Genomic DNA, 114,699 nt, shown 5'->3' with positions numbered 1-114,699 from the left:
AGCGCCCCGCTTCCATCCGCGCCGATCGATTGCGTCGCCGGCACGCCCGGATCGATCTGCGGCCCGATGCGCAACGAACGCACGTCCAGCGCCTGCACCACCGCGCCCGACGTTTCGCCGCCCGCCACGACGAATTTGGCGCAGCCGTCATCGCGCAATGTCCGCGCTATCGACGCAAGCGCGTCTTCCACCAGATGCCCCGCCTTCTCGACGCCCAGTTCCTTCTGCACCGCCTTCACTTCTTCCGGCGATGACGTCGCGTAAATCAGCACCGGCTCGTCATGCTGGCGCGCGAATTCGACGGCGCTCTGCACGACCGGCTCGCCGCGCGACAACGCCATCGGATCGACGCGAAACGCCGGCTTCGATTCGCGCCAGTGCGCAACCTGCGCGTTCGTCGCCTTCGATGCACTCCCCGCCAGCACCACCGCTTTGCCCTCGATCGTCGGCAAATCGGCGGCGTGCTCCGCGTGCGCCAGCAGATTCGCCGCGCGGAAATTCTGCGGCAATCCAAGCGCGATGCCCGAGCCGCCCGTAATCAGCTTCAGATCGCGGCATGCGTCGCCGAGCACGTACAAGTCCGCGTCCGAAACGGCATCCGCGATCGCGAGGCGCACGCCGTCCTTCTTCAATTCATCGATGCGCGCGCGGATCGCGTCCGCCCCCTTCGCAATCGTGTCGTAACGAATGAGCCCGACCTTCGATTTCGTCTGACGCTGCAAGACGCGCACGAGGTTCGGGTCGGTCATCGGCGTGAGCGGATGATTCTCCATGCCCGATTCGTTCAGCAACACATCGCCGACGAACAGGTTGCCGCGAAAAATCGTGCGCCCATTCTCGGGAAACGCCGGGCACGCAATCGTGAAATTGTCCTTCAGCGCGTCGAGCAACGCGTCCGCGACCGGGCCGATGTTGCCCTTGTCGGTCGAATCGAACGTCGAGCAATACTTGAAGAAGAACTGGCGGCAGCCCTGCGCACGCAGCCATTCGAGCGCATCGAGCGACCGGCGCATGGCGTCGTCGGCGGGAATCGTGCGCGACTTCAGCGCGACGACGATCGCGTCCGCCTCGATCCGCGCGCTCGCTTCCGGCACGCCGATGGTCTGCACCGTGCGCATGCCGCCGCGCACGAGCATGTTGGCGAGATCGGTCGCGCCGGTGAAATCGTCGGCGATACAGCCGAGTAGTGCCTGCGCCGCTTGCGTCATTGCTTCGCTCCCTTCGGAATGTCGATGCCCGGAAAAATCTTGATGACCGCGGAATCGTCCTCGCCGCCGTGTCCGGCCGTGGACGCCATCATGAACATCTGATGCGCCGCCGCCGACAGCGGCAACGGAAATTTCGACGTGCGCGCCGTGTCGAGCACGAGGCCCAAGTCCTTAACGAAAATATCGACGGCGGAAAGCGGTGTGTAATCGCCCGAAAGAATGTGCGGCACGCGATTCTCGAACATCCACGAATTGCCCGCGCTGTGGGTGATGACGTCGTAAAGCGCATCCGGATCGACGCCTTCGCGCAGGCCGAGCGCCATCGCTTCGGCCGCCGCCGCGATATGCACGCCCGCCAGCAACTGATTGATGATCTTCACCTTCGAGCCCGCGCCGTGGGCGTCGCCGAGCCGATAGACCTTGCCCGCGATCGCGTCGAGTACGTCCTCGCAGGCGGCGTAGGCGTCGGCGGGGCCGGAGGTCATCATCGTCATTTCGCCGGAGCTGGCTTTCGCCGCGCCGCCGGACAAGGGCGCGTCGAGCATGTGCACGCCCTTCTCGCCGATGCGCTTGCCGAGATCGGCGGCGAATTGCGGCGATACCGTCGCGCACGCGAGCACGACGCCGCCGGGTTTCATCGCTTCGACCGCGCCGGTTTCGCCGAACAGCACGGCTTCGGTCTGCGCCGCATTGACGACGACCGTCAGCACGACCGCGCACTTGCCGCCCAACTCGGCCGGCGACGCGCACGCGATGCCGCCTTCGGCCGCGAACGCATCGAGCACCGGCTGGCGCACGTCGCACGCATGCACGGCGAAGCCCGCCCGCAGCAACGAGCGCGCGACGCCCATGCCCATTGCGCCCAAACCGATCACTCCGACGTTTCGTGTCATCGCAGATTCCTTAACAGATGCCCGCTTCCGCCAGTCGGCGCGCGGCGTTGATGAGATGCGTCTGCGCGGCGTGGCGCGCGGCGTCGGGCTCGCGCGCGCGGATCGCCTCGACGATCGCCGCGTGCTCCTCGCGCACCTGACGCATGAAGTCCTCGCGCAGCGCCTCGTTGCCGCGCGTAACGAGCGTGCCCGCTTCCAGGTACTGGTTCAGAAACGTGAGGGTTTTCAGGAAGTACGGATTGCCGGTCGCGTTGGCGATTTCCCGATGGAACGCGACGTCCTCGGCGACGCCGTCGCGGCCATCGCGCACGGCTTCATCGATGGATGCGAGCGCGTCATCGATGGCGGCGAGTTGTTCGTCGGTACGCCGCTGCGCGGCTTCGGATGCCACTTCGGCCTCGATCGCCCGGCGCAGCGCGAGAATCTGCACGACCGCGCCGGGCTCGACCGCCTGCGCATAATCGATGCGCAACGGCCGAATCCCCGCGCGCTCGACGATGAATACGCCGCTGCCCTGACGCGGCTCGACCATGCCTTCGTTCTTCAGCCGCGAGATGGCTTCGCGAATGACCGTGCGGCTCACGCCGAATTCCTGCGCGAGCACCGCTTCGGTCGGCAGCTTGCCGGTCGCGGCGAAACTGCCCTTCTCGATCAACTTTTGCAATTGTTGCGCGACGGTGTCGCTCAACGCGCGCGGCGGAATTTTCTCGAACATGCGACTCGATGCGCCTCGTCAGGTCATCGGGTCATCATACAAATTTTTACGATGGAAGTGGACCGAGGAATAACCCTCGGTCGTGGCTTACTGCGCGAGCGGCTCGTCGATGAGCGCGAGCGCGTCACGAATTTCGGAGACGTCGCCGGGGCGCACGAGGCGCGCGACTTCCTTGCCGCCGAGCATGAAGACGAGCGTCGGCCAGAGCTTTACGCGAAACGAACGTCCGAGCGGGCGGCCGCTGCCATCCTCGATCTTGATGTGCTGCACCGCGCGATGATCCTGAAATGCCTGCGCGATCAACGGTTGCGCGGCACGGCAGAAACCGCACCAGTCGGTGCCGAACTCGACGACCGTCGGGCCGGTGAGCGCGTCGATTTCCGTGCGATCCGGTGCGGTCTTCGCGTATTCGATGTTCATGCTCATGGCGTGCTTCCTTGTCTTTTGTTGTCGATGAAGCCAGCAGAAAACTTGCCCGATCTTACTGGCCGAAACCCGTCAGCCCGATGAGCGCGCCGCCCGCGAGCAGCCACAGCGGATGCAGCTTCGTCCGGTACGAGACGAGCGCGACGAGCGCCGTGATGGCCGCGAGCGTCCAGGTTCCATCGGATGCCTCGGCGATCAGCAGCGCGCTCGCCGCGACGAGCCCGGCCGTGATCGGCACGAGCCCGAGCTGGATGAAGCGCCGCCACGGGCGATCCTTGAAGCGCTCCCACGCGTGCATCGCGGCGATCGTCACGAGCGACGACGGCCCGAACTTCGCGATCGACGTCACCAGCACGCCGGGCCAGCCGGCGACATGCCAGCCGATCAGCGTGACGACCATCATGTTCGGGCCCGGCGCGGCCTGCGCGACCGCGAAGAGCGCGGAGAAATCGGCCTTCGACATCCATTCGTGAACCTGCACGACCTGACGCTGCATTTCCGGCAGGATCGAATTGCCGCCGCCGAACGCGAGCAGCGAGAGCTGACTGAAGATCGCCGCGAGCGAAAGCAGATCGTTTTTCATCGGCGGACTTTCCACGCGATCAGCACCGAAATCGGCGTGAAGACGAGCATCGTCGGCAGGAGCGGCGTGCGCAGGATCGCTATCGACGCGAACATCAGAAGCGCGACGATCGCCGCTTCCGGCTTCCGGCGCAACGGCCACATGATCTTCGCCGCCATCGCGATGAGCAGGCCCGCCGCAGCCGCCGCGAGTCCCGCGAACAGATGCGCGATGCGCGGGTCCTGATGCGTGCGCTGATAGATCACGCCGAGCCCGATCACGATGAGCGACGGTCCGACAAGCAGCCCCAGCAAGCCCGCGAGCGCGCCCGGCACGCCGCGAAAGCGCATGCCGATTGCCACCGACAGATTGATCACGTTGCCGCCCGGCAGGAACTGACAGAGGCCGAGGAGATCGGTGAACGCGTCGGCGTCGAGCCATTTGCGGCGCTCGACGATCTCGCGCCGCGCGAGCGGCAGCGCGCCGCCGAACGCCGTCAGCCCGAGCGTCAGAAAGCCGATGAAGATTTCGGCGACCGTCGGCCGTGGCGCGTGGCCGTCGCCGGACATGAGGTTCACGCGCGTGCCCGGCGCGCTTCGTAGGCTTTCAGATGCGCGTACGCGACCGCCAGCGCTGACAGCCCGGCGATTTGCGTGCGCCGCCGCGACAGCAGATCGCCGACGATGTGATCCGCCTCGATCGGCGCGCCGTTCTCGAGATCGCGCAGCATCGATGCGGTCATCGGCGAGCCGCGCTCCGAGAAAAACGCCCGCGCGCGCGTGACGACCGCCTCGCCCGGTGCGTGCGCGTTGTCGCCGGCGATGCCGCAGCATTCGTCGAAGAGCTGGAACAGCAGCGCCTCGCCGCCCGGCGCCGCGAGAATATCGCCGATGGGCGCGCGCATCAGGCAGGTGCCGGTCGCGAGCGTGGCGAGGAACACCCACTTGTCCCACATCGACTGAAGGATGTCTTCGCTCACGTTTAAATCGAAGCCCGCGCCGTCGAGTTGCGCGGCGATTGCGTCGATGCGCGCCGAGCGGCCGCCCGTGCGCTCGCCGATAGTCAGCGAATGCATGTTGTTCAGATGCACGATCTCGCCTTCGGCGTCGAGCGTCGCGGCGATCACGCATTGGCCGCCGAGCACGTTCGCGGGATCGAAGCGCGCGTCGAGCGCGTCGAGATGGCCCATGCCGTTCAGGAGCGGCAGGATCGCGGTATCGGGACCGACGGCGGGCGCGAAGGAATCGATCGCGCCTTGCAGGTCGTAGGCCTTGCAGCTCAGGAGCACGAGATCGTAAGGGCCGTCGATGTCTTTCGCGAGCACCATCGGCGGACAGGCGAACGCGAGATCGCCTTCCGGGCTCTTCACTTTCAGGCCGCACTGACGCAGCCGCTCGGCGCGGCGCTCGCGCACGAGAAAGGTCACGTCGCGGCCCGCTTCGAGCAGCCGTGCACCGAAATATCCGCCGATGGCCCCCGCGCCCACTACCAGAATCCGCATGTCTCGCTCCTTTTCGCTGTATGAATCGTTCACGCCTGCCAGACGCCATAGCCCGCTTCGCGCAAGCCGATCGCCAGTTCCACTTCCATGTCGCGCGCGCCGTCGTAGGGCATCGGGTTGTACATCTCATACAGTTGCGGCAGGAGCCGCAGTCCGTATTCGCGGACATAGCGATTCGACTGGATGCCGGCCTTGTGCTTGTCGAAGCGCACGTCGGGATCGATGCCCGTCATGCCCACGTAGACGAACGGCATGCCGATCACGTAATCCGGATTCGCGCGACGGAAACGCGCTTCGTTCCAGACCGTTCCGGACAGTTCGACGACGTAGACGGAGTAATGATGGCTGCGCGCGCGCCGGGCGGGCGGCATGTTTCGGATGGCCTTCGCGGCGTGCTCGTTGCGGGCGTCCATTCTATGACGGCGATGCTTTTGGCGCTCGATCGGACGGCGCGGCCCCTGCCGGATGCGTCTCAAAGTGGTAAATTCGGGCGGTCTGCGCTCGCGCAAAACGATCGGACATCGGCGCGGCCCATCGCGCCGCCGGTCGGAACCGGAGACGATCTCTCTCGCGCGGTCGCCGCCCCATCGACACGTTTTCATCCCGAAGCCGCGCGCCACGAGCCGCGCGACGCTTCGGTCATTCGGAGATCAAGCAATGAGCAAGCAAGCTATCGGCGTGGTAGGCCTCGCCGTCATGGGCCGCAACCTGGCCTTGAACATCGAGAGCCGCGGCCACGCCGTTTCGGTATTCAACCGCAGCCGCGCCAAAACCGACGAACTGATTGCCGAACATCCCGACAAGAAGCTCGTGCCGACCTACACGCTCGAAGAGTTCGTCGAGTCGCTCGAAAAGCCGCGCCGCATTCTGATGATGGTGAAGGCCGGCGCCGGCACCGACGAGACCATCGCTTCGCTGCGTCCGCTGCTGGAAAAGGGCGACATTCTCATCGACGGCGGCAACACGCATTTCACCGACACGATCCGCCGCAATCAGGATCTCGCGAAGTCGGGGCTGCATTTCATCGGCACGGGCGTGTCGGGCGGCGAGGAAGGCGCGCTCAAAGGCCCGTCGATCATGCCGGGCGGACAGAAGGAAGCGTACGAACTCGTCGCGCCGATCCTCACGGAAATCGCCGCGAAGGCGCCGGACGGCGAGCCGTGCGTCGCGTACATGGGCCCGGACGGCGCGGGCCATTTCGTGAAGATGGTGCACAACGGCATCGAATACGGCGACATGCAGTTGATCGCCGAGAGCTATGACGTGCTCAAGCGCGTCGCGGGTCTGTCGAACGAAGAGCTGGGCAAGGTGTATGTGGAGTGGAATCAGGGCGAACTGGACAGTTACCTGATCGAAATCACGTCGAAGATTTTCTCGAAGAAGGACGAGGAAACCGGCAAGGATCTCGTCGATGTGATTCTCGACCGCGCCGCGCAAAAGGGCACGGGCAAGTGGACGAGCCAGAACGCGCTGGACCTCGGCGCGCCGCTGCCCTTGATTACGGAAGCGGTGTTTGCGCGCGTGCTGTCGTCGCTGAAGACGCAGCGTGTGGCGGCGAGCAAGGTGCTGGCGGGCCCGACGCCGAAGTTCGACGGCGATCGCGCGGCGTTCGTCGAGTCGGTGCGGCGTGCGCTGTATCTGTCGAAGATCGTCTCGTATGCGCAAGGTTTTGCGCAGTTGCGCGCGGCGTCGGAAGAGTACAAGTGGGATCTGCATTACGGCGAGATCGCGAAGATTTTCCGGGCGGGCTGCATCATCCGCGCGCGCTTTTTGCAGAAGATCACCGATGCTTATGCTGCGAAGCCCGACCTCGCGAATCTGTTGCTCGATCCGTATTTCAGCGATATCGCGGCGAAGTATCAGGAAGCGCTGCGCGATGTCGTCGTGGCGGCCGTGAAGGCGGGGATTCCGGTGCCGGCGTTCTCGTCGGCGATTGCTTACTTCGATGCGTATAGGTCGGAGAGGTTGCCCGCGAACCTGGTGCAGGCGCAGCGCGATTTCTTCGGCGCGCATACGTTCGAACGCACGGATAAGGAAGGGAGTTTTCACGCGAATTGGGCGTGAGGATCTGACTGAACAGATCGAGAGCATGAGACGCGGCTTTCTTTGGAAGCCGCGTTTTTTCTTGCAGCCAAGCTGCGAAATCTTCGATTCGCAATCGAGCGTTTGGCGCGCATTTCGGCTGAAGGCGAAGAAAGTGGGTATTCGACTAATTCTTCAGCCCCACCCACTCCCCATTCCGCCCCCCACTCCTCAACACCGCCTCCACGAACCGCAACCCCGCGACCCCATCCTCGACGGTCGTCAGCCAGTCATCCCCCTGCGTCGTCCCGCTCGCGATACACGCCGCCGCATCCGTATAAACCTGCGCGAACGCTTCCAGATACCCTTCCGGATGTCCCGCCGGCACGCGCGTCGCGTGCAGCGCTTCAGGACTTTGCACGCGCCCGCGCGTGATGCGCTCGGACGCGCCGCCTATCGGCGTGAACCACAATTCGTTCGGCTTCTGTTGATCGAACGCAATGCCCGCCTTCGTCCCATACACGCGCAATCGCAACGCGTTCTCCTCGCCGGCCGCGACCTGACTCGCCCACAACATGCCACGCGCGCCGTTCTCGTAGCGCAACATCGCCTGCACATGATCGTCCACACGACGATTCGGCACGAACGTCGTCACATCGGCGGCAAGCTCGGATGGCCGCATCCCCGTCACGTATTCCGCAAGCTGATACGCGTGCGTGCCGATATCGCCGAGACATCCCGCCGGTCCAGCGAGCGCGGGATCGGTGCGCCATACGGCCTGCCGGTTCGCCTGCGTCTCGACAGGAAGAGACAGCCAGTCCTGCGCATACTCGACCTGCACCACGCGAATGTCGCCGAGCAAGCCGCGCTGCACCATTCCGCGCGCATGCCGCACGAGCGGATAACCCGTGTAGGTATAAGTCACCGCAAACACGCGATCCTTCTCGCGCGCGAGCTTCGCCAGCGCCTCGCCTTCATCGAGCGAAACGGCGAGCGGCTTGTCGCAAATCACGTGAATGCCCGCTTCGAGAAAAGCGGTCGCGATCGGCGCATGCAGATGATTCGGCGTGACGATCGCGACCGCCTCGATGCCGTCCGAGCGTCCAGCCTCGATGCGCGCCATCTCGCGAAAATCGTCGTAGCTGCGCGCGAGCCCGATCGCCGCGGCGCTCGATGCCGCGCGCCGCGCATCCGACGACAACGCGCCCGCGACGAGTTCGTAGCGATCGTCGAGCCGCGCCGCAATGCGATGCACCGCGCCGATGAACGCGCCCTCGCCGCCGCCGACCATCCCCAACCGCACGCGATTCATCGCTTGTCTCCGGAATCGATGCCGAGCACGCCGCGCATCTGCTCGCGGCTCGCGCCGCTGCCCGCGAAGTCATCGAAGGCGCGCTCGGCCACGCGGATGATGTGATCGCGGATGAACACCGCACCTTCGCGCGCGCCGTCTTCCGGATGCTTCAGCGCGCATTCCCATTCGAGCACGGCCCAGCCGCCGAAATCGTATTGCGCCATCTTCGAGAAGATCGCCTTGAAGTCGATCTGGCCATCGCCCAGCGAACGGAAGCGGCCGGCGCGATCGACCCATCCGGAATAGCCGCCGTACACGCCCTGTTTCCCGCTCGGCCGGAACTCGGCGTCCTTTACGTGAAACGCCTTGATGCGCGCGTGATAGATGTCGATGAACGCAAGGTAGTCGAGCTGCTGCAACATGAAGTGGCTCGGATCGAACAGGATGTTCGCGCGCGGATGATCGTCCACCGCCGCGAGAAAACGCTCGAACGTCACGCCGTCATGCAGGTCTTCGCCAGGATGAAGCTCGTAACACACGTCGATGCCCGCGCGATCGAACTCGTCGAGAATCGGACGCCAGCGGTTCGCAAGCTCTTCGAACGCGGCTTCGACGAGACCCGCCGGACGCTGCGGCCACGGATACACATACGGCCACGCGAGCGCGCCCGAAAACGTCACGTGCGCGTTCAAGCCGAGACGCTTCGACGCCGCCGCCGCGAGCTTCATTTGCGCGATCGCCCATTCGGTCCGCGCGGCCGGATCGCCCCGCACATGCGGCGCGGCGAAGCCATCGAACAGCGTGTCGTATGCGGGATGCACGGCGACCAGTTGCCCTTGCAGATGCGTCGACAACTCGGTGATCGCGACGCCCGCATCGTCGACGGTGCGGCGAATCTCATCGCAATACGCATCGCTCGATGCGGCCTTCTCCAGATCGATCAGACGCGGATCGGCAGGCACCTGTATGCCCTTGTAACCGAGCGACGCCGCCCACGACGCGAGATTCGCGAGCGTATCGAACGGCGCCTGATCGCCCATGAACTGTGCGAGAAATATCGCCGGGCCTTTGATGGTTTTCATCTTTCGCCTCCACAAAAAGAAGGCCGGATGAACGGCCTTCGCGCATCAGAACGGCGAGTTCGGGAAATAGAACTGCTTGGCGTTGTCCTTCGTGATGAGCACCGACGGGATGATCGTCGTCGGCGGCAGCTTGTCGCCCTTCAGGCGCGCTTCGGCGGTCAGCTTGATCGCGTCGTAGATGAACTTCGGCGAATACGAGACATCGGCCGGCACGCGCGCATCGCCGTCCATGATGCGCTTCACCGCTTCCTTCGATCCCGCGCCGCCGAACACGATCTTGATGTCCGTGCGCTTCGCCTGATCGATCGCCTTCAGCACGCCGACCATCATGTCGTCATCCGCGGCCCACACGGCGTCGATATGCTTGAAGCGCGTGAGATAGTCCTGCATTACCTTGAACGCATCGTCGCGATTCCAGTTGGCGTATTTCGCATCGAGAATCTTGATGTCGGGATATTGCTTCAGCACGCCTTCGAAGGCGTTCCAGCGCTCGTTGTCGAGTGTCGTCGGAATGCCGCGCAGCGCGACGATATCGCCCTTGCCGTTCAACTGTTTCGCGAGAAACTCGGCGGGAATCTTGCCGAAAGCGGTGTTGTCGCCGGCGACGTACGCGTCCTGCGCGCTCGTGTCGGTCAGGCCGCGATCGACCACCGTCACATACACGCCTTTCTTCTTGACCTGCGCGACCGGTTGCGTGAGCGACGCCGATTCCTGCGGGAAGATCACGAGCGCATTGATCTTGTTGACCGTGACCAAATCCTGCAACTGGTTCGCCTGCTCGGGCGCGGTGCTCGCCGTCTTCACGATCACCTTCAGGTCGGGATGCGCCTTTTCCAGTTCCTTCTTCGCTTCGTTGGCCCACCACACGATGCCGCCCGTGAAGCCGTGATCGGCGGTCGGAATGGCGACGCCCAGCACGACCTTGTCGGCGGCGAATGCGGACGACGATGCAGCGGCGAACGCGCTCGCCGTCAACGTGAGCGCGCCGAGCGCGCGAAGCATTTTCTTCATGACGATGTCTCCTGTTTTATGACTATCAACGACGACCGCGCTGCAGGAATGCTACGAGGATGATGACGGCGCCCTGCACCGCCGCATTCAGATACACGCTGATGATGCTCGTGAGATTCAAAATGTTGTTGATGACCGAAAGCAGAATCGCGCCGATGACCGTGCCGATCACGCGCCCTTCGCCGCCCTTCAGCGCCGTGCCGCCGACCACGACGGACGCGATCGCTTCGAGTTCCCACAGGAGGCCCGTCGTCGGCGTGGCGGAGCCTAAGCGCGGCACATACAGAATCGTCGCGACGGCCACGCATAAACCGAGCAGCACATACGTGACGATCTTCACACGATCCACGCGAATCGCCGCATAACGCGCGACCTGTTCGTTCGATCCGATCGCCTGCACATGACGCCCGTACACCGTGCGATTGAGCACGAGCGCACCGCCCGCCGCCACGATCGCGAACACCCAGATCGGCACCGGAACATGCAGCAGACTCGCGTAATAAACCGGCCCGTAAAGATCGACGAGCGAGTTGTCGAGCGTGAGCGCGCCGCCATCCGCGAGCCATGTGAGCAGCGCGCGAAATATGCCGAGCGTGCCGAGCGTGACGATGAACGGCTCGATGCGACCTTTCGTCACGAGCACGCCATGCGCGAAGCCGAACAGCGCGCCGAGCACGAGCGCGAGCACGATGCCGAGCGCGATGATCAGAAGCGGCGGCACCGCGTGGCCGTGAAAGCCCTGCATCAGCGCGTTCATCATGTAGATCATGCTGCCCGCGATGAGCGCGGCCATCGAACCGACCGACAGATCGATGCCGCCCGAGATGATGACGAAGGTCATCCCCACCGCGATGATGCCAATGAACGACGTGCGCGTGAGCACGTTCATCGCGTTGTCGACGGTGGCGAAATCGCCGTTGAGCAAGGTGCCGCCGATACACAGCGCGATCAGCCCGATGAGCGGCCCGACGCCGAACATGAAGCGCGCGACGGTGGAGAGACGGCTCTCGCTTTCGGTGTCTTCAGTGTGTGCCGGTCGCATGCGCGATCAACCTCTCTTCGGTCAAAAGATCCATGCCGAGTGTCGCGACGAGTTCGCCCGCGCGCATCACCGCGACGCGATGACACAAGCCGATCAGCTCGATCAGTTCGGACGAGATCACGATCACCGCGCGGCCTTCCGCGGCCAGCCGATGAATCAGGAAATAGATATCGCGTTTCGCGCCGACATCGACGCCGCGCGTGGGTTCGTCGAGCACGATCACGCGCGGATCGGGATTCAGGAACTTCGCGAGCGCGAGCTTCTGCTGATTGCCGCCCGACAGCATGCGCGCGCGTATCGACGCGTTGCCGGTGCGTATGCCGAAGTCCTTCACCGCCGCGTTCAGGGCTTCGCGTTCCGCGCGCGTATCGATGAGCGGATGCGCGTAGCGCTCCAGCGTCATCATCGTGAGATTGTCTTTCAGCGCCATGTCGACGTGAAGGCCGCGCCCCTTTCTGTCTTCGCTCAGATAAGTGAGGCCTTGCTGCATCGCTTCGCGCGGGCCTTTGAGCTTGACCGTTTTTCCGTCGATGACGACGCGCCCCGCACAGAGCGGACGCAGGCCGACGAGCGCTTCGAACAGCTCCGTGCGCCCCGCGCCGACGAGTCCCGCGAAGCCGAACACTTCGCCCTTGCGCACCGAAAAGCCGATGCCGTCGGCCCAGCCCGGCACCGAGGCGCCTTCGACTTCGAACGCGACCGGCGCGTCGTCGGGCAAGTGCGGCTTGTCGGAGAACATGTCGGAGACTTCGCGGCCGACCATCAGATTGGCCATCTGCTGACGCGTCAGCTCGTCGGTCGGCGCGCGCGCGACGAAGCGGCCATCGCGCATCACGATCACTTCGTCGGTCACGCGTTCCACTTCGTCGAGCTTGTGCGAGATATAGACGATGGTCGTGCCCGCTTCCTTCAGACGCGCCATCAGGCCGAAGAGACGCTGCGTCTCCGATGGCGTCAACGTCGCGGTCGGTTCGTCCATGATGAGCAGGCGCGCGCTGCGCAACATCGCCTTCGCGATCTCGACGAGCTGCTTCTCCGCGACGATCAGATCGCGCACCTTCGTATCGGGATTCTTGTGCAGGCCGACGTCGTTCAACGCGGCGCGGGCATCGTCGCGCATCGCGGCTTCATCGAGGAAGAAGCCTTTCTTCAGCTCGTGCCCGAGGAACATGTTCTGCGTGATGCTCAAATGATCCGCGAGATTCAATTCCTGATGGATCAGCACGATGCCCGCATGTTCGGCATCGCGCGAACTCGCGAAGTCGCGCGCGCGTTCATCGACGAAAAGCTCGCCCGCGTTCGCACGCTCGTAGCCCGCGAGAATCTTCATCAGCGTGGACTTGCCCGCGCCGTTCTCGCCGAGCAATCCGTAGATGCGGCCCGGCGCGAGATCGAAGCTGACGCCGTGCAGCACGCGCACCGGCCCGAACTGCTTTTCGATGCCCTGAAAGCGCACGGCGAGGCTCATCGTCACGCGCTCCTTCTTCGAATCAGCCGATGCGGCAGCAGCACGCCCGGCACATCCGCGCGCGGGTCGCGCAGGCGCTTGAGCAGCAGGTCGGCTGCGGTTTCGCCGAGCAGTTGCATCGGCTGCGAAACGGTCGTGAGCGGCGGATCGACATGCGCGGCAACGGCGATATCGTCGAAGCCGACGACAGCGACATCGTCGGGCACTGAAAAGCCCGCGCCGCGAAAGCCGTTCATCACGCCGATGGCGAGCGTGTCCGACACGGCGAAGGCGGCCGTCGGACGCGCATCGCCCAACGATGCGAGTTGCGCGGCCGCGCGCTCGCCCGCGTCGTAATCGAGGCTGTCGAGTTCGATCAGCCACTCCGCGCGCGGCTCGATGCCGGCTTCGATCAACGCATCGCGATAGCCCGCGAGCCGCTGTCGTCCATACAGATAACCCTGACCCGAGTTGATGAGCGCAATGCGCCGATGCCCCTTCGCCGTCAGATAACGCACGACATCGCCCGCGGCGAGATGATTGTCGATGCCGACGTACGGCACGCCCGCCGCCGGATCGAACTCGCAGCACGCGACCCACGGCAGCGTCGACGCTTCTTCGGCGAGCGCTTTTTGCACGGCGGCGGGATCGAGACAGATGGCGCCATCGGCGCGGCGGCCGCGCAGCAGATCGAAATAGCTTCGCTCGCGCAACGGGTCCGCGCCGGTATCGCACAGCAGCATGAAGTAGCCGTTCTGACGCGCGACGCTGTCGATGCCGCGCACGATCGCCGAATAGAACGGATTGCCGAAGTCGGGGACCATCGTGAGGAGCAGGCGGCTTTCGGCCGTGCGCAGATTGCGCGCCAGCTCGTTGATGCGATAGCCGCTCGTCGCGACCGCTTCGAGCACTTTTTCGCGCGTCGTCTCGCGAACGTTCGTGTGTCCGTTGAGCACGCGCGATACGGTCGCGACCGACACGCCCGCGCGTTCAGCGACGTCGGCAATCGATACTTCTTCGCGTGGTCGAACCGTATCTGACATCGCTTTGCCGCGCGTCGCGATCGAGATGTAATGGATTACATTATTTGATCTTACGGGTCGCGAAGGCAACAGCAATCGACTAGGGAAAAACGCTTAAGGGCGGGCATGTCGATCTCGTGTCATGTTGCTCGTCGTTAGGTGTGAGCGTACCGAAGACGCTCGATAAATGCACCAACTTCCAGGAGCGATCCACATGCGATTCATGATGCTGATGATTCCGCGCGGCTACGAAAGCGCCGAACCGGGCACGATGCCGAGCGCCGAAGCCGTCGCCGCGATGATGAAATACAACGAGGAATTGCAGAAGGCCGGCGTGCTGCTCGCGCTCGACGGACTGCATCCGCCGTCGATGGGCGCGCGCGTCACGTTCGAAGGCGGCAAGCCGCGCGTCATCGACGGACCGTTCGCCGAAGCGAAGGAAGTGCTCGGCGGCTACTGGATGGTCCAGGTGAAGTCGCGCGAGGAAGCGATCGAATGGGCGAAGCGTTGCCCCGGATCGGATACGGAGATGATCGAAGTGCGGCAGGTCATGGAGATGGACGATTTCCCGCCGGACGTGCAGCAAGCCGCGGCGGGTTTCGATGACATGCAGAAGAACGCGAAGCGCTGACGCGAACGCCTACGCGATCGCTTCCAGCGCGAGCGCGATGCCCTGCCCGCCGCCGATGCACAGCGTCACGATCGCGCGCTTCACGCCGTCGCGGCGCATCGCGTGGGCGAGGCGCGTCGTCAGCACGGCGCCCGTCGCGCCGATCGGATGACCGTGCGCGATCGCGCCGCCTTCGACGTTGACGATGTCGTCGGGCACGCCGAGCGTTCGCGCCACCGCGATCGGCACCGCCGCGAACGCTTCGTTGATCTCGAAGCGCTCGACATCGCCGAGCGTCCATCCCGCGCGCTGCAACGCCTGCTGCACGGCGGGCACCGGACCGAGCCCGAACATCCCCGGCTCGACGGCCGCGACGCCGAACGCCGCCAGGCGCACGAACGGTTCGATGCCGCGCGCGTCCGCTTCGTTGCGGCTCGTCACGATCATCGCCGATGCGCCGCTGTTCAGCCCCGGCGCATTGCCGGCCGTAATCGTGCCGTTGGGACGGAATGCCGGACGCAATTTCTCCAGCGCCGCGAAATTCGTGTCGGGACGCGGCTGCTCATCGCGCGCAAACGCAACGGTTTCCTTGCCCGCCTTCACATCGACGCCGACGATTTCCGCATCGAACGCGCCGTCCTTCTGCGCCGCCGCAAACGACTGCTGCGAGCGCTCGGCCCAGCGATCCTGCGCCTCGCGCGTGATATCGAACTTCGACACGAGATCTTCCGTGTGCCAGCCCGAATGCTCGCCCGAGAACGCATCGACGAGACCGTCGCGCAGCAGGCTGTCGTAGATCTGCGCGTTGCCCATGCGATAACCGCGACGACCGCCATCGAGCAGATACGGCGCGCGGTCCATGTTCTCCATGCCGCCCGCGATGGCAAGCCGCGAGACGCCCGCCGCGATTTCCGTCGCCGCCGTCGCCACGGCCTGCGCGCCGGAGCCGCACACGCGATTGACCGTCAGCGCGGGCACGGAAACCGGCACGCCGCCGCCGACCGACGCCTGTCGCGCCGGATTCATGCGGTTGCCCGCCTGAATGACGTTGCCGAACACGACCGAATCCACCGATGACGGATCGAGCGCCGAACCCGCGCGCCGCAACGTTTCCGCGATGACGGCCGCGCCCAGATCGACGGCCGGCGTGTCCTTCAGCGAGCCGCCGAACGCGCCGATCGCCGTACGCACCGGATGACACAACACGATGTCCTGCGCAAACATGGCGAGCCTCCGATCAGCGCGGAATGCCGGTGAGGTAGATGGGGGCGTCGGTCGACAGCGATTGCTTGACCGCGCGCCCGGTGTCATCGACGAGCACTTCTTCCTGATTCTTCTCCACCGCCGCGAGCACTTCGCGCACGACATGTTCCGGCGTCGATTTCGGCGCGGTGACTTGCGCGGTCATGTCGGTATCGATGTAACCGGGATGCGCCGCCACGACGAGCGTGCCCTGCTCGCGCAATTCCTCGCGCAGGGCGTTCGTGGCCGCCCACGCCGCCGCCTTCGAGATGTGATACGCGCCGCCCGCCGGCAACGAGACCCAGCTCAGCACCGAAAGAACGTTGATGACCGCGCCGCCGCCGTTCTTCTTCAGCACGGGCGCGAATGCCTGCGTGAGCGCGATGGGGCCGAACGTGTTGATTTCGAGCAGATCGCGAATGCCTTGCGTCGATGCCGGATCGACGAGCAAGCCGCGCGTCGTCACGCCCGCGTTGTTGACGATCACTTGGACGTCGGTGTAGGTCGCCGCTGCTTCCGCGATGTCGGCGGCGTTCGTCACGTCGAGGCGGATCGCTTCGACGCCCGGAATGTCGACGCTCTTCGGATCGCGCGCGGCCGCATAAACCTTCGCCGCGCCCGCTTCGATCAACGACTTCGCAAATTGCTTGCCGAGCCCGCGATTGGCGCCGGTGACGAGTACCACTTTTCCTTTGACCTGCATGATTTGCTCCGCTTGATTGTGCATATGCACTAATGCCGATGAATAAAAGGCTCGCACGCGGCGAGCCAGCGCTTGATCAACTCACTCCATCGTCGTCAATTCGAACAGCGACTGGCGCAATGCCTTCGCGCGTTTCTCGCCGAACTTCGTTTCGAATTCCGCCTGCGCCGCGCGCCATTGCGCCGCTGCCTTCACGAGCGTTTCCTTGCCGGTTGCCGTGAGACGCAAGCCGACCGCGCGCGAACTCGCCGATTCCTGCGCCGCTTCGACGAGACCGTCGCGCTGCAAGGGCTTGAGCGCACGCACGAGCGTCGTGCGGTCCATCACCATCGAATCGGCGAGTTCGAGCATCTGCACGCCGGGCTTGCGCCCGATCGCCGCGAGAATCGTGAACTGCGCCGCCGTGATGCCCGCTACGCTCAAATGCCGCTCGTACATTTGCGACACATAACGCGCCGCCTGACGGATCGCAAAACAGTTGCAGTCGAGAGGAGAAGAGTTGGAAGTCATGCCACGCAGAATATTTGTGCATATGCACTTTGTCAAGCGGCGGGATTCAATCGGCCCGATAGCAGCGTCTCGCGGATGGTCGGGAATCGTCGCGCGCGGCGCATCGGCGAAACGCCCGAAGCCGCCATGGGGTTGAGATCGCGGCGTATCGGGCCTATGCCGAAATCCGCATCGGACGCGCGACTAAACACCAAGACGCGCCGAAATTGGCTCCATACATTTCGCTTGTCCGATGCCAGGGCGTTCCATTCGATTTCGATTTGCCAGATCAAAAAGGAGAGGGAAAACCATGCGCTTCCGTACCAGACCTTTGGCATGGCTCGTGGCGTGCGCCGCGGCCACGCTCGGCGCCGTGCCTTTTGCCGCGAGCGCCGACGAACTTCCGGTGAAAGTGGGTTTCGCGGCGCCGCTGACCGGCGCGAACGCGGGTTACGGGAAGGATCTCCAGAACGGCGTGCAGCTCGCGCTCGATGAAGCCAACGCGAAAAAGATCACGATCGGTGGCAAGACGGCCAAGTTCGAGATCCGCGCGGAAGACGATCAGGCCGATCCGCGCGTCGGCGTGCAGGCGGCGCAGAAGCTCGTCGACGATGGCGTGGTCGTCGTCGTCGGACACTTCAATTCGGGCACGACGCTGCCCGCATCGCCGATCTACAACAACGCCGGCATCCCGACGATCGATCCCGCCGCGACCAATCCCACCATCACGACGCGCGGCCTCGCGAACATGTTCACGGTGATTTCCAGCGACGCGCAGAACGCGGGCAACGCCGGCGTCTACGCGGTGACGACGACGAAGGCGAAGCGCATCGCGATCATCGACGATCGCACGGCCTTCGGTCAGGGCGAGGCCGACGAGTTCGAGAAGGCGGTGAAGGCGAAAGGCGGCACGATCGTCACGCGCGAATACAGCGACAATCAGACCGTCGATTTCAGCGCGCAACTGACGCGCATCAAGTCGACCAACGCGGATCTGATCTTCTTCGGCGGCCTCGACCGGCAGGCGGCGGCGGTCGTCAAGCGGATGAAGCAGCTCGGCATGAACGCGCAGTTCGTGGGCGGCGGCGGCGTGATGGACGCGGATTTCCTCAAGCTCGCCGGCGACGCCGCCGAGGGCGCGCAGGCGTGGGAATACGGCAGCCCGCTCGACAAGCTGCCCGAAGGCAAGGCATTCAGCGAGAAGTTCCAGAAGCGCTTCGGCGTCGCGATCCTGTCGTATGCGCCGTTCGGCTACGACGCCGCGTGGGCCGCGATCAACGCGATGCAGAAAGCCAATTCCATCGATCCGAACGTGTACCGGCCGGTGCTGAAGACCAACAAGTTCGACGGCATCACGGGGCCGATCGCGTTCGACGACAACGGCGCGTTGAAGAACGCATCGTCGACGCTGTATCAGGTGAAGAACGGGCAGTGGGAATCGGTCGTGACGAAGCACGGCATGTGATCGAAACGCTTCGCGCGGCCGCCCGCGCGAAGCGTTTCAATGCGTGGGCGAATCGCTCGGGCGCGGCAACGTCGCGATGAAACGTTCGAGATGCTCGTTGCATTCGATGACCGCTGAAAGACGCACTTCTCTCATCTGCCGGTCGTGCTCGTTGATCACCGCAGTGAGCCGCGGCACCGCAGTCGCGGGAAGGCGCCAGTCGCCGACCGTCAGGCCGCGGTCGAGCAACGCGAGCACGTCGCCCTGCACTTCATCGAGCGTCGCGCGGTCCAGAATGCCGAAGCCCGCCTCGGTCAAGAGTCCCGACAGCAGCACGGCCTGCGCGATGCACTGCGCCTCGATCAGACTCGCCCGGCCACGCTTGACCGATTCGAGTGCGATCCGGCATTGAAGGATGACTTTGTCCGCCTCGACGCGCGGCATCGGCAGCCAGTAGATTCTGGCGTTCCGGTCTCGCGACGGTTTCGGGAGCCTTCGTATTTTCGTGTTCGACATCGTCTCGACTCCTCGTGGCGTTCAATCGACAAGCAGAAGACAAGCCAGCGAAACGAAACACAGAAGCGCGCTGAGACAGAAGAACCGGTCGGATTTCGCCAGCGGTCCACGCGGCGTCTGCGGCAAGGGCGCGTCGTCCCGGATGATTCTCAAGACCGCGACGTACTCCACGATCGAACAGCACAGCATGACCGCCGCTGCGAGCAGAAAAGCAACAACCAGAATGTTGATCGACATAACTTCATGCACCCCCGATAGTGGTCGCAATGGTCCGGCGCGCCATGTCAAGAAGTGAAACGCGATTCACGCGCACATGACGTCCGACTGTTCCGGTCAGCGCATCATTCGCGCTTGTCGCGGAACATGAAACGCATCCTAGCCGCTCGAATCTTTCACGGCGCTATCGCGCGTGCTACGCATATCTAAGTATTGTCACCGAGCGCACACATCGATCATTCTTCGCGTGCGCGCAGGATATAGCCGAGACCGCGCAACGTCATGATCTGCGCGTTCGTTTCGGCCAGCCGCTTGCGCAAGCGATGAATATAGATGTCGATGGCATCGGCGCTGGCGACATCGTCGAGACTGAAGATGCATTCCATCAGCATCGACTTCGACACGGTCTTGTCCTGCCGCAGGATCAGCGCTTCGAGAATCGCGTGCTCGCGACGTCGCAGCGAAATGGGCGCGCCCCGATAGCTGAACTCGCGCGTGGCGAATGCATACCGGAGATCGCCGCACATCAGCGCGACGGCTTTCTGCGCGCTCTGACGACGCACCAGAGCCTTGATGCGGGCCACCAGTTCACGCGCATCGAAAGGCTTGACGACGAAATCGTCCGCGCCCGCTGCGAAGCATTCCACCTTGTCCTCGATCGATCCGTGCGCGGTCAGCATCAGTACGGGCACGGTGTCGCCGCGGCGCCGCAGCCGTCCGAGCAGTTCCTTGCCGCTCATCGCGGGCAGGCGCATGTCCAGCAACACGACATCGTAGGTGCATTGATTGAGGATCGACGTGGCGCATTCCGCGTTCGGCACATGATCGACGATGAAAGAATCCGCCTTCAACAGACTCACGATCCAGTGCGCCAGCTCGGCGTTGTCTTCGACGAGCAGCAGCTTCATCGGATGTCCCCGCCGGACCATGCGGGCAGCCTGACCGACACGGACAATCCTGCACGCGCGTAGCCCGCCCCGAGCGTGACGGTGCCGCCGTGGCGCAGCGCGATCTCCCGCACGATCGGCAGCCCGAGCCCGGTGCCATCGGTAAAAGCAGACGCGCGATAGAAGCGCTCGAACACATGCGCGCGTGCCTCGGCGGAAAGCCCCGGACCGTTGTCGACCACCTGCAACAGAACCTGCTCGTGCGAACGCCTGACGATCACGGTGACGCGCCCGCCCGGCTGCGTGTAGCGAATGGCGTTGTCGACGAGGTTCGACACGAGCGCGGACAGCAGCGCCGCGTTGCCGGCCACCATCGTGCCCGGTTCGGTTGCTGCGCCAAGGTCGATATCACGCCGCTGCGCCAGCACGATCAGTTCTTCGAGCACGGACTCGACGACATCCGTCATGTCCGTCATCGTTCGTATGGGTTCGGGCGTGGACTCTGCCTGCGCGAGCATCAGCAGTTGCTTCGTTACGGCTTTCATCTTTTTCATGCTCCGGCCCGCGCTCTTGAGCGCGATCTCGCATGCGCGCTCGCCGCCGCAGTTCAGGCAAGCGTATTGGATCTGAGTGTCGAGAAGCGTGAGCGGCGTGCTGAGCTGATGCGCCGCATCGGACACGAAATCGCGCTGTGTCCGCGCGTGATGCCTGACTTGCGCGATGCATTGATTGAGGGCGTCGACGATCGGCCGGAGTTCGCGTGGCAAAGCTTGCGCGCGCATCGGATCGATTTCCAGCGGCGAGCGCCCGGCGAGGTCGTCCTTCAGGCGCATCAGCGGACGGAGCGCGGCCGCGAGACCGAGCGGAACGAGCGCGGCGACCAGCGCGAGCATCACGCATGCGCGCAGCAACTGCGGGCGCCATAGCTGATCGCGCATGGCATGCCGCGAAGCCCGCGTCTTGGCGACGATGACCCGCGCCGCCACCACCTTGCCGTCATCGAACAGAAAACGCGGATAAGAGATGGCGCGAACCTTCGTACCCTCGAACTCGGCGTCGAAATAAACGGGATGTGAGCTTTCGCGCTCGGGCATCGGAAGCTCCGGCCTGCCGCCGAGCAATCGGCCGCGTTCGGCGACGACCTTGTAATACACGCGATCCCGATATGGCGACTCGAACATTTCGAGGGCCGCTGGCACGATCTTGACGGTGAGTTCGCGATCGGACCACTCGATGCCATCGCCGATGGTCCGTGCGGAGGCAAGGAGCGCCGCGTCCTCCATCATGTCCGCCGTGCGGCACGCGGAATCGTACGAAGCGCTCGATGTAATCAGCACGAAAAGGGCAAGCGGCGCGAGCAGCCAAAGAAGCAGGCGTATGCGCAGGCTCGTCCGTCCGCATCTCGCGAACCGCGCGCACGCCGGCCGCAGCGGACGTTTCAGATTGTCGGCAGACGTGGCTTCGCCGGATTGCCGGTGTCCGTTGATTTCACGCCCGGGCATAGGCACTCGCGCTCGGGCCGTATGAAGCGAAGGATCTGAGTCGCACCCAGGCATCTCCGTCTGTTCGCAGGCGGCGGCTGTCGCAGCCTGTCATCTTTTGTGTGCGGATTGTAGTGGGCCGAATCCTTCGCAGTTCTTTCGCAGATTCCTATTCTTAATACGGAGTTTCCATGAGTCGAAGAAACTCAAACATCGGCCGTTTAGGAATAGTTCTACGTTCTGCAGGATGTGCTTAACCCATAACCCGCAGCGGATCAAAGATTGCGACGAAGATTTTCACGCGTGTGCGCCGCCTCATCGGCAAGCCATTGCGCGAACTGCTGCAACGCGGGCGACGGCGCGGGCCGCTCCGGATACACGAGGTAGTACGCCGCGCCGCTCGGCACGCACAGCGAAAACGGCGCGATGACGCGCCTGGCGCGCAGGTCTTCTTCGATCAGCGAGAGGTCGCCGATCGTCACGCCCAAACCCTGCATCGCCGACGAAATCGCCAGATCGAGCGTGTCGAAATGCTGCGCTTTCGTCGACGGCAGGCCGGCGTAACCGTAAGCGCCGAGCCACAGTAGCCAGTCGCGGCGGTCGCGCGTTGGATGCAGCAGCGTTTTCCCGGCGAGATCGTCGGGTGTTGGCGAGGCGTTCTTCTTAGGCTTCCACAATTCAGGCGCGCAAACCGGCGTCAGCACTTCATCGAAAAGATGATGCACGCTCGCGCCCTTCCCCGACGGCGCCGCGCCGAAGACGATCGCTGCGTCGAACTGCTCCGCGCTGAATTCGACGCCATGCGCCACCGACGCCGTCACTTCCACGACCAGTTCGGGCCGCTCGTTCTGCAGGCGGATCACGCGCGGCAGCACCCAGCGCATCGCGCAGGTCGGGCACTTCACGCGCAGAATGCCGGATTGCGCGCCGCCTTTCGCGAGGGCATCGTCGATCTGTCCGAACGCCTGCTGCAACGGCGCGACCAGCAACGCGCCATGATGCGTGAGCGCGAGCCCGCGCGCCTGCCGCGTGAAAAGCGCATAACCGAGATGCGCCTCCAGCCCGGCGATCTGACGGCTGACCGCGCCCTGCGTCACGTTCAGCACCTCGGCCGCGCGCGTGAAATTCAGTTTCTGCGCTACCACCAGAAAGGTTTTGAGCACGTCGAGGGAAGGCAGGGGTTTCATCGGGTTTTTGACATATAGCCATGATCTGCAAGCATGGCTAGTATGACAAAGTTTCGATTGTCCGCGCTTTATTGCTGCGGTTGAATCGACGGCAGATTTTCGTCGAACCGCAATTCCGGAGACATCCGCCGTGCAAAGCGCCTGCATTCCCGAGTCGAAGCTGCCGAACGTCGGCACGACCATTTTTACCGTCATCGGCCAGTTGGCTGACGAGCATCACGCGCTCAACCTGTCGCAAGGCGCGCCGAACTTCGCGTGCGATTCGAAGCTCATCGAAGGCGTCGAGCGAGCCATGCGGGCAGGACATAACCAGTACTCGCCGATGTCCGGCGTGCTCGCGCTTCGCGAAGCCATCGCCGTGAAAACGCAGAAGCTCTACGGCGCAACCTACGATCCGGGCACGGAAGTCACCGTCGTCGCGAGCGCGAGCGAAGGCCTGTACGCGACGATCAGCGCGCTCGTGCATCCCGGCGACGAAGTGATTTACTTCGAACCATCGTTCGACAGTTACGCGCCGATCGTGCAGTTGCAGGGCGCGAAGCCCGTCGCGATCAAGCTCTCGCCGCAGGATTTCCGCATCGACTGGGACGAGGTCGCCGCCGCGATCACGCCGAAGACGCGCATGATCCTCGTCAACACGCCGCACAACCCGACGGGCAGCGCGTTCACATCCGCCGACGTCGAGCGGCTCGCGGCGCTCACGCGCGACACGAAGATCATCGTGCTGTCGGACGAAGTCTACGAGCACGTCGTATTCGACGGCGCGCTGCATCACGGCATGGCGCGTTATCCGGCGCTGGCCGAGCGCAGCGTCATCGTGTCGTCGTTCGGCAAGTCGTATCACGTAACGGGCTGGCGCGTCGGCTACTGTCTCGCGCCCGCCGCGCTGACGGCGGAAATCCGCAAGATTCACCAGTTCATGACCTTCTCCGCCGATACGCCGATGCAAATGGCCTTCGCCGAAGCGCTCGCGGATGAATCGAGCTATCTGAATCTCGGGCCGTTCTATCAGCACAAGCGCGATCTGCTCGCAGAATCGCTGAAAGCATCGCGCTTCGAGTTGTTGCCGAGTGCGGGCAGTTTCTTCATGCTGGCGCGTTACGACGCGATTTCCGATCAAGGCGACAGCGATTTCGTGCTGCGCCTGATTCGCGAGGCGCGCGTCGCGACGATTCCGCTGTCGGCGTTCTATACCGACGGCACCGACAACCGCGTGATCCGTCTTTCGTTCGCGAAGGACGACGACACGCTCATCGAAGGCGCGCGCCGCCTTTGCTCGATCTGACGATTTCCTGGAGACCAACACGATGAAACTGAACCACATCGCCAGCGCGCTGTTCCTCGCATGCACGTTCACAAGCGGCGCCGCGCTTGCCGCCGATACGCTGCGCTTCGGCCTCGAAGCGCAATATCCGCCGTTCGAATCGAAATCGTCGACGGGCGAGTTGCAAGGGCTCGACATCGACGTCGGCAATGCCGTGTGCGCCGCCGCGAAAATGCAGTGCAAATGGGTCGAGACCTCGTTCGACGGCCTGATCCCCGCGCTGCAGGGCCGCAAGTTCGACGCGATCAACTCGGCGATGAACGCGACCGAGCAGCGCCGCCAGGCGATCGATTTCACGACGGTCGTGTATCGCGTGCCGACGCAGCTCATCGCGAAGAAGGGCAGCGGCATCGAGCCGACGTCGGCATCGCTGAAGGGCAAGAGCGTCGGCGTGCTGCAAGGCTCGATTCAGGAGACGTTCGCGAAGGCGCACTGGGAAAACGACGGCGTGAAGGTCGTGCCGTATCAGGATCAGAACCAGGTCTACGCCGATCTGAAGTCCGGCCGTCTCGACGCGACGCTCGTGCTCGCGCCCGCGGGACAGAGCGGCTTCCTGTCGAAGCCGGACGGCGAAGGCTTCGCGTTCGCCGGTGCGCCCGTGCGCGACGACAAAATTCTCGGCAGCGGCATCGCCTATGGCATCCGCAAGGGCGACGATGCGCTCAAGACCAAGCTCAACGCGGCGATCGAGAAGGTCAAGGCGGACGGCACCATCGACAAGTACGCAAAGAAGTATCTGGGCGATATCGATATTTCGGCGAAGTAAGCAGCTTTTTTTGAGCGCAGGCACACTGGCGGCTTGATCTTTTCCGGCCGCCAGCCGCGTCTTGCAAGCTGGCGGCCTCAAGCATGGAAGCCGCATGAGCACGCCGACGACGCCCAAACCCGCCGCCGCACCGTCACCCTCACCGTCCGCGCCACCGCCGCTCGAAGGCGGCAAGCTCGTTCTCGCCACCTTCGCGGTGGCGCTCGCGACGTTCATGAACGTGCTGGATTCGTCGATCGCCAATGTCGCGATCCCGACGATCTCCGGCAATCTCGGCGTGTCCGTCAACGAGGGCACGTGGGTCATCACCGTGTTCGCGGCGTCGAACGCCGTCTCCATTCCGCTGACCGGCTGGCTCACGCAGCGGCTCGGGCAGGTGCGTCTTTTCGTCGGCGCGATCCTGATGTTCGTGCTGTCGTCGTGGCTGTGCGGGCTCGCGCCGAATCTGCCGGTGCTGCTCTTCGCGCGCGTGTTGCAGGGCGCGGTCGCCGGGCCGCTGATTCCGCTGTCGCAGGCGATCCTGCTCGGCTCGTATCCGAAAGAGAAGGCGTCGATGGCGCTCTCGCTGTGGGCGATGACCGCGACCGTCGGCCCGATCGCCGGTCCCGCGCTCGGCGGCTGGATCACGGACAGCTATTCGTGGTCGTGGATCTTCTATATCAACATTCCGGTGGGCATCTTCGCGGCGGGCGTGACGTGGATCATCTACCGCGACCGCGAATCGCCGACGCGCAAGGCGCCGATCGACGTGATCGGTCTTCTGCTGCTCGTCTCGTGGGTCGCTTCGCTGCAGATCATGCTCGACAAGGGCCGCGATCTCGACTGGTTCTCGTCGCCGCTGATCGTCGTGCTGGCGATCGTCGCGGTGATCGCGTTCGCGTTCTTCGTCGTGTGGGAGCTGACGGACAAGAATCCCGTCGTCGATTTGCGGCTTTTTGCCGGGCGCAATTTCTTCGGCGGCACGGTGGCGATTTCGGTCGCGTACGGCGTGTTCTTCGGCAATCTCGTGTTGCTGCCGCAATGGATGCAGCAGTATCTGAATTACCGGTCGATCGACGCCGGGCTCGTCACCGCGCCGCTCGGCATTTTCGCCGTGATCCTCGCGCCGATCATGGGCAAGGTGCTGCCGCGCAGCGACGCGCGCATCATCGCGACGGCGGCGTTCGTCGGCTTCGCGTTCGTGTTCTGGCTGCGCTCGAAGTACGTGATCGAGATCGATACGTGGCATCTGGTCTTGCCGACGCTGCTGCAAGGCATTCCGATGGCGATGTTCTTCGTGCCGCTCACGGCGATCGTGCTATCGGGCTTGCCGCCGTCGAAGATTCCCGCGGCGGCGGGGCTGTCGAATTTCGCGCGGGTGTTTTGCGGCGCGGTAGGAACGTCGCTCGCGGGCAATGCGTGGGACAACCGCATCGCGCTGCATCACGAGCGGCTCACCGAGCAGGCGAATGTCTACAATCCGGCGTTTTTGCAGTCGCTCGGGCTATCGCAATCGACGCTCGACGTGAGTGAAGCGCAGGCGCGCGGCATGTTCAATTTCACCGTCAACTCGCAAGCCGCGATGATGGGACTCAACGATATCTTTCTGATCTCGGCGGTGATCTTCATTCTGATCATTCCGCTGATCTGGATTACGAAGGTGGCGAAGGGCGGGGGTGGCGGGGCGGCGTCGGGGGCGCATTGAATGATGCTCGCGCCCCGGGTGCTATTCGGGCAGAAAGCCCTCCTCCAGCACTGACGACATCGGCCATGGACAGCTTGCGGGAAACGTATCGAAGTCGATACCTGTCTCCGCTTCGGCCTGAGTCCGCGCTTTCGACCAGACCAAGTCGAGCCACTGAACATCATCGAAGCGTCGCCGCAAGCTCGGTGCTTCATTCAACACGAACAACGCCTCCCTTCGCTGCGTGCGAATGGTACTCGTCCAACTCCGGCTTCGGCACTCCGGCTGAAATTGCCATTTGAGCAAATGCGCGAGCAGTACCGCCAATCTGCTTCGCAGCTCGCGTGATTCAGTTTTTGCCACGTCCTCGATTTCCTCAGCGATATGCTCGATATCGATGGACGCAAATTTCCCCGCACGCAGCAGCGCCGCCTGTTCCCAGGCCCACGCCACCACGTCCTTCTCATAAGGCGTTCCCATCGGCTGACTCCCGTTCTCTTCATCGTTCCCGGTGTCGCCGATATTAGTTTGCATTCCTTTGTTCATCCAGATCGTCCGTTTGGCCAACGCTCGTCACTTCAGCCCCAGTTCGACGCGCGAACCCGCGCCCTTGTCCTTGATGTCGTCCGCGTTCATCTTCGGCGCGACGACGAAAATCCGTTTGCTGTCGATTTTCCCGTCGAAATATTCCTGCACCGCCTGCGCTCGACGCTGCGCCAGATCGCGCAACGATCCTTCGTCGACCGGTGCGTTCTTCGTGAGCGCGGCTTTCATGTCCTCATCGGGCACCGACTTCGTCATGCCGATGAAGTTCGTCGGCTTCTTGAAATCGGCCGACTTGTACGCCTTCGTCAGATACTTGTCGTAGTCCGCGTCCGTCACCTTGATCGCGTTCCAGTCGACGTTCTCGCCATTGCTCGACATGTCGCGCACCTTCGCGCGCTTCACCTGTTGATCGAGCCACGCGGAACGCAACGCCGGCTCGTCCGTCTTCGGATCGACGCGGCCCGTCACGTCCAAGCGCACCGACGGCTTGTCCGCCAGCGCCTTCGCGATCGTATCGAGCTTCTTCTGCGCGGCATCGTTCAGCGTGGCCGAGCCCGCATCGAATTCGATGTAGTTGAGATCCTCGCCGCCGCCGCCGCCGAACGCATGCGCGAGCAGCGTGAACGGCGCGGTCACCGCCTTCTGCACCAGATTCACGATAGCCTGCCACACGAGCCCACCGATCGAAAACTCGGGATTGTCCAGCGAGCCGGAAATCGGAATATTGACATCGATCTCGCCGCGCGAATTCTTCAGCAGCGACACCGCGAGCCGCACCGGCAGCTTCGTCGCCGTCGGATTGTCGACGTGATCGCCGAACGTCAACTGATCGATGAACAAGTGATTGTTCGCCGTGAGCTTGTTGTCGGCGAGCATGTAATGCAGATCGACGTTGAGCTTGCCCTTCGTGATCGGATAACCCGCGTACTTCGACGAATACGGCGTGAGATTCGTCAGCTCGACGCCATGCGCGCTCGCGGTCAGATCGAGCGCGGGTTTCTCGATGAGCGGATTCACCTGCCCCTTGATCGACACCGGCCCGTTCGCCGCGAGTTTCGCCGACACGTCGACGGGCGCGGACGTGGTCGAATGCGTGCCGAACGCGCCGATCGTCCCGTTGATCGCAACGAGATTCGCGGTGTAGTTCGGCTTGATGAAGTTATCGGTGTAAGTGACGCGGCCGTCCTGCAGCACGAGCTGGCCGAAGCGCATGTTGATCGGCGGCCCCGACGGCTTCGCCGCCGTCTTCACCGGCACCGTCGCGCTCGCAGCGGCCGGCGCGGACGCGCCCTCTTCCTTCGCACGGTCGCGCGTCACCGATTGCGGGCCGTTGTCGCCGGCCACGACGCTCTTGAGGTTCAACCTGCCCTGCGCGTCGAGCAGCACCCGACCGTAGAACTTGGCGAAGGTCACGCGCGCCGCTTCGACATCGGTGCCGCGCTCGCTGTAGTCCGCCTTCACGTTCGAGAGCGAGAGCAGCTTCCAGCCGGCGAAGCGGTCGGAGGTCGCCTTGTCGAGCATGCGTACGTCCGTCAGCGACACGTCGCCCTTATAGGACGCCGCGAGCGTCTTGCCGCTGCCCGACATCGCGACGTCGCCGTTCGCGTTCAGATACGCGCTCGTCACGTCGATGTTGAGCATGTCGCCGAAATACGGCTCGAACGCGGAGGCGTCGACCTGATCGCCCTTGACGTGCAACGCGAGCTTGAGCGGCGACACCGTGACGTTGCCGCCAATCGCGAGCGCCCCCTTGCCGTTCAGCGTCAGCTTGCCGTCGACGGCGAGCGGTTTCGTCAAATCGTCGCCGAACTGCCTGACGTTGAGCGCGAGCGGCGCGACGCGCAGCTTGACCGGCTTCGTCGTGGTTTCATCGGTGATATTCGCCGATGCATCGGCGAGCGCGATCTCGCCGATCCGATACCGCCACGCCGGCCCCGCCGCCTGCGCCTTCTGGATCCTGCGCGTCGCCGACTGCTCGGGCGCGGCTTCGTGCGGCGCGGCGAGCGCGGCCAGATCGATGCTGCCGTCCTTGCGGCGCGTCGCATCGAGCGCGAGGCCGTTCAATTGCACGCTGTCGAGCGTCGCGTTGCGCGCGGACACATCGACCTTGGCGATCTTCGCCGTCGCCGACGCCAGCTTGATCGGCGCGCCGCCGCCCGCGTTGGGCGCGAGCGTGAGCGCATCGAGCTTCACATCGCCCGCGCCGATTTGCACGCCGCCATCCGCCTTGCTCCAGTCGACCGACACCGGCAGATTCGCGCCGAGCGTGCCGCTCGTCACGCGCGCGGCCACCATGTTCGCGAGATACGGCTGCAACGGCGGCAGCGCCAACGCGCTCAGCGCGAGCTTTGCGTCCGCCGTTTTCGTGGCGAGCGTCACGTTGCCCGATGCATCGAGCGCGCCGCCCTTGTCGAATGCCGTCTTGAGCGTGTATTTCGCGGGCGTTTTGGCAAGCGTCGAGAAATCGTCGAGCGTCACGGCGAAGCCGGTCAACGCGGCCTCAACACGCTGTTTGAGCAACTGGTCGTCGAGCGCGATCCGGCCGTCTTGAATCGCGAGGTGGCGAATCGCCAGATCGAGCGGCGGCGCTTCCTTCTTGACTTCCTCCGCTAAAGGCTTCGGCGCGGGACCGGCCAGCTTCTGCACGTTCAGTTGACCCGTCGAATCGCGCGCGAGATGGACATCCGGATTCGACAGCGTCACTTCGTCGAGGTGATAGACATCGCGCAGCGGCTCGGCATTCGCGATCTTCACGTGCAGCGCGCGGGCCGCGATGAGCGGCGCGCTCGCCTTGTCCGTCACCGCGAGATCGGCGAGATCGGCGGTGCCGTCGATGCGGATCGTCGGGGTATCGCCCGAGATCGCGAAGCGCACGTTGAGATCGGTCGAGAGCTTGCCGCTCTTCACCGCGACCGGCACCGACGCCGGCGCGTAAGACGCCATCTGCGGCACGTCGAGGCCGTCGAGCCTGAGCGCGATTTCCGATTCGCGCGACTGCGCAAACGGCTTCGTGCGACCCTTCACGACGAGCGGCGAGCCGTCGATGCGGGCCTGCAACAGCGGGGTCACGAAGATATCGGTGGCGGACGGCAGCGTCGCGATGAACGGAATGCCGAGCGCGAAACGGTCGACGACGTGCTTCGTTCTCAGAAGCCTGTCATCGAACGTGATCTGGCCGTTTTCGAGCTGAATGTTCGATACCGAGAAGCGCGCAGGCTTGTCCGAAGGCGGCGACGATGGCTTCGCGAACTTCGCGATCAGATCGGAGAAATTGAAATGCTCGCCGTCGAAACGCACGACGCTGATACGCGGCGAATCGATCTTCAGTTCGTTGACGACCGGCGCGAGTTTGAACACCGACGCCCACGACGTACGCACGACGAGCCTCGACACATCGACAAAACCGGCCGCCGCGCCCGGCGCCTTCGCGAGATTCGCGGGCGATTCGCCGATATGGACGTCATCGGCTTCCAAATCGAGCGTGTACGGATTGAGCCAAATACGCCTGATGCTGACGGGCCGGTCGAGCTGCTTTGCGAGCTGTTGCTCGGCGATATGTCGGATAACCGGCGGCGCGACGAAGAACCCGAGCACGCCGATAACGAGTATCGCGATCAGCAAGCCGATGAAAAAGCGCCGCGTGCGCCGCGCGTGAACGACGCCGCGCAGCGTCTGCCCGGCGGAGGCGAGAGAAGACTTCGTGATGCTCGACATTCGATGCGCGACGACGAGCCGCCGTCCCCGGAAAGATGATGTTCGAGTATACGACGATGCGACCCGCAAACGTTCGCCAAAGCGTGCGTCAAACACATGAAGGCCGCGAAAAAATCGCGGCCTTCATGTTCGATTCAACTGTTTGCGCGCAGCGGAATCACTGCCGTTCGACTGACGGCGGCGCCCACGAGCCGTCGCTCGCCTGCGGCTTGGGCGCATAAAGACGCATCGTGAGCTGGAACTGGCCTTCGGGCGCGGGCAGCCAATTCGCTGTCTGCGCGCGGCCCGGCGACTTCGCCGACACGATCACGTCGATGGAGCCATCGCGATTCTTCTTCAGCCGGTCGCGATCGGAAAGCGAGAGCCGCGGCAGTTTCGCATCCGAGAGCGCCCCGTCCTTCGTGTAGGCGGTCAGGGTCCAGAAGCCGCGCACCGGCGGCAGTTGCTCGGGCTCGAAGTGCAGCGTGTACGCGTTCGCGCCGTCGAGTGCGTGGCCTTCGCTGTCCACGTGCGTCACCGGCTTCACTTCGCCTTCCTTCGTGCTCGTCGCGGTCTGCCGGCGCGCAAGATAGGCGCGCAACGTGTAATCCGTACCGTAGACGCCGACGCCATCGCCGAACCAGGTCCAACCGTTCTTCGTGATCGCGTTGGGCGGCGTCGTCTCGAGCCGCTCGCGTGCATCGGCGAGACCGGAATCGAGCAGCGGTGCGTCGGTCTTCTTGAACTGCACCGGCTCGCCCGGCTTCACGCCGAGATCGGCGAGCTGGCTGATCGCGTGACTGTCGTCGGTGGCGGCGGGATTGTCGTCGAGCGAGCGGGCGAGGCGCGCGAAGAACGCGTTCGCATCGAGCGCTTCGGCCTGCGCGCCCGGCGCGATCGTCGCCAGCGCGGATGGCAGCGGCGGCACTGCGGGTTGCTTCGCGCCGTTCGCGGGCCACGCGCCGGAGACGACCGGCGTCGGATCGGCGGCGGAGCCTTTCGCGGGCGTCAGCGTGTCGATTCGCATCGCGGTCTGCAGCTTGCGCGCTTCGCGCACGTCGCGCGCGCCGTTCACGCGCACGCGCACCGAAAGCCACACGTAACGTGTGCGCGTTTCGACGCGCGTCGCGTTCGCGGGCAGCGTGCCGGTCCAGCCAGCGGGCACGAACGCGATGAGCTGCATCTTCGGATAGGGCGTCGTGTCGGCGCTGGAATAGAGCGCGTTGGTCCACGCATCGAACGCGCGGGCGTCGAGATAGCGGCCGCGCGGCGCGGCGGGCAGCGTGACGATCACCGGATCGGCGGACACATCGAGCCATGCCGACGATTCGAGCGTGTCGACGCTCGCCCAGCCCGGCGCGCCGGCGGGCGGCAGCGCGTTCGCGTGACGGAAGGTGTTGAGCGGCGTCTGGCCGGGCTGCCCGGCGCGGCCGCTGGCGCGTTCGCGCGCGATATCCGACGCGACGAGCGGAAAGCCGAAGGTATAGGCATCGGCGACCTGATTCTTCACCCAGCCCGTGCTGGTCGCCTTGACTTCGGGCTGCTTGGTCGCACAGCCCGAAAGGACCGCCGTGCCGGCGAGACTCACGCTCATCCAGATTGCGGTGTTGAGCGGAAACGTCCAGCGTCGCTTGTTCTTCATTCGAATGGAAATCCAGTTCTTCTTTCGATTTGGGTTCTCGCACGCATCTTCGTAGGAGCGATGCGCGGCACGCCCGGAAGCGTATCGGCGCCGCTGCCACTCCCCGCGCGGCGCGCCACGAGCATTATCTCGAAATTCGGGTTTTAACTTATCCGCTGACGATAGGCAAGATTAAGTCAGCAAAAGCGCTGCGGCATGCCGAAGAATGCACCAGATGCCGGTCAAAAGCACTGAATGGCGCGCTTTTCGTCCTTCGAATACGGTCTTCTCGTAGCATTTCGCGCTCCCGCGCGGCGGGACTCGACATTGCACGACGCGCTTCATTCAGGCCTTGACCTTCCAGTCATTGGAAGGTCGATACTGTTCCTTATGTGGGATCTTCGCGATCCCGGCCAGAACGGAGCGTTTCGATATGTCCACAGCAGCATCCGACCATCCGCGGACCGCGGAGTTGTCCGTCAGCGGGATGACGTGCGCGTCGTGCGTCGCGCGCGTCGAGAAAGTGCTTAAACGCGTGCCGGGCGTCGAAAGCGTCGCGGTCAATCTCGCGACCGAGAAGGCGACCGTGCACGCGAGCGCCGCCGTCACCGACGATCAGCTCGTCGCCGCCGTCGCCAAAGCCGGCTACGAGGCCGCGCCGATCCTGCCCGACGCCGCGCCGGAGCTCGCCGTTTCCTCCGGATTCGATCGCGAGCTCGCGGCCGTGCTCGCGTCCGCCGTGCTCACCGTGCCGCTGCTCGCGCCGATGTTCGGCCTCACGCTCGACCCGTGGCTGCAACTCGCGCTCGCGAGCGTCGTGCAGTTCGGCTTCGGCGCGCGTTTCTATGCGGGCGGCTATCGCGCGATGCGGGCGTTCGCGGGCAACATGGATCTGCTGGTCGCGCTCGGCACGTCGGCGGCGTGGGGCTTGTCCGTCTGGCAGATGTTCGCGCACGGCGGCATGACGGAGCATCTGTTCTTCGAGGCGTCGGCGGTCGTCATTACGCTGGTGCGCTTCGGCAAATGGCTGGAAGCGCGCGCCAAGCGCCAGACCGCCGACGCGATCCGCGCGCTCAACGCGCTGCGTCCCGACAAGGCCCGCGTGCGCGACCGCGACGATCCGGCGCGCGAACGCGAAGTGCCGCTCGCTCACGTGCGTATCGGCGATATCGCCATCGTGCGGCCGGGCGAGCGCGTGCCGGTGGACGGCATCGTGCGCGAGGGCCGCACGCACATCGACGAATCGCTGATTACCGGCGAAAGCCTGCCGGTCGCGAAGGAACCCGGCGCGCGCACGACCGGCGGCTCGATCAACGGCGAAGGCGTGATCGCGATCGAAACCACGGCGATCGGCGCGGAAACGACGCTCGCGCGCATCATCCGGCTGGTCGAATCGGCGCAGGCGGAGAAGGCGCCGATCCAGCGGCTCGTCGATCGCGTATCGGCGGTGTTCGTGCCGGCAATTCTCGCGATCGCGCTCGTCACGCTCATCGGCTGGCTGCTGCACGGCGCCGATGCAGAAACGGCGCTGCTGAACGCGGTCGCGGTGCTCGTGATCGCGTGCCCGTGCGCGCTCGGCCTCGCGACGCCGACCGCGATCATGGCCGGGACCGGCGTCGCGGCGCGTCAGGGCATTCTCATCAAGGACGCGCAGGCGCTCGAACAGGCGCACGCGATCAAGATCGTCGCATTCGACAAGACCGGCACGCTGACGGTCGGCAAGCCGGGCCTCGTCGCGTTCGATGCCGCGCCGGGGCAGGATCGGAGCGCAGCGCTCGGACTCGCCGCCGCCGTGCAGCGCATGAGCGAGCATCCGCTGGCGAAGGCCGTCGCCGCCGCCGCGAGCCACGCACCGCGCTTCGAGGCGAGCGCGGCGCGCGCGGTCGCCGGACGGGGCGTGGAGGCGAACGTCGGCGCGCGGCGCATCGCGATCGGCAGTGCGCGCTGGGTCGCGGAACTGGGTTTTGACGTGCCGCCGACGCTCGCCGCGCGCGCTCGCGAACTCGAAGCGCAAGGGAACACGATCTCGTGGCTGATCGATCTCGACGGAGAAGTCCTCGCGCTGCTCGCGTTCGGCGATACCGTCAAGCCGACCGCGCGCGATGCAATCGAACGTCTTGCGCGCATGCGCGTGAAGAGCGCGCTCGTCACCGGCGACAACGAAGGCAGCGCGCAAGCCGTCGCGCGCGCGTTGGGTATCGCGCCGGAACGCGTGTTCGCGCAGACCTTGCCCGACGACAAGGCGCGCGTCGTCGCGCAGCTCAAGGCGTCGAACGAAGGCATCGTGGCGATGGCCGGCGACGGCATCAACGATGCGCCCGCGCTCGCCGCCGCCGATATCGGCATCGCGATGGCGAGCGGCACCGACGTCGCGATCGAGGCGGCCGGCATCACGCTGATGCGCGGCGATCCGGCGCTCGTCGCGGACGCGATCGATATTTCGCGGCGCACGTATCGCAAGATTCAGCAGAATCTGTTCTGGGCGTTCGTCTACAACCTGATCGGCATTCCGCTCGCGGCGTTCGGCCTGCTCGATCCGATGTTCGCGGGCGCGGCGATGGCGTTTTCGAGCGTGAGCGTCGTCACGAACGCGCTCTTGCTGCGGACGTGGCGCGCTCAGGCCGGCGCGGCCGCTGACGAAGCGCGCGCCGGCAAGCCGATCACGCGGCCCGCGTAACGCGCGTCCTTCGGCGCGACCGCAGGTTCGGCGGCGATGCGCGCGGCGATGTCATCATCGAACGATGCGGATTTCGGCGCGCCGCTCGAATCGATGTGCATCAGCATCTGCTCGCACGCGCAAACGGCCTCCGTCGTGTCGCCTTCGAACATCTCCATATAGAGATGCACGCGCTTTTTGTCATGCGCGATCACGCGCCACTCGACGCGCACCGGCGCGCCCTCCTTGATCTCGCGCAGATACGTGACATGCGCTTCGAGCGTGTAGAGCGTGCGCTGGCGTGCGCGGCGGCCCGCGTCGTCGAGACCGATGCGGTCCATGAAGGCATCGGTCGCGAGGCTGTAGATCAGCATGTAGAACGCGTCGCGCAGATGGCCGTTGTAGTCGACCCATTCGGGTTTGACGGTGTCGCGATAGGTCATCGTGGTGCCTTGCGGTTCCGTTAGTCTTCGATCCCGTGACGCGCTTTCGCCTGCGCGATCGCCTCGATCACGCTGGCGATGCAGTCGTCGCGATAACGCTCCAGTTCCTTGATGCCGCGTCCGTTCGTCTGATTCGACGTACCGTCGACGACGCGGTCGATGAGTTCGTCGGTCAGTGTCGGCGCGACGAGTTTCGTCCACGGCAATTCGAGCGCGGGGCCGAACTGCTGCATGAAGTGTCGCATGCCCGCTTCGCCGCCCGCCAGCGTGTAGGTCAGGAACGTGCCCATGAACGACCAGCGGATGCCCGCGCCGTAGCGGATGGCGTCGTCGATTTCGCCGGTTGTCGCGACGCCGTCGTTGACGAGATGCAGCGCCTCGCGCCAGAGCGCTTCGAGCAGCCGGTCCGCGATGAAGCCGGGCACTTCCTTCCTCACGCGCAAGGGCCGCATGCCGATGGACGCGTAGAAGCGCATCGCGGCATCGATCGCTTCGCCGGATGTCGCTTCGCCGCCGAGCACTTCGACGAGCGGCAGCAGATACACCGGATTGAACGGATGCCCGACGACGCAGCGCTGCGGATTCACGGCGCGCGCGTAGAAGTCGGTCGGCAGAAGGCCGGACGTCGACGACGCGATGATCGCATCGGGCTTCGCCGCGCGGCTCGCGCGTTCGTGCAGCGCGAGCTTGAGTTCCTCGCGTTCGGGCGCGCTTTCCTGGATAAAGTCGGCATGGGCGACGCATTCCTCGACGGTATCGACGAAGCGCAATCGTTGTTGCGACGCGCCCGGTGCCAGTCCGACGCGCTCGAGCGCCGGCCACGCGTTCGCGACGTTCGCGCGCAGTTGCGCTTCGGCGCCGGGCGCGGGATCCCACGCGGTGACGTCGAGTCCTGCTCCGAGGGCGCGCGCCACCCAGCCGCTGCCGATCACACCCGCGCCGAGCGCGGCGAATTGCTTGACTTGCATGTCTTCGTGTCCTTGTCGGTTCAGGCGAATTGTTCCGCGATGCGTTTTTCCAGCAGGCGTTCGCCGCGCGCCGGGAGGCCGAGCTTCTTGCGGCCTTCCGCGGGCGTGAGCGCGCGTGCGCCGAGCCGCTCGATGATTTCCACCGCGCGCTGGACGAGCGCGCCGTTGGTCGCGTGCACGCCGCGATCGAGCCACAGGTTGTCTTCGAGACCGACGCGCACGTGTCCGCCGAGGAGCATCGCTTGCGCGACCATCGGCATCTGCATGCGGCCGATGCCGAAGCCGGCCCAATGCGCGCCGGGCGGGAGGTTATCGACCATGGCTTTCATCGTGCCGGTGTCGGGCGGTGCGCCCCACGGAATACCCATGCACAGTTGAAAGAGCGGCGGGTTGTCGAGCAGGCCTTCTTTCAGAAGTTGATTGGCGAACCACAGATGGCCCGTGTCGAAAATTTCCAGTTCGGGCTTCACGCCGAGTTCCTGGATGCGTTTGGCGCCGGCGCGCAGTTGCGCGGGCGTCGATACGTAGATGTAGTCGCCGTCGCCGAAATTGAGCGTGCCGCAGTCGAGCGTGCAGATTTCGGGCAGCAGTTCTTCGACGTGCGCGAGGCGCGTGAGGCCGCCGACGAGGTCGGTGCCTTTGCCGAAGCGCATCGGGTCTTCGCCGGCGCCGATCTCGAGGTCGCCGCCCATGCCTGCGGTGAGGTTGATGATCACGTCCGTGTCCGATGAGCGGATGCGGTCTACCACTTCGCGGTATAGCGCGGGGTCGCGGCTGCCTCTTCCTGTCTTCGGGTCGCGAACGTGGCAGTGGGCGACGGTGGCGCCCGCGCGGGCCGCTTCTATCGCTGCTTCGGCTATTTGCTTCGGCGTGACTGGGATGGAAGGGTGCTTGCCGGTCGTGTCGCCAGCGCCGGTTACAGCGCAGGTCACTATCACTTCGTAGTTCATTTTCGATGTCCTTTAGGGTTCCTGTATTTTTTCTTCGGCTTTCGTTAAGTCCTGATTTCGCGTCGGTCTATTAGCACTGCCCCTGTGCGGGGCGGCACTCACTTTCTTTGCTGCTGCAAAGAAAGTAAGCAAAGAAAGCAGCTTCCGATACGCCCGCGGTCACACGCAATTTGGGTAGTCCTCTCGTCGTTCGTGGGCTGCCTAAAGAGTGCCCTCAAACACCTAATCGGGCTTGGCTCGCGCACGGTCTGCCTCGTCGCACCACACACCAAACTGGTTCAGCACCAAATAGCTCCGGCCCGCTTCGCGGCCGACCGGTCAATCGGGTCCGCGCGTGCTTCGCTACTAACGTCTCAATCTCGCTGCACTTGCCGCACGTTGGTTTCCCTTGCATACCGGGCGGCAGCGCGTAGCGCTGTGCCGGAGCCATTTCGTGCCGAACCAGTGTCCTCAGCGTTTTCGGGCGGCAGACCGTGCGCGATCCAAGCCCGATTAGGTGTTTGAGGGCACTCTTTAGGCGAGTGCCGCCTGTGACGAGAGGACTACCCAAATTGCGTGTGACCGCGGGCCTGAAAAGCTGCTTTCTTTGGTTACTTTCTTTGCAGCAGCAAAGAAAGTGACTGCCGCCCCGCACAGGGGCAACGCTAATAGACCGACGCGATAACGGGATCCGGCAACAACAACGAGACCCGGCAACAACAACAAGAAAAACCTCAAAGCCCAAGGTATTGCCGAACCGCCGGCAGCCCATCCTTACCATCAAGAGTCTTCACGCCTGCGAGCCAGGCATCCAGCACCTGGGGGTTCTGCTTGAGATAGGCCTTGGCCGCCTCCTGAGGCCGCTCCTTGTTCATCACCGGCTGCATGAGCCGATTCTCGAGATCCGTCGTAAAGCGCAAATTGGAAACGAACTTCCCCGCATTGGGACAACGCGTCAGAAAATCCGTATTCGTCAGCGTATAAACGCGCGCTTCTCCGTAGTTCGGCCCGAACACGTCATCCCCGCCGGAGAGGTAATTGATCTTCATCTGGATGTTCATCGGATGCGGCTCCCAGCCAAGAAACACCACCGGCTTCTTCTCGCGGATCGCCCGCTCGACCGTCACCAGCATCCCCGCCTCGCTCGACTGCACGAGCTTGAACCCGCCCAACCCGAACTGATTCGTGTCGATCATCTTCTGAATCTTCGCGTTCGCACTGCTGCCAGGCTCGATGCCGTATATCGTGCCGCCCAGTTCGTCGCGATGCTTCGCGATATCCGCGAACGTCTTGATGCCCGCGTCATACGCATAGCTCGGCACGGCGAGCGTCGCCTTCGCGCCCGACAGATTCGGCGGCTCCAGCTTCTCGATGCTCTTCGCCTCCAGAAACGGCTCGACCGCCTTCTGCTGCACCGGCCACCAGTAGCCAAGCGACACGTCGATCTGCTTGCTCTTCAGCCCCGCGAGCGAAATCGGCACCGAGGCGACCGTCGTCCGCGGCGCATAACCGAGCCCCTCGAAGACGACCGACGCAAGCGCCGTCGTCGACGTGATATCGGTCCAGCCGATATCGACGAAGCGCACCGTGCGGCAACTCGCGTCCTCCGCGCGCGCACTCTGAGCGACGGCGAACGCCGCGCACGCGCCGGCGAAAAACAGTGTTGGAATCAGGCGTTGTCTCATTGCGAGGCTTCCGTTGAGGGTTGAACCGATGCGCCAGTTCGAATGCCGGCGTGCATACAAAGTACCGCCGCATAAAAGCGCCCGAACGCCCGCGTGCGACCGCGAGTTGACTGCTTGCGACCTGCGTCGCTTGCCGCTTCGCGCACGCGCCTTCGCATCCGCGTCTCGGCAAGATTGAAAGCAAATTGAAATCATGACTTCCTGCTCATATTCGAAAACTTCGCACCATGGCGTAAACACGCATTGGAATGAAAAAACGTCGCGAATTCAGTAGTTTTTCCGCTGTTCGGTATCCGAAGCATGGCCGTCGCCGTTGCGCAAGATCAATCTTTGCCGAAACGCCACGGTCTCTGTGGTTGGTCGCACATAGCGCCGACTTCCGGCCGGGTAATGTGCGGGAAAGAGATAGCTTGTCTCGGCAGTGACGCGGCTTCAGGAAATGCGATGGAGTTAGCCGCGAAGCTCGCCGATTACATAGCCGTTCGACACACGTCGCCCAAAACCAAGGTGCCTGGATAATGGACCGTCAAGACGCCATCCGAGAGAGCGCGCGGCTCTACGCGCGCGAACCGCTTTACCTGCCTTCCGCCGAACAGATATCCGCATCGCGCATGACGGCCTTCACGCAGGCCTTCGAAAAGGCAACCGGCGAGCGCTTCGCCGATTATTCGGAATTGCATGCTTACTCAGTGCGCGAATATCGCCAATTCTGGAAATGCTTTCTCGAATCGGCGCGCGGGCTCGAATGGTCGGGATCCGATGAACCGGTCTGCATCGGCAACCAATGCGAAACGGCACGGTTCTTTCCCAACATCGAACTGAATTACGCAGAAAATCTGCTCGGCAAACGCATCGCGCCCGACGACGCTCCCGCGATCACCTCCTGCTTCGCCGACGGACGCCGCATAAGCTATACGCGCGGCGAGTTGCGCGAGCGCGTCGTGCGCCTCGCGCAGACGCTCTCCGAGCTCGGCCTGAAGGAAGGCGATCGCGTGGTGGCGATCATGCGCAACGACTGCGACGCGATCACCGCCGCGCTCGCCGTGACCGCGCTCGGCGCAACGCTTTCGACAGCCGCGCCGGAAAACGGCGTGCAGGCGATTCTCGACCGCTTCGCCCCGCTCGATCCGAAGTTCATGTTCGCGCACACGATGCAGCGTCCGTTCGACACCGGCGGCTCGCTTTCGGGCCACGTCGCGGCGGTGGCCGCGCAACTGCCGACGCTCACGGACATCGTCTGTCTCGAAGATACCGAACTGCCCAGCACGGTGACGCAGCGTCAGCACGAGTTGCGCTCGCTGATCGCGCGCGGCGACGCGATGCGTTTCGACTGGAAGCGCTTCCCGTTCAACCATCCGCTCTTCATCATGTTTTCGTCGGGCACGACCGGCAAGCCGAAATGCATCGTGCACGGCGCGGGCGGCACGCTGCTCGAACACGTGAAGGAGCATCGCCTGCACAGCGATTTCGGTCCCGGCGACAAGCTCTTTTTCCACACGAGCTGCTCGTGGATGATGTGGAACTGGCAGATGTCGGTGCTCGCGTCGGGCGTGGAGATCGTCACTTACGATGGTCCCGTCGCCGCCGTCGACACGCTCTGGCGTCTCGTCGCGAACGAGCGCGTGACGGTCTTCGGGACGAGTCCCGCCTATCTGAAGATGAGCGAGGATGCGGGCATCGAGCCGGCCGGACAGTTCGATCTCTCGGCACTACGCGCGATGATGTCCACCGGCGCCGTGCTCTACGACTCGCAGTTCGAATGGGTGTACCAGCACGTCAAGCAGTTGCAGTTGCAATCGATTTCAGGCGGCACGGACATCATCGGCTGCTTCGTGCTCGGCAACCCGAATCTGCCCGTCTATGCGGGCGAAGCACAATGCCGGAGCCTCGGCCTCGACGTGCAGGCGTTCGATCAGGGCGCGAGCACGATCATGCCGGGCGAGCTCGTCTGCACGAATCCGTTTCCGTCGCGACCGCTCGGCTTCTTCGGCGACGACGACGGCTCGCGCTTTCACAAGGCGTATTTCGCGGCGAACGAAGGCGTGTGGACGCACGGCGACGTCATCGAGTTCTCGCCGCAAGGCTCGGCGCGTCTGCACGGCCGCAGCGACGGCGTGCTCAATGTGCGCGGCATCAACGTGAGTCCGGGCGAAATCTATCGCATCCTGAGCGAGATTCACGAGATCCGTCATGCGATGGTCGTCGCCCAGACCGGCGCGAACGCGGGCGATGCGGGCCAGCGCATCGTGCTCTTGCTCGTGCTGCGGCCGGGTGCGCAACTGAATGCGGCGCTCGCCGCGCGCGTGCGCCGCGATCTCACGCGACAAGGCTCCGCCGCGCTCGTGCCCGATGTGATCGTGCAGGTCGACGGCTTGCCCGTCACGCACAACAACAAGCCGTCGGAAGCGGCCGCGCGCGATGCCGTCAACGGCCTGCCCGCGCGCAACGTGTCGTCGCTCGCCAATCCCGAGTGTCTCGATCAGATTCGCGAGCATCCGTCGCTTACGCGCGTGAAGCGCGATCTGCCCGCGCCGGGCGATTCGATCGGATCCATCGAGGCGTATCTGTGCGCGCTCTGGGAACAGCATTTCAGCTTCTCGCCGATCGGCCGCGACGACAACTTCTTCGAGCTCGGCGGCCACTCGCTGCTCGCCGCGCGGATGCTCGCCGACGTGCAGCGCGCGACCGGCCGTGCATTGCCGCTATCGACGATGATCGTCGCGCCGACCGTCGCGCGCCTCGCCGCCGTCCTCGCATCCGAACCCGGCGCGCGCACCGCGGACTCGACGCTCGTGCAAATGCGTGCGGGCGTCGGCCGGCCGATCTTCATGGTGCACAGCATCACCGGCTCGGTGATGGAGTGCCTGACGCTCGCGGGCATGGTGCAGAACGAGCGGCCCGTGTACGGCCTGCAGGCGCTCGGCCTCGACGGCGATGAAGCGCCGCAGCACAGCGTCGAAGAGATGGCGCGCGGCTACGTGCTGCGCATCCGCGAAGTGCAGCCGAGCGGTCCTTATGCGCTCGTCGGCTATTCGTTCGGCGGGCTGGTCGCGTTCGAGATCGCGCAACAGCTCGTCGCGGCGGGCGAGAAGATCGAGATGCTCTGCCTGCTCGACACGTACATTCACACACATTGTCTGCCCTTCACGCTGTGGACGCGGTATCAGGCGGGCGTGCTCGTCGAACGTCTGCGCGAGTTGCGCTCGCTCAACGCCGGCGCGCGCCTCGGCTTCGTGCGCGGCAAGGCGGCGGCGATGACCAACCGCGTGCGCGGGCGCATGGGCAGGCCGACGACGCACCGGCAATCCGACGACGTCGCCGATCTTCCGCCTGTGCTGCGGCGCGTGCGCGAATCGATGAGCGCCGCGATGGCGACCTACAAGCCGCGACGTTATGACGGCGGCCCGATCGTCTACGTGCGCGCGACGATGCTCGACGACTCGCGCAGCGATCCGCTGCCGGTCTGGCAACGCGTCGCGAAGCACGGCGTGCGCGTGATGCCGGTCCTCGGCAGGCACACCGATCTCGTGGTGGAGCCGCACCTGAGCACGGTCGCCGCGACGCTCACGAACGCGCTCGCGAGCGCCTGAACCGCATCTTCGAGCAGTGCAATCCGGCCGCCCTTCGGGGCAAGCCGGATTGCGCGCGTTTTTTGCGCGCGCTAGGGTGGACGGCTTCTCTCATCGACGAGCCTTGCCAATCGATCCGATGTCCGCGCCCCACGATTTCCATTTCCTGCTGCTGCCCGAGTTCTCGTCGATCGGATTCATGTCCGCGATCGAGCCGCTGCGCGTCGCCAATCGCTTCGCGGGCGATCTGTATCGCTGGCACATTCTCAGCTTGGACGGCGGTCCGGTCGCCGCGAGCAACGGCATCACGCTCAACGCCGAAAGCGCGTTCGATCAGGTCAACGACGCGCGCACCGTGTTCGTCGTGTCGGGATTCGAGCCGCTCTCGCGCTACACGCGCGCGATCGGCGACTGGCTGCGGCGCCTCGATCGCGCGGGCGCGACGCTCGGCGGCATCGACACCGGCAGCTTCATCCTCGCGGAAGCCGGGCTGCTCGCGGGCACGCGCGCGACGCTGCACTGGGAAGCGGCCGCTGCATTCACCGAGCGTTATCCGGCGATCGCGACGAGTCAGGAGCTGTTCGAGATCGACACGCGGCGCATCACATGCGCGGGCGGCACGGCATCGATCGATCTGATGCTCGACGTGATCGCGCGCGAACACGGCGCGGAGTTGGCGGCGCAAGTGTCGGAGCAGTTCGTGCTCGGGCGCATCCGGCAGCGCTCGGATCATCAGCGGATGCAGATCGCCGCGCGTTACGGCATCCACAATCGCAAGCTGATTCAGGTGATCGAGCTGATGGAGCAGCATATGGAAGAGCCGCTGTCGCCCGATGCGCTCGCCGAATCCATCGGCGTGACGCGGCGTCAGCTGGAGCGGCTCTTCTGTGCATCGCTGAAGGACACGCCGACGCACTTCTATCTCGGCCTGCGTCTCGTGCGTGCGCGCGAGCTGCTTCACCAGACCGACATGTCGATTCTCGCGGTGTGCGTCGCGTGCGGCTTCGAATCGCCGTCGCATTTTTCGCGCACGTATCGCGCGCGCTTTCAGACGAGCCCGCGGCAGGATCGAAGCGCATTGCGCGCCGTCCCGTCCGCGCGGCTCGCGGCGGCTTAGAACGAGTGACGCATGCCTACGCGCACGTCGGCCTGCGTATTCGACGACGACGGCGTGAAGCTGTAGCCGATGACTGCATCGATGGGGCCGGACGCGCGCAGATAGTCGCCCGAGATATACACGTCGGTACGTTTCGAAAGCAGATAGTGCAGCCCGAGCGAGCCCTGATTCCAGTGATTGCCTTCGAAGCGCGTGTGCTGATAGCCGCCGTAGAGATTCAGGTCCGGCCTGAAGCTGTATGACGCGCCGCCTTCGTACACCTGCATGTGCGAGGTCTGGCCGAGGCCCTTGATCGTCGTGTAGGTGAAGTTGCCCGATAACATCAGGTTGCCGATGGTCCATGCCGCGCCCACGGCGAACGCGCCTTGCTTGTCGACGGGAAACGAGGTCGAGCTATAGAGATCGGTGACGGCCCCCGTCGCCGGATCGACCGATACCGTCGGCTGGCCGAGGAAGGTGCGCGCGCCGATCATCGCGTACGGATCGAACGCGTAGATGCCGTTCGGATTGTTGAGTTGCGTATAGGCCGCGCCGACGTTGAAGGTGTTCGCCGCATAGTGCGCGCCGACGCTCCACGCGCTGTTGCGATGGAAGTCGCCCGCCTGATTGCCGAACGAATACATGCCGCCGAAGGTGAAGCCGCCGATGTCGTTCGACAGGAACTTGATCGAGTTCGGCAGACGGTCGCCGTTCATGCGGTCGAAGTCGCCCTGGTGAATGGCGTAGCCGCTCGCCCACGCCGAGATGTTGTAGAGGTAGACGAACTCTTCGGTCATATCGAGCTGATTGCCGAGCGAGACGGTGCCCCACTGGTTCTTGAGGCCTACGTAGGCTTGCCGTCCGAATTGCGCGCCGCCGAAGCCGAGCTGGCCATTGCCGAGATGAAAGCCCGATTCGAGCACGAAGACCGCCTGCAATCCGCCGCCGAGATCTTCGGTGCCGCGAAATCCGATGCGGTTGCCATAGGAGATGCCGTCGTCGAACTTCACGACATGCGAGCCGCCCGTGTTGCTGACCCAGGTGACGCCCGCATCGAGAATACCGTAGAGCGTCACGCTGCTTTGCGCGTGCGCCGTCATCGGCATGTTCGCCGCGCCCGCTGCGAACGCGAGGCCTGCGATCCTTGCGGCATGTCTTTTTCTCATGTGCTGGTCCTTTGCTCGTCTCGATGTGTATTGCGTTGGAATAGGCGATGAAGCATCGCGTCGACGTCGTAAAAATAAAGGTCCATATATGCGCCGGCTCGACCCGGTGCGACGCAAATCTGTCTAGTTGCGACTACTGCAACATCGTGTTTCGCGTCAATAGAACGAATTCGTTTTCGGACATGCCCGATATGCGCGGCAGGGCTCGGCTCGCATACTTCGGAATCTGTAAAAAACCCGCATTACTCAAGCCTTGTTTCGGATTCGAACGACATGACTACCCGCTGCCTGAGCATCCATCAGACCGACGCACCCGAAGTCCTGACCAATCACAAGCACTACGCCGCCCGCATGGGCTACGAGCACGCGAGCATTTCGATGGCGGGCATGCCGTGCCCGTCCCAGCGTTTGTTGCTCAAGTACGAAGCGATCCTGCATCACTTGCGCCGGATGCCCGAGATGGCGCTGCTCGTCTGCATGAGCGAAGACTGCATCGTGCTCAACATGCTCCCGGTCGAGCCCATCGCAGAAGGCAGGCAGCACGCGCTCATGGCGGTTTCCGGCAACGACGACGGACGTCAGACGGCCGTGCAGATCTGGCGTAATACGGTCGAGGTGCGCAACCTCATCGTGTGGTGCATCGGGGAATGCAAGATCGGCAAAGCGCCGCAAAACGAAATCGCGATGCTTGCAGGGCTCGACTACATCGAGCCGCACGGTGAACGCGGCGGCATCATGGCTACGATGCACTGCGGTCCGCGCTACGATCCCATCTGGACGCAGTACCCCAACCTCTGGACCATCGTGCTCGGCGAGGAAGCGATCTACGGTTTCATCCCGGCGAGCTTTCGCAACGCGCTCGCCGAACACATCAACGACTGTCAGCAGAAGGGCGTGCCGCTGTTCCAGCTTCCGGCGCAAAGCGAAACGCCGCATGAAGAGTTCAGCGTCTATAACCCCGGCAAGTCCATCGCCTTCATCACGTACTACACGCCCAACGTGCGTGCGTACGGCGCGATCGCCGAGCAGAACATGCGGCGCTATTGCGAGCGCCACGGCTATACGCTTTACGTCTATCGGCAGACGCCCGCCGAAGGCGTGCCCGGCGCGACCGGCACCTGGCTCAAGCCGTGGTTCCTGCGCAAGCATCTGCCGCATCACGACTGGGCGATCTGGGTCGATGCCGACATCCTCTTCTTCGATCAGCGCAAGCCGATCGATCCGCTGCTGGACGGGCGCGACATTCTCGCGGCGCACGATATCGGGCCGTGGATCATCAATGCCGGCGTGCTCGGCTTTCGCCGCAAGCCCGCGGTCCTGGCGTTCGTCGACGAAATCCACGAGCATGTCAGCGCCGCGCCCGACAAATCGAGCACCTATGCGAACGGCGGCGATCAGACCATCATCGCGAATCTGCTGACGGACCGTCTCGGCTGGAAGCTTGAACACGGCCTCGACTGCCTGAGCATCAATACGCCGTGGTACTTGCACCAGGCGGACAGCCTGATGCTCCACTTCATGGCGATCCAGACGCCGATGCGCGCCGTCGTGATGGCCGCACAGGAACGCGCGAGCATTCAGCTCGGCTGATCCCTCACTTCACGCCGAGCGCGGTCTGAACGGCTTCCAGGCCGTTTCCGCCGCTCGCCGTGGTCACGCCGTCCAGCCACGATTTCAGCAGCTCCGGATGACGCTTCAGCGCATCCGTGGCCGCTGCATCGACATTCGTTTTCTTCTCCAGCACATCCGTGATGACGCCGTTCTCCAGATCGACGTTGAACGCCATCTGTTTGAACAGCCTGCTCACGTTGGGGCATTGCTGCTCGTAGCCGCTGCGCGCCACGGTGTTCACCGTCGCGCCGCCATAGTTGGGGCCGAAGTATTTGTCGCCGCCATCGAGATAGGCGAGCTTGAACTTCGTGTTCATCAGATGCGGCTCCCACGCGAGAAACACGATCCACTTCTTGTCGCGCACCGCCCGCTCCACTTGCGTGAGCATCGCGGTTTCGCTCGATTCGACCAGCTTCCAGTCGCCGAGACCGAAGGCCTTGTCATCGACCATGCGCTTGATGTTCTGATTCGCCGGCGCGCCCGGTTCGATGCCGTAGATGCGGTTATCGAACTTGTCGGCGTTCTTCGCGAGGTCCGCGAACGAATGCACGCCCGCCGCCGCCACATAGTCCGGCACCGCGAGCGTGAACTTCGCATTGGAGAGATTCGGGCGCACGACGTCGATCGATTTCTCTTCGAAGAACGGCTTCACGAGCGGCGCCTGCGCGGGCATCCAGTTGCCGAGAAACACGTCGATCTGCCCTTTCTTCATGCCCTGATACGTGATCGGCACCGACAGGTTCGCGACGTTCTGCCGATAGCCGAGCGCCTTGAGCACGATGCCGCTCATCGCATTGGTCGCGTCGATATCGGTCCAGCCCGGCCCCGCCATGCGGACCTGCGTGCAGGACTGCGGCTCGGCGGCAAACGCATGCGAAGCCACGCAAGCCAGCGCGGCGGCGAAGAGCGCGTGGATGAAGCCCTTTTTCATGGTGCATTCCTGTCGTGTGTTGTGGGGATGCGATCGATGCGTCAGTGCTCGACGGCGGGGAAACGCGCCATCGCTTCGAGATCGTCCAGATCGATGTGATTGCGCATGTAGCGCTGGCTCGCATCGACGTGAGGCTGCCAGTCCCATGACTGAATCGTGCCCTGCGTCGTCGCCGCGAAATGGAAATGGCGGCGGCGCTGACTCTTCAGCACATCCCGATGCAGCGCATCGAGATTCCAGCGGCGCGCGATCTCCGCGCGGAATTCGGCCACGCGCGCGGCGTGACGCTCATCGCTTGCGAGATTCTCGCGCTCGAACGGATCGGCTTCTACATCGTAAAGCTGATCCGGATCCACGCTCGAATGAATGAACTTGAAGCGCCCGCGCCGGATCATCACGATGGGCGCAATCGCGCCTTCCGCGAGATATTCGCCGATGGCTTCGTCGTGCCCGCCGGTCTCGCGCAAGTGCGGCACGAGGCTTTGACCGTCGATGCTGTCGGGCCACGCTTGCGGCGCTTGTCCGCGCGCGAATTCGACGAGCGTCGGCAGCACATCGAGATGCGAGACCGAATCCTTCACGCGATGCGCGCCAAACCGCTTCGGCGCGTGCACGATGAGCGGCACGCGGCAGCCGCCTTCGAAGAACGTCATCTTGTACCAGAGGCCGCGCTCGCCGAGCATCTCCCCGTGATCCGACGTGACGACGATGATCGTATCGTCGGCGAGACCGGCCTCGTCGAGCGCTTCGAGGATCGATGCGAACTGGTCATCGACATACGACACCGCGCCGTAGTACGCGCGCCGCGCATTGCGGATTTGCCGGTCCGTCGGCGGCGTGCGATCCGCTTCGTACACATGGCGCAGGCGCTTCGAATGCGGATCGCAGGCATCGAGCGAATCGCGATACGAAGGCATGTCGATGTCTTCATCGCGATACGCGTCCCAGTACTTGCGCGGAATCGCATACGGATCGTGCGGATGCGTGAGCGATGCGACCATCATGAACGGACGCGCGTCCTTGCCCGCGTTGCGCTCGCGCGCGATGTCGAAGAGCTTTTGACGCGTGGTGAAGGTCACTTCGTCGTCGAAGTCGAGTTGATTGGTACGCACGCATGGGCCCGCGTCTATCACGGAGCTCATGTTGTGATACCACGTCGGGCGCGCATCGGCGTTCTGCCAGTCGGGCGTCCAGCCGAAATCGGCGGGATAGATATCGGTCGTGAGACGTTCCTCGAAGCCGTGCAACTGATCCGCGCCGCAGAAATGCATCTTGCCGGAGAGAATCGTGCGATAGCCTTCGGCGCGCAGATAGTGCGCGAAGGTCAGCGTTTCGGACGGGAATTCGGCGGCATTGTCGAATGCGCCGATGTTCGAAGGCAGCTTGCCCGCGAGAAGCGAAAAACGCGAAGGCGCGCACAGCGGACTCGCGCAATACGCGGATTCGAACACGACGCCTTCGCGCGCGAGCGCATCGATGCGCGGCGTCTTCGTCACGCGATTGCCGTATGCGGCGAGTGCGAAGGGCGTGAGCTGATCGGCCATCAGTACAAGGATATTTTGTTTCGTCTCAAGCATGACTGCGTGCCTCGAATAGAATCGTTGATTGAGCGTTGGGTGTCACTATTGCCGTTCAAATCGCGGCTGTGAAGACAGCAAAACGTTATGCGTTCATAAGGGGGAGTTATGCCGCGGCCGGACCGCCTGCCACCGATGCAGGCGTTACTGATGTTCGAATCCGCCGCGCGGCACGCGAGCTTCACGGCTGCCGCGCGCGAACTCGGCTCGACGCAGCCCGCGGTGAGCCAGCGCGTCGTGCAGTTGGAGGAATCGCTCGGGGCGGCGCTGTTCGAGCGCGGGCATCGCGGGGTCACGCTCACGGACGACGGCACGCGTCTTTTCGATGCGGTGCGTCGGGGACTCGACGTGATTCGCGCGGCGACGTCGGACATCCGCTCGCGTCACGCGCAACGCACGCTCACGCTGTCGACGGATTTCGGCTTCGCCACATACTGGCTGATGCCGCGCCTGCCGCAATTCAAGGCGCTGATGCCCGATGTCGACGTGAAGATCATCACGTCGCAGAGCTTGCCGAGCGCATCGGGCGATCATGCCGATGTGGTCATCGTCTTCGGCGACACGCATGCCGAATGGAGCGGTCAGAGCGCCGTGAAGCTCTTCGCCGAACGCGTGATGCCGGTGTGCAGCCCGGCGCTGATCGCGGGAAAAAGCGCGCCCGTATCGCCCGCCGATCTATCCGGGCTGCCGCTCTTGCATCTCGAACCGACGCTGCCCGAGCGCTGGCTTTCATGGAGCGCGTGGTTCGAAGCGCACGGCCTTGCCGCGCCGCCGACGCAGGGCGGCTTCACGTTCAACAGCTACGCGCTCGTCGCGCACGCCGCGGTGATGGGCCAGGGCGTCGCGCTCGGCTGGGCGCCGCTCATCGACGAACTGATCGCGACGGGCCAGCTCGTCGCGCTCTGCGATGCGCCGCTCGTCACCGATCGGGGCTACGTGCTCGTGACGCCGCGCGAGCCGTCGGCGGCGGTGCGGGCGTTCAGCGAGTGGCTGCTGGACGAATGCGACGTCGTCGGCTGACGCTTTCGTACTATTTGCGCGGCGGTTCGCTTCTATCCGGAAGGCGCGCGCGTTTGCTCTACTAGCGCGTACGCTCGCCGCATTTCGCGGCGCTGCAACCATTCGAATGTGGAGCACGCATGGCAGCCGATTCCCGCTTTGATCAACTCGTGCTTACCGTTTCGTGCCCGAGCGCGGCGGGGCAGGTCGCCGCGATCGTCGGCTTTCTGGAGCGGCATCACGGCTATATCGACGAACTCACCGTCTTCGATGACGATCTCTCCGAGCGCTTTTTCGTGCGTTGCGTGTTTCATGGCGCGCGTCCCGAGGAGGCGCTCGATCTCGCGATGCTGAAGCGCGAATTCGAGCCTATCGCCGAGCGCTTTGCGATGTCGTGGGCGATGCACGATCTCGCCGTGCGGCCGAAGGTGCTGCTGATGGTGTCGAAGCTCGAGCACTGTCTTGCGGATTTGCTGTTCCGCTGGCGCATGGGCGAGTTGAAGATGGATATCGTCGGCATCGGGTCGAATCATACGGATCTGGCGCATCTGGCGGGGCAGCATGGCTTGCCGTTCCATCATCTGCCGATTACCGCCGATACCAAGCCGCAGCAGGAAGCGCGCTTGCTCGATCTGTTCGATACGTCAGGCGCGGAGTTGATGGTGCTTGCGCGGTATATGCAGATTCTTTCAGGCGAGACGAGCCGCAAGCTGGCGGGGCGTGCGATCAATATCCATCACTCGTTCTTGCCTGGGTTCAAGGGGGCGAAGCCTTATCACCAGGCGCATGCGCGTGGGGTCAAGCTGATTGGCGCGACCGCGCATTTCGTCACCGACGATCTCGATGAAGGACCGATCATCGAGCAGGAAGTTGAGCGCGTCGATCATTCTTATGGACCGGAGCGGTTGTTGGCGACAGGGCGGGATGTGGAGTGCCTTGCGCTTGCACGCGCGGTTAAAGCGTTTATTGAGCGGCGGGTTTTTATTAATGGCGAGCGGACTGTGGTTTTGCGTTGAGGTTTTTGCGCTCCGGGTTAGCTTGCTTTGCTGTTTTCGCTGGATTCCATATTCGCTTGGCTAGGGTTTCGCCGGATCCCGTTTTCGTGGCGGTCTATTAGCACTGCCCCTGTGCGGGGCGGCAGTCACTTTCTTTGCTGCTGCAAAGAAAGTAACCAAAGAAAGCAGCTCGTCACCGCCCGCGGTCACACGCAATTTGGGTAGTTCTCTCGTTCCAGGTGGCACTCGCCTAAAGAGTGCCCTCAAAGGACTAACGGGGCTTGGATCGCGCGCGGTCTGCCGCCCGAAAACGCTGAGGACACTGGTGCAGCACGAAAGAGCTTCGGCACAGCGCTACGCGCTGCCGCCGGGTATGCAAGGGAAACCAACGTGCGGCACTTGCGGAGAGATGGAGACGTTAGTAGAGAAGCACGCGCAGACCCGATTGACCGGTCGGCCGCGAAGCGGGCTGGAGCTATTTCGTGCTGAACCCGTTTGGTGTGTGGTGCGATGGTTCAGACCGTGCGCGATCCAAGCCCGGTTGGGCCTATGAGGGCACTCTTTAGGCAGCCCACGATGGACGAGAGGACTACCCAAATTGCGTGTGACCGCGGGCGTATCAGTAGCTGCTTTCTTTGCTTACTTTCTTTGCAGCAGCAAAGAAAGTGAGTGCCGCCCCGCACAGGGGCAATGCTGATAGACCGACACGAAAACGGGATCCGGCGAAATCAAAAGCCAAGAGCCAAAAGCCAAAAGCCAAAAGCAAAACCCCAAAAAAAAGCGCCGCAGGCATAACCCACGACGCTCAGCGTTTGCCCAAACGCCCAAAGACCCAAAAAACCCAACGAAAAAAATTACTTAGTCCAGGACTCCACCCGATCCCCATGCGCGCTGATCCACGCATCCGCCGCCGCCTGCGGCTTCTCTCCATTTTGCGTCGCCAGCATCACGCTATCGATCTCACCCGGCTTCCACTGAAACTTCTTGAGGAATGCCACCACCTGCGGCGCCTTCTTCTCCAGCTCCGGATTGATCACGTTATCGACGTGCTCCGACTCACCGAACACCTTCTTCGGATCCTCGAGGAACTTGAGCTTGTACTTCGCGAACATCCAGTGCGGCTTCCAGCCCGTCACGATGATCGGCTTATTGGCCGCTTCGGAACGCGCCAGTTCCGCCGTCATCGCCGAACCCGAACTCGGCAGCAGCTTGTAGTCGAGGTTATAAGCCTTGATCGCTTCGCTCGTCTTCTGCATCACGCCCGCGCCCGCATCGATGCCCACGATGCGCGAATCGAATTCCGCCTTCTTCGCCTCGAGATCGCTCAAGCTGTTGACGTCGACGTTCTCCGGCACGATCAAGCCGATTTTCGCGTCCTGAAAGTTCGGACCGAGATTCACGACCTTCGACTTGAAGTTGTTCCAGTACGCGCCATGCGTGACCGGCAGCCACGCCGACAGCGTCGCGTCGAGATCGCCGCGCGCCACGCCCTGCCACATCACGCCCGCGGCCACCGGCACCAGTTGCACCGGATAACCCAGCTTCTTCTCGATCACGCGCGCCGCCACGTTCGACGTCGCCACGCTATCGTCCCAGCCCTCGACATAACCGATTTTGATCGTCGGCTTATCCGCGGCGTTTGCCATCAGGCTCGATGCGAGGGCGGCGCTCATCGCCCCCAAAACGAGCATTCTTCTCATCGGTTTCATTTGGTTTCCCCTTAGCGGCCCCACGCCGTGTAGCGAACAGAATCACCAGCCAGAATTGACGCGTAGCGCACTTTTCCGACACTCAGTTGTCAAGAAACGACGCGCCCCTCAGGGCTTACTTGTCGACGACGAGATCGCTCATAGGCTTGCTGCAGCACAGCAGCACCATGCCCTGATCGATCTCGCGCTGACGTATGCCGCCCGCATGCTTCATGCTCACTTCGCCCGACACGAGCTTGACCTTGCACGTCCCGCACATGCCCTGCGTACACGACGATGGCAAGCGCACGCCCGCCTTCTTCGCCGCATCGAGCACATGTTCGTTGCTGCCGCATTCGATGTCGCGCCGGCTCTTCGCGAAGCTCACCTTGAACTTCGTATCGACGACGGGCGCGGCTTCAACAGGCGCTTCGATGATCTCGACGGGCTCTGTCGGCGCAGGCGCAAAGCCGCCCGCCTCCTCGCGCGCTTCGACGAAATCCGTCTGCGTCGCAAGGGCCTCGGCGACATGCGCCGTCGTCAGTTCAGCCGCGACTTCCTCGACGACGCCGAACGAGAAGCTCTCCTCGTGATAATGCTTGCGATCGAAACCACCTGCATCGAGCAGATCGCGCACCGCCTTCATATACGGCGCCGGGCCGCACGTGAAGACTTCGCGCTCGAGAAAGTCCGGCGCGATCAGCTTCAGGAGCGGCAGCGTGAGAAAGCCCGTCACGCCCGGCCAGTTCGTGCGCGTGCCGACCCCCTCGCACACGAACGCCGTGCGGAAGTTCTTGTGATTCGACGCGATGAGATCGAGCTCGCGCGCAAAGATGATGTCATCCGGCGTGCGCGCGCTATGCACGAACACGATGTCGGCATCGTCGCCGAGTTCGTGATGCGCGCGGCTCATCGACATGAGCGGCGTAATGCCCGAACCCGCCGACAAGAACAAATACTTGCGCGCCGGATGACGCGCGCACGTGAATTCGCCCGATGGCCCGAGCACGCGCACCGTCGATCCCGCGACGAGGTTATCGTGCAGCCAGTTCGACACCGGTCCCCCCGGCACGCGCTTCACCGTGATGGAGATCGTGTGCGGGCGCGTCGGCGCGGACGAGATCGTATAGCAGCGATTGATCTGCTCGCCGTTGATCTCGAGCTCCAGCGTGATGAACTGCCCCGGCTCGAAGACGAACGTGCGCTCACCCGGCGCCTTGAAGAAAAAGCTCTTGACGTCGTGCGTCTCCTGCCGGACGTGACAGCAGACGAGCGTCTCGTCCGTGTCGCAATTCCAGCGCACGGGCAGCGTCCCCCAGAACTTCGGCTGGGTCACGCGGCTGTCGGTCGGCTCGAAAGTAGCCTGATCGCGCATCATGTTCTACTCCTGCTACGAGGCTGTCAGCGCATGAAGGAAACGACTTTCTCACCGAGCGACGCATCGACGCCGTGCTCGGGCGTATCGGCGTAATCGGCAAGACGTCCGATGTACCACTCGCAAAACTTCTCGACGAGACCTTCCGTGAATGGCGAGTACGGACCCGGTTCGTAGGCGTTGCTCGCGACGCCGAGTTGCGAATACTCGACGAGCGTGCGGTCCTGATCGTTCGTCGCGCGCCACACGGCGGTGAGATTGTCGACGTCGTAATCGATGCCTTCGCGCGCGTCCTTGTGCACGAGCCACTTCGTGCGGACGAGCGTTTCCCCCGATGCAAGCGGAATCACGCAGAACGTCACGATGTGATCGCTCATGAAGTGATGCCACGAGTTCGGCTGCGTCCAGAACGACAAGCCGCCCAGGTCCGCGCGCTCGAAGCCGCCGAGCAGTTTCTTCGATGCGACTTTCGCATCGAGCGTCTGCGATTCGCCATCGCGATCGAGCGGCAAACGTTGCGTGCGAAAGCCCGTCACGAGATCGGCGAGGCGTTCGATTTCCGCGGACGGCAGGCACATCGCTTCCCATTGCTTCGTGCGCTCTTCGACGGTCTTCTCGAACGCCGCCATGCCTTCTTCGTTCGCGGGCGAGCGCTGATAGCCGAAGCCGTATTCGTAAAGCGAAATGGTCAGCTCTGGATGATTCGCGACGCAGTGATAGCACTCGCGATTGTTCTCCATCGTGAGCTTCCAGTTGCCCTTCTCGACGATATCGATGCTCGCCGCGATCTTGCAATCCTTCAGACCGTGCGGCGCGAGATACGGCTCCATCGCTTCGCGCATCACGGCGAAATCGGCGGGCGGTTCATCGGCGAGACAGACGAAGATGAGGCCCGCGAGATTCTGCACATGCACCTTCTTCAGGCTGTGCTTGCAGCGGTCGAACTGTTCGCCCATGTGCTCGGCGAACATCAGATCGCCGGAGAGGTTGTAGGTCCAGCTGTGATACGGGCACACGATATTGCCGAGCGAGCCCTTCTCCTGATTGCACAGGCGCGCGCCGCGATGCCGGCACACGTTGTAGAAGGCGCGTATTTCCATATCGTCGTCGCGCACGATCAGGATCGAATCGTTGCCGATCTCGATCGTCGTGTAATCGCCCGGCTCTGGAATGTCCGGCTCGACGGCGACCTGAATCCAGGTCTTGCGGAAGATGGCATCGAGGTCGAGCGCGTGAATCTCTTCGCTCGTGTAGAACGGCGCCTCGAGCGTGTGGCCCTTTTTGCGGCGTTCGATCATTGCGCGAACGTCTGCCGAAACTTTCATCGTGTGCACCTGTATGTGGGTCGATGTGGGTCGAGAAATCAGTAATCGACGAGTTGATGCTCGCGCAAATACGCCAGAATCACTTGTGCTTTTTCGACGGAACTCCCTTCAATTACGACGCTTCCGCCGCGGCTTTCGGTCGTCGTCGCGCCGAGCATGCGCGCGTGGCCCGAGCGCTTTTCCGGCGCGGCGAGTTTCTTGGGCTTGGCCGTCACCGGGCCGATGCGCCACGCCGTGCTTTCCTTGTCGACGGGCGCGCTCGCGGCGACCGGCGCGACGTGGCCTTCGCGCATGCGCGCATAGGCGTAGCGCGGCGCGGCGTTGGCCAATGGATGCACGGCGACGAGCGCGGGCAGCGGCGCGCGCACGCGTCGGCGCAAGCCCTTCGGCATGAACTGGCGCACTTCGACGCCTTCCTTCGTCACGCTGACATCGACGGCCGCGCCGACGAGCGGAACGTTCAGCGCATCCGCGAGCTTGTACGGCAGCGTGCCGCTGTCGTAAGCGCCTTCGGCGCGCGTGCCGGTGAACACGAGCTCGTAGCCCGCAAGCCTTTGCGCGAGGGCCGCACACGCATCGCCTTGCGTGTTGAGCACTTCGACTTTCGACGCGCCGAGCGCGAGATATTCCTGCAACGCCGGATTAGCCGGATCGCCCGCGTGCAACACGTCGAGTTGCGCGCCGTGCGTCTTCGCGATGCCGATGGCGATGGTCAGCGCGGCGGCGTCGTTGCGGCTGTAGCGCGCCGCGCCGCTGACGGGATGACGTCCGGTGGAGACGAGAACGGCGATCTTCATGCAGCGACTCCTTCGGCGATGTGCGCGGTCTGCGCGATCGATCCGCCGCCGGCACGCGCGGCGCGTGCGGCGGCGGCGGCATCGGTCAGTGCCTTGATCGTTTCCTGCGTGTCCGCGACGATCGTCAGATTCGCGCGCTTCGCGATCGGCGCGCTGGCGTCGAGATTCACGGCGATGACGTGGCGGCAATCCTTGATGCCCTGCAAGTGCTGAACCGCGCCCGAAATGCCGAACGCGATATACACGCTCGCCTCGACGGTCTTGCCGGTCGCGCCGATCTGCTTGTCGCGCGTGAACTTGCCATCGTCGACGGCGACGCGGCTCGCGCCGATCGCCGCGCCCAGCGTGCCCGCGAGCGCTTCGAACGCGGCGATGTCCGACACGCCGTTGCCCGCCGACACGATGAAGTCCGCTTCCTCCAGCGCGACCTGCGCCGCGTCCATCTCTTCGATGCCGAGATCGACGTAAGCGCTCGCTTTCGCCGCCGGCACGATGCCTTGCGGATTCATCGCCTCGCCCGCGCCGACGAAGGGCAGCTTCGCATCGACGGCATGAGCTGCAAGCAAAACCATGTCGGGCAATGCACGCGATGCAAGCGCGCGACCCGCCTGTGCATACGACGCGACATGCGCTGCATCGATTTCGACGACCTGCGTCGCGATGGACGCATCGGCGCGTGCGGCGTAGCGGCGGCCGAGATCGCCGTCGCCGGTTGCGTTGTCGGGCATGAAGATATGCGCCGGTCGGAACGCAGCGACGCAGGCGGTCAACGCGCGCACTTCTTCGTCGGGCGCGTAGTTGCGGCGATCGAACTCCGGCAGCGCGACGTAGCGATCCGCGCCGAGCACGGCGGCATCGTCCTTGAACTCGCCGAACGCGATCAGCACGACTTCGGTCTGATCGTCCGCGAGCAAGGCGGCCGCCGCGAGCGCCTGGCGCGCGTGATCGTCGAGCGCGCCGCGATCCGTGTGCGCCGCGACGAGCAGCGAACGCGTCGCGGGCTTCGTCGTGCGGCGCGGCTTCGTCGCTTCCTTGTGGCCGCCGTGCGTGAAGTTCAGCACGACGCCATTGCCGATTTCGCCGAGCGTGATGCGCTTCAGTCCATCGGCCGTGATGACGAAGGGACGGCGCGGATCGATTCGTTTGATGTCGTTGTTCATCGCTTCACTCCAAGGCCGCAGCGACGAGTTCCGCCACGTCGAGCACTTCGGGACGAGGACCGACCACGCCTTCCAGCATCGCGGTGCATTGCGGGCAACCGACCGCGACGACTTCCGCGCCGACCGACTTCGCATCCGCGATGCGGATATCGGGAATGCGCTGCTTGCCGGGGATATCCGTCAGCGGCGCACCGCCGCCACCGCCGCAGCAACGCGCGCGCATGCCATGACGCTCCATCTCGACGACCTTGATGCCAATGGTCTTCAGCAACTTGCGCGGCGCCTCCGTCTCGCCGTTGTAGCGGCCGAGATAGCACGGATCGTGGTACGTGATTTTCTTGTCCGCGAGCACGGCGGCGGCCTTCGGCGTGAGCTTGCCGCTCGCGACGAGCTCCGCCATGAACGCCGTGTGATGCTGCACTTCGTAGTAGCCGCCAAGCGCGCGATATTCGTTGCGCAAGCTATGCAGCACATGCGGATCCGCCGTGACGATGCGACGGAACTGGTATTGCGACAGCGTGTTCATCAGCTTCGATGCGCATTGCTGGAACGTGGCTTCGTCGCCGAGACGCCGCGCCGTGTCGCCCGTATCCGTTTCGACGCCGCCGAGCACCGCGTAATCGACGCCCGCCTTGTTCATCACTTTTGCGAGCGCGCGCAGCGTGCGCTGATAGCGCATGTCGAATGCGCCTTCGCCGGCGATCAGCAGAACATCGACAGGGCGTCCCGGCTGCGCGACCTGCACTTGCAAATCCACCGACCAGTCGTAGCGCGCGCCGATATCGAAACCGTTCTGACTGCCGGTCTCGCGCAGGTTCGCGAGCGTGATCGGGCCTTTGCCGGGCACATCGCCTTCGACGAGCGTTTGATTGCGGCGCATGTCGACGATCGCATCGACGTGCTCGATCAGCATCGGGCACTCCTGCACGCACGCGCGGCACGTCGTACACGACCAGATCGTGTCCGCTTCGATCATCTGCGAGATGAGCGGCTTGGTCGGACCGCCGGAATGCCTGCCGACGGGAATGCCGGGTGTCGGGCTACCCGCGTATTGCGAGTCCGATCCGCCGACCATGCCGACGACCAGATCCTGAATCAGCTTCTTCGGATTCAACGGCTGACCCGATGCGAACGCGGGACACGCGGCCTCGCACTTGCCGCACTGCACGCAGGCATCGAAGCTCAACAACTGATTCCAGCGAAACTCGACCGGCTTGCCGACGCCATATTCCTTCGCATCGAGCACGGGCTTCTTGAGCGCCGTCGGCGGCACGACTTCGCGTTCGTTCTCGTCCTTCGCGTGAAAACGCTCCTGACGCGGATGAAAGGCGAGATGCAGCAGACCCGCCATCGCGTGCTTCATCGGGCCGCCTTGCGCCGCGCCGAAGGTCATCGTGTACGCGCCCGCCGCGATCAGCAACGCGACGATGATCGCGAGCGCGCCGGACATCCACGATGCAGGCAGCAGCATGAACAACGCGAGACCGAGCGCGAACGAACCGAGCAGCAACGGCAGGCTGTCCCACGGTCCATGCGACAGACGCGCGGGCACGTCCTTCGCGCGACGCCGCTTGTACACGAACATCGCACCGACGAACATGATGATCGCCGCGAGGAAGATCGCGCGATCGAGCCACACCGAATAGATCGCGAGACCGTAGTTGACGAAGACGAGCGCCATCGCGAGGATCGCGCCACCCGCGGTCGCGACGTGCGTCTTCGCGATATACGGATCGCGCGCCACGACATGATGCAGATCGACGAAATAGCGCTTCGGAATGGTCAGCAGATTCGCCCATCCATAGGCGCCGGCCGTCGTCGCGCGGCCTTCGCGCCAGTACGCTGCGCGCTTGAGCAAGGCGAACGCGAGGCCCGCCATCGAAAGCCACAACAGCGCGGTGATGACAAACACGGGGTTCATCGTCGAATACCTCGTCAGAAGTCTTTGCAGAGGCGCAGCGAATCGTAGATCGCGCTGTGGATGTTGTGCATCGAGATGCAGTCGCCGACGCGGAACAACAGGAAGCGTCCGTTCCCGAGCTCTTCGCTCAACGACGGCTGCGGTAGCGATGCGAACAGCGTGTGCACGTCGATCTGTCCGCGATTGAGCGACTCGGGCTTGAGCTTCCAGTAGAGCGCGTCGTTCGGCGTGATGCCGTTCTCGATCACGACCTGATCCACCGCGCGCTCTTCCTGCTCTTCCGTGTACTCGTTGCGGATCACGGCGATCTTCTTGCCGTTTTCCTCGTAGACCTTGTCGAGCCAGTAGTTAGGCGTATGAATGACGCCTTGCGCATAGAGACGGCGATAGAAGATCGGGAACGTGGTGCCGCCGGTGTCGTCGGCGACTTTGACATCGGGCGTGACGATCTCGACGTTATTCCCGCGCGACGCGATGAAGTCCGCTACGCCCGCGCCCGCATGAGTCGATACGCCGTCGTAGACGAGCACGTTCTTGCCCGGCTCGACCTTGCCCGAAAGAATGTCCCACGAACTCACGGCGAGACCTTCTTCGACGCCCCACGCAGGGACCTGATCGGTGAACGACGAACCGCCCGTCGCGAGCACGACGATGTCCGGCTTTTCGGCCATGATCATCTTCTCGTCGGCGGCGACACCGAGACGGCGATCGACGCCGAGGCGCTTCGTTTCCATGTCGAACCAGCGCACGATGCCGGCCATTTGCTCGCGCTGCGGCGCTTTCGCGGCGAGCATGATCTGACCGCCGACATAATCGTTCTTCTCGAACAGCACGACATCATGACCACGCGAACGCGCGACGCGCGCCGCTTCGAGACCGGCAGGCCCCGCGCCGACCACGACAACCTTGCGCTTCGGCCCGCGCGTCTTTTCGATGACGTGCGGCATCGTCTGTTCGCGCGACGTCGCGGCGTTCTGCACGCACAAAACGTCGAGACCGTTGTACTGGCGATCGATGCAATAGTTCGCGCCGACGCACTGCTTGATTTCGTCTTCGCGGCCATCGCGAATCTTGATGACCATATGCGGATCGGCGATCTGCGCGCGCGTCATGCCGACGAGATCGACCATGCCGTTTGCAAGCAGACGCTCGGCCTGTCCCGCATCGCGAATGCTTTGCGCATGCATGATCGGCAGCTTCACGACCGACTTGATGCCCGCGGCGAGATGCACGAACGGCTCGGGCGGCAGCGCCATCGGCGGCATGCAGTTGGCGAGCGTGTTGTGCGTATCCGCGCCCGAACCGATCACGCCGACATAATCGATGAGGCCGCTTTCGGACATCGCCTGCGCGATCTCCTTGAGGTTCTCGTGCGAGAGACCGTCTTCATGAAATTCGTCGCCGCACATGCGCAGGCCGACGCAAAAATCCGCGCCCACCTCTTCACGCACGGCCTTCAGCACTTCCATCCCGAAGCGCAGACGATTCTCCAACGAACCGCCCCATTCATCGGTACGGAAGTTGGTGCGCGGGCTCCAGAACTGATCGATCAAATGCTGATGCGCCGCCGAGATCTCGATGCCGTCCATGCCTGCATCCTTCACGCGCTTCGCGGCCGCCGCGAAGTCCTGGATGATGCGCTTGATCTCTTCCACTTCGATGATCTTCGCGTTGCCGCGATGCACCGGCTCGCGCACGCCCGACGGCGACATCAGATGCGGCCAGTGCTCGCCGTGCCATGCGGAGCGGCGGCCCATGTGCGTCGCCTGAATCATGATGAACGCGCCATGACGATGCATGGCTTCGGCGAGACGCGAGAGCGGATCGATGACCTTGTCGGTCGCGAGGTTCACCGACTTCCACCAGCCTTGCGGACTGTCGATCGACACCGGGCTCGAACCGCCGCACACGGCGAGGCCGACGCCGCCCTTCGCTTTCTCCTCGTAATAGCGGATATAGCGGTCGCCGGGCAGACCGCCCGGTTCGGCATAGACCTCCGCGTGCGCGGTGCTGACGATGCGGTTGCGCAACGTGAGCTTGTTGAGCTGAAGAGGCTTGAAAAGGTTCGGGTAACGCATCGCGATCGACCTCGGAGTTGAGCTTTGCTTACAGCGGCGACACTTCAAATACGCAATGCGAATGGCCTTCCGCCGCGCATTGGGTTTCGATCGACTTCGAGCGCGGACCTTTCTTCGCACTGTCGGGAGCCGTGTCGTTGACCCAGTCCATCGCGCCCGCGAACCATCCCGCGAACATGTAGCAGAGCTTGCCCTCTTTGCCGGGCTGCGCGAGCACGAACGACGAGTTATGCAGATGAATGCGCGCATGCGATGTCGCAGGATCGGCTTCGACGATCGTGAAGAGTCCCCATCCACGTTGCGACAGGCGCTTCAGGTAATGCTCGAAGCACGCCATGCCGCTGATGCCGTGCTTCTCGGCTTCCTTGTCGCACCAGTGATACGCGGACTTGTAGCCGGCCTTGTAGAGAATCTCGGCATACGTATCGCGGCCGAGCGCTTCTTCGACGGCGACGTGATTGTTCGTGAAGAAGTGGCGCGGCACGTAGAGCATCGGCAGCGCGTCGGTGGTCCAGACGCCGGTTTGCGGATCGACATCGATAGGCAGTTGCGGTTGCATCGCGGGGTTCCTGTTTATTTGTCGTTGACGGTCAGACGTTCCAGACTTCGCCGAAGAAGCGCATCCAGTTTTCGCCCATCACTTTCTTGATGCGCGATTCGCTCCAGCCGGCCTTTTCCATTGCAGCGGTGAGGTTCGGGAATTCGCCGATCGTGCGAATGCCTTCCGGATTCACGACCTTGCCGAAGTTCGTCAGGCGGCGATAACGGCCCTTGTCGTGCGTGATCCAGTCGAAGAATTCGGTGCTATAGCCTTGCGTGAAGTCCGTGCCGATACCGACGTTGTCTTCGCCGATGACATCGATGGTGTATTCGATCGCTTCGAGATAGTCATCGACCGTTGCATCCGGGCCTTTCTTGAGGAACGGCGAGAACATCGTCACGCCGACGAAGCCGCCCGCATCGACGATCTCGCGCAGTTGATCGTCGCTCTTGTTGCGCGGATGATCCTTGAGTCCCGACGGACAGCAGTGCGAGTACGTGACGGGCTTCTTCGAGCAGGCGATCGCATCGGAAGACGTCTTTGCGCCGACGTGCGAGAGATCGACCATGATGCCGACGCGATTCATCTCGTGAATCACTTCCTTGCCATAACCCGACAGACCGCCGTCCGGTTCATAGCAACCCGTGCCGACGAGGTTCTGTGTGTTGTAGCAAAGCTGGACCACGTTCACGCCCAGCTCCTTGAACACTTCGATATAGCCGAGGTTGTCCTCGAACGCATACGAGTTCTGGAAGCCGAAGATGATGCCGGTCTTGTTTTCCTTCTTTGCGCGCAGGATGTCGTCGGTCGTGCGGACGAGCGTGAGAATTTCGCTGTATTCGCGGATCTGCTGCTTCATTTCCGCGATGTTGTCGATGGTCTTCTGGAAGTCTTCCCACACCGACACGGTGCAGTTCACGGCGGTGACGCCGCCCTTTCTCATGTCTTCGAACACGGAGCGCTCGAACTTCGAGATGTTCAGTCCGTCGATGATGATGCTGTCGTTGTGGAGGGTGCTCATCGTGGTGTGCTCCGTGTCGCCTGAGAGGTGGGGGTCGTTCGACGTCGCTTTCGTCGTTGCGTCTATTCTTGACTTTCGCCCTGCCGGTCAATTTACGAATTCAGACGTGTTCTTTACCTTTTCCGACATGCGCGTCTGTTTTCGACAAGTGGCGAATTCCTTTTCGGTGTAGCGAATTTTTTGTGTGGGCTGTTGCACTGCATCGGAACGATCGTGCGCTGCTGCAGTGCATGTCTTGCGGCGCCTGGCCCCGCGTCAGTGCGAGCGCGCAGCGGAGCATGCGCGATGCCCTTCATCGATCAGGGTTTAGCCTGATGGCATGGTAGTTGCACTCGCAACCAAAATTGCAAGCGTGGTAAGCGCCGCGCATGACGGCGCCACTCAATAGATTCCAAGGAATCAGTTCTCACATGTCCTCCGATCGCACGGCGTCGCTGTCACACTTCGCGTTCATGCCGCTTCCCAACTTCACGATGATCGCGTTCACCAATGCGATCGAAGTCCTGCGCATGGCGAACTACTTGACGGGGCAGCCGTTGTATCGCTGGTCGATCGTGAGTCCGGAGGGCGGGCCGGTGACGGCGAGCAACGGGCTTTCCGTCGATACCGGTCCGGTGGAATGCGTGGGGCAGCCCGACATCGTGTTCGTGGTCGGCGGCATCGACGTGCAGCGTGCGACTACGCCCGCGCATCTTTCTGCCTTGCGCCGTTTCGCGCGCACGGGCAGCGTGCTCGGCTCGCTTTGCACCGGCACGTATGCATTGGCGCGCGCGGGCTTGCTCGCCGGCTATGCGTGCGCGATTCACTGGGAAAACATGTCGGCGCTTAAAGAAGAGTTTCCCGACACGCGCTTTCTCAAAGAGCTGTTCGTGGTCGATCGCGATCGCGTGACGTGTACGGGCGGCGTCGCGCCGCTCGACATGATGCTGAACTTGATCGCGGCACGCGTCGGCACCGCGCGGGTGACGCAGATCGCGGAGCAGTTCATCGTCGAGCATGTGCGCGATACGAGCGCGCAGCAGCGGATGCCGCTCGTCGCGCGTCTGGGGTCCGCGAACAAGTCGCTTTTCGAAGTCATCTCGCTGATGGAGAACAACATCGAAGAGCCGTTGTCGCGCGAGGAACTGGCGCGGCTCGCGGGCATGTCGCAACGGCAACTTCAGCGGCTATTCCGCGAACATCTCGGCATGACGCCGACGCATTACTATCTGACGTTGCGCTTGCGGCGCGCGCGTGAATTGCTGCTGCAGACCGACATGTCGATCATGCACATCACGATGGCGTGCGGTTTTCAGTCGGCGTGTCATTTCTCGAAGAGCTATCGCGATGCGTTCGGCACGGCGCCGACGCGCGAGCGGCGCAAGCAGGTGCCGCCGCTGGCTGCCGTTCCCGCGATGGTGGCCTGAGCGTTCAGATCGCCATGTGAAGGCGCGTTTCGCAGACTTCGCATCCGCCGAGTCTTTCGGTGCGGAACACGCCGTCCAGTGCAAAGCCGAGCGCCTTGTAGAAGCGCAGGCCGTGCACGTTTTCTTCGAGCGCCCAGAGCGTCATTTCCCGATAGCCTTCGCTTGCCGCGGCGTTGATCGCTTCATCGATCAGCATTCTTCCCGCGCCCTGGCGCCAGTGTGCCGGGTCGATATAGATGGCTTCGATTTCGGCATCCGTTCTGCCTTTGTCGTTATCGCGTGACGGGCCCCATGCGATCCATCCGAGCATGATGTCGTCGCGTTCGGCGAGCATTATGCGGGGCATGCCGCGCGCGATCAGCTCGGACCAGAGGGCACGGCGTTTCGGAATGGAAAGCGAATTGAGGTATTCGGCGGGGAAGATGGAACGATAGGCGGCCTGCCAGGCCTTCACGTGGATGCGCGCGATTTCCGCAGCATCGGAGGGGGCCGCCAGGCGGAAGGAAAGCGCGGTTCGGGGGTAATCGGCCTTCATGCGTCCTAGTATGACGCGGTTTTCTTGCTTTTTGCCTTGTGGTTTTCGCTTGGTTCGGGTTTTGCCGGATGCCGGTTTCGCCGGAGCCCGGGTCGGTTGGCTTGGCTTGGTTTCGCCGGATCCCGTATTCGTGTCGGTCTATTAGCACTGCCCCTGTGCGGGGCGGCACTCACTTTCTTTGCTGCTGCAAAGAAAGTAAGCAAAGAAAGCAGCTTCCGATACGCCCGCGGTCACACGCAATTTGGGTAGTCCTCTCGTCCATCGTGGGCTGCCTAAAGAGTGCCCTCATAGGCCCAACCGGGCTTGGATCGCGCACGGTCTGCCACATCGCACCACACAACAAACTGGTTCAGCACCAAATAGCTCCAGCCCGCTTCGCGGCCGACCGGTCAAGCGGGTCCGCGCGTGCTTCGCTACTAACGTCTCAATCTCGCTGCACTTGCCGCACGTTGGTTTCCCTTGCATACCGGGCGGCAGCGCGTAGCGCTGTGCCGAAGCTCTTTCGTGCTGAACCAGTGTCCTCAGCGTTTTCGGGCGGCGGACCGTGCGCGAGCCAAGCCCGATTAGGTGTTTGAGGGCACCCTTTAGGCGAGTGCCGCCTGTGACGAGAGGACTACCCAAATTGCGTGTGACCGCGGGCCGTGACGAGCTGCTTTCTTTGCTTACTTTCTTTGCAGCAGCAAAGAAAGTGAGTGCCGCCCCGCACAGGGGCAACGCTAATAGACCGCCACGAAAACGGGATCCGGCGAAAAGAAACGAAACGAAACGCCAAACCCAGCTTGGCAGCGGCAAAGAAAGTAGGTGCCGCCCCGCACGGGGGCCGTGCTAATAGACCGACGCGATCACGGGATCCGGCAACAACAAGAAAACCGAAGGCCCCCAACCCGCCGGGGGCAAAAACAAAGGCTCAAGCCGCCTTCAACAACCCATGCGGATCGATAACAAACTTCCTCGGCGCTCCGCCATCAAACTTCCGATACCCATCCGGCGCTTCATCGAGCGAAACCACCGTCACATTGACGATATCGGCAATCGGTAACCGATCCCACAAAATTGCCTGCATCAGATTGCGGTTGTACTTCATGACCGGCGTCTGCCCCGTATGGAACGAATGCGACTTCGCCCAGCCCAGCCCGAAGCGAATGCTCAAACTCCCCTTCCTCGCCGCAGCATCGACCGCACCGGGATCGTCAGTCACGTAAAGACCCGGAATCCCGATCGCGCCCGCCGCCTTCGTAATCTCCATCAGCGAATTGAGCACCGTCGCGGGCGCTTCGTGACCGGCATCGCTGCCGTGACCGTGCGCTTCGAAACCGACGCAATCGACCGCGCAATCCACTTCCGGCTTGCCGAGAATCTGCTCGATCTGCTCGCCGAGCGTCGCATCCTTCGACAGGTTGATCGTCTCGAAGCCCATCGCGCGCGCATGCGCAAGACGCTCCTCGTTCATGTCGCCGACGATCGTGCAAGCCGCGCCCAGCAAGCGCGCCGACGCAGCCGCCGCCATCCCGACCGGCCCCGCGCCCGCGATATACACAGTCGAGCCCGGCCCCACGCCCGCCATCACCGCGCCGTGGTAACCCGTCGGAAGAATGTCGGAGAGACAAGTCAGATCGCGGATCTTGGACATCGCCTGCGCTTTGTCGGGAAACTTCAGCAGATTGAAGTCCGCGTACGGCACCATCACGTATTCCGCCTGACCGCCGATCCAGCCGCCCATGTCGACATAGCCATACGCGCCGCCCGCACGCGACGGATTCACGTTCAGGCACACGCCCGTATGCTGCGCCTTGCACGTCGGACAACGGCCGCACGCGACGTTGAATGGCACCGAAACCAGATCGCCGATGGCAAGCGTCTCGACATCGCGCCCCACTTCGATCACTTCGCCCGTAATCTCATGGCCGAGCACGAGGCCGACTTCCGCAGTCGTGCGGCCGCGCACCATGTGCTGATCCGAGCCGCAAATGTTCGTGCTGACGACCCTCAGAATGACGCCGTGGCCGATGTCCCGCCCGCGTGGATCGACCATCTTCGGATAGTCGATGGATTGCACTTCGACCTTGCCCTGCCCCAGATACACGACGCCGCGATTGCTGCTCATTGATCGTCTCCTTGTTTCGTGGACGGCATGCGCGAACCATCCGACCGATGACCGCGCCCGTGCAACGAGGGTAGCGCTCTCGCGACGCCGCGACTCGCACTCAATGCGACGCACGTTTGACTGAAACCGACATCGCGCGCAGAAAACCTTTCGACCCGGTTTTTATTGATTGACCGTTCAAAATAAAAAAAATAGTATCTGCGCACATCGTCAGTCACGAAAAGACCATGCCCAAGCTCGGAATGCGCGATATCCGCCGCGCGCAACTCATCGACGCCACGTTGCATACCATCGACCAATCGGGACTTTCCGGCGCGACGCTCGCTTCGGTCGCGCAGCGCGCGAGCACGTCGACGGGCATCGTCAGCCATTACTTCGGCGACAAGGACGGTCTGCTCGAAGCCACGATGCGCCATGTGCTGCGCTCGCTATGGCAAGGCACGTCGCGCCGCCGCAAAGCCGCGAAGCCCGATCCGCGATCGAAACTGCGCGCGGTCGTCGCGGCGAATTTCGATGTGGAACAGGTGAACGGGCCCGTCATGAAAACCTGGCTCGCGTTCTGGTCGGAAAGCATGCACAAGCCGGAATTGCGCCGGCTGCAGCGCGTGAACACGCGGCGTCTGCATTCGAACCTGTGCGCGGATTTCGCGCGTGCCTTGACGAAGCCCGCCGCGCGCCGCGCCGCAAGCGGCCTCGCCGCGCTGATCGACGGCCTGTGGCTGCGCGGCGCGCTGGCCGGCGAGCCGTTCGACACGAAGGGCGCGCTGCGGCTCGCTTACGAATACATCGACCTCGTGCTGGAAGCGCACGGCTGATTAATCACATTCAAGGAAAGGAGCGCGACATGTCCGCATTCGGAGAGCAACGGCTTTATATCGGCGGCGAATACGTCGATGCGACAAGCGGCGAAACCTTCGACACGCTCGATCCCGCGACCGGCGAAACGCTCGCGCGCGTGCAGCGGGCGTCGCAGGCGGATATCGATCGCGCGGTGAAATCGGCGCGCGAAGGCCAGCGCGAATGGGCCGCGATGACCGCGATGCAGCGCTCGCGCATCCTGCGCCGCGCGGTCGATCTGCTGCGCGCGCGCAACGACGAACTCGCCGCGATCGAAACACGCGATACCGGCAAGCCGATCGCGGAGACGCGCGCCGTCGATATCGTCACGGGCGCGGATGTCATCGAGTATTACGCGGGGCTCGCGACGGCCATCGAAGGTGAGCAGATTCCGCTGCGCGAATCGTCGTTCGTTTATACGCGGCGCGAACCGATCGGCGTGTGCGCGGGCATCGGCGCGTGGAATTATCCGATTCAGATCGCGTGCTGGAAATCCGCGCCCGCGCTCGCGGCGGGCAACGCGATGATCTTCAAGCCGAGCGAAATCACGCCGCTGACTGCGTCGAAGCTCGCGGAAATCTATACGGAAGCGGGCGTGCCCGCGGGCGTCTTCAATGTCGTGCATGGCGACGGACGCGTAGGCGCGATGCTCGCGGAACATGCGGGCATCGAGAAGATATCGTTCACGGGCGGCGTCGAAACCGGCAAGAAAGTGATGGCGCGCGCGGGCGGATCGACGCTGAAGGAAGTGACGATGGAACTCGGCGGCAAGTCGCCGCTCATCGTATTCGACGACGCCAACCTCGAACGCGCCGCCGATATCGCAACGAGCGCGAACTTCTTCAGTTCCGGACAGGTATGCACGAACGGCACGCGCGTGTTCGTCGAACGCGGTGTCATCGGCAAGTTCGAAGCGCTCGTGATGGAGCGCGTGGAGCGCATTCGCATCGGCGCGCCCGATGATCCGCGGACGAATTTCGGGCCGCTGGCGAGCGGCGCGCAGTTGCAGAAGGTGCTGACGTATATCGAGAGCGGCAAGCGCGAAGGCGCGCGGCTCGTCGCGGGCGGTGGGCGCATGACCGACGGCGCATTCGCGCGCGGCCAGTACGTCGAGCCGACCGTGTTCGCTGATTGCCGCGACGACATGCGCATCGTGCGCGAAGAAATTTTCGGGCCTGTGATGAGCATCCTCGCGTTCGATGACGAAGACGAAGTCATCGCGCGCGCCAACGATACCGACTACGGCCTCGCGGCGGGCGTCGTGACGGAGAACCTGTCGCGCGCGCATCGCGTGATTCATCGGCTCGAAGCGGGCATCTGCTGGATCAATACGTGGGGAGAGTCGCCGGCGGAAATGCCCGTCGGCGGATACAAGCAATCGGGCGTCGGGCGCGAAAACGGCATCGTCACGCTGAGCGCCTTTACGCGCATAAAGTCCGTGCAGGTCGAGCTCGGTCCCTATCAGCCTGTGTTTTAAGGAGCATGTGCGATGAGCGCGAACGAATACGATTACATCATCGTCGGTGCGGGATCGGCGGGCAACGTGCTCGCGTCGCGTCTCACGGAAGACGAAGACGTGACGGTGCTGCTGCTCGAAGCGGGCGGGCCGGATTATCGCTTCGACTTTCGCACGCAGATGCCTGCGGCGCTGGCTTATCCGCTGCAAGGGCGGCGATACAACTGGGCGTATGAAACCGAGCCCGAGCCGCATATGAACAACCGTCGGATGGAGTGCGGGCGCGGCAAGGGGCTGGGCGGATCGTCGCTGATCAACGGCATGTGTTATATCCGCGGCAATGCGCTCGATTACGACAACTGGGCGTCGATGCCCGGTCTCGAGAACTGGAGTTATCTCGACTGTCTGCCGTACTTCCGCAAAGCGGAGACGCGCGATATCGGACCGAATGCGTATCACGGCGGCGATGGTCCCGTGCATGTGACGACGAGCAAGCCCGGCAACAATCCGCTTTTCGCCGCGATGGTCGAGGCGGGCGTGCAGGCGGGTTATCCGCGTACCGAGGATCTCAACGGTTATCAGCAGGAAGGCTTCGGTCCGATGGATCGCACCGTGACCGCGAAGGGACGTCGTGCGAGCACGGCGCGCGGGTATCTGGATCGCGCGAAGCATCGTGCCGGGTTGACCATCGTGACGCATGCGATCACGGATCGCGTGTTGTTCTCGGGTAAGCGGGCTATCGGCGTTGCTTATCTGCATGGCGGGCAGCGCGTGACGGCGCATGTGCGGCGCGAAGTGCTCGTGTGCAGCGGCGCGATTGCATCGCCTCAGTTGTTGCAGCGCTCGGGCGTCGGACGGTCTGACTGGCTGAAGGAGTTGGAGATTCCTGTCGTGCATGATCTGCCGGGCGTCGGTGAGAACTTGCAGGATCATCTCGAGATGTACATGCAGTACGAATGCAAGGAGCCGGTGTCCTTATATCCGGCGTTGCAGTGGTGGAATCAGCCGGCGATCGGGCTCGAATGGATGCTGAACGGGACGGGCATCGGCGCGAGCAATCAGTTCGAAGCGGGCGGCTTCATCCGCACGCGCGACGAGGATCTTTGGCCGAACATCCAGTACCACTTTCTTCCGGTCGCGATCAATTACAACGGCTCGAATCCGATAAAGATGCATGGGTTCCAGGCGCATGTCGGATCGATGCGCTCGCCGAGTCGGGGGCGCGTGAAGCTCAAGTCGCGCGATCCGAACGCGCATCCGAGCATTCTTTTCAACTACATGGCCGATCCGCTCGACTGGCGCGAGTTTCGCGATGCCATTCGGATTACGCGCGAGATCATGCGGCAGCCCGCGCTCGCGCGATATCGCGGGCGGGAGTTGCATCCGTCGGATGATCTGCAAAGCGATGCGGAACTCGATGCGTTCGTGAGGGCGAAGGCGGAGACGGCTTTTCACCCTTCGTGCTCGTGCAAGATGGGTTATGACGATATGGCTGTCGTCGACGGCGAAGGACGCGTGCATGGGATGGAAGGATTGCGCGTCGTGGATGCGTCGATCATGCCGCAGATCACGACCGGGAATCTCAATGCGCCGACGATCATGTTGGCGGAGAAGATTGCGGATCGGATTAGAGGCGTTGCTGCGTTGGGGCGGGCGGAGACGGCTTATTTTGTGGCGCGGGGGAAACGGGCGCGGGAGGTGGTGGGGGGGTTGGTGGGGGTTTGAGGGGGAGCTCCGCTTGGGCGGAGGAAACGATCTGATCGTGCAGCAGCCGGGAGTCGGCGACGGGCTATCTGCGCGTGAGCGGAGGAACCGCTTCGAAGAGATCCGGATCGGCTTCCCTGCGCGGTCTATCTCCGCGCGGGCGGAGGAACCGCGACTGCGGCCGGCGTCGTCTTGCCGGGAAAGGGTCTATCTCCGCGCGCGCGGATGAACCTTCTGGGTTGCACCGTCGGCAGCCTTACCTGGCGGTCTATCTCCGCGCGCGCGGAGGAACCTGCGCGGCCTGAACCGATGTATGAATACGGCAAGGTCTATCTCCGCGCGCGCGGAGGAACCGCCAAGTCGTGATGACGCGCAAGTGCAACCAGAGGTCTATCTCCGCGCGCGCGGAGGAACCATTTCGATAAAGCCTTCAATAATCGCTTCATAGGGTCTATCTCCGCGCGCGCGGAGGAACCCTCCGAAACAGCTTCCTGACGCAGCCCTGTTGAGGTCTATCTCCGCGCGCGCGGAGGAACCGGGAACAGAGACCGGACCTTCACCCGGCACAGGGGTCTATCTCCGCGCGCGCGGAGGAACCGACCCGCTGCACTTGATTGGGTCGCGCCTCTGGGGTCTATCTCCGCGCGCGCGGAGGAACCTTTGGGAATGGGCGAGCGGCGTCGCTCCCTTTGGGTCTATCTCCGCGCGCGCGGAGGAACCTCTGCCTCGTAACACCATGATCCCAAAGAGGAATCCCCCAAACCGATCCAGTCTCACCTCCCCAATTTTCAAAGAACAAAACGCCCCTACCCCGCCAACATCCGCCGCACGACATACATCCCATCAACATCGACAAGCTCGCGCGGCGGCTCACCAAGATGCGCGATCCCGATGCCGCCGGCCGCATCCAAATCCCGCCAAACCATCACGACGCTACCGCGCGGCTCATGTCCATGCCACTCGGCAAGCACCGACCACGTTCTCTCGCGAACGCCCTTGTTCATGCGCGGCGCCACATAGACACCCGCCGACACCTCCAGCATCACCGACGCCAGAAACCCGCGAAACCGGTCCGCGACGTCAGACGTCACCACCACGACCAGCGCCATCGTTGTCCTCCAGCGTCTCATCCAGACGCAGCACCTGCTTCACGCGATCGATCATCGCGGGAATGACAGCCTTCTTCCGAAAGACGCGCGCCGCCTCGCGCCGCACGAGTCGGTCGATGGTCTGATCGCTCCGTCCGGCCTCTTTAGCAGCGGCGAATGCGATCGAAAGCGTGATGTCATCTCGAAAAAGATCGGCGATATCGAGCACGAACGCTTGCCCCGAATCCTGGTGAATGAACCCGAGCTGCGGTATCGCCGCAAGCGCCTGCACGGCGATGGCAGCCGCCGCCTGCACCGCCGTCGCCGCATGATTGATCGCCTGATTGGGCAGATCGGCGGCCTCGGGATTCGCGCGGTCGTAACGACGTCCGTCCCACTCGATGCCAAACTGCTGCGCCCGCAGCCGATAGATGGTCTTGACCCGCGCGCCCTCGATGCCGCGCAGCGTATCGAGATCGCGATGCGGCAGCACCTCGCCCAAACGCAACGCGTACATATGCCGCGCGACGCTCAGACGCCGTCGGGAATTGCCCCACAACTCCGCCTGCCGCCGCGCGACGCTCGAACGGTCCGGCATCAAAGGCGGCGCGGTGTAAGTACGCACGCCATCGACGCCAACCGCCGCGAGCAACGTACCGTGACGCGCGAGCAGACGCAGCGCATCGTGCGTCACGCTGCTGCCGGGACCGAGCAGAATCATCGACACCGACTGATGCGGAATCTGATCAACGTGCTGTCCGCTCGTGAAGTGCAGACATCCGTCGATCACGTTCAGCTCGCCGCGTTCGAGCCACAAAAGACCATGTCGATCCGCGTGCGGAACGCGCGATGTATCGAGTCCGAGCCGGCCCTTCAGCACGGCCTTCTCGCGCGACTCACACCGAAACCGACGCCGGCTTGAGCAGCAACATCCCGAACCCGAACGCGCGATGACGCCCGACGCCGCGCATCAGCAATCGCGCGAACGCCTCCGTGTCCTCGACGCGCAGATGACCGCTGAACGTAGCATCCGGACCGATGCTCGTGCGCGGCTGGCGTCGTCCGGCGGGTGGTTGGCTTGTCGCTTGGGTCAGCCGCATCACGGGCGTGAGTTGAAAACGCGTCATGCGCGCTTCGATCAGTTTCGCGGCTCCGGTCGCCCCGAATTGCTCGGCGAGCCATCGCACATAGACAGCCTCGCGTGTCAGATCTTTTTCGTCCTCCCTCCGCGCTTCGGGCTCGCGATACGCATCGCGCTCGGTCCCGTGCTTTCGGTCGTCCTTCTTGAAACGACGCATCGGCCGCACGCGGACTTCGAAACCCAGCGCGCGGCCCCCGTCCCATCGCAGCGGAAACGAGCGCACGCCGAGACCGGGACTTCTCGGCCCTGCGTCGAGGCCGAGCGCATCCGCCAGATCGGGCGCCGCGCACAACGCAACGGCCTCGCGCAGTTCTTCGGCTGAACTTTGCGTATAGGCAAGCAGACCAGCGCGTGCATCGCGATAGTAAAAGGGCTTCGGCACGCGTTCGCCGAACACGCGATGGAGCGCCGCATGCAATGCGTAGCCGAAATCGCCGCCCGCCGGCAGCCCGCCTTGCCGTGAAGCCCACAACACGAACTTGCGCGGATCGGGCTGACAGTGCATCAGATTGAACGTTGTCATGCGGCTCGTTCCGACGAATTCATTTGGCTTTCCGAGGCAATCACTTGCGGCTCGCTGCCTTCGAGCACGCGCCGCCATCCACCGTGCACGCCGGTTTTCCAGTTGCGTTCGTCGCAGACGTCGAGCGATTGGGAGTGTTGAAATGCGCCTTGGCCTTCGGGCAGTTGAAAGCGGAAATCGCACAGTTCGGACGCGGGCGCACGTTTGAGCGCGTCGAGCAGATCATCGGCGTCGATCATGTCGACGAACACGCGCGTCGTCGGCAGACAAGGCTTTCGGCCGATGAAAAGCGGACGCTTCGGTCGATCGAGCGCATCAGCAATGTCATCGAGCGCCGGTTGCTCGTCCGCGGGTTCGAGCCGGATGGCGACGAGCGCATCGAGTCCCGCGTGATACTCGCGATGGCGCAAGTGTGGGCTCTTGTACGAATCCTCGTCGCCCCGACGCGTCTCGGGCGCGCCGCGCGTCGTCCATGCCTCGTCGCGTTTGCCGAGCTGCGCCGTCTGAAAATCGACAAGCCGCGCGCCGCTGGCGTCGAGCCGCGTGCCCATCACCAGGCGCGCCTGCAAGCGGTCGTGCGAAGGGAAGTCGCTGCGATCGTAGCCGAGCGCATTGGCGATCAGCCCCGTCACCATCGACAAAGCCGGGAAGTCACGGATCACGCCGTGACTGTCGATCGTTTCGCCACCGAACGACACGAGTGGAGCGCGCAAGCGCATCAGCAGATGTCGCGGCATCTCAAGCTCCTTCGACGATGCGATTCTGTACCCACTTGCCAAGTTCGACGAGCGACAGACGTTGGGCCTTCGGCACCGGCGTTTCGTCGTCGAGCGCGAGATACCGCCGATCCAGCGGTGCGCCATACGCCGCATCGTGCTTTTCGATTTCCCGCGCGAGTTGCCTGATCGCTTGCTCGCGGATGTTTCCGCCCTTCAGCTTCAAGGCCGTTTCGAACGCGCCCGCGAGACTGCGCGGCTGCCAATCGCCCGTTTCGACAAGCATCAGGCTCGCGTGACCGAACGGCGCGGTCGATCCGCGCTTCGCGCCTGGACTGACGGTCGCGATCAGATGCAACAGGCTGTCGACGACCCGTCCCGCGAGTTCACGCCGCTCGGGATGCGCGTCGAAGCACTCGGCAATGCCGATGCCTTCGAGATTCGCGACGAGCTGCGGCACATCCACGACCACATAGCCGTAGTAAAGACCCGACGCAAGTTCCGTGTCGAAGATGCCCGCGGAGCCGCGTTCGCCGGTCTCGCGCAGCAGATCGTCGACGACGGTGAAATAGTCGTTCTCGACCTGTGCTTCGTGGACAGTGAACGCGTGCGCGACGTACACGGCCGCATCCCGCGATGCAAGCACATCCGATGTGACCATGCGGCCGAAGAGCGACGCTTCCAGACCGCTGCCGTGCTTGAGCGCTTCGATATTCGACTTCTCGTCCTTCAAGAAACGCTCGACCGCTGACGTCAAAGCCTTTTCGTCCGGACATTCCTGCGTCAGCGACGTGCAACGCTGCACCAGATAGTCGATTTCCGCCTTACCAAGCAATACAGCCTGACCGGTTTCCAGCGCATCCTTTCCTTTGAGTTTCTTGCCGCCCTTATCAAGCAGGCCCGCGTCACGCAACGTTTCGGCTGCGGTCTGAGCGAGATTCTCAGGGACGTTCAACTTGATCAGCTCGTCGCGAATCATCGTTAGCGTGATGCGCGAGCGAATCGCCATCGGTACGCCGAGCCGCGCGAGCGAATGATGATCGTCCGCCATGCGCCAGTGACGTTTGAGACACTGCGACGAAATGCGCGTGCGGATGGCATCGCCCACCGGGAGACGTTTGGCGAGTCCTGCATCATCACGGTTGAGAAGCGCGGCAGAGTAGCTTTGCAGCGTGTGAATCTGAATGAAGCGCGGCTGAGTCATGTTCGTCCTTCTGTTGCTGATTGAGTGGGCGTGATCGGGCGATTGGCGGTCGTGGCTTGTTTGACCGTCAAGCTTTGGCGCTCGCGTGGTCATGAACGAACCTGATGCGCAACGCTTCCGCGCGGCGTTTTCCCCTGGAATCCTCCGCGCTCTCATTGAGGACGAACGTGCCAAGATCAGCCCAGTTCGGCTTGACCTTCCTGCTTTCCATCAAGCGAAGAACGCGCTGCAAGAGCGGGAAGAATGCGTCGCCGCGCGCGTTGAATAGCCTCGTCACGCGAGCATCGGACACATGCGCGCGCCGCAATTGAACGCCGAATCGCGCGTTCACCTTTTCCTCGCCATTCTCCGGGACGTGGTGGCCCGTCAGCGCGATGCCGTTCACAATCACGGCCCACCGCTTCCAGCGCTCGACGCTCATTTGCTGGCAGTCCACCTTCGCACGATGCAATGCGCGCGTGAGCGCCGCGATCTGCTGCACGGTCAGCGCATCGGCGTCCGGATTGAGACGCTTGAGCGCGACGTAGTCCGCTTTCAAGGCGCCTTCGCCTTGTTTGCCCGCATCGATGAAACGGGCGAGCGCTTGCGCCTGGTAGCCGAAGACACGCGATCCTTCTCGCGCAATGCCGTCAATTTGATTCATCTAAAACCTCCTCGAACGATTCGGGTTGCGTCGCTCTGCGTGCTTCATCGCGCTGCTTCAACACGCGAGCGATTCGCGGCGGCGCCTTTCCGAACCGCAACCCGAGATGAAAACGCGAGAGCGCCGCACCGCGCGCGCGATAGACACGTTCCGCGCTGCGCGGGCCCGCGACGAATGCCTGCTCCAGCACCGCCGCGGCACGATCGACGAGCGCGAGGAGCCATTGGTCGTGCTCCGCTTCTCCATCGGCGGCTTCGATCTCGTTGCTGAGATCGTCGAAGAAACGGCGGTCTTCGCCCTGCTCGAACGCTCTCGCGAAATGGTTGGCTTTGTTCTTCGTGTCATCGCTGACGTTCTGGTCGCCGTTGCCCAAGAGCAGGCACAAGGCGCCCCAAAGCGTCTTGCGGACGTCATCGATTGCCCGGATGCGCTCTTCCGCCGCTTCTTCGATCACATTGCTTTCTTGCCGCAGCAGCAAGCCACGCGTCTTCTCCCGGATGGGAATGCGCCGTTCGTGATGTCCCTCGGTCTTTCCCTTACCGCGCGCGATGCCTTGCGCGAGAATGAACAGCCCTTCTTTCCCGTCGTCTTCCAATAACTCTCGCGCGATAGTCGGCTTGTATTTGGTCGAGAACGCGAGCTTGGTCGCGAGCTTGTAGTCGAAACCCCGCGGGGTGATCGAAAGCGCCTTGCCCTCGACTACATTGATCGGCGTCCACGCGTCGCCAGTCACGCCGCAACGTTCGTTCGCAGCGATACGCACGACCTTGCTGCCCGTGGCGATCGCGTTGAGCGCATCGTGCTGGACCTGCAATCGGACGCGCCGGCAAACTTCGATGTAGAAGGGATCGAGTTCGGAGAACGAGAGACTGCTGTCGCCCTCCCAACGCTGAAGCCACACGAGTGCGACGCCGCCGTTTTCCTTCAGCGCGTGTTCCTTGACGATTGCCTCGCGGTTCCGAAGCAGTACCTGCACATCGCGCGTCCAGCGCTTTCCCCATCGCCCGACCGGTACCACACCGACCGCGGGGCGACTGGCGAAGCCGCCGTTCATTCGCGATATGCCGTAGTTGCCCGCGCCAAGAAAGCCCTCTTGCGTCTGCAAGCTGACGAGCGCATAGATCCAGTCCTCCGCCTCCGCATGAAGCATGCGATGGCCTTTCAGATCGTGATTTCTCGATGTCACCAGCATATCGAGCGCATCCGGCGTTGCGATTCGCTTCTTCCACATAAGCGACGTTCCGCGTCCGCACGGCGGCTGCATGAATGCGGGACGATCGTCCGGTGTCACGAGCGCGAACGCTGCGCCGTCGCCATCGTCCGGCGTCAAAGCAAGCAGGGCTGCGCGCCAGTCGGCGGCGGTTGCGAACGGTGTCTTTCGACTCGCGTTGTAAAGCGCGATGGCCGCGAGTTGCACAAGAATCGCATGCCACGGATGTCGTTGATGTGGACGCAGCGCGGGAAATGCACACACTTCGTCATGATTGAACGCGACGAATAGTTCTGGCAACGTCGCGTGCCGTTCCTGTCCGTGGCTGGTGCGATAGCGAATCAGCGCGTGATCCAGCAAACTGAATTGGATGGTCATGGAAAGCCGTCAACTCTTGCGTGGGCCGATCTTCTCGACGCCGAACCGCCTATACGAATAACGCGCTGCGCCCAAGTCAAACTCGAAACCGCCGTCGTCGCGACGGATGATGGAAATTGGCGTGGCGTCCGCGTCAAGCCCGTTCGGCAGCATGTGAAAGCGCATCGCGATTTGACGCACGTCTTCGCCAAAGGGTCCGAGTTCGGGTGGGTCGAATTCCACGAGCTTGTCAACCGCGCCGAGACGCGTTGCAATGCGTTCTTCGCCTTCTGGGAATGCGAGCTTGGCGAAAGCCGCGTCGTAGGGAAGCGCATGAAGCCGCGCGATGGTTCGCTCCGCACCCTTGCCGCCTTCGAGTTGCTGCGCCTGTTGCTCCCAAGCTGCATCAAGCTCCTGTTGTATCGAACGCAGGCAATCGGGATGCGTCGCGCGTTCGACCAGTTCGCGATTCTCGAGCGGAATCATACGGCTCGGCTTCTCGGAGATAAGACGACGCGTCGCTTCGATCATGCGCAGATCGGGATAGACGCCTCCGCCATTTTTCAGCCGTCCAAGACCATTGCGCGGGGCGTCGAGGCACGCTTCGAAGGAACCGCTCTCGGGTATCAGGACCCATGCGCGAGCCCGCTCGAAGCCATCCGGCCTTCGATCTTTCCCTTCGCGCTTGTGACGATGCAGACGGCCGATGCGCTGCAACAGCACGTCCATCGGACAGATATCCGTGATGAGCATGTCCGCGTCGATATCGAGACTTTGTTCGAGCGTCTGTGTGCCGACAACAATGCACGCGTGGACGCCATTGCGGATCTTGCCCATGCGTTCCTCGACGCGCGCATCGAGACGCGGTCGGTCCTGTCGGCTAAAGCGACTGTGATGCAGCGTCGGCACGCCATCGATATCGAATAGCCATGCGCGATCGCCGGATGCGTTCACCAATGCTTCTACCGCCTTTTGCGTCGCGATCGCGGCTGGAACCGTATTGCGGACGATGAGCACGCGCGCACCTTGTTTCGCGGCGTCGAAGGCGAGTCGGGCGACGCGCGCATGGTCGTCGATTGCGTTGAGGGTTTGCCAGTGGATCGTCTTGGGCTCGCCCGACGCCCGCAATTTCTTGATGCTCGTACCGTCCGTTAGCGCTGGGTACTCCGCATCCGCGGCTGTTTCGATCCCCGGCGCGCTGACATGCTTGCCGCCGTTTGCAATGCTCTGGAACCGCGCGCGCTGGCTTGAACCGAGCGTCGCGGACAGCAGCAGAGCATGTCCGCCCGTTGTACGATGGGCTTCCAGGAGTTGTTCGAGCACTTGCGACATGTAGGTATCGGACGCGTGGACTTCATCGACGACCAGCAAGGACCGGCAAAGTGCTGCATGACGCAGATGGGCATGTCGCACTTGCAGGGCCGCGAGCAAAGCCTGGTCGATGGTGCCGACGGCGATCGTCGCCGCGAGAAAGCGCTTCGACGACTCGGCTGCCCAGCGCTGATGCGCCTTGGTTTCGTCGGGATGATCGGACCATAAGACCTTGAAGTCCGGCAACGCCGACTTTTCATTGCCATCCGCGCTTTCATAGCCCGGCAAGGCGCGCACAGTGACCGGCGCATACGTTGGCCAGAGACGCGCGACGAACTTGCGGACACGCTCATAGACCTGCGTGGCGGCCACGCGCGTAGGCAGCGCAAAGTAAAGCGAATCGACCTTGCCCGCCTCGAAGAGCTTCGCGAAGCGCCAGAGCGCCGCTTCCGTCTTGCCGCTGCCGGTTTCAGATTCGAGTACGAGAAGTGGACCGAGTCCTTCCTCGCCTAACGCGCTTTGAGTGGCGTGCGGCGCTTCTATGCCGAAGGCGGACTGGAAAGAGAATCCATCTCGGATCAACTGTGCGCGCAGTGCCGATGTTTCCAATCCGATTGCGCCCACGGCTCTCGACGCGCGCTCAAGTGCGGCTTGCAGCGTTCGGGCGGAGCCCGGTTCGCTGTACTCGAAGAAACGCGTATCGGAGCCTAGCCAATCGGCCAGTTGCACGAGACCCGCAAACAGATGAACGAACGACGGCGTGGACGGCAGCGGTTCACCGCCCGAAGCAAACGCGAGTGGGAAATGCCGACGCAACGCATCGCCGATTTGCTTCAGCGCGTTTGCGGGACGGTAGATTTCGTGCCCCGAAGCGTCGCGCACGGGACGCCATATCAGCGGGTCGACTCCTTTTGGCTCGGGGATGGGACGACCGTGGTGGCCGAGGCTTGCATGCAAGAGCTCATCGACGCCGCCCGCCCAGTTCGACATCGCCTCGATGGGCAATCCTGCAAGCAGTGCTTCATCGCAGCTGAACGCGTAGAGTGCTTCGGAGCCATGTCCCGCCTTCTGCGGCCATTCGCGCGGTGCCGGGCCCTTCCAGCGCTTCGCCTGAAAGCCGCTGTTGGCTTTACCAACGTCATGCAGATAAGTAAGCGCGGCAAGCCGCTCGATGTCCTGCTCGCTCAATGCTCGGCCAGCGGTCGACGTCAAAGCATCGCGGATTCGTCCGCACCGCGCAATTGCCATGAAACATGCGGCCACATCCAGCATGTGATCGCATAGCGGATGAAATGGCGAGTGCTCGTCGCCGTCGCGCGGCCGCTTGCCCCACGCGATGCAGGTATCGTTTTTGGTGGCCTCGGTTTGCATGTGCTGCCGATAAGTATTTTTTGCGCGTTCGTGATTTATTTTGGATACCTATCTTTTACGGAAGATTTGCTTCCGCCGCCATACGAATTGGCTTAATTCTTTGCTGCGCGACCGAACAGCGTTACCGCAGAACATTCCGTTCGAAAATCCGACGTTTGACAGCAGCAGGACTGATAGCCATACTCTCCGCGGCACGGTCGGTTCGAGACAACGAATCGGTCGTTTGTTTTTTCAAATCATGAAGATTGTGTGTAGAGGTTCCTCCGCGTCCGCGGAGATAGACCTTTGAAGCGGCCCACCGTCCTTACCTTTTCGGCGGTTCCTCTGCGTCCGCGGAGATAGACCGTTGAAGCGCTTGATATTGTTGGATCAGTACCGGGTTCCTCCGCGTCCGCGGAGATAGACCCTTCGATCCTCTTTTTGCCGCGCTCGGCATTCGGGTTCCTCCGCGTCCGCGGAGATAGACCCTACGAAAAGCGCGCGCTGGAATTCGTCCGAGAGGTTCCTCCGCGTCCGCGGAGATAGGCCCGGATTCCGCGATCTGTGTTTACTCGCGCGAAAGGTTCCTGCGCGTGCGCGAAGATAGACCCGACCTTACGAACCGCGCACGGCTCGATCTTCGTGTTCCTCCGCCCTCGCGGAGATATCCCCATGCCGAACAACTACGGCAAAAACATCAAAGTCATTCCTCCGCCCCCGCGGAGCTTCAACTCCCCCCAAACCTCCCCCTAGCCGCCTCCACCACCCTAACCACCGCCTCCGCGCTCAACCGCGCCGCCACGACCCTCACATACTCATGATGCCTGGCCTCTAACGGCGCATCGAGATACTGCGCATGCAGATACCGAATCAACGCAATCCGCCGATGCTTCAGCGCGATACTTCGATCCAGCAGCTTAAGCGCCGCATCCGCATCATGCTTCTTGCATGCACGTTCGGAGAGCTGCGCAGCCGAATCACGCGACGCGTTCATCGCCGGACTACAGCCGCATCCCACGCATCGACGCGCGACCGCCAAGCATCGAAATCCGCCCGACGCCAGTCGAGTTCAAGCCCAAGCCGCTTCGTGCCCTCACGAATCTTCGGCTTGTGCAGCACCAAAGTAAGCGCATCCAGCGCCGGCCACTCTTCGAACGACAACGCGGCGATCTCCACCGCGAGCGTCTCCAGCAAGCGCGTATGCGCCTTCCCTTCAAGAAACGCGCTCACCCGATTGCACCACGCCTCGTAATCAATGAGACCATCGTCCGATTCATGCGGCATGCCGCGATAACGCAGGCTCGCATCGATGCACACGGGCTGCGGCCCTTCATGCTCATGCTCATACAAGCCGACGCGCGTCTTCACGATCAACTCATCGACGATCACGCGCCAGCCCAGGCCACCCGCGGCAAGCGGTTCGAACGGCTTCATGAGAGCAACGGCGCGGCGGCGTCGAGCATCATCTTCACGAAGTAATCGGCGAAGCTGCGGCGCACGATTATCTCGAAGCGATCGCCGCCCAGCGGAACGAGCGTAAGCGATGCCTTGAAGTAATGGCTCTGCGCGCATTGTCCTTCGCCGAAAACCTTCGGATGCAGATCGAGCGGACAACCGCGCGAAAGCACCTCACGCGTCTTCGGTCCGTCGATTTCGAGCACCGTATAACCGCTGCCGATATCCACCGCCGCCGAGAACTGTCCGACGAACGCGTCGCGCAGTTTCGCTTCGAGCGGCGCGGGACGCGATGCATCGTGCGCCGTATCCGAATGCACGAGCCATTCATCGGGACCGAGCCACAGCATCGTATAACCGTTGCCGCGCGCAATAGTGTTCGCCTTCTCGGGCGGCGTGCAGCCGATCACGCTCTGCACCGCCTTCGCGAACGCCGGATCGCGCGTATCGCCACGCACGTTCACGAGTTCGAGGAACGGCCGCTCGGCCAGACGAAACGCTTTCGGCGAGCCCGACTGATGCGTCTTCATCAACGCATCCGCGCCGACGAGCGGAGACTCCTGCCACACGCCCTGTCCGCTGATTGCGCGATCGACGACCGTCGAGGAACCTTTGATCTCATTCAACATGCTGACGTGCTCCTTCGCTGTCGTAGAACACCGAACTGGTGATTTTTGCGTTGACCCGCTTGCCGTTCGCGAGCGGAATCATGACCGATTCGCCGATCTTCTCCAGACCGCCCTTCACGACGGCCAACGCAATCGAGCGCTTCAAAATAGGGCTGTAATAGCTCGACGTGACGTGTCCGAGCATCGGCGCGGTATCGCCCTGAAACGGTCCCGCGACGATCTGCGCGCCTTCCGGCAGCACGAACGAAGGATCGTCGGTGAGCAGGCCGACGAACTGCTTTCGCCCTTGTTTTGCAGTGTCCGAACGCGTGAGCGAGCGCTTGCCGATGAAGTCCTTGGACTTCGCGACAAGCCCGCCCATGCCGAGGTCGTAGGGCGTCATCGAGCCGTCCGTATCCTGGCCGACGATGATGTAGCCCTTCTCCGCGCGCAGCACGTGCATCGTTTCCGTGCCGTACGGCGTAATGTCGAATTCAGCGCCCGCGAGCATCAGCGCTTCCCACACCGCGCGTCCGACATTCGCGGGCACGTTCACTTCATACGCGAGCTCGCCCGAGAAACTGATCCGCATCACGCGCGCCGATGCGCCCGCCACCGTGCCATCGCGATAGCTCATGAACGGGAACGCCGCGTTCGCGAAGTCGATGTCGTGACACACTTTCTGCAGCACCTTGCGGCTGTTCGGTCCGACGACCGCGAAGGTCGCCCAGTGATCCGTCACCGATGCGAGACGCACGCGCATGTCGGGCCATTCGGTCTGCAGCCAGCGTTCGAGCCACGTCAGCACGCGCGCCGCGCCGCCGGTGGTCGTCGTCATCATGTAATGCTGTTCGCCGAGACGCACCGTGACGCCATCGTCGAAGATCATGCCGTTCTCGTCGAGCATCAGCCCGTAACGGCACTTGCCGACTTCGAGCTTGCTCCACGGATTCGTGTACATCCAGTTCAGGAGCTTCGCCGAATCGGGGCCTTGAATGTCGATCTTGCCGAGCGTCGATGCATCGAGAATGCCGACGCTCTGACGCACCGCGAGCGACTCGCGCGCGACCGCCGCGTGCATGTCCTCGCCCGCCTTCGGGTAGTACCAGGGACGCTTCCAGTTGCCCACATCCTCGAACATCGCGCCGTTCTCGACGTGCCATTCGTGGATCGCGGTCTTGCGCACCGGATCGAGAAACTCGCCCAGCTCGCGGCCCGCGAACGTGCCGAAAGTGACAGGGGTGTAATTCGGGCGGAACGTCGTCGTGCCGGTCTCGGGAATCGTCTTGCCCAAGGCTTGCGCGAGAATCGCCATGCCGTTGATGTTGCCGAGCTTGCCCTGATCGGTGCCGAAGCCCATCGCCGTATAACGCTTGACGTGCTCGACCGATTCGAAGCCTTCGCGCGCCGCAAGATAGATGTCGGCCGCCGACACGTCGTTCTGGAAGTCGACGAATTGCTTCGGACCGCGCGTCGACAATTCCTTGTTGCCGACGATCCACAGCGGCAACATCGGCGCTTCGACGATTTCAGCGACTTGCACGGCAGCCGGCTTCACGACGATATGACCCGCGGCGCGCGCCGCTTCCGCGCCCGCATCCGCGCCGAGGCGAATGCCGCGCGACAGCGAGAACTCGCCCGCGCATGCGCCGACGCTGCTCTCCAGTTGCATCGCCTTGCCCGGCACGAAGCACGCTTTCTCTTCGTGCCAGTGCGCCTTGCCGCCCGATTGCGCGAAGAGATGCAGCACGGGGCTCCAGCCCCCCGACATGGCGACGAGATCGCATGGCAGGTCCGTCTGCTTCTGACCGACCTGGCCTTTGTCGTACGAAGCCACTTCAACCGATGCAACCCGCAGCTTGCCGCGCGCAGCCGTGATGACCGCGTTGTTCAGCACGCGCACGCCGTAGCGTCGCGCGGCCGCCGGCAACGTGCCCTTCGATTCCGCCGGACGCGGATCGACGACGGTCACATCCGCGCCTGCCGCCTTCAGATCGAGCGCGCATTGATATGCGTCGTCGTTGTTGGTGAACACAACGGCGTTGCGGCCCGGCATCACCGCATAGCGATGCAGATACGTCGACACCGCCGACGCCAGCATGATGCCCGGCAGATCGTTGTTGCCGAAAACGATCGGGCGCTCGTGCGCGCCGGTCGCGAGCACGACGCGTTTCGCGCGCACTTTCCACATCAGTTCGCGCGTGCCGCTGCGGCGCGATACCGGCAGATGTTCCGTCAGACGCTGCGTGACCGTGACGAGGTTGTGATCCTGATAACCGAACGCCGTGCTGCGCGAAAGAACCTTCACATCGGGCATCTTGCGCAGTTCGCCTTCGATTTTCTGCACCCATTGCAGCGCGGGCTTGCCGTCGATCTCCGCGCGGCACGACAGAAGCGATCCGCCGAGTTCGCGCTGATCGTCGACGAGAATCACGCGCGCGCCCGACAAACCCGCCGCATGCGCCGCCGCGAGACCCGAAGGTCCGCCGCCGATCACGAGCACGTCGCAATGCGCGAAGCACTTGTCGTAGCGATCGGCGTCGAGTTGCTTCGGCGCTTCGCCGAGACCCGCTGCATCGCGAATCACTTCCTCGTATTTCGGCCACAACTTGCGCGGCCACATGAACGTCTTGTAGTAGAAGCCTGCGGGAATGAAGCGCGCGATCTTCTGATTGACCGCCATGCGATCGTTTTCGATGTTCGGCTTCGCGTTCACGCTCTGCGCGACGAGCCCTTGATACAGCTCGACTTCGGTAGCGCGCGCATTCGGGACGGTGTACGCGCCGGTTTCGAGTTGCACGATTGCGTTCGGCTCTTCGACGCCCGCCGTGATGATCCCGCGCGGACGGTGATACTTCCAGCTGCGCGCGACGAAGCGCTCGCCGTTCGCGAGCAGCGCGGACGCGAGCGTATCGCCTTCGAAGCCCTGATACGTCTTGCCGTTGAACGTGAAGGTGACGGGAATCGCACGATTGATGCGCCCGCCCATGCCGAGTCGGTCTTTCTGGCTCATTTCGACGTGCCTCCGTTGTCATGCATCACAGCCAGCGGACGGTCGAACGTCTCGTAGCCTTGAATTTCATATGAAACCGTATCGCGCTGCACTTTGAACCAGCGGCGGCAGCCTTGCGCATGATTCCATTGCTCGCGATGCACGCCGCGCGGATTCTTGCGCATGAAGAGGTAGTCGCCCCACTCGCGGTCGGAGAGCTTGTCCGTGTCGAGCGGGCGCGCGATATCCGCTTCGCCGCCGCAGGAAAATTCGGTTTCGGCGCGCGGCCCGCACCAGGGGCATTCGATCAGCAACATGTTTTTCGCTCCTAATGCGATTAGTGGGCCACGGCAGCCGCGCCGTGTTCGTCGATCAGATGACCGGTATAGAAACGATCCAGCGAGAACGGCGCGTTCAGCGGATGCGGCTCGTCCTTCGCGATCGTGTGCGCGTAGGCCCAGCCCGAACCCGGCGTCGCCTTGAAGCCGCCCGTGCCCCATCCGCAGTTGAAGTACAGACCCTTCACGTCGGTCTTGGAGATGATCGGGCACGCATCCGGCGATACGTCGACGATGCCGCCCCACTGACGATTCATCCGCACGCGCGAGAACACGGGGAACATCTCGACGATCGCTTCCAGCGTGCCTTCGATGATGTGAAAGCTGCCGCGCTGACCGAAGCCCGTGTATTGATCGACGCCCGCGCCGATCACGAGGTCGCCCTTGTCGGACTGGCTGATGTACGCATGCACCGCGTTCGACATCACGACCGTGTTCACGACCGGCTTGATCGGCTCCGACACGAGCGCCTGCAACGGATGGCTTTCGAGCGGCAGGCGCACGCCGGCCATGTCGGCGAGCGTCGTCGTGTTGCCCGCCGTGACGACCGCGACCTTCTTCGCCTTGATGAAACCCTTCGTCGTATCGACGCCCGTCACCTGACTGCCGTCGCGGCGAATGCCCACGACCTGGCAGTTCTGGATGATGTCGACGCCCGCGCGATCCGCGCCGCGCGCGAAGCCCCACGCGACCGCATCGTGACGCGCGACGCCGCCGCGACGCTGAATCGACGCGCCCAGCACCGGATAGCGGCTGTTGAGATTGATCGTCGGCTCGATTTCCTTGATCTGCTGCGGCGTGAGGAACTCGGCATCGACGCCGTTGAGACGGTTCGCGTTCACGCGGCGCTCGGTATCGCGCACGTCCTGCAGCGTATGCGCGAGATTCATCACCCCGCGCTGCGAAAACATCACGTTGTAGTTGAGGTCTTGCGAGAGGCCCTCCCACAGCTTCATCGCTTTTTCGTACAACGCCGCCGATTCATCCCACAGATAGTTCGAGCGCACGATGGTCGTGTTGCGCGCGGTATTGCCGCCGCCGATCCAGCCCTTCTCGAGAATCGCGACGTTCGTGATGCCGTGCTCCTTCGCGAGGTAATACGCGGTCGCGAGACCATGACCGCCCCCGCCGACGATCACCACGTCGTACTCGCGCTTCGGCTCGGGACTTCGCCACTGGCGCTCCCAGTTCTCGTGATACGACATGCCGTTGCGTAAGAGGCTGAAGATGGAATAGCGGCTCATGGTGTTTCTCTTCCTTCGTGGGGTCCTGAATTCAGCATTCGATGACGTTCACGGCGAGGCCACCGCGCGACGTCTCCTTGTATTTCGTCTTCATGTCCGCGCCGGTTTCGCGCATCGTCTTGATGACCGAATCGAGCGACACGTAATGCTTGCCGTCGCCCTTCATCGCCATGCGCGCGGCGTTGATCGCCTTGATCGCGCCCATCGCATTGCGCTCGATGCACGGAATCTGCACGAGGCCGCCAACGGGGTCGCACGTCATGCCGAGGTTGTGTTCCATCCCGATTTCCGCGGCGTTTTCGACTTGCGCGGGCGTGCCGCCCATGACGGCGGCGAGCGCGGCGGCGGCCATCGAACAGGCGACGCCGACTTCGCCCTGGCAACCCACTTCCGCGCCCGAGATCGACGCCGTTTCCTTGTAGATGATGCCGATGGCCGCGGCTGTCAGAAGGAAGCGCACGATGCCGTCATCGTTCGAGCCGTGCATGAACTTCACGTAGTAATGCAGCACGGCGGGAATCACGCCGGCCGCGCCATTGGTCGGCGCGGTGACGACGCGGCCGCCCGCCGCGTTCTCTTCGTTGACGGCCATCGCATAGAGATTGACCCAGTCGAGCATCGACAGCGGGTCGCGCAGCGACTCTTCCGAGCGCGACCGCAGCGACGCGGACAGATCGGCGGCGCGGCGCTTGACTTGCATCGGACCGGGCAGCTCGCCGCGCTCCTTGCAGCCGCGCTCCACGCACGCGGCCATCACGCGCCACACCGCGAGCATGCCTTCGCGGACTTCGGATTCGCTGCGATTCGCGCATTCGTTTTGCATGGTCACGTCGGCGATAGACAGACCTGTCTCCTGACAGACGCGCATGAGATCGTCGCCGGTGCGAAACGGATACGGCACCGTATTGGCCGCGCGCAAGCCGTTCACGCGATCGCCTTCGCGATTCACGACGAAGCCGCCGCCGACCGAGTAATACTCCTTCTCGACGAGAAGCTGGCCGTTCTCGTCGAACGCCTGAAAGCGCATGCCGTTCGGATGCACGATGCTCGATCCCGGCGCGCCCGGCATCAGCTTGCGATAGAAGCCGATATGCTCGCGCTCCTCGAACATCACATCGTGCTTGCCGAGCAGCTTCAGGCGCTTCGTCGCGCGGATTTCCGCGAGACGCGGCGCGATGACGTCCGGATCGATGAGATCGGGCAGATTCCCTTCGAGGCCGAGCAGCACGGCCTTGTCGGTGCCGTGGCCTTTGCCGGTCGCGCCGAGCGAGCCGAACAGCTCGGCGCGCACGCGCGTGACGAAGGCGAGCAGATTGGCGTCTTCGATATGCGACGCGAAGCGGCACGCCGCGATCATCGGCCCGACGGTATGCGAGCTCGACGGTCCGATGCCGATCTTGAACAGATCGAAGACGCTGACGTTCATTGGCGTGTCCCTTGGGTTGGCGAGATGTTCCGGTATGGCGCTCATTGCACCAAACCCAGAAAAGACCCGATAGAACAAAAACGCCATCGAAATGGGATCGCGGCGTCAGCGCCGTTTTTCGCGCGTGGACGACGTCGGATTTCCGATGATTTCAGGCCCGGCGACGCAAGCGCGACGGCGCGTAACAGAGCATTTCGCGCCCGGCGCGTTTTTGCGCATCTTCGTTGCACATCCCGCATTTTTGAGACTGGTCCGAAGCGTCGCGCCGACAGGCATCGGTATATTCCCTAGGTCTTGAGGTGAGCCACGCCTACAGGTTTCGGATCACTCGTCCTTTCCGCCTTTTCTTGCTTATCCGGTTCGCATTGATGGAAACTCACGCCTTACCCGACCAGTTCTTCAAATCCTGGATTCTCGCTTTCCTTATCAGCGTGGCTGTCGTCGGCACGCTTCAGGCAGTCGATCTGCTCGCCGTCGATCGGGTGCTCACGCGTCAGGTGCCCGTCTGGATCGCGCTGATGCTGCTCTGCTCGATCGATCCCGCCCTGCGCTACTTCGGCGTGTTGAAGGCCGAAGTCGAACAGCGTTGGGCCGATTACACGATCGCGAGCGTGCTCGGCCGCGCGGCGGGCGCGCTCATCGGCGGCGCTTTCGCCTGGGGCTTCGCGGTGCTCGGCGGCTGAAGCGCACCGCTTCGATTCATGGTTATTTGCGCGGCCGGCGTCACACGACGCCGGCCGCGTTCCATTTCTGACGCACGCCCGATGCTCGCGGCCGAGTGATATGCTCGCTGGATAACGTCCAGCCGCATGTCTCCCGCATGAACGCCGCAGAATCTCTTCCGTCGTCGTCTGTCGACGGTCAATCGAAATCGCGCATCCGCTTCGGCATCATCCTGCTGCCGAATTTCACGCTGACCGCGTTCTCCGGTTTCGTCGATCTGCTGCGCCTTTCCGCCGATGAAGGCGATTTCAGCCGACCGGTGCGCTGCTCGTGGAGCGTGATCGGCGAGACGCTCGCGCCCGTTCGCGCGAGTTGCGGCATACAGATCACGCCGTGGGAAACCTACGATCAGGCCGAGCCTTTCGATTACGTCGTCGTGGTCGGCGGCCTGCTGCATTCCGGCCCCGCGACGAGCGATGCGACGCTGCAGTTCATCCGCCGCGCGGCTGCCTCAAATGCAACGCTCGTCGGCATGTGCACCGGCGTGTTCTCGCTGATGCGCGCGGGCGTGCTCGAAGGCCATCGCATCTGCGTGAGCTGGTTTCATTATTGGGACTTCGTCGAGCGATTCCCGCACGCGGATGAGCAATCGCTCGTCGCGGACCGGCTCTTTGTCATCGACAGAAGGCGCATTACGTGTTCGGGCGGGCGCGCATCGATCGATGTCGCCGCCGCCATTCTGCTGCGTCACTTCGAAACGGCGACGGTGCAAAAGGCGCTGCGCATCCTGCTCGTCGATGACATGCAGAAGGGCAACGCGCCGCAGCCGCATCCGCCGGGTCTCGCGCCCGCGACGCATCCGAAAGTAAAACGTGCGATCCTGCTGATGGAGCAGCACGTCGGCCGTTCGCTTACGCTCGATGAACTCGCGCACAAGCTCGATCTTTCGACGCGGCAACTCGAACGGTTATTCAAGGCGGAGACGGGCAAGGCGCCGCAGGCGTATGCGAAGCAGGTGCGGCTGCGCACGGCGGCGTGGCTGCTGACGAGTTCGGACAAGACGGTCGCCGATATCGCATCGAGTTGCGGCTTTTCCGACGCATCGCATCTGGGCCGCGAATTTCGCAAGCAATTCGGCCTGCCGCCGATGATGTATCGCGAGCAGGGCGGCGCGCCGGATGCGCCGGATGCAAATCACGCAATGGATTACGACGAAACTTTCCCGGGCCGCGCGCAGGCAATCTAGCAGGATCTGAATACGTTTTCCGCGGCTCATCAAACCAAGGAGGAACGGCATGGAGACTCACGGATACTCGCAGGAAGAATGGAAAGTGCGCTGTGATCTCGCGGCGCTGTATCGCGTGATCGGGCATTTTCGCTGGACCGACATGATCTTCACGCACATCAGCGCGCGCGTGCCGGGCACCGATCATCACTTTCTGATCAACCGTTATGGCGTGCTTTTCGACGAGATGCGCGCATCGGATCTCGTGAAGATCGATCATGAAGGGCGGCCGGTCGAAGCGGGCGCACGCGATGATCCCGCGCGATATCTCGTGAATCCGGCGGGCTTCACGATTCACTCCGCGATTCACATGGCACGGCCCGATGTGTTTTGCGTCGTGCATACGCATACGGCGGCGGGCGCGGCGGTATCGGCGCAAAAGCAGGGCTTATTGCCGATCAGTCAGCATGCGTTGAAGTATTACGGACATATCGCGTATCACGACTATGAAGGCATTGCGCTGGACCTCGCGGAGCGCGATCGCCTCGTCAACGATCTCGGCTCGCATAACGCGATGATCCTGAAGAATCACGGGTTATTGTCGTGCGGAAAGTCCATTCCGGAAGCGTTCCAGGAAATGTACTTTCTTGAACGCGCTTGCGAGATTCAGATTCGCGCGCTGGCGGGCAATGCGGAATTGAATCTGCCGTCGCAGAGGGTTTGCGAGTTGACTGCAGAGCAATATCGGCGCGATGAAGCCGATGGAATCATGGCGTTGCAGTGGCAAGCGGCGTTGAGAATGATCGAAGGCGCGAAGCCGGATTATCGGACCTGACGCGCCTTCGTTGAATCACTGCGTCAGTTTTCAGTTGCCGGCGACATACGCCTTCACTGCCGGCAACCCATCCTTCCCGTCGAACGTCTTTACGCCCGCAAGCCATTTATCGAGCACCGCCGGATTCGCCTTCAGCCATTCGCGCGCCGCCTTGTTCGCATCCGTCTTGTTCATGATCGGCAGCATCACGTGGTTCTCGATATCCGTCGTGAACTGCAGGTTGGACACGAGCTTCGCGACATTCGGACAGCGCGTGTCGTAATCCGTCGGCGTGACGGTCAGCACTTTTGCTTCGCCATAGTTCGGGCCGAAGACATCGTCGCCGCCCGCGAGATAGTCGATCTTCATCTGCACGTTCATCGGATGCGGCTCCCAGCCGAGGAACACGATCGGCTTCTTGTCGCGAATCGCGCGATTCACTTCCACGAGCATGCCCGCCTCGCTCGATTCCACGAGCTTGAACTTGCCGAGCCCGTACAGGTTGTTGTCGATCATCTTCTTGATGAGCGCATTGCCGTCGTTGCCCGGCTCGATGCCGTAGATCTTGCCGTCGAGCTTGTCGTAGTTTTTCGCGATGTCGTTGAAGTTCTTGATGCCCGCCTGATACGCATAATCCGGCACCGCGAGCGTGTACTTCGCGCCCGTCAAGTTCGGCGTCGGCAAGACCTTCACTTGATTCGCTTTCCTGAACGAATCGATCATCGGGTCCATCGTCGGCGACCAGTAGCCGAGGAACACGTCGATCTGCTTGCTCTTCACGCCCGCGAACGTGATCGGCACGGACGCGATCGTCTTCGTCGGGTTGTAGCCCAAGCCCTGAAGAACGGTCGATGCAAGTCCGGTGGTCGCGGCGATATCCGTCCAGCCGACATCCGCAAAGCGCACGTTCCTGCACGCGGCAGGCTCGGCTGCATACGCTCCCGACAAACCAGATAGCAAAGCTGCCGCGATCCACAATCGTTTCATCGATCTCTCTCCGAAGTTATTTTCAAGGCATGACGCGGCCCGCACGCGAGGCTTTCATACGAAGCCCGCGCGGCCAAAAAAGAAAAAGAAAAAGTCAGGCCGATAATCGCCGCTCGACGCTCGGCGCATGTCCGAACTGCGCGCGATACGCCTTGCTGAAGTGACACGGCGAATGGAAGCCGCAGATGCTCGTCACGCGCGCGATCGACGCATCGGTGTTGCGCAACAGTTCGCGTGCGCGACGCAATCGCAACGTCAGGTAGTAATGCGTCGGCGATACGTTGAGGAACATCTTGAACATGCGCTGCAAATGCCGCTGCGACAGATGCACGAGCCGCGCGAGTTCTTCGAGCGACAACGGCTCTTCGATGTTCGCCTCCATCAGCCGCACCACTTCGACGAGTTCCGCACGCGAGAAGCCGACGCGCGCATCGACGGGAATGTGCTGATAATCCGTCGATCCGCGAATTCGCTCGACGATGAACTGCTCCGACACCTGCGCCGCATGCGCCTGCCCGAGCCGCATGCCGACGAGATTGAGCATCAGGTCGAGCGGCGCGGTGCCGCCCGTGCACGTCAGGCGGTCGCGGTCGATCACGAAGAGCTCGTCGGCGAAGCGCACATGCGGAAAGCGCTTGTTGACCGGCGACATGTCTTCCCAGTGCAGCGTGCAGCGATAACCATCGAGCAGTTTCGCCGCGAGCAGCGCATACGGCCCGGTGCAGATTCCGCCGAGCGGAATGCCCGCTTCATGCGCGCGCTGCAGAAGACCGATCACCTTGTCGTCGACATAATCGGCGACATGCCAGCCCGCGCAGACGATCAGCACGTCGGGCATGCCGGCTTCGTCGAGCGTCATCGTCGGCTTGATGGTGATGCCGTTGCTCGCACGCGCGGGCTCGCCGTCCGGCGTGATGATCGACCAGCTGTAGTGCTGCGCGCGGCCGACGTAATTGGCCATGCGCAGCACCTCGACCGCGCTCGTGAACGCGATCATCGAGAAGTTCGGCAGCGTGAGAAAGCCGAAGCGCGAAAGACTGGACAACGGTGATTCGGTACCCGCCGGAACGATCGCGTCGCGCTTCATGGGTCGTGTGCCTTGTTAGCCTTGTTGCGCCGCCGGCTCGCGGCGCACTTTCATCACGCTCTTCAGACCGGCGAAGAGCGGGGCGCGTGCCATGCCGGGCGCTCGTCCGAAGCTCTCGGTGATGCGGTCGAGGATGATCGCCAGCAACACCACCGACAAGCCGCTCTCGAAACCAAGCCCGATATCCAGACGCTGAATCGATGCGAGCACGTCGTTGCCGAGACCGCCCGCGCCGACCATCGACGCGATGATGACCATCGACAGCGCCATCATGATCGTCTGGTTCACGCCGGTCATGATCGACGGCAGCGCGTTCGGAATCTGCACCTTGTAGAGCAGCTGGAACGGCGTGCAGCCGAATGCCTGGCCGGCTTCGACGATCTCGCGATTCACCTGCTTGATGCCGAGCGCGGTGAGGCGCACGGCCGGCGGCATCGCGAAGATGACGGTTGCGAGAATCCCCGGCACGCGGCCGAGACCGAACAGCATCGCGGCCGGAATCAGGTAGACGAAGGCGGGCATCGTCTGCATCAGATCGAGCACCGGGCGCACGCCCATTTCGACGTACTTGCTCTTCGACGTCCAGATGCCGAGCGGAATGCCGAGCAGCAAGCTGATGAACGTCGAGGACAGCGTGAGGCCGAGCGTGATGACCATCTGATCCCAGAAGTTCGTCGCGTAGATCAGCAACAGCGACGCGAGGACGAACACGGCGAATCGCCAGCCCACTCGCCACAAGCCGATGCCGACGAAGATCGCCATGAGCGCCCACATCGGAATGGCCTGCAGGCCGTGCTCGACGGCCGCAGCGAATGTTTCGATGACCTTGCCGATGGAGTCGAAGGTCTTCGCGTCGTGATCGAGGAGATAGTGGACGCCGTGGTCCACCCAACTGCCAAGCGGGATGATTTCAGACATGGGAACCTCGATGGTGCGTAAGGACCTTCAGGACATTGGTCTTGTTGATCGAACCGCAGTACGAACCGTCCGCTTCGACGACCGGCAGCGGGGCGGGACTTGCGACCACGCGATTCACGACCTCGTCGAGCGCGACGTGACGCTCGATGCATTCGATCGGATTGATGCGCGGCGCGGCGTTGCCGTTCGCATCACGTCCGACGAAACCGCGGATGCGGCGCTCGGCGTCGAGCACGAACGCGTAGTCGGCGCTGCCGTTGAGCGTCGCCGCGACGCTCGATGCGTCGATTTGCGGCGAATGTTTGATGAGCGGCACGTCGTCGGTCTGCATCAGATCGCCGGCCGTGAGATAGCGGCTCGTGTCGATGCCTTCGAAGAACGCTTCCACGTAGTCGTCCGCGGGATTCGTGATGATTTCCTGCGGCGTGCCGATCTGCACCACGCGGCCGCCTTCCATGATCGCGATGCGCGTGCCGATGCGCATCGCCTCTTCGAGATCGTGCGACACGAACAGGATCGTGCGGCGCTGCTCGCGTTGCAGATCGAGCAGCACGTTCTGCATTTCCTTGCGCTTCAGCGGATCGAGCGCGGAGAACGCTTCGTCCATGATCATCAGCGAAGGATTCACGGCAAGCGCGCGGGCGAGACCCACGCGCTGCTGCATGCCGCCCGATAGTTGCGCAGGTAACTTTTGGGCGAACGGAGCCAGGCCGACCTGCTCCAGCACGGTCATGGCGCGCGCTTCGCGCTCCTTCTTGCCGACGCCCGCGACCTCGAGGCCGAATGCGGCGTTGGAAAGAACCGTGCGCTGCGGCATCAGCGCGAAGGACTGAAACACCATGCTCATGTCCTTGCGCCGCAGGGACGTGAGTTCGGAGCGCGGCACGGCGGCCACGTCGCGGCCATCGATCAGCACCTTGCCCGCCGTCGGCTCGACCAGCCGGTTGATGAGCCGGATCAGCGTGGATTTGCCCGAGCCGGAAAGGCCCATGAGCACGAAAATCTCACCTTCCTTGACGTCAAAGGAGACGTTATGGACGCCGACGATCTGTCCGGTGCGCTTGAAAACCTCTTCCTTCGTCGCACCACCGGCCAGCATGTCCAGCGCCTGTTTGGGACTGTTGCCGAAAACCTTGCACAGTCCTTCGACTACCACCTTGGGGGAATTCATCGAATATCTCCTGGCGTGTGCGGACGTGCGTCCGCGCTGTGCATACATAGTTGCCAGAAAAAAGTCACATCAGCCGACTATTTGCGACAACCACATGTGGAAATACGACACCGGAATAAGCGCGAAAGTGCCAGCGGTCGATCGAATCCTTGCTGGATAAGGGTTTGCGGGAAGCGCAGCGAACGATCTTGCGATTTTCGGCATGTCGCGCATGAACAAGTCGCGAAGCCTTTTTGCGATGCAGGCGGCTTGCGAACCGCGCGTCAGCAATACGAAAGAAAGAAAAGACTGGCGTCGCGCAGGAAGGGCGAAGAAGGATGCGTCCGGCACGAAGCCGAAGCGATGTGGAATTGCTAGAAAAACTACATAAAACGGAAAACTGGCGGGCGGGTCGTACGGCTCGTGCCGTCGTAAGTTGCTGGTGTTGTGTTTCCCGCGCCGCCGTCAGCTGCGCATTACAGGCGGAAGCCGAAAGCCGTGCCGCGCGCCTTGCGCTGACGCTCGGATTCACGGAAACGCGCTTGATACGAGTAATCTTTGTCCATCGGCAGGTGGGCCGATTCGAACATCGAAGCAAATTTTTGCAGCAGGGCGAAGAGGTAGCTCATGACTGACTCCGGTTAGTTACAGAGGGTTTTCCCTTAGAGAGGATTATAGGGTTGTCCCTAACCGATTTCTAGTGCAATGCAACATTTCGTGGCAAGAAATTTGGTAGTTTTTCTACATTTTTACCGGTTTGCCGTCTCCTCGAAACGGGGACGGATCTGCGAAGCCCGTACGACGGCATTCCGATCCGAGGACGAGCGGCTGCGCGACACGCCGCCGCAGAACGGCGTGTCGCGCGAATCTGACAGCGTGAGTCAGTGCGCCGAGGAAGTGGCGCGATGGTGCGCGTGACGCGTGTGCTTTTTCGGCGCGGGATCGGGCGTCGCGGCGCTGATCGGCCGAACCGGTGATGCGTCCGTCAGGTCGGGAGGACGGCGCACGCTGACATTGGCGGAATCGGTATCGAAGAGCGACGCGAGCGTCGCCTGCTGGTTGAGCATCAGTTGCTCGGTGCGTTCCTGCTGCAGCTTGCTATCGTGGTTCATGCGCAGCAGTACGGCCGTTTGCGCGATGCCCGTCGCCACCGTGACGAGCATCACGCAGACGATGATCGTCAGCATCGTCTTCATGCGGCGCGCGTGGGCGGCCGTCGAAGTGCGCTGCTCCGCGATCACCGCATAGAGCGCGTCGATGGTGTCCGCGAACGCCGTGGCGCGGGCGCGGTCGAGTTCGGGCGCGGCGGCATCGCGGATGCCGGGCTGCGCGAACGGCGCCGCTTCGTTGCGGTCGCCGCGAGCCCCGCGATCGCGGGCGATGAGCGCTGAAGCGAGCGCGGCGAGCGATGGCGCCGCATTCTCCGGCGCAACCGACGTGCTGATGCTCGCCGATCGCGTCGTCACCGCGGCCATCGCGCCGGTTCTCGCGGCTGGTTGGCTCGCGTCCGGCGGCGGGGCATCGATGAGAGGGGAATCGTCCCCGAAGAGGCCCTGCTCCGGCGCAACCGATGTCACGCCGCCACGCGCCGCCCTTTTCGCGACGACGGATTCCGGCGCGTTCCCGCCATTCGATTGCACGGCCGCGAGAAACACTTCTGGCAGTTCGAAACCTTCGAACGTGCCTTGGCGGATATCGGTGTTCATCGCCTGAAGTTGCGCGCGCTCGGCGTCTTCGGCGAACAGATCGAGCGTTTCGCCCGCACGCGCGCCTTCGCTCAGTTGTGCGAGACGCTGCGCGGAACGTGCGGCGCGAGCGAGTTTCTTTTCCGTGTCGGCGCTGGTCTGCGGCGCCCGCATCTCATGCTTTTGCGTTGCGCGCCGGCGGCGGGACGAGGCGTCGGCGTCTCTCTTTACTGCGGAATCTGACATAGGTTCGAAAGGCGGCTGCCCGAACCGGCGTGCAAGGCGCACCGGCGCATCGGCGATTATTTCGAGAGGCCGCATTGTCGCATGGCTGCGCGTGCAAACCCGCATCCCGAAGGCGATTTCAGGCGGCATCGTCCTCACGAAACTCGCGCACGACGTCGAGTTGACGCAAACGATCGCAAATCGCGCGATATTCCACCGCAGATGCACGCGACAGTTCGACTCGCACCTCGTCGAGATCGGGCGAATCATCGCTTTGCTGCACGACGAACTGCTTCACGCGCACGCTGCCGGGCCCGAGCGCCTCGTGCAGCGCATGAAAACTGAGCGCGCCGCGATCGACGAGCATCGTCAGTTGACGGCGCTGCTTCACGCTGATGAAGCGGCGTTCGAGCGGCTTGATCCCCGCCAGAATGATGAGGATGATCGCCGTCGCCGCGATCGACGCCGTATAGAGCCCGCCGCCGACCGCGAGGCCAATGGCCGCGACCGACCAGAGGCTCGCCGCGGTCGTCAGGCCGCGCACGATCTCGCCGCGCAGCAGAATCGAGCCCGCGCCGAGAAAGCCGATGCCCGACACGACCTGCGCCGCGACCCGCGACGGATCGAGCACGACGTGGTCGTACTTCAGCGCATCCTCGAAACCGTAAGCCGACACGATCATGATGAGCGCCGAGCCGACGCACACGAGCATGTGCGTGCGCAGTCCCGCCGCCCACGAAAGCCGCTCGCGCTCGAAGCCGATCACGCTGCCGAGCGCCGCGGCCATCATGAGCCGCGACACGAGTTCGATATTTCCTATCATGTTCTCGTCCTCCTCTCGGTGAGTCGCCCGCGAATGCGTCGCGCTGCGGGCCGGTTTTGCTATCCTTTCCCGTTGCGTAGGTGCCTCACGGCCGCGCATCCCCCGAAACAATAAGAGTCGTCCTATGCAGGATCAGCAACCAAACGCATCGCCGGCGATGCAATCGGCGAACCCGGAATCCGCCGCGCCATTGCGCGCGCATTACGCGAACATCGTGTTGCCCATCTGGCGCGGTCCGGGCTTCAACGCGGCGCTCGGGCTCGCCTATGAAGCCGTCGCGCCGGGGGATCACGCGCCGCTGCCGCCGAAGCGCTATCGGGCGATGGCCTGCGCGCGCCAGCTCTTCGTGTTCTCGGAAGCCGGCGATCTCGCGCACGCCGCGACGCTGTTCGAATCGCTACGTCACTATTTTCAGGACAAACGCAACGGCGGATGGTTCTACAGCGTGGACGCGAGCGGCGCGCCGCTGGAGCGTCAAAAGGATCTCTACACGCATGCGTTCGTCGTTTTTGCGTGCGCGCATTACGCGAAGAAAAGCGGTTCCGCCGATGCTTTCACGCTGCTCGATGAAACGTCGCGGCTCGTCGAGGCGCGCTTTTCGAGCGGCGGCGATCTGCTGAACGCGGTGCTTGCCGAGGATTTCGGCGCGACCATCGAGACGCCGCTGCAAAATCCGCTGATGCATCTCGCCGAAGCGTGGCTCGCGGCGCGCGAAGCGACCGGCGAGCCCGCCTACGACAAGCGTCTCGCGCAGCTCGCGAAATCCGTCGCGGATGCGTTCGTGCACGAGCCGAGCGGCTCGATCGCCGAATTGCCGATGGGCACGGCGGGCAACCGGCTGGAGCCGGGCCATCAGTTCGAGTGGTATTTTCTGGCGCTGGGCAGCGGTCACGCCGCATTCGAAGCGGCGGGGCTGAACGAACGGCTCGCGCGCGCGTTCGACTTCGCGCAGCGGCACGGCGTGGACGAGCAGACGGGCGGCGTTCATGCCGCCATCGACGAAACCGGGCGCGTGATCGACGGGACGCAGCGCATCTGGGCGCAGACGGAATATCTGCGCGCGCTGGCGACGCGCGGCGACGCCGTCGGTCCGCAAATCGAGCGGTTTCGCGCGCGCTTCCTGCACGAAACCGGCTGGGTGGAATGCCGCTCGGCGACGGGCGAGATCAGCCGCGCCGAGATGCCGTCGACGACGCCGTATCACCTCGCGACGTCGTACGCGGCCTTGCCTCTTTAAGCGAACTCAGACGAGCTGAAACACCGAAACCGCAGCCTTCAGTTGCCGCGTCTGCTCATGCAGCGACGACGCGGCAGCCGCAGCCTGCTCGACGAGCGCCGCGTTCTGCTGCGTCATCTCGTCCATCTGCGTGACCGCCTGATTCACTTGCTCGATGCCCACGCTCTGCTCGAGCGACGACGCGCTGATCTCCGCCATCATCTGCGTGACGCGTGAAATCGACGCCGACACTTCGCGCATCGCCGTGCCCGCGCGCTCGACGAGCACCGAGCCGTCGCTCACTTGCGCGACCGACTCGCCGATCAGTTCCTTGATTTCCTTCGCCGATTGCGCCGAACGCTGCGCGAGACCGCGCACTTCGCCCGCGACGACCGCGAATCCACGGCCCTGCTCGCCCGCGCGCGCCGCTTCGACAGCCGCGTTCAACGCGAGGATGTTGGTCTGGAACGCGATGCCGTCGATGACCGAGATGATTTCCGCGATCTTGTCCGAGCTCGACGCAATGCCACGCATCTTCTCGACGACATCGTCGACCACGCTCGCGCCGCGCGACGTCGCGTTGAGCGCTTCGCCCGCGAGCGTGTTGGCCTCGCGCGCGTGCTCGGCGTTCTGGCGCACCGTCGCGGTCAGCTCTTCCATGCTCGATGCGGTTTCTTCGAGCGACGCCGCCTGATTCTCCGTGCGCGCGGACAAATCCGCGTTGCCACTCGCGATTTCATCGGCGCCGAGGTTGATCGAATCCGACGTTGCGCGCACCGTTTTCACCGTGTTCGCGACGCTTGCCTGCATCGTCGCGAGGCCCGCGAACAGACGGCCGATTTCGTTCGTGCCGCGATCTTCGATACGCTCGTCGAGACGGCCGTTCGCGATGCGCTCGAAATGGCGGCCCGCTTGTTCCAGCGGCTCAATCACGGCACGGCGCAGCGCGACGTGCACGAGCGCGATGCCCGCGACCAGCGTCACCAGAATCGCGATGCCGACCGCGCGGAACCACGCGTAGCGCGTGTCGATCGACGACAGATAGCCGCGGCCCGCTTCATCGCCGAAATCGACGAACTTCTGCTGTTCCGCGAGATAGCGATCCTGGAAGCCTTGCGTCGGCTGGTCGAGGAACGCCTGGAGATTGCCCGCGTCGAGATACTGCACGAGCTCGCTCAGCGCCTTCGAATACTCCGCGTATTTGGCCTGCAGCGCGCTCATGCGCGCCGTGTTTTCATCGCCGGTCTTCGGCGCGTTCAGGAACGCCGTGAACGACTTGTCCGCCGCCGCGATCTGCTCGCGCGCGTGCTGGACGATTTCCGTCGGCTCGCTTCCGCCGCGCACCATGCGCGTGCCCGCGCGCGACAGGTTGATGCGCGCATCCATCAGATGCTGGGTGGTCTTGTTGACCGCGTTGACCTGCTTGAGCGCGATGTTGGACAGACTGCCGACATCGTCATGCGTGCGCGACAGGGACCAGAAACCGAGCCCTTCGGTCACCAGTTGAAAGAGACAGAACACCACCAGAACGGCGAGCAAACCCGATGAAACCTTGATCTTTCCGAACATCACTAGCACCCACACTTTCCGAATTAAGGCCCGCCGATGCGGGGACACTGCGGGTTTACGGCAGTCGGCGACAAAGCTTGAATCGTTTGCCGCAGCGGCTTGTCTATGCGAATGCAGGGAACGCGCCGCTTCGGCGAATCGTCATCGGAGAGCGCGCGTGCCGCCCGAAACGCACCATTGCACAATTTTTGCGTGACTTCCTTGCAGTGCGCGCGATCGCTTCCTATTGTCTTTGCAGGACGGCACCGAACCCACCCAAGGAGTGTCCGAATGGCCGAAATTGTCGATATCGCGCGCGGTGCGCTTAATGCGCAACCGTTCAGCGCCTTGCTCGGAACAAAACTGATGCAGGTCGATTCAGCGAGTCTCACGCTGTGTCTGACGATCAGGGACGAGCTAAGGCAACAACACGGCTTCGTACACGGCGGGGTGGTGAGTTATCTCGTGGACAACGCCCTGACCTTCGCGGGCGCGCTGCGGCTCGGGCCGAAGGTCGTCACCGGCGAATACAAGATCAACTATCTGCGCCCGGCCGTCTCCGGAACGCTGATGGCGCGTGCTCGCGTCGTCCATGCCGGCATGACGCAGGCAACCTGCCAGTGCGACGTGTTCGTCACCGATGGCGGCGCCGAGCGGCTCGTCGCGGTCGCGCAGGGCACGATCACGCGCATCTCCGAAGGCGTTGCGGCGGAACCCGTCTATCACGCCTGAACTTTTCAAATCCCGTCGTCCGAAACGAAAAACCTCGCCGCGGCGAGGTTTTTTGTCGTTGCTGCGGGCCGATTACTGCGCCGCGACGGTCTTCTGCGTCTGCTCGCCGAGACCCTGAATGCCGAGCTTCATCGTCTGGCCGGCCTTCAGGAAGACCGCGTTCGGCTTCACGCCCATGCCGACGCCCGGCGGCGTGCCCGTCGAGATGACATCGCCCGGCTGCAGGCTCATCACCTTCGACAGATACGCGACCAGTTGCGCGACCGTGAAGACCATGGTCTTCGTGTTGCCGTTCTGATAGCGTTTGCCGTCGACTTCGAGCCACAGATCGAGCTTCTGCGGATCGGCGACTTCGTCCTTCGTGACGAGCCACGGACCGATCGGGCCGAACGTGTCGAAGCCCTTGCCCTTGTCCCATTGCGTGCCGTGTTCGAGCTGCCATTCGCGCTCGGAAACGTCGTTGATCACGCAATAGCCCGCGACGTAATCGAGCGCGTTGGCTTCATCGACATACTTCGCTTCCTTGCCGATGACCACGCCGAGCTCGACTTCCCAATCGGTCTTCACCGAGTTGCGCGGGATTTCGACGTCGTCGTTCGGGCCGCAGATCGCGCTCGTCCATTTGTTGAAGATGACCGGCTCGGTCGGCACCGGCAGATTCGATTCGGCGGCGTGATCCGCGTAGTTCAGGCCGATGCACACGAACTTGCCGACGCGCCCCACGCACGGTCCGATGCGCGGATTGCCGTCGACGACCGGCAGCGTCGCCGGATCGGTCGCGCGCAATTTGGCCAGGCCCGCTTCGGTCAGCGTCGCGCCGGCGATGTCATCGACGACCTTCGACAAGTCGCGAATCTGGCCTTCGGCGTCCAAGAGACCCGGTTTTTCCTGACCCTTGGGGCCGTAACGAAGCAGCTTCATCTGATGTGATCCTCCTGGTTCCAAATAACGTGAGCGGTCGGTCAGTTCGACCAGCCGCCGTCGATGATGTGAATCTGTCCCGTCGTGAACGACGATTCGTCCGAGCCGAGATAAAGCGCGAGCGCCGCGATTTCTTCGGCGCGGCCGACGCGTCCCATCGGCTGGCGCGCGACGAACGCGGCCTGCACCTGATCGACGCTCGCGCCCTGCGCCTTCGCCTGCTCCGCGATGCGGTCCTTGAGCGACGGCGATTCCACCGTGCCCGGACAGATCGCGTTGCAGCGAATGCCGCGCGTGACGAAATCGGCGGCGACGGATTTCGTGAGGCCGATCACCGCCGCCTTCGACGCGCCGTACACGAAGCGGTTCGGCACGCCCTTCACGCTCGATGCCGCCGACGACATGTTGATGATCGAGCCGCCGCCTTTTTCCAGCATCTTCGGCAGGAACGCGCGAATCGTCCGATACATCGCCTTCGCGTTCAGATCGAAGGCGAAGTCCCAGTCTTCCTCGCTCGCCTCCAGAATCGAGCCGGCGTGCACATAGCCCGCGCAGTTGAAGAGCACGTCGATCGCGCCGATCTCGCCGGCCAGCGCGTTGATCGCCTGCGGGTCGCGCACATCGAGCTTGCGCGCTTCGAAGGGCTTGCCTTCGAGCGATTCCGTGCGGATGTCGGTGGCGATCACGCGCGCGCCCTGTGCCGCGAACAGTTCGGCGGTCGCGAGCCCGATGCCTTGCCCCGCCGCCGTGATCAGCGCGGTCTTGCCTGCCAGTCTTTGTACCATCTACTGCTCCAGTCGGAAGTGTTTTTGAGACATGCCGGGTATATCAGCCGTTTCTTAGGCGATAGAAGGCGCGGGCGTTCGCGCCGAAAATCGCGTCCTGCTGCGCCTTTTCGAGATGTGACGTGAGATTGCGCGCCGTGTCGTGCCACGCCGCGTAGCTGCCATTCATGTCGAGCACGGGCCAGTCGCTACCCCACATCAGCCGTGCATATCCGAAATGTTCGAGCAGATGCGCGACGTAGGGTTTCAGCGTTTCGTCGGTCCAGTTCGGGTTCGCTTCGGTCGCGAGTCCGGACAATTTGCAATGCAGCTTTTGCGGCAGTTTCGCGAGTTGCGCGATGCCATCGGCCCACGGTTGCCAGCCCACGTCGATGCCGTCGCGGATCGGCGGCTTCGCGCCATGATCGACGACGATTCTTAGTTCTGGATATCGCTCGACGAACTTCACGAGCGACGGCACATGCCGCGCGAAGATCAGCGCGTCGAAGGCGAGATCGAGATCGATCAGACGCTCGATCGCGTCCTTGCGCGGCGCGTGCTCGATCCACGTATCGTCGGGCAAGTCCTGAAGCATCGGGCGCACGGCCTTGAACTTCGGCTCGCGCGCGAGTTCGTCGATGATCGCCGCGGCATCGGTCGAATCGAGCGGCACCCAGCCGACGACGCCCGCGATCGAATCGTCGCTGCGCGCGAGATCGAGCAGATAGCGCGTTTCGTCGACCGTCGGCGCGGCCTGCACGACAACCGTTTTCTGAACGCCGGCCGCCTTGCGCAGCGGCGCGAGATCGTCGGGACCGAACACGCGATACAGCGGCTTCATGTCGGGCGTGAGCCAGCCATAGTCGCCGCGCGCGGGATCCCAATAGTGTTGATGCGCGTCGATGTTCACATTCGATGTCATCGCGGCACCGGTGCATTCGCATGAAGCAGACCTTCCGCGCGCAACGCGTCCCACAGCGCGGACGGAACCGGCGTCGCGAACGATGCAGCGTTCACGCGCACTTCGTCCGGCGTGCGCGCGCCCATCAGAACCGTGGCCACAACTTTATGCGCATAAGGAAACTGGATGGCCGCCGTCGACAGCGCAACGCCATGCGCGCGACATACGCGTTCCAGCTTGCCGACGCGCTCGACGACGTCCTTCGGCGCATCGCCGTAATTGAACTTGAGATCGCCATGCGCGTTGGCATCGAGACCACGCGCGAGAATGCCCGAGTTGAACGCGCCACCCAGCAAAATACTCACGCCGCGCTTCTCGCATTCGGGCAATAAATCATCGAGCGTGTTTTGCTCGAGCAGTGTGTAGCGGCCGGCGAGCAGCGCACAGTCGATGTCGAATTCGGCCATCGCTTCCATCACTGCCGCGCCTTCGTTCACGCCGAGGCCGACCGCTTTCACGCCGCGCGATTGCTTCAATTCTTCGAGCGCGCGGAAGCCGCCTGCATCGGTCAGTTGCTTCCAGTAGTGCGCGTTCTTGTCGCCGTGCGTCACGCGGCCGATATCGTGGATCAGCACGATATCGATATCGGTCATGCCGAGCCGCATCTGACTGTCTTCGAATGAACGAAGGATGCCGTCGTAGGTGTAGTCGTAAATCGCCTGAAACGGCAGCGGCGCGGCCCAGCCTTCCCTGCCGTCGTCGGGCGTCGTGCGCGGCACGAAGCGGCGGCCGACTTTCGTCGACAGCACGAAATCGCCGCGCGGATAACGCCGCAATGCATCGCCGAGCCGATGCTCCGCTTTCGTGTGGCCGTAGTGCGGCGCCGTGTCGAAGAAGCGGATGCCCGTCTGCCACGCGGCATCGACGGTCGCGCGCGCCTCGTCTTCCGTCAGCTCGTGATACAGACCGCCGAGCGGCGCGGTGCCGAGCGACAACGCGGTGACTTCCAGCGACGTGCGGCCAATCCTGCATCGACGTGAAACTGCCTCTTGCGCTTCTGCGGTCATCTGCAAACCCCGAATGATTTAGAGATGGCGAAACTCAAGCCGCCACAGTAACGCGTCGCGCGGCGCTCGGCAAACACGCGGGGCCGACCGGCTCGAAGGTTTTGTAAGTCAGGATGAACTCCTGATGCCCGAGCGCCTCCGACTTCGACGCCGCGCCCGCCGCCACCGCAACGGTCACGTCGACGATCTCGCGGCCCACCTCGTCGAGCGTCGCGCGGCCCTCGAGGATGCGGCCCGCGTCGACGTCCATGTCGCCGGACAGATTGCGATACGTCGACGGATTCGCGCAGACCTTGATGACGGGCGATATCGCCGAGCCGACGACCGAGCCGCGCCCCGTCGTGAAGAGAATGACGTGACAGCCGCACGCAATCAGCTCGCCGATCTCCGCGTTGTCGCTGATATTCGGAAAGCCGAAGCGCGGCTCGCCATCGGGCACGACATCGAGCAGATAGAGACCGCCGGTCGGCGGAATATCGCCCGGCTTGATGATGCCGACGATCGGCGACGCCCCGCTCTTCGAATATGCGCCGAGCGATTTCTCTTCCTGCGTCGTCAGTCCGCCGTCCGCGTTGCCGACCGAGAACGAGCCGTGGCCCATCGTCGTGTAATAGCGCGCGGCCTTTTGCACGCATTCGACGATGGCATCGCCCAGTTCGGCCCGCGCCGCGCGCCGTTTCATGTGGAATTCGCAGCCGACCAACTCGCCCGTTTCCTCGAAGATGCACGACGCGCCTTGATCGATGAAAGCATCGAACGCGCGCCCCACGGCCGGATTCGCCGTGATGCCGCTGGTGCCGTCCGAGCCGCCGCAGATCGTCCCGACGATCAGTTCGTCGAGCGCCATCGGCACTTTCTGTTGAGCCGCGAGCGTCGCGCGCGCCTCGCGCACCCAGTCGAGACCGTTCTGGATCGTGCTGCGCGTGCCGCCTTTTTCCTGAATCGTGAGCACGGCGGCGGAACGGCCGCTCGCGCGCACGACATCGGCGAGATAGTGCTTGTTCATGCTCTCGCAGCCGAGCGACACGAACAGCACCGCACCGACGTTCGGATGCGTGCAGATGCGCTCCAGCATCTTTTCGGCGTAGCTATTGGGATAGCAGCCCGGAAAGCCGATCAGATGCACGGGCGGTTCGACTTGCGGAACGAAGGAATCGAAATCATCGAACGATGGACGGAAGTGCGCGACGATCTCGCGCGCAACGTGATGCGCGCATTCGACGAGATACGCCACCGCGACGACATTGCGGATGCCTTTGCGGCCATCCGCCCGGAGATAGCCCTGCAGTGCGGAAGTGTCCATGGAAGTGTTCAGTGCTGCACGTAGGCGTGTCCGGCGTCGTGCGTGTAAGTGGGTAGGTAGTCGCTTTCCAGGTTGTGCGTATGCAGATGCTCGCCGCGCGCGACATCGACGCTTACGTGGCCGATGATCGCGCCATAGCGCAGTACCTTTTCGTCCTTCGACAACGCGCGCCGCGCGATCTTGTGCGCAAGCTCGATGGTCGTCGCGAGCGTGACAGACTCGCCTTCGATCTTTAGCGTCTCGCCAGCGGGCAGGCGCGCGGCGGCGATCAGGCAGTTGTCTTCCGGACTGAGAAGAATCAGGCGCGGGTCGGTGGTTTCTTGCATCGTCGATCTCAGAAGGAGGATTGCGCCGAACGTCCAAAGCAAGTCGCCGCGGGAAAACGTGGATGCAACGATTCATCAGTGAACGTAATATTCATAGACGCACCAGTCGAAGTCAACAATGACGCAACCCGGATCGATCAGTGATTTCCCTAGCCGGCGCATGCGAATGGGATCGCGCTCCCTGACGGAAGGCTTAAACTCGCGCGAATTCATGAACCAACTCAGACAGCACATGGACGTGGAAGACAACGACGCCGATCGTTATCGCGCGCCCGCGCTCGATAAAGGGCTCGATATTCTCGAATTGCTTTCGGAACAGAAGTCGGGCCTCACGCGTGCGGAAATCACGAAGATGCTCGGGCGCAACGCGAGTGAGATGTATCGGATGCTGGAGCGGCTGGTCGCGCGGCAGTACGTTGTGCGCTCGCCCGAAGGCGATCGTTATTCGTTGAGCCTGAAGCTGTATGCGCTCGCGCATCGGCATCCGCCGATGAATCGGCTCATCGCCGAGGCGCTTCCGGCGATGCAGCGATTCGCAGATGCAGCCGAGCAATCCGTGCATCTCGTCGTCTACGATCGCGGAAATTTGCTCGTCATCGCGCAAGTGGACGGTCCCGGCACGTGGGGCATTTCAGTGCGGCTCGGCTCGCGCGTCGGGTTGATCGACACGGGCTCCGGCCGCGTCATGCTCGCGTTTCAGACCGACGAACAGCGCGAACACATGCTCGCCGAGCATACGAAGGTCAAAGGCGAACTCGCGGTCGATCGCGCCGTGCTCGACGCCGACTACCGGCAAGTTCGCGAACTCGGCTATTCGCAAAAGGATAGCCAGCAGACTTTCGGCGTAACGGACGTGACGTATCCGCTGCTCGGGCCGTCCGGCCAGGCGATCGCCGCCCTCACCTGCCCGTACCTGCGGCGCATCGACGATTACGTGGCGCCGTCGATCGAAGACGTCACGTCCTTGCTGAAAAATGCAGCCGCGTCGCTTTCGATGACGCACGACTGAATGGCGCACGCTTCGCGCGTTAGAATGGCGGCCCTCTCAAAAAGACGGCGCGCCGCGATGGCGTGCCGCCGTATCCAATCCGACGCATTCCCGATGGCGAAACTCCTTTCCGACTCCGAATTCCTCCGCTTCACCGAACTGCAGCAAAAACAGGCGAACTTCACGATCACATCCGAAGAAGCCGACGAACTGCGCGAGATTGTCGCCCGCGCGCAAAAGAAACGCGACGATCGCGCGGCCGCGATGCAGGCGATCGAAACGTATATCGCGCAGTTCGACATCACGCCCGACGAGCTTTTTTCGGCCGAGCAGATCGGCGATGCGGCACGGACATTCGGCCTGATTCCCGCCGCGAAGAAGGAGCGCACGCTGCCGCCGCAACTGACGTACAACGGCAAGCCGTATCAGTGGACGTCGCGCGCGCTGCCCGACGACATTCGCGTGCCGCTCTTCGATGCGTTCACGTCGGGGCAATCGGTGAAGCCGTTCATCGCGACGTTGAAGGACACGTCGCGCTGTGCGTTGACAATCGCGCGCCTCGAAAAGGAAACGGGCAGTTTGTACGCCGAAGCATTGCTCGACGAGCTTTCGCTGTCGCGCGCCCAGATCGACGACGCGCTCGCCAAATTCGCGGCTTAATCGCCGCGCGGCTGTGACGGCGCATCGCACAGCCGCATCCTGAAACCGACGACGCCCGGGTCGTCGGTTTTCGTCACTTCGAAGCCGGTGTTGCGTGCGAGCGCGATCATGCCGGCGTTCTCGCGCAACGCCTCGCCGACCATCCAGCGGGTGCCGCGCTGTCTCGCGTAGTCGATGATGCGCGACAGCAGCAGCGAGCCCAATCCCCTGCCCTTCATATCCGAGCGCGCGGCGACGGCGAATTCCGCGGTCTCGTTGTCCGGATCGGCGATCGCGCGCGCGACACCGAGCGTCTCGCCCGTGCCGTCACCGTTCGCTCGCGTGACGATCAGCGCCATTTCGCGGTCGTAGTCGATCTGCGTCATGCGCGCGAGTTGCGAATGATCGAAGTTACGGACAGCGCCAAAGAAGCGCAGGCGCAAATCCTCGGCGGTATTGGCCGCGACGAACGCCGCGTGCGCTTCTTCGTCTTCGGGACGAATCGGCCTCACGGTGACGCGCATGCCGCGCCAGTCGAGCGTCTCTTCGAGGCAGCGTGGATACGGCACGATCGCCAGCGGCTTGCGATGCGCGCCGAGCGTGAGTTGCGGTTCGTGAACGGCGACTGAATCGCGCGTCACGCGCAACGTGAGACGCAGCGCAACGATTTCTTCGATATAGCAAACGAGTTGCGATAACGCCGTCAGCGCATTGAGCAGCGACTCGGCGGGCAGTTCGCGCGAACGCGGCGAGCGCATGACGAGATCGCGCGAAAGCACGGGATTGAGCGGCGGCAACGCAAACTCGTGAAGTGCGTCGGCAAGGCCGAGCGCGCCTTCGGCCTTGAATTCGAATACCGGACCGAACACGCGATGGTTGAGCAGGCGCGTCTGAATTTCGACGGCATCGCTCGTAAGCGAGTCGGGCGGCCCCGGTTTCACCGAGATGCCGAAACGAGCGAATACGCGCGCCGCACGTTCGCCATTCAATTCGGCGATGCCGTTTGCGAGCGCCGTGCGAATCTCGTTGTGCGCGGCGTCGATGTCTTCGGGAATATTCGCGGGGAGGCCGTCGGGCGTTTGCATCAAGAGTTCGCGGCCCTGCCGGAAATCGACGAGCCGGGCAAAACCGCGCGCCAGCCGATGCGGCGTCGTGTGCACGGGAATGCCGTTCGCGTGCAACTCGTCGCGCGTGGCGGCATCGACACAGCCGAAAAAGCACGCGAGCAATCCGCGATAAGCGTGACGTCGCTCGGCAATCAACGTGCGGGCGACTTCGGCGACGGGCGCGCTATGCGTCGGCGCATGCACGACGAACACTGTGCCGGTCTCGCGATGCGATGCGAGCGCTTCGAGCGCCGCGCCGAAATCCGCGGGCGTGGCGTCGTCGCCGAGAAGAAGAGGATTGCCCGCGCGAGCGCGAGGCAGCGCGGCGGCGACGGCGTCGCGCGCGGCGATCGGCCATTGCGCGAGGTCGTCGCCGGCTGCGCCAAAGGCGTCCTGGGCAAGTGCTGCGACGCCGCGGTCGCTTGTGATGACAGTTGCGACATCGCTTGTCGCGACGCGGCCGATGCCCAAGGTCTCGATCTCATCGAGCAGATCATCGAGCGAATCGACGCGGACGAGTCCGGCACGGCGGAAGGCCGCGCCGTAGAGGCGGTCGAAAGGGTCATCGCGACCCGTGCGCAGCACGAGCACCGGTTTGTTTCGCGCGGCGGCGCGCGCGGCGGACATGAATTTGCGCGCCGACCGAACCGTTTCGATGGCGAGCAGAATCGCACGCGTCGATGCATCGCTTGCAAGGAAATCGAGGATGTCGCCGGAATCGACGTCGGCTTCATCCCCGAGCGCGACGATTCGCGAGAAGCCGAGTCCGCGAGCACGCGCCCATCCCAGTACGCCGTTCGTCAGCGCGTTCGATCCCGACACCCACGCGACGCCGCCCGATTTGACACTGCATGCGGGCGCGCCGAGACATGCGCCGATTGCCGGCGTGACGACGCCGAGACTGGCAGGTCCGATCACGCGCACAAGAAAAGGCCGGGCGGCGGCGAGCGTACGAACGGTCCATTCGTCGGCGTCCGCTGCGGAAGACTCTCCGCGTTGCTTCGCTTCGCCGACGATCACGACGGCTTTCGTTCCGCGTCGGCCGAGGCGCTCGATGAGGTCCGGCCAAGTGTGCGGTCGCGTGCAAATCACGGCAACGTTCGGCGCTTCCGGTAACGCGTCGACGTCGCGGTACACGGTTTCGCCGGTCAGCGAGTCGTATTTTGGATTGACTGGCCAAAGAGAACCTGTGAAGCCAGCGCATTGCACACGCGCCCAGACCATCTCGCCGATGCTGCCCGCACGCCAGGAAGCGCCGACGACAGCGATCGACTTCGGCGCGAACAGGGTGTCCAGGTTGCGAACAGTCATGGAGGCTCCGGCGTAGGCGCAGTTGTGTCAGCGCCTAGGATAGGCGATTTCGTTTTGCAGGTGATGACTGGCGTCCAGGCCACCGAGGGAGTGCGACTTTATGCGCATAAAGGCGAGGCGGCGGTGCTTGTAAGACCCGCCTCGCCATAGGATGGCGGCGGCTTTATGCGCATAAAGTCGGGCACTTCCGACGCCGGCCGCCGGCCGGACAAGGACTTTATGCGCATAAACCTCGGCCGAACGGCTAACGCGAGTCAGTTGTTGCGGAATATCACTGGAAAAACAACAACGACAATGTAGAATTCAACGGACTTCAAAATACGGAGTGGAACGTGGCGGCGGAAATCATAGCGATCACGCAACAAAAGGGCGGCGTCGGCAAAAGCACGATTGCGATGCATCTCGGTGCGGCCTTTCACGAAAAAAAGAAGCGTGTGCTCGTAGTCGACGCCGATGGTCAGAACACGCTGATCCATTGGTCAAGCGCCGCATCGGATGACGCAAGCGGCATCCCGTTTCCAGTCGTCAATCTCTCCGAGGCCGGCGGGCAGATTCATCGGGAAATCAGAAAGTTCGTCAGCGACTACGACATCATCGTCGTGGATTGCCCGCCGTCGATCACCGAGAAGGTATCTGGCGTCGTGTTGCTGGCGGCGAACGTCGCGGTGATTCCGACTTCGTCATCGCCGGCGGACTATTGGTCGAGCGTCGGCCTTGTCAAGCTCGTTCAGCAAGCGCAGGTGATGAACGAAGATCTGCGCGCCGTCTTTCTGCTCAACAAGACCGAAGAAAAGCGCATGCTCACGCGCGAACTCAAGGTTGCGCTCGAAGAGCTCGGCTTTCCCTTATTGAAAACGCAGATCCCAACGCGCGAGTGTTACAAGCAGGCGATGGCGCTTGGACAGACCGTGCTTCAAATGAGCGATCGCGGCTCGCGCCTCGCAGCGGCGGAAATCCGCTCGGTCGCGGACGAGATCCTCGACATGCTCTCCTGACTTTATGCGCATAAAGGACCCTGAATGAAACCGTCCCAATTTGCCAAGGGCTTCAAGGCTCGGCCCGACACGACGAGCAGCGAGAAGCGCACTGCGCTGGATCGTCTGAATGCGATCGATGGCATCGTCGACATTCAACATGTGGGGCAGGCCGCCGCGAACGGCCGATCGAGCGCCTTCGTGGCCGACGAGCCGGGCGACATCAACGCCGGACCTGAGTCCGATGAATATCGTGCGTGGCGCCGTGCAAACCGCTACACGGCCGGACAGATAATCGAGTTGCCGCTCAAGTCGATCAAGCCCAGCCCGTTCAACCCGCGCCATTTCTATCTGAAGACGTCAATCGCGGAATTGGCCGTCAATCTGGCGAAGCAGGGCCAGCAACAGGCGATTCACGTCATTCCCGATTACGAGAATCCGGGAACGTTCTTCGTCAGCGATGGCGGCCGGCGCGTGCGCGCACTGAAAGAGGCAAACAAGGAAACCGTGAAGGCGGTGGTCGTCGATCTGCCGATCGGCATTCAGAGCTACAAGCTCGGTTATGACCTGAACGTTCAGCGCGACTCGCAGACTGTTTTCGACAACGCCGTGGTCTGGCGACGCTTTCTCGACGAACAGCATTTCCAGAGCCAGCGCGAACTGGCGGATCACCTCGGGCTGGACGAATCGACGATCGCCGTCGCTTTGTCGATCGCGAAGCTTCCTGAGAACGTCATGCACGAGATGGTTGCGCGGCCGGACCGATTCGGCTCGAACATGGCCTATCAGATCGTGCGCTATCACGCCGCGCGCGGCACCGACGCCACGCTGCGGCTGATCAACAAGATCACGTCGGATGACCTGAGCACGCGGCAGGTCGCCGATATCGTCAAGGGCCGCGCGAACGCTCAGGAAGCGCCGAAGACGCCTGGCCGGCAACGCTATGCGCAGCGCCTCGAAATCAAGCTGGACGGCGTCGCAGTCGGCGATCTGAAGTCATACGGCGAAGATCGTCTCGAGTTGCGTTTGCGCGGCTTGTCGCGCGAGAAGCGCGATGAGCTGCTGCATCAGATCGAACTGATGCTTCAGCCTGTCGAGACCAAGAAGTAAATGCACACGATGGCCGCCGAGATCATGGACCGGCGGCCATTTTCGAATTGGGACGTTTTCGGTTGCCCGCGGAGACTTTAGCGCGATTGACTGAGCGTAAATGCCAGCAAGTCGCCATCGGTCGGCTCGCCCCACGTCTTTCGCGCCAGCCAGTCGAAGAAGGATGTTTCCGCCAGCTTCGAATCCAGTCCGCGCTTGCGCCAGTCGTCGCGCATGTGGGCACCGAGCCCCGGCAAAACGTCTTCCTCGAAGGATTGACGCGCGACCTCCCGTTCTTCCTCACCTTGCTCGTCGTACAGCACGCGCGCTTCCTTGCGGCGGTACGCCGAGAATTCGCTCAACAAGCGGGCTTTGAGATCGTCGGCGGCAGCCGGCGTGCGGGAGGCCGTACCGCTCGTTGCCGGAGGCAGCGCTTCTACCGGTGGCGCGTAGCCCTTTTTGAGCGCGTCCTTGAAAAGCGCCGCGCCGCTGCGAACCGGCGGCAAAGTCGTGCTGCGCATGCGCTGTTCGGTCATCTGCAACGCCGCGCGGATGCGGTTTTCCTCGCTGTCGGCATACAGCGTCTGCGCGTCCTTGAGCGGAATGCCAATCTTCACCATCCGATCCACCAACGTGCTGTCGAAGACGTTCGGATGTTCGTCCAGCGCGAGCATCGGCTGCTTTTGTTCGGTCACGCGGAACTGAATCTCAGCCACGCGGCGCCCTTCGCGGTGTTCCACCAGTTCGACGAAGATATTGGTCACCGCATTCACCTCGGCGATTGCGGGCCGCAGATAATCGCGTTTGAAGTATTTGTATTCGCGCTTGGCTTCGTCGCCGGCTTCGGTATCGGGCGTTCCTGAAAGAATAGGCCGCCACCATTCCCACGTCTCGCGCATCGTCAGATGGCTGGGATTCGTGAGATAGCGAACGCAGATTTCATAGAGTGCGAGGCCGGCGCTGCTGCGCAACTGACTCTGGAATTGCAGGCTCAGGCGCGCATACTGCACAGGATCCAGCAGCTTCTTTTTGATTTTCGGCGCGAATGAAAATTCGACCCAGACGCGGCGCGTCGTCGGATCTTCGAGGATTTCGGCGTCGGCGATCAGCGTCGAGATGCCCCACTTGCGACCCGGCTTCTGACTCGATGTGCCGGTGCTCCATTCGACCTGCACCGACACCATGCGACGCAAATGCTCCTTCACGAGCGCAGTGTCGTTCGAATCGAACGCCGAATTTGCGACGATATCCGACAGCAGCGCGCGATACGTGTCACCGGAGTCGTCGGCTTGTTGAGCAACGGCTAGCAGCACATTGAACAACTTTCTGGTGAGCAGCGTGATCTTGCCGCTTTTCGGCTGAATCGCAATGGCCTCGACTGCCTTGCGCAGTTCCGCCGAACTGGGGCTAACGACATCGGTTTTCTTTGCGCGCTTGGTGGCCAT

Annotated in this window: 99 protein-coding genes, 2 pseudogenes and 1 CRISPR repeat array (1 of these 102 only partly in view); of the genes and pseudogenes, 26 read left to right on the top strand and 75 right to left on the bottom strand. The window is 63.2% G+C overall.

Translation table 11 applies throughout. The annotated features are described in order from the left end of the window. The 8 genes from otnK to LDZ23_RS15020 form a co-directional block, all read right to left on the bottom strand. A protein-coding gene (gene otnK / locus LDZ23_RS15055) for a 3-oxo-tetronate kinase (RefSeq protein WP_008354094.1) crosses the window boundary here: on the bottom strand, window positions 1-1,208 show its 5' portion. The gene continues 70 nt to the left of window position 1, outside the view; only the first 1,208 of its 1,278 coding nucleotides appear in the window; the start codon lies at window positions 1,206-1,208; its stop codon lies off the left edge, out of view. After that, complete coding sequence (gene ltnD, locus LDZ23_RS15050; RefSeq protein ID WP_008354095.1) at window positions 1,205-2,101, bottom strand: L-threonate dehydrogenase; 897 nt, start codon at window positions 2,099-2,101, stop codon at window positions 1,205-1,207. The genes otnK and ltnD overlap by 4 nt, the downstream gene beginning before the upstream one ends. A gap of 10 nt (window positions 2,102-2,111) precedes the next feature. Continuing rightward, window positions 2,112-2,816 (bottom strand): FadR/GntR family transcriptional regulator, encoded by a 705-nt coding sequence (locus LDZ23_RS15045; RefSeq protein ID WP_008354096.1) that lies wholly within the window; start codon window positions 2,814-2,816, stop codon window positions 2,112-2,114. Between the two features lie 87 nt (window positions 2,817-2,903). Next, a complete protein-coding gene (locus LDZ23_RS15040; protein WP_008354098.1) occupies window positions 2,904-3,242 on the bottom strand; it encodes a thioredoxin family protein in 339 nt (112 codons plus the stop codon). 55 nt (window positions 3,243-3,297) lie between these two features. Continuing rightward, window positions 3,298-3,825 (bottom strand): chromate transporter, encoded by a 528-nt coding sequence (locus LDZ23_RS15035; RefSeq protein ID WP_008354099.1) that lies wholly within the window; start codon window positions 3,823-3,825, stop codon window positions 3,298-3,300. Beyond that, a complete protein-coding gene (locus tag LDZ23_RS15030; protein ID WP_033536666.1) occupies window positions 3,822-4,373 on the bottom strand; it encodes a chromate transporter in 552 nt (183 codons plus the stop codon). Before LDZ23_RS15030 ends, LDZ23_RS15035 begins: the two co-directional genes overlap by 4 nt. Before the next feature lie 5 nt (window positions 4,374-4,378). Continuing rightward, window positions 4,379-5,305 carry a 2-dehydropantoate 2-reductase gene (gene panE / locus LDZ23_RS15025; RefSeq protein WP_244808181.1) on the bottom strand — a complete coding sequence of 309 codons (927 nt, stop codon included), beginning with the start codon at window positions 5,303-5,305 and terminating at the stop codon, window positions 4,379-4,381. 29 nt (window positions 5,306-5,334) lie between these two features. After that, window positions 5,335-5,676, bottom strand: a complete 342-nt coding sequence (locus tag LDZ23_RS15020; RefSeq protein WP_033536684.1) for a hypothetical protein — start codon at window positions 5,674-5,676, stop codon at window positions 5,335-5,337. 286 nt (window positions 5,677-5,962) lie between these two features. Here LDZ23_RS15020 and gndA point away from each other — a divergent pair, with 286 nt between their 5' ends. After that, entirely contained in the window at window positions 5,963-7,369 is a 1,407-nt protein-coding gene (gene gndA, locus LDZ23_RS15015) for an NADP-dependent phosphogluconate dehydrogenase (protein WP_008354103.1), read from the top strand. Window positions 7,370-7,514: 145 nt separating this feature from the next. Here the strand turns inward: gndA and LDZ23_RS15010 are convergent, their stop codons facing one another. The 6 genes from LDZ23_RS15010 to LDZ23_RS14985 are packed head-to-tail and all read right to left on the bottom strand — an operon-like array spanning window position 7,515 to window position 14,246. After that, window positions 7,515-8,639: a Gfo/Idh/MocA family protein gene (locus tag LDZ23_RS15010; RefSeq protein WP_008354104.1), complete on the bottom strand. Its 1,125-nt coding sequence runs from the start codon at window positions 8,637-8,639 to the stop codon at window positions 7,515-7,517. Continuing rightward, window positions 8,636-9,703, bottom strand: a complete 1,068-nt coding sequence (locus tag LDZ23_RS15005; RefSeq protein WP_008354106.1) for a sugar phosphate isomerase/epimerase family protein — start codon at window positions 9,701-9,703, stop codon at window positions 8,636-8,638. The genes LDZ23_RS15010 and LDZ23_RS15005 overlap by 4 nt, the downstream gene beginning before the upstream one ends. A 45-nt stretch (window positions 9,704-9,748) precedes the next feature. Further along, window positions 9,749-10,714 (bottom strand): substrate-binding domain-containing protein, encoded by a 966-nt coding sequence (locus LDZ23_RS15000; RefSeq protein ID WP_008354107.1) that lies wholly within the window; start codon window positions 10,712-10,714, stop codon window positions 9,749-9,751. 25 nt (window positions 10,715-10,739) lie between these two features. After that, the gene (locus LDZ23_RS14995) at window positions 10,740-11,756 is read right to left on the bottom strand and encodes an ABC transporter permease (protein WP_008354108.1); all 1,017 of its coding nucleotides are present in this window, start codon (window positions 11,754-11,756) and stop codon (window positions 10,740-10,742) included. Next, a complete protein-coding gene (locus LDZ23_RS14990; RefSeq protein WP_008354109.1) occupies window positions 11,737-13,224 on the bottom strand; it encodes a sugar ABC transporter ATP-binding protein in 1,488 nt (495 codons plus the stop codon). The genes LDZ23_RS14995 and LDZ23_RS14990 overlap by 20 nt, the downstream gene beginning before the upstream one ends. A gap of 2 nt (window positions 13,225-13,226) precedes the next feature. Further along, window positions 13,227-14,246 (bottom strand): LacI family DNA-binding transcriptional regulator, encoded by a 1,020-nt coding sequence (locus tag LDZ23_RS14985; RefSeq protein WP_008354110.1) that lies wholly within the window; start codon window positions 14,244-14,246, stop codon window positions 13,227-13,229. A gap of 193 nt (window positions 14,247-14,439) precedes the next feature. On the opposite strand from LDZ23_RS14985, the gene LDZ23_RS14980 reads away from it, so the two are divergent. Then, window positions 14,440-14,856, top strand: coding sequence for a YciI family protein (locus LDZ23_RS14980; RefSeq protein ID WP_008354111.1), 417 nt, complete (start codon window positions 14,440-14,442; stop codon window positions 14,854-14,856). Between the two features lie 9 nt (window positions 14,857-14,865). Here the strand turns inward: LDZ23_RS14980 and LDZ23_RS14975 are convergent, their stop codons facing one another. From LDZ23_RS14975 to LDZ23_RS14960, 4 genes are all read right to left on the bottom strand, one after another. After that, window positions 14,866-16,059 (bottom strand): thiolase family protein, encoded by a 1,194-nt coding sequence (locus tag LDZ23_RS14975; protein ID WP_008354112.1) that lies wholly within the window; start codon window positions 16,057-16,059, stop codon window positions 14,866-14,868. 13 nt (window positions 16,060-16,072) lie between these two features. Then, window positions 16,073-16,780, bottom strand: a complete 708-nt coding sequence (locus LDZ23_RS14970) for an SDR family oxidoreductase (protein ID WP_033536683.1) — start codon at window positions 16,778-16,780, stop codon at window positions 16,073-16,075. An 81-nt stretch (window positions 16,781-16,861) separates the two neighbouring features. Continuing rightward, window positions 16,862-17,290 carry a MarR family winged helix-turn-helix transcriptional regulator gene (locus LDZ23_RS14965; protein WP_033536665.1) on the bottom strand — a complete coding sequence of 143 codons (429 nt, stop codon included), beginning with the start codon at window positions 17,288-17,290 and terminating at the stop codon, window positions 16,862-16,864. A gap of 32 nt (window positions 17,291-17,322) precedes the next feature. Beyond that, window positions 17,323-17,607 carry a hypothetical protein gene (locus tag LDZ23_RS14960; RefSeq protein ID WP_244808180.1) on the bottom strand — a complete coding sequence of 95 codons (285 nt, stop codon included), beginning with the start codon at window positions 17,605-17,607 and terminating at the stop codon, window positions 17,323-17,325. Between LDZ23_RS14960 and LDZ23_RS14955 the strand changes: the two genes are divergently transcribed. Next, window positions 17,580-18,734 carry a branched-chain amino acid ABC transporter substrate-binding protein gene (locus tag LDZ23_RS14955; protein ID WP_008354116.1) on the top strand — a complete coding sequence of 385 codons (1,155 nt, stop codon included), beginning with the start codon at window positions 17,580-17,582 and terminating at the stop codon, window positions 18,732-18,734. The genes LDZ23_RS14960 and LDZ23_RS14955 overlap by 28 nt on opposite strands. 36 nt (window positions 18,735-18,770) lie before the next feature. Here LDZ23_RS14955 and LDZ23_RS14950 read toward each other — a convergent pair whose 3' ends face one another. From LDZ23_RS14950 to LDZ23_RS14930, 5 genes are all read right to left on the bottom strand, one after another. Then, the gene (locus LDZ23_RS14950) at window positions 18,771-19,229 is read right to left on the bottom strand and encodes a hypothetical protein (RefSeq protein WP_051079078.1); all 459 of its coding nucleotides are present in this window, start codon (window positions 19,227-19,229) and stop codon (window positions 18,771-18,773) included. A gap of 21 nt (window positions 19,230-19,250) precedes the next feature. Further along, a complete protein-coding gene (locus LDZ23_RS14945; protein WP_008354118.1) occupies window positions 19,251-19,466 on the bottom strand; it encodes a hypothetical protein in 216 nt (71 codons plus the stop codon). A gap of 215 nt (window positions 19,467-19,681) precedes the next feature. Continuing rightward, window positions 19,682-20,353, bottom strand: coding sequence for a response regulator (locus LDZ23_RS14940; RefSeq protein WP_008354119.1), 672 nt, complete (start codon window positions 20,351-20,353; stop codon window positions 19,682-19,684). Beyond that, window positions 20,350-21,834: a sensor histidine kinase gene (locus LDZ23_RS14935; protein ID WP_244808179.1), complete on the bottom strand. Its 1,485-nt coding sequence runs from the start codon at window positions 21,832-21,834 to the stop codon at window positions 20,350-20,352. Before LDZ23_RS14935 ends, LDZ23_RS14940 begins: the two co-directional genes overlap by 4 nt. Window positions 21,835-22,088: 254 nt before the next feature. Beyond that, entirely contained in the window at window positions 22,089-23,000 is a 912-nt protein-coding gene (locus LDZ23_RS14930) for a LysR substrate-binding domain-containing protein (protein WP_034473137.1), read from the bottom strand. Between the two features lie 130 nt (window positions 23,001-23,130). On the opposite strand from LDZ23_RS14930, the gene LDZ23_RS14925 reads away from it, so the two are divergent. The 3 genes from LDZ23_RS14925 (at window position 23,131) to LDZ23_RS14915 (ending at window position 26,774) form a co-directional block, all read left to right on the top strand. Then, complete coding sequence (locus tag LDZ23_RS14925; protein ID WP_008354122.1) at window positions 23,131-24,285, top strand: methionine aminotransferase; 1,155 nt, start codon at window positions 23,131-23,133, stop codon at window positions 24,283-24,285. Window positions 24,286-24,307: 22 nt separating this feature from the next. Beyond that, window positions 24,308-25,090, top strand: a complete 783-nt coding sequence (locus tag LDZ23_RS14920; RefSeq protein WP_008354124.1) for an ABC transporter substrate-binding protein — start codon at window positions 24,308-24,310, stop codon at window positions 25,088-25,090. Between the two features lie 94 nt (window positions 25,091-25,184). Then, on the top strand, window positions 25,185-26,774 hold the full coding sequence (locus LDZ23_RS14915; protein ID WP_008354125.1) for a DHA2 family efflux MFS transporter permease subunit: 1,590 nt from the start codon (window positions 25,185-25,187) through the stop codon (window positions 26,772-26,774). 21 nt (window positions 26,775-26,795) lie between these two features. Here LDZ23_RS14915 and LDZ23_RS14910 read toward each other — a convergent pair whose 3' ends face one another. The 3 genes from LDZ23_RS14910 to LDZ23_RS14900 all read right to left on the bottom strand — a co-directional run bounded on the left by LDZ23_RS14910 (window position 26,796) and on the right by LDZ23_RS14900 (window position 32,634). Then, complete coding sequence (locus tag LDZ23_RS14910; protein WP_008354126.1) at window positions 26,796-27,299, bottom strand: DUF29 domain-containing protein; 504 nt, start codon at window positions 27,297-27,299, stop codon at window positions 26,796-26,798. A 27-nt stretch (window positions 27,300-27,326) separates the two neighbouring features. Further along, entirely contained in the window at window positions 27,327-31,013 is a 3,687-nt protein-coding gene (locus LDZ23_RS14905) for a DUF748 domain-containing protein (RefSeq protein ID WP_034473136.1), read from the bottom strand. Window positions 31,014-31,170: 157 nt separating this feature from the next. Continuing rightward, window positions 31,171-32,634: a DUF1254 domain-containing protein gene (locus tag LDZ23_RS14900; protein WP_008354128.1), complete on the bottom strand. Its 1,464-nt coding sequence runs from the start codon at window positions 32,632-32,634 to the stop codon at window positions 31,171-31,173. A 412-nt stretch (window positions 32,635-33,046) separates the two neighbouring features. Here LDZ23_RS14900 and LDZ23_RS14895 point away from each other — a divergent pair, with 412 nt between their 5' ends. Continuing rightward, the gene (locus LDZ23_RS14895; RefSeq protein ID WP_081851877.1) at window positions 33,047-35,290 is read left to right on the top strand and encodes a heavy metal translocating P-type ATPase; all 2,244 of its coding nucleotides are present in this window, start codon (window positions 33,047-33,049) and stop codon (window positions 35,288-35,290) included. Here the strand turns inward: LDZ23_RS14895 and LDZ23_RS14890 are convergent. From LDZ23_RS14890 to LDZ23_RS14875, 4 genes are all read right to left on the bottom strand, one after another. Then, a complete protein-coding gene (locus LDZ23_RS14890; protein WP_008354130.1) occupies window positions 35,230-35,712 on the bottom strand; it encodes a thioesterase family protein in 483 nt (160 codons plus the stop codon). The two genes, LDZ23_RS14895 and LDZ23_RS14890, sit on opposite strands and share 61 nt — an antisense overlap. Window positions 35,713-35,732: 20 nt before the next feature. After that, complete coding sequence (locus LDZ23_RS14885) at window positions 35,733-36,680, bottom strand: L-carnitine dehydrogenase (protein WP_008354131.1); 948 nt, start codon at window positions 36,678-36,680, stop codon at window positions 35,733-35,735. A gap of 20 nt (window positions 36,681-36,700) precedes the next feature. Continuing rightward, entirely contained in the window at window positions 36,701-37,630 is a 930-nt protein-coding gene (cdhC, locus tag LDZ23_RS14880) for a 3-dehydrocarnitine:acetyl-CoA trimethylamine transferase CdhC (RefSeq protein ID WP_008354133.1), read from the bottom strand. Between the two features lie 713 nt (window positions 37,631-38,343). Further along, window positions 38,344-39,294 carry a choline ABC transporter substrate-binding protein gene (locus LDZ23_RS14875; RefSeq protein ID WP_008354134.1) on the bottom strand — a complete coding sequence of 317 codons (951 nt, stop codon included), beginning with the start codon at window positions 39,292-39,294 and terminating at the stop codon, window positions 38,344-38,346. Window positions 39,295-39,812: 518 nt separating this feature from the next. On the opposite strand from LDZ23_RS14875, the gene LDZ23_RS14870 reads away from it, so the two are divergent. After that, the gene (locus LDZ23_RS14870; RefSeq protein ID WP_008354135.1) at window positions 39,813-42,884 is read left to right on the top strand and encodes an acetoacetate--CoA ligase; all 3,072 of its coding nucleotides are present in this window, start codon (window positions 39,813-39,815) and stop codon (window positions 42,882-42,884) included. Window positions 42,885-43,002: 118 nt separating this feature from the next. Continuing rightward, entirely contained in the window at window positions 43,003-43,980 is a 978-nt protein-coding gene (locus LDZ23_RS14865) for a GlxA family transcriptional regulator (protein WP_008354136.1), read from the top strand. On the opposite strand, the gene LDZ23_RS14860 is transcribed toward LDZ23_RS14865, so the two are convergent. After that, complete coding sequence (locus LDZ23_RS14860; RefSeq protein WP_008354137.1) at window positions 43,977-45,125, bottom strand: porin; 1,149 nt, start codon at window positions 45,123-45,125, stop codon at window positions 43,977-43,979. The genes LDZ23_RS14865 and LDZ23_RS14860 overlap by 4 nt on opposite strands. A 273-nt stretch (window positions 45,126-45,398) precedes the next feature. Here LDZ23_RS14860 and LDZ23_RS14855 point away from each other — a divergent pair, with 273 nt between their 5' ends. Next, window positions 45,399-46,715 (top strand): glycosyltransferase family protein, encoded by a 1,317-nt coding sequence (locus tag LDZ23_RS14855; RefSeq protein WP_008354138.1) that lies wholly within the window; start codon window positions 45,399-45,401, stop codon window positions 46,713-46,715. Window positions 46,716-46,719: 4 nt separating this feature from the next. Here LDZ23_RS14855 and LDZ23_RS14850 read toward each other — a convergent pair whose 3' ends face one another. After that, the gene (locus LDZ23_RS14850) at window positions 46,720-47,667 is read right to left on the bottom strand and encodes a choline ABC transporter substrate-binding protein (RefSeq protein ID WP_008354139.1); all 948 of its coding nucleotides are present in this window, start codon (window positions 47,665-47,667) and stop codon (window positions 46,720-46,722) included. A gap of 41 nt (window positions 47,668-47,708) precedes the next feature. Then, on the bottom strand, window positions 47,709-49,244 hold the full coding sequence (betC, locus tag LDZ23_RS14845) for a choline-sulfatase (protein ID WP_008354141.1): 1,536 nt from the start codon (window positions 49,242-49,244) through the stop codon (window positions 47,709-47,711). A 108-nt stretch (window positions 49,245-49,352) separates the two neighbouring features. Between betC and LDZ23_RS14840 the strand changes: the two genes are divergently transcribed. Both LDZ23_RS14840 and purU read left to right on the top strand, forming a co-directional pair. Next, window positions 49,353-50,264, top strand: coding sequence for a choline sulfate utilization transcriptional regulator (locus tag LDZ23_RS14840; RefSeq protein ID WP_033536963.1), 912 nt, complete (start codon window positions 49,353-49,355; stop codon window positions 50,262-50,264). Window positions 50,265-50,383: 119 nt separating this feature from the next. Beyond that, a complete protein-coding gene (gene purU, locus LDZ23_RS14835) occupies window positions 50,384-51,259 on the top strand; it encodes a formyltetrahydrofolate deformylase (protein WP_008354143.1) in 876 nt (291 codons plus the stop codon). A gap of 833 nt (window positions 51,260-52,092) precedes the next feature. On the opposite strand, the gene LDZ23_RS14830 is transcribed toward purU, so the two are convergent. From LDZ23_RS14830 to LDZ23_RS14790, 9 genes are all read right to left on the bottom strand, one after another. Beyond that, a complete protein-coding gene (locus tag LDZ23_RS14830; RefSeq protein WP_409014143.1) occupies window positions 52,093-52,929 on the bottom strand; it encodes a glycine betaine ABC transporter substrate-binding protein in 837 nt (278 codons plus the stop codon). 133 nt (window positions 52,930-53,062) lie between these two features. Then, window positions 53,063-54,304 (bottom strand): FAD-binding oxidoreductase, encoded by a 1,242-nt coding sequence (locus LDZ23_RS14825; RefSeq protein WP_425306900.1) that lies wholly within the window; start codon window positions 54,302-54,304, stop codon window positions 53,063-53,065. Window positions 54,305-54,327: 23 nt separating this feature from the next. Beyond that, the gene (locus LDZ23_RS14820) at window positions 54,328-55,626 is read right to left on the bottom strand and encodes an aromatic ring-hydroxylating oxygenase subunit alpha (RefSeq protein ID WP_008354146.1); all 1,299 of its coding nucleotides are present in this window, start codon (window positions 55,624-55,626) and stop codon (window positions 54,328-54,330) included. A 38-nt stretch (window positions 55,627-55,664) separates the two neighbouring features. Further along, window positions 55,665-56,423 carry an adenine nucleotide alpha hydrolase family protein gene (locus LDZ23_RS14815; RefSeq protein WP_008354148.1) on the bottom strand — a complete coding sequence of 253 codons (759 nt, stop codon included), beginning with the start codon at window positions 56,421-56,423 and terminating at the stop codon, window positions 55,665-55,667. After that, on the bottom strand, window positions 56,420-57,583 hold the full coding sequence (locus LDZ23_RS14810) for an electron transfer flavoprotein subunit alpha/FixB family protein (RefSeq protein ID WP_008354149.1): 1,164 nt from the start codon (window positions 57,581-57,583) through the stop codon (window positions 56,420-56,422). The genes LDZ23_RS14815 and LDZ23_RS14810 overlap by 4 nt, the downstream gene beginning before the upstream one ends. Window positions 57,584-57,587: 4 nt before the next feature. Next, window positions 57,588-59,504, bottom strand: coding sequence for a (Fe-S)-binding protein (locus tag LDZ23_RS14805; RefSeq protein ID WP_008354150.1), 1,917 nt, complete (start codon window positions 59,502-59,504; stop codon window positions 57,588-57,590). Between the two features lie 14 nt (window positions 59,505-59,518). Beyond that, entirely contained in the window at window positions 59,519-61,582 is a 2,064-nt protein-coding gene (locus LDZ23_RS14800; RefSeq protein WP_008354151.1) for an NADH:flavin oxidoreductase, read from the bottom strand. 28 nt (window positions 61,583-61,610) lie between these two features. Continuing rightward, window positions 61,611-62,141, bottom strand: coding sequence for a DUF5943 domain-containing protein (locus tag LDZ23_RS14795; RefSeq protein WP_008354152.1), 531 nt, complete (start codon window positions 62,139-62,141; stop codon window positions 61,611-61,613). Between the two features lie 31 nt (window positions 62,142-62,172). Beyond that, on the bottom strand, window positions 62,173-63,144 hold the full coding sequence (locus LDZ23_RS14790) for a dipeptidase (protein WP_008354153.1): 972 nt from the start codon (window positions 63,142-63,144) through the stop codon (window positions 62,173-62,175). 410 nt (window positions 63,145-63,554) lie between these two features. Here LDZ23_RS14790 and LDZ23_RS14785 point away from each other — a divergent pair, with 410 nt between their 5' ends. Then, a complete protein-coding gene (locus LDZ23_RS14785; RefSeq protein ID WP_008354155.1) occupies window positions 63,555-64,550 on the top strand; it encodes a GlxA family transcriptional regulator in 996 nt (331 codons plus the stop codon). Window positions 64,551-64,554: 4 nt separating this feature from the next. Here LDZ23_RS14785 and LDZ23_RS14780 read toward each other — a convergent pair whose 3' ends face one another. Further along, window positions 64,555-65,085: a GNAT family N-acetyltransferase gene (locus LDZ23_RS14780; RefSeq protein WP_244808178.1), complete on the bottom strand. Its 531-nt coding sequence runs from the start codon at window positions 65,083-65,085 to the stop codon at window positions 64,555-64,557. 907 nt (window positions 65,086-65,992) lie between these two features. Further along, window positions 65,993-67,189: a formaldehyde dehydrogenase, glutathione-independent gene (gene fdhA / locus LDZ23_RS14775; RefSeq protein WP_008354157.1), complete on the bottom strand. Its 1,197-nt coding sequence runs from the start codon at window positions 67,187-67,189 to the stop codon at window positions 65,993-65,995. A gap of 227 nt (window positions 67,190-67,416) precedes the next feature. Between fdhA and betI the strand changes: the two genes are divergently transcribed. Genes betI through betA form a run of 3 tightly spaced genes read left to right on the top strand, consistent with a single transcriptional unit; the run spans window position 67,417 to window position 71,207 of the window. After that, a complete protein-coding gene (gene betI / locus LDZ23_RS14770) occupies window positions 67,417-68,004 on the top strand; it encodes a transcriptional regulator BetI (protein ID WP_008354158.1) in 588 nt (195 codons plus the stop codon). Window positions 68,005-68,033: 29 nt separating this feature from the next. Next, entirely contained in the window at window positions 68,034-69,503 is a 1,470-nt protein-coding gene (betB, locus tag LDZ23_RS14765; protein WP_244808177.1) for a betaine-aldehyde dehydrogenase, read from the top strand. A 12-nt stretch (window positions 69,504-69,515) separates the two neighbouring features. After that, window positions 69,516-71,207 (top strand): choline dehydrogenase, encoded by a 1,692-nt coding sequence (gene betA / locus LDZ23_RS14760; RefSeq protein ID WP_008354160.1) that lies wholly within the window; start codon window positions 69,516-69,518, stop codon window positions 71,205-71,207. Window positions 71,208-71,268: 61 nt separating this feature from the next. After that, window positions 71,269-71,906: direct repeats of the CRISPR family, unit length 28 nt; unit sequence GGTCTATCTCCGCGCGCGCGGAGGAACC. 86 nt (window positions 71,907-71,992) lie between these two features. On the opposite strand, the gene cas2e is transcribed toward betA, so the two are convergent. The 15 genes from cas2e to LDZ23_RS14685 form a co-directional block, all read right to left on the bottom strand. Further along, the gene (gene cas2e / locus LDZ23_RS14755; RefSeq protein WP_008354162.1) at window positions 71,993-72,295 is read right to left on the bottom strand and encodes a type I-E CRISPR-associated endoribonuclease Cas2e; all 303 of its coding nucleotides are present in this window, start codon (window positions 72,293-72,295) and stop codon (window positions 71,993-71,995) included. Continuing rightward, a complete protein-coding gene (gene cas1e / locus LDZ23_RS14750; protein ID WP_008354163.1) occupies window positions 72,267-73,154 on the bottom strand; it encodes a type I-E CRISPR-associated endonuclease Cas1e in 888 nt (295 codons plus the stop codon). The genes cas2e and cas1e overlap by 29 nt, the downstream gene beginning before the upstream one ends. A gap of 16 nt (window positions 73,155-73,170) precedes the next feature. Then, window positions 73,171-73,938, bottom strand: a complete 768-nt coding sequence (gene cas6e, locus LDZ23_RS14745) for a type I-E CRISPR-associated protein Cas6/Cse3/CasE (protein WP_008354164.1) — start codon at window positions 73,936-73,938, stop codon at window positions 73,171-73,173. After that, window positions 73,935-74,675: a type I-E CRISPR-associated protein Cas5/CasD gene (gene cas5e, locus LDZ23_RS14740; RefSeq protein ID WP_008354165.1), complete on the bottom strand. Its 741-nt coding sequence runs from the start codon at window positions 74,673-74,675 to the stop codon at window positions 73,935-73,937. Before cas5e ends, cas6e begins: the two co-directional genes overlap by 4 nt. Before the next feature lies 1 nt (window position 74,676). After that, complete coding sequence (cas7e, locus tag LDZ23_RS14735; protein WP_008354166.1) at window positions 74,677-75,858, bottom strand: type I-E CRISPR-associated protein Cas7/Cse4/CasC; 1,182 nt, start codon at window positions 75,856-75,858, stop codon at window positions 74,677-74,679. 67 nt (window positions 75,859-75,925) lie between these two features. Further along, entirely contained in the window at window positions 75,926-76,501 is a 576-nt protein-coding gene (gene casB / locus LDZ23_RS14730; protein ID WP_008354167.1) for a type I-E CRISPR-associated protein Cse2/CasB, read from the bottom strand. Continuing rightward, entirely contained in the window at window positions 76,488-78,089 is a 1,602-nt protein-coding gene (locus LDZ23_RS14725; RefSeq protein ID WP_008354168.1) for a CRISPR-associated protein Cse1, read from the bottom strand. Before LDZ23_RS14725 ends, casB begins: the two co-directional genes overlap by 14 nt. Window positions 78,090-78,098: 9 nt before the next feature. Further along, the gene (locus LDZ23_RS14720; RefSeq protein ID WP_034472276.1) at window positions 78,099-80,750 is read right to left on the bottom strand and encodes a CRISPR-associated helicase/endonuclease Cas3; all 2,652 of its coding nucleotides are present in this window, start codon (window positions 80,748-80,750) and stop codon (window positions 78,099-78,101) included. Between the two features lie 706 nt (window positions 80,751-81,456). Then, the gene (locus LDZ23_RS14715; RefSeq protein ID WP_008354170.1) at window positions 81,457-81,723 is read right to left on the bottom strand and encodes a hypothetical protein; all 267 of its coding nucleotides are present in this window, start codon (window positions 81,721-81,723) and stop codon (window positions 81,457-81,459) included. After that, window positions 81,720-82,163: a dihydroneopterin aldolase gene (locus LDZ23_RS14710; RefSeq protein WP_008354172.1), complete on the bottom strand. Its 444-nt coding sequence runs from the start codon at window positions 82,161-82,163 to the stop codon at window positions 81,720-81,722. Before LDZ23_RS14710 ends, LDZ23_RS14715 begins: the two co-directional genes overlap by 4 nt. Next, complete coding sequence (locus LDZ23_RS14705) at window positions 82,160-82,813, bottom strand: sarcosine oxidase subunit gamma (RefSeq protein ID WP_008354173.1); 654 nt, start codon at window positions 82,811-82,813, stop codon at window positions 82,160-82,162. The genes LDZ23_RS14710 and LDZ23_RS14705 overlap by 4 nt, the downstream gene beginning before the upstream one ends. Further along, the gene (locus LDZ23_RS14700) at window positions 82,803-85,805 is read right to left on the bottom strand and encodes a sarcosine oxidase subunit alpha family protein (protein ID WP_008354174.1); all 3,003 of its coding nucleotides are present in this window, start codon (window positions 85,803-85,805) and stop codon (window positions 82,803-82,805) included. Before LDZ23_RS14700 ends, LDZ23_RS14705 begins: the two co-directional genes overlap by 11 nt. Next, a complete protein-coding gene (locus LDZ23_RS14695; RefSeq protein ID WP_008354175.1) occupies window positions 85,802-86,101 on the bottom strand; it encodes a sarcosine oxidase subunit delta in 300 nt (99 codons plus the stop codon). Before LDZ23_RS14695 ends, LDZ23_RS14700 begins: the two co-directional genes overlap by 4 nt. Window positions 86,102-86,121: 20 nt before the next feature. Further along, window positions 86,122-87,366: a sarcosine oxidase subunit beta family protein gene (locus LDZ23_RS14690; protein ID WP_008354176.1), complete on the bottom strand. Its 1,245-nt coding sequence runs from the start codon at window positions 87,364-87,366 to the stop codon at window positions 86,122-86,124. A gap of 31 nt (window positions 87,367-87,397) precedes the next feature. Continuing rightward, complete coding sequence (locus LDZ23_RS14685; protein ID WP_008354177.1) at window positions 87,398-88,792, bottom strand: L-serine ammonia-lyase; 1,395 nt, start codon at window positions 88,790-88,792, stop codon at window positions 87,398-87,400. 368 nt (window positions 88,793-89,160) lie between these two features. Between LDZ23_RS14685 and LDZ23_RS14680 the strand changes: the two genes are divergently transcribed. From LDZ23_RS14680 to LDZ23_RS14670, 3 genes are all read left to right on the top strand, one after another. Further along, window positions 89,161-89,475: a hypothetical protein gene (locus LDZ23_RS14680; RefSeq protein ID WP_033535841.1), complete on the top strand. Its 315-nt coding sequence runs from the start codon at window positions 89,161-89,163 to the stop codon at window positions 89,473-89,475. 137 nt (window positions 89,476-89,612) lie between these two features. After that, on the top strand, window positions 89,613-90,701 hold the full coding sequence (locus tag LDZ23_RS14675; RefSeq protein WP_008354179.1) for a GlxA family transcriptional regulator: 1,089 nt from the start codon (window positions 89,613-89,615) through the stop codon (window positions 90,699-90,701). Between the two features lie 49 nt (window positions 90,702-90,750). After that, window positions 90,751-91,515 carry a class II aldolase/adducin family protein gene (locus LDZ23_RS14670; protein ID WP_008354180.1) on the top strand — a complete coding sequence of 255 codons (765 nt, stop codon included), beginning with the start codon at window positions 90,751-90,753 and terminating at the stop codon, window positions 91,513-91,515. 30 nt (window positions 91,516-91,545) lie between these two features. On the opposite strand, the gene LDZ23_RS14665 is transcribed toward LDZ23_RS14670, so the two are convergent. The 7 genes from LDZ23_RS14665 to LDZ23_RS14635 form a co-directional block, all read right to left on the bottom strand. Next, window positions 91,546-92,481 carry a choline ABC transporter substrate-binding protein gene (locus tag LDZ23_RS14665; protein WP_033535840.1) on the bottom strand — a complete coding sequence of 312 codons (936 nt, stop codon included), beginning with the start codon at window positions 92,479-92,481 and terminating at the stop codon, window positions 91,546-91,548. Window positions 92,482-92,575: 94 nt separating this feature from the next. Continuing rightward, a complete protein-coding gene (locus LDZ23_RS14660; RefSeq protein ID WP_008354182.1) occupies window positions 92,576-93,568 on the bottom strand; it encodes a GlxA family transcriptional regulator in 993 nt (330 codons plus the stop codon). 15 nt (window positions 93,569-93,583) lie between these two features. Then, window positions 93,584-94,486 (bottom strand): choline ABC transporter permease subunit, encoded by a 903-nt coding sequence (gene choW, locus LDZ23_RS14655; RefSeq protein WP_008354184.1) that lies wholly within the window; start codon window positions 94,484-94,486, stop codon window positions 93,584-93,586. Further along, entirely contained in the window at window positions 94,479-95,657 is a 1,179-nt protein-coding gene (locus LDZ23_RS14650; protein ID WP_008354185.1) for a quaternary amine ABC transporter ATP-binding protein, read from the bottom strand. Before LDZ23_RS14650 ends, choW begins: the two co-directional genes overlap by 8 nt. Window positions 95,658-96,112: 455 nt before the next feature. Further along, window positions 96,113-96,265 (bottom strand): hypothetical protein, encoded by a 153-nt coding sequence (locus tag LDZ23_RS14645; protein WP_008354186.1) that lies wholly within the window; start codon window positions 96,263-96,265, stop codon window positions 96,113-96,115. 252 nt (window positions 96,266-96,517) lie between these two features. After that, window positions 96,518-97,495, bottom strand: coding sequence for a hypothetical protein (locus LDZ23_RS14640; protein WP_008354187.1), 978 nt, complete (start codon window positions 97,493-97,495; stop codon window positions 96,518-96,520). A 190-nt stretch (window positions 97,496-97,685) separates the two neighbouring features. After that, a complete protein-coding gene (locus LDZ23_RS14635) occupies window positions 97,686-98,369 on the bottom strand; it encodes an MgtC/SapB family protein (protein WP_008354188.1) in 684 nt (227 codons plus the stop codon). A gap of 124 nt (window positions 98,370-98,493) precedes the next feature. Here LDZ23_RS14635 and LDZ23_RS14630 point away from each other — a divergent pair, with 124 nt between their 5' ends. Further along, window positions 98,494-99,606, top strand: coding sequence for an AGE family epimerase/isomerase (locus LDZ23_RS14630; protein ID WP_008354189.1), 1,113 nt, complete (start codon window positions 98,494-98,496; stop codon window positions 99,604-99,606). A 6-nt stretch (window positions 99,607-99,612) separates the two neighbouring features. Here LDZ23_RS14630 and LDZ23_RS14625 read toward each other — a convergent pair whose 3' ends face one another. Continuing rightward, entirely contained in the window at window positions 99,613-101,154 is a 1,542-nt protein-coding gene (locus LDZ23_RS14625; protein WP_008354190.1) for a methyl-accepting chemotaxis protein, read from the bottom strand. Window positions 101,155-101,424: 270 nt separating this feature from the next. On the opposite strand from LDZ23_RS14625, the gene LDZ23_RS14620 reads away from it, so the two are divergent. After that, complete coding sequence (locus LDZ23_RS14620) at window positions 101,425-101,865, top strand: PaaI family thioesterase (RefSeq protein ID WP_008354191.1); 441 nt, start codon at window positions 101,425-101,427, stop codon at window positions 101,863-101,865. 72 nt (window positions 101,866-101,937) lie between these two features. Here LDZ23_RS14620 and LDZ23_RS14615 read toward each other — a convergent pair whose 3' ends face one another. Genes LDZ23_RS14615 through LDZ23_RS14590 form a run of 6 tightly spaced genes read right to left on the bottom strand, consistent with a single transcriptional unit; the run spans window position 101,938 to window position 107,147 of the window. Continuing rightward, complete coding sequence (locus LDZ23_RS14615) at window positions 101,938-102,786, bottom strand: ureidoglycolate lyase (RefSeq protein WP_008354192.1); 849 nt, start codon at window positions 102,784-102,786, stop codon at window positions 101,938-101,940. Between the two features lie 41 nt (window positions 102,787-102,827). After that, window positions 102,828-103,571, bottom strand: a complete 744-nt coding sequence (locus LDZ23_RS14610) for an SDR family oxidoreductase (protein WP_008354193.1) — start codon at window positions 103,569-103,571, stop codon at window positions 102,828-102,830. 43 nt (window positions 103,572-103,614) lie between these two features. Continuing rightward, the gene (locus tag LDZ23_RS14605) at window positions 103,615-104,460 is read right to left on the bottom strand and encodes an amidohydrolase family protein (RefSeq protein ID WP_008354194.1); all 846 of its coding nucleotides are present in this window, start codon (window positions 104,458-104,460) and stop codon (window positions 103,615-103,617) included. A gap of 8 nt (window positions 104,461-104,468) precedes the next feature. Further along, window positions 104,469-105,518, bottom strand: a complete 1,050-nt coding sequence (locus tag LDZ23_RS14600) for an aldo/keto reductase (RefSeq protein ID WP_008354196.1) — start codon at window positions 105,516-105,518, stop codon at window positions 104,469-104,471. Window positions 105,519-105,552: 34 nt separating this feature from the next. Continuing rightward, window positions 105,553-106,821 (bottom strand): UxaA family hydrolase, encoded by a 1,269-nt coding sequence (locus LDZ23_RS14595; protein WP_008354198.1) that lies wholly within the window; start codon window positions 106,819-106,821, stop codon window positions 105,553-105,555. An 8-nt stretch (window positions 106,822-106,829) separates the two neighbouring features. Then, complete coding sequence (locus LDZ23_RS14590) at window positions 106,830-107,147, bottom strand: UxaA family hydrolase (RefSeq protein ID WP_244808176.1); 318 nt, start codon at window positions 107,145-107,147, stop codon at window positions 106,830-106,832. A 211-nt stretch (window positions 107,148-107,358) separates the two neighbouring features. Here LDZ23_RS14590 and LDZ23_RS14585 point away from each other — a divergent pair, with 211 nt between their 5' ends. Both LDZ23_RS14585 and LDZ23_RS14580 read left to right on the top strand, forming a co-directional pair. Beyond that, window positions 107,359-108,156, top strand: coding sequence for an IclR family transcriptional regulator (locus LDZ23_RS14585; RefSeq protein ID WP_372492614.1), 798 nt, complete (start codon window positions 107,359-107,361; stop codon window positions 108,154-108,156). A 93-nt stretch (window positions 108,157-108,249) separates the two neighbouring features. Further along, entirely contained in the window at window positions 108,250-108,795 is a 546-nt protein-coding gene (locus LDZ23_RS14580; protein ID WP_008354201.1) for a hypothetical protein, read from the top strand. Here the strand turns inward: LDZ23_RS14580 and LDZ23_RS14575 are convergent. Beyond that, window positions 108,792-111,191: a GNAT family N-acetyltransferase gene (locus tag LDZ23_RS14575; RefSeq protein WP_034472272.1), complete on the bottom strand. Its 2,400-nt coding sequence runs from the start codon at window positions 111,189-111,191 to the stop codon at window positions 108,792-108,794. The genes LDZ23_RS14580 and LDZ23_RS14575 overlap by 4 nt on opposite strands. A 332-nt stretch (window positions 111,192-111,523) precedes the next feature. Between LDZ23_RS14575 and parA the strand changes: the two genes are divergently transcribed. The 3 genes and pseudogenes from parA to LDZ23_RS14565 all read left to right on the top strand — a co-directional run. Continuing rightward, complete coding sequence (gene parA / locus LDZ23_RS14570; protein WP_008354203.1) at window positions 111,524-112,186, top strand: ParA family partition ATPase; 663 nt, start codon at window positions 111,524-111,526, stop codon at window positions 112,184-112,186. A gap of 24 nt (window positions 112,187-112,210) precedes the next feature. Next, a pseudogene (locus LDZ23_RS35000) lies at window positions 112,211-112,316 on the top strand (ParB/RepB/Spo0J family partition protein); the annotation flags it as partial. Between the two features lie 77 nt (window positions 112,317-112,393). Next, window positions 112,394-113,275: pseudogene (locus tag LDZ23_RS14565) on the top strand (ParB/RepB/Spo0J family partition protein); the annotation flags it as partial. Window positions 113,276-113,352: 77 nt separating this feature from the next. Here LDZ23_RS14565 and LDZ23_RS14560 read toward each other — a convergent pair. After that, on the bottom strand, window positions 113,353-114,699 hold the full coding sequence (locus LDZ23_RS14560; protein WP_008354205.1) for a replication initiation protein: 1,347 nt from the start codon (window positions 114,697-114,699) through the stop codon (window positions 113,353-113,355).

The organism is Caballeronia zhejiangensis, assembly GCF_022879815.1.
GTDB classification, from domain to species: Bacteria; Pseudomonadota; Gammaproteobacteria; order Burkholderiales; family Burkholderiaceae; genus Caballeronia; species Caballeronia zhejiangensis.
This window is presented reverse-complemented; position numbering and strand designations above follow the sequence as displayed.

Excerpts from the sequence above, each read along its gene's own strand:
- LDZ23_RS14950 (WP_051079078.1), bottom strand. The coding sequence starts at position 19,229 with ATGTCGAACACGAAAATACGAAGGCTCCCGAAACCGTCGCGAGACCGG.
- LDZ23_RS14590 (WP_244808176.1), bottom strand. The coding sequence starts at position 107,147 with ATGCAAGAAACCACCGACCCGCGCCTGATTCTTCTCAGTCCGGAAGAC.
- betC (WP_008354141.1), bottom strand. The coding sequence starts at position 49,244 with ATGCTTGAGACGAAACAAAATATCCTTGTACTGATGGCCGATCAGCTC.
- cas7e (WP_008354166.1), bottom strand. The coding sequence starts at position 75,858 with ATGACTCAGCCGCGCTTCATTCAGATTCACACGCTGCAAAGCTACTCT.
- LDZ23_RS14705 (WP_008354173.1), bottom strand. The coding sequence starts at position 82,813 with ATGTTGAATGAGATCAAAGGTTCCTCGACGGTCGTCGATCGCGCAATC.
- ltnD (WP_008354095.1), bottom strand. The coding sequence starts at position 2,101 with ATGACACGAAACGTCGGAGTGATCGGTTTGGGCGCAATGGGCATGGGC.
- betB (WP_244808177.1), top strand. The coding sequence starts at position 68,034 with ATGTCCGCATTCGGAGAGCAACGGCTTTATATCGGCGGCGAATACGTC.
- LDZ23_RS14635 (WP_008354188.1), bottom strand. The coding sequence starts at position 98,369 with ATGATAGGAAATATCGAACTCGTGTCGCGGCTCATGATGGCCGCGGCG.
- betA (WP_008354160.1), top strand. The coding sequence starts at position 69,516 with ATGAGCGCGAACGAATACGATTACATCATCGTCGGTGCGGGATCGGCG.
- LDZ23_RS14895 (WP_081851877.1), top strand. The coding sequence starts at position 33,047 with ATGTCCACAGCAGCATCCGACCATCCGCGGACCGCGGAGTTGTCCGTC.
- panE (WP_244808181.1), bottom strand. The coding sequence starts at position 5,305 with ATGCGGATTCTGGTAGTGGGCGCGGGGGCCATCGGCGGATATTTCGGT.
- LDZ23_RS14810 (WP_008354149.1), bottom strand. The coding sequence starts at position 57,583 with ATGAACAACGACATCAAACGAATCGATCCGCGCCGTCCCTTCGTCATC.
- LDZ23_RS14805 (WP_008354150.1), bottom strand. The coding sequence starts at position 59,504 with ATGAACCCCGTGTTTGTCATCACCGCGCTGTTGTGGCTTTCGATGGCG.
- LDZ23_RS14700 (WP_008354174.1), bottom strand. The coding sequence starts at position 85,805 with ATGAGCCAGAAAGACCGACTCGGCATGGGCGGGCGCATCAATCGTGCG.
- LDZ23_RS15010 (WP_008354104.1), bottom strand. The coding sequence starts at position 8,639 with ATGAATCGCGTGCGGTTGGGGATGGTCGGCGGCGGCGAGGGCGCGTTC.
- LDZ23_RS14600 (WP_008354196.1), bottom strand. The coding sequence starts at position 105,518 with ATGACCGCAGAAGCGCAAGAGGCAGTTTCACGTCGATGCAGGATTGGC.
- LDZ23_RS14630 (WP_008354189.1), top strand. The coding sequence starts at position 98,494 with ATGCAGGATCAGCAACCAAACGCATCGCCGGCGATGCAATCGGCGAAC.
- purU (WP_008354143.1), top strand. The coding sequence starts at position 50,384 with ATGGCAGCCGATTCCCGCTTTGATCAACTCGTGCTTACCGTTTCGTGC.
- LDZ23_RS14790 (WP_008354153.1), bottom strand. The coding sequence starts at position 63,144 with ATGAGCACCCTCCACAACGACAGCATCATCATCGACGGACTGAACATC.
- LDZ23_RS14560 (WP_008354205.1), bottom strand. The coding sequence starts at position 114,699 with ATGGCCACCAAGCGCGCAAAGAAAACCGATGTCGTTAGCCCCAGTTCG.
- LDZ23_RS14660 (WP_008354182.1), bottom strand. The coding sequence starts at position 93,568 with ATGAAGCGCGACGCGATCGTTCCGGCGGGTACCGAATCACCGTTGTCC.
- betI (WP_008354158.1), top strand. The coding sequence starts at position 67,417 with ATGCCCAAGCTCGGAATGCGCGATATCCGCCGCGCGCAACTCATCGAC.
- cas5e (WP_008354165.1), bottom strand. The coding sequence starts at position 74,675 with ATGCCGCGACATCTGCTGATGCGCTTGCGCGCTCCACTCGTGTCGTTC.
- LDZ23_RS14965 (WP_033536665.1), bottom strand. The coding sequence starts at position 17,290 with ATGACTTCCAACTCTTCTCCTCTCGACTGCAACTGTTTTGCGATCCGT.
- LDZ23_RS14905 (WP_034473136.1), bottom strand. The coding sequence starts at position 31,013 with ATGTCGAGCATCACGAAGTCTTCTCTCGCCTCCGCCGGGCAGACGCTG.
- LDZ23_RS14620 (WP_008354191.1), top strand. The coding sequence starts at position 101,425 with ATGGCCGAAATTGTCGATATCGCGCGCGGTGCGCTTAATGCGCAACCG.
- LDZ23_RS14665 (WP_033535840.1), bottom strand. The coding sequence starts at position 92,481 with ATGAAACGATTGTGGATCGCGGCAGCTTTGCTATCTGGTTTGTCGGGA.
- LDZ23_RS14915 (WP_008354125.1), top strand. The coding sequence starts at position 25,185 with ATGAGCACGCCGACGACGCCCAAACCCGCCGCCGCACCGTCACCCTCA.
- LDZ23_RS14885 (WP_008354131.1), bottom strand. The coding sequence starts at position 36,680 with ATGCAAGTCAAGCAATTCGCCGCGCTCGGCGCGGGTGTGATCGGCAGC.
- LDZ23_RS14865 (WP_008354136.1), top strand. The coding sequence starts at position 43,003 with ATGTCCGCGCCCCACGATTTCCATTTCCTGCTGCTGCCCGAGTTCTCG.
- LDZ23_RS14945 (WP_008354118.1), bottom strand. The coding sequence starts at position 19,466 with ATGTCGATCAACATTCTGGTTGTTGCTTTTCTGCTCGCAGCGGCGGTC.
- LDZ23_RS14930 (WP_034473137.1), bottom strand. The coding sequence starts at position 23,000 with ATGAAACCCCTGCCTTCCCTCGACGTGCTCAAAACCTTTCTGGTGGTA.
- LDZ23_RS14625 (WP_008354190.1), bottom strand. The coding sequence starts at position 101,154 with ATGTTCGGAAAGATCAAGGTTTCATCGGGTTTGCTCGCCGTTCTGGTG.
- LDZ23_RS14940 (WP_008354119.1), bottom strand. The coding sequence starts at position 20,353 with ATGAAGCTGCTGCTCGTCGAAGACAACGCCGAGCTGGCGCACTGGATC.
- LDZ23_RS14695 (WP_008354175.1), bottom strand. The coding sequence starts at position 86,101 with ATGTTGCTGATCGAATGCCCCTGGTGCGGGCCGCGCGCCGAAACCGAA.
- casB (WP_008354167.1), bottom strand. The coding sequence starts at position 76,501 with ATGAATCAAATTGACGGCATTGCGCGAGAAGGATCGCGTGTCTTCGGC.
- LDZ23_RS14715 (WP_008354170.1), bottom strand. The coding sequence starts at position 81,723 with ATGAACGCGTCGCGTGATTCGGCTGCGCAGCTCTCCGAACGTGCATGC.
- LDZ23_RS14800 (WP_008354151.1), bottom strand. The coding sequence starts at position 61,582 with ATGCGTTACCCGAACCTTTTCAAGCCTCTTCAGCTCAACAAGCTCACG.
- LDZ23_RS14870 (WP_008354135.1), top strand. The coding sequence starts at position 39,813 with ATGGACCGTCAAGACGCCATCCGAGAGAGCGCGCGGCTCTACGCGCGC.
- LDZ23_RS14990 (WP_008354109.1), bottom strand. The coding sequence starts at position 13,224 with ATGAGCCTCGCCGTGCGCTTTCAGGGCATCGAAAAGCAGTTCGGGCCG.
- LDZ23_RS14720 (WP_034472276.1), bottom strand. The coding sequence starts at position 80,750 with ATGCAAACCGAGGCCACCAAAAACGATACCTGCATCGCGTGGGGCAAG.
- LDZ23_RS14840 (WP_033536963.1), top strand. The coding sequence starts at position 49,353 with ATGCCGCGGCCGGACCGCCTGCCACCGATGCAGGCGTTACTGATGTTC.
- cas6e (WP_008354164.1), bottom strand. The coding sequence starts at position 73,938 with ATGACAACGTTCAATCTGATGCACTGTCAGCCCGATCCGCGCAAGTTC.
- LDZ23_RS15020 (WP_033536684.1), bottom strand. The coding sequence starts at position 5,676 with ATGCCGCCCGCCCGGCGCGCGCGCAGCCATCATTACTCCGTCTACGTC.
- LDZ23_RS15005 (WP_008354106.1), bottom strand. The coding sequence starts at position 9,703 with ATGAAAACCATCAAAGGCCCGGCGATATTTCTCGCACAGTTCATGGGC.
- LDZ23_RS14785 (WP_008354155.1), top strand. The coding sequence starts at position 63,555 with ATGTCCTCCGATCGCACGGCGTCGCTGTCACACTTCGCGTTCATGCCG.
- LDZ23_RS14900 (WP_008354128.1), bottom strand. The coding sequence starts at position 32,634 with ATGAAGAACAAGCGACGCTGGACGTTTCCGCTCAACACCGCAATCTGG.
- LDZ23_RS14910 (WP_008354126.1), bottom strand. The coding sequence starts at position 27,299 with ATGAACAAAGGAATGCAAACTAATATCGGCGACACCGGGAACGATGAA.
- LDZ23_RS14935 (WP_244808179.1), bottom strand. The coding sequence starts at position 21,834 with ATGCCCGGGCGTGAAATCAACGGACACCGGCAATCCGGCGAAGCCACG.
- LDZ23_RS14780 (WP_244808178.1), bottom strand. The coding sequence starts at position 65,085 with ATGAAGGCCGATTACCCCCGAACCGCGCTTTCCTTCCGCCTGGCGGCC.
- LDZ23_RS14690 (WP_008354176.1), bottom strand. The coding sequence starts at position 87,366 with ATGAGCCGCTATTCCATCTTCAGCCTCTTACGCAACGGCATGTCGTAT.
- LDZ23_RS15045 (WP_008354096.1), bottom strand. The coding sequence starts at position 2,816 with ATGTTCGAGAAAATTCCGCCGCGCGCGTTGAGCGACACCGTCGCGCAA.
- LDZ23_RS14675 (WP_008354179.1), top strand. The coding sequence starts at position 89,613 with ATGAACGCCGCAGAATCTCTTCCGTCGTCGTCTGTCGACGGTCAATCG.
- LDZ23_RS14955 (WP_008354116.1), top strand. The coding sequence starts at position 17,580 with ATGCGCTTCCGTACCAGACCTTTGGCATGGCTCGTGGCGTGCGCCGCG.
- LDZ23_RS14960 (WP_244808180.1), bottom strand. The coding sequence starts at position 17,607 with ATGCCAAAGGTCTGGTACGGAAGCGCATGGTTTTCCCTCTCCTTTTTG.
- LDZ23_RS14610 (WP_008354193.1), bottom strand. The coding sequence starts at position 103,571 with ATGGTACAAAGACTGGCAGGCAAGACCGCGCTGATCACGGCGGCGGGG.
- LDZ23_RS15030 (WP_033536666.1), bottom strand. The coding sequence starts at position 4,373 with ATGTCCGGCGACGGCCACGCGCCACGGCCGACGGTCGCCGAAATCTTC.
- fdhA (WP_008354157.1), bottom strand. The coding sequence starts at position 67,189 with ATGAGCAGCAATCGCGGCGTCGTGTATCTGGGGCAGGGCAAGGTCGAA.
- LDZ23_RS14830 (WP_409014143.1), bottom strand. The coding sequence starts at position 52,929 with ATGCTCGTTTTGGGGGCGATGAGCGCCGCCCTCGCATCGAGCCTGATG.
- LDZ23_RS14585 (WP_372492614.1), top strand. The coding sequence starts at position 107,359 with ATGAACCAACTCAGACAGCACATGGACGTGGAAGACAACGACGCCGAT.
- LDZ23_RS14825 (WP_425306900.1), bottom strand. The coding sequence starts at position 54,304 with ATGATGCGCGATCAGGCTACTTTCGAGCCGACCGACAGCCGCGTGACC.
- LDZ23_RS14615 (WP_008354192.1), bottom strand. The coding sequence starts at position 102,786 with ATGAAGCTGCTTCGTTACGGCCCCAAGGGTCAGGAAAAACCGGGTCTC.
- LDZ23_RS14680 (WP_033535841.1), top strand. The coding sequence starts at position 89,161 with ATGGAAACTCACGCCTTACCCGACCAGTTCTTCAAATCCTGGATTCTC.
- LDZ23_RS15040 (WP_008354098.1), bottom strand. The coding sequence starts at position 3,242 with ATGAGCATGAACATCGAATACGCGAAGACCGCACCGGATCGCACGGAA.
- LDZ23_RS14855 (WP_008354138.1), top strand. The coding sequence starts at position 45,399 with ATGACTACCCGCTGCCTGAGCATCCATCAGACCGACGCACCCGAAGTC.
- LDZ23_RS14575 (WP_034472272.1), bottom strand. The coding sequence starts at position 111,191 with ATGACTGTTCGCAACCTGGACACCCTGTTCGCGCCGAAGTCGATCGCT.
- LDZ23_RS14640 (WP_008354187.1), bottom strand. The coding sequence starts at position 97,495 with ATGCGGGCGCCGCAGACCAGCGCCGACACGGAAAAGAAACTCGCTCGC.
- LDZ23_RS14650 (WP_008354185.1), bottom strand. The coding sequence starts at position 95,657 with ATGAATTCCCCCAAGGTGGTAGTCGAAGGACTGTGCAAGGTTTTCGGC.
- LDZ23_RS14795 (WP_008354152.1), bottom strand. The coding sequence starts at position 62,141 with ATGCAACCGCAACTGCCTATCGATGTCGATCCGCAAACCGGCGTCTGG.
- choW (WP_008354184.1), bottom strand. The coding sequence starts at position 94,486 with ATGTCTGAAATCATCCCGCTTGGCAGTTGGGTGGACCACGGCGTCCAC.
- LDZ23_RS14725 (WP_008354168.1), bottom strand. The coding sequence starts at position 78,089 with ATGACCATCCAATTCAGTTTGCTGGATCACGCGCTGATTCGCTATCGC.
- LDZ23_RS14920 (WP_008354124.1), top strand. The coding sequence starts at position 24,308 with ATGAAACTGAACCACATCGCCAGCGCGCTGTTCCTCGCATGCACGTTC.
- LDZ23_RS14820 (WP_008354146.1), bottom strand. The coding sequence starts at position 55,626 with ATGAAAGTTTCGGCAGACGTTCGCGCAATGATCGAACGCCGCAAAAAG.
- cdhC (WP_008354133.1), bottom strand. The coding sequence starts at position 37,630 with ATGAACTACGAAGTGATAGTGACCTGCGCTGTAACCGGCGCTGGCGAC.
- LDZ23_RS14670 (WP_008354180.1), top strand. The coding sequence starts at position 90,751 with ATGGAGACTCACGGATACTCGCAGGAAGAATGGAAAGTGCGCTGTGAT.
- LDZ23_RS14875 (WP_008354134.1), bottom strand. The coding sequence starts at position 39,294 with ATGAGACAACGCCTGATTCCAACACTGTTTTTCGCCGGCGCGTGCGCG.
- LDZ23_RS14580 (WP_008354201.1), top strand. The coding sequence starts at position 108,250 with ATGGCGAAACTCCTTTCCGACTCCGAATTCCTCCGCTTCACCGAACTG.
- LDZ23_RS14860 (WP_008354137.1), bottom strand. The coding sequence starts at position 45,125 with ATGAGAAAAAGACATGCCGCAAGGATCGCAGGCCTCGCGTTCGCAGCG.
- LDZ23_RS14980 (WP_008354111.1), top strand. The coding sequence starts at position 14,440 with ATGCGATTCATGATGCTGATGATTCCGCGCGGCTACGAAAGCGCCGAA.
- LDZ23_RS14710 (WP_008354172.1), bottom strand. The coding sequence starts at position 82,163 with ATGAAGCCGTTCGAACCGCTTGCCGCGGGTGGCCTGGGCTGGCGCGTG.
- cas2e (WP_008354162.1), bottom strand. The coding sequence starts at position 72,295 with ATGGCGCTGGTCGTGGTGGTGACGTCTGACGTCGCGGACCGGTTTCGC.
- LDZ23_RS14975 (WP_008354112.1), bottom strand. The coding sequence starts at position 16,059 with ATGTTTGCGCAGGACATCGTGTTGTGTCATCCGGTGCGTACGGCGATC.
- LDZ23_RS14595 (WP_008354198.1), bottom strand. The coding sequence starts at position 106,821 with ATGGACACTTCCGCACTGCAGGGCTATCTCCGGGCGGATGGCCGCAAA.
- LDZ23_RS15035 (WP_008354099.1), bottom strand. The coding sequence starts at position 3,825 with ATGAAAAACGATCTGCTTTCGCTCGCGGCGATCTTCAGTCAGCTCTCG.
- LDZ23_RS15000 (WP_008354107.1), bottom strand. The coding sequence starts at position 10,714 with ATGAAGAAAATGCTTCGCGCGCTCGGCGCGCTCACGTTGACGGCGAGC.
- LDZ23_RS14685 (WP_008354177.1), bottom strand. The coding sequence starts at position 88,792 with ATGAACGTCAGCGTCTTCGATCTGTTCAAGATCGGCATCGGACCGTCG.
- LDZ23_RS14970 (WP_033536683.1), bottom strand. The coding sequence starts at position 16,780 with ATGCAGGTCAAAGGAAAAGTGGTACTCGTCACCGGCGCCAATCGCGGG.
- LDZ23_RS14985 (WP_008354110.1), bottom strand. The coding sequence starts at position 14,246 with ATGTCAGATACGGTTCGACCACGCGAAGAAGTATCGATTGCCGACGTC.
- LDZ23_RS14815 (WP_008354148.1), bottom strand. The coding sequence starts at position 56,423 with ATGAAGATCGCCGTTCTCGTCTCCACCGGACGTCATCCCGTCAGCGGC.
- LDZ23_RS14645 (WP_008354186.1), bottom strand. The coding sequence starts at position 96,265 with ATGAGCTACCTCTTCGCCCTGCTGCAAAAATTTGCTTCGATGTTCGAA.
- gndA (WP_008354103.1), top strand. The coding sequence starts at position 5,963 with ATGAGCAAGCAAGCTATCGGCGTGGTAGGCCTCGCCGTCATGGGCCGC.
- LDZ23_RS14850 (WP_008354139.1), bottom strand. The coding sequence starts at position 47,667 with ATGAAAAAGGGCTTCATCCACGCGCTCTTCGCCGCCGCGCTGGCTTGC.
- LDZ23_RS14995 (WP_008354108.1), bottom strand. The coding sequence starts at position 11,756 with ATGCGACCGGCACACACTGAAGACACCGAAAGCGAGAGCCGTCTCTCC.
- LDZ23_RS14890 (WP_008354130.1), bottom strand. The coding sequence starts at position 35,712 with ATGACCTATCGCGACACCGTCAAACCCGAATGGGTCGACTACAACGGC.